This window comes from Streptomyces sp. NPDC127038, assembly GCF_042725875.1.
Lineage (GTDB): Bacteria > Actinomycetota > Actinomycetes > Streptomycetales > Streptomycetaceae > Streptomyces.
On record NZ_JBHXDQ010000003.1, the window covers coordinates 1 to 112,426 of the forward strand.

104 protein-coding genes are annotated in these 112,426 nt (G+C 72.6%); 47 read left to right on the forward strand and 57 right to left on the reverse strand.

Annotated features, from left to right (window positions below; translation table 11 throughout):
• Window positions 1–70 precede the first annotated feature (70 nt).
• Window positions 71–751: a DUF6445 family protein gene (locus tag ACFWI4_RS02820; protein WP_385408921.1), complete on the reverse strand. Its 681-nt coding sequence runs from the start codon at window positions 749–751 to the stop codon at window positions 71–73.
• 292 nt (window positions 752–1,043) lie between these two features.
• Between ACFWI4_RS02820 and ACFWI4_RS02825 the strand changes: the two genes are divergently transcribed.
• Window positions 1,044–1,829, forward strand: coding sequence for a peptidoglycan-binding protein (locus ACFWI4_RS02825; protein WP_387190181.1), 786 nt, complete (start codon window positions 1,044–1,046; stop codon window positions 1,827–1,829).
• Between the two features lie 57 nt (window positions 1,830–1,886).
• Here the strand turns inward: ACFWI4_RS02825 and ACFWI4_RS02830 are convergent, their stop codons facing one another.
• Complete coding sequence (locus ACFWI4_RS02830; RefSeq protein WP_387190184.1) at window positions 1,887–2,555, reverse strand: nucleoside/nucleotide kinase family protein; 669 nt, start codon at window positions 2,553–2,555, stop codon at window positions 1,887–1,889.
• Between the two features lie 121 nt (window positions 2,556–2,676).
• On the opposite strand from ACFWI4_RS02830, the gene ACFWI4_RS02835 reads away from it, so the two are divergent.
• Both ACFWI4_RS02835 and ACFWI4_RS02840 read left to right on the forward strand, forming a co-directional pair.
• Window positions 2,677–3,414: an HAD family hydrolase gene (locus ACFWI4_RS02835; protein WP_387190187.1), complete on the forward strand. Its 738-nt coding sequence runs from the start codon at window positions 2,677–2,679 to the stop codon at window positions 3,412–3,414.
• Window positions 3,411–5,756: a glycoside hydrolase family 65 protein gene (locus tag ACFWI4_RS02840; RefSeq protein ID WP_387190190.1), complete on the forward strand. Its 2,346-nt coding sequence runs from the start codon at window positions 3,411–3,413 to the stop codon at window positions 5,754–5,756. The genes ACFWI4_RS02835 and ACFWI4_RS02840 overlap by 4 nt, the downstream gene beginning before the upstream one ends.
• Window positions 5,757–5,776: 20 nt before the next feature.
• Here ACFWI4_RS02840 and ACFWI4_RS02845 read toward each other — a convergent pair whose 3' ends face one another.
• From ACFWI4_RS02845 to ACFWI4_RS02870, 6 genes are all read right to left on the reverse strand, one after another.
• On the reverse strand, window positions 5,777–7,033 hold the full coding sequence (locus ACFWI4_RS02845; RefSeq protein WP_387190193.1) for a serine hydrolase domain-containing protein: 1,257 nt from the start codon (window positions 7,031–7,033) through the stop codon (window positions 5,777–5,779).
• Window positions 7,034–7,252: 219 nt separating this feature from the next.
• Entirely contained in the window at window positions 7,253–8,644 is a 1,392-nt protein-coding gene (locus ACFWI4_RS02850; RefSeq protein WP_387190195.1) for a CAP domain-containing protein, read from the reverse strand.
• A gap of 87 nt (window positions 8,645–8,731) precedes the next feature.
• Window positions 8,732–9,073 (reverse strand): DUF1232 domain-containing protein, encoded by a 342-nt coding sequence (locus ACFWI4_RS02855; RefSeq protein WP_387190197.1) that lies wholly within the window; start codon window positions 9,071–9,073, stop codon window positions 8,732–8,734.
• A 97-nt stretch (window positions 9,074–9,170) separates the two neighbouring features.
• Window positions 9,171–10,067: an MBL fold metallo-hydrolase gene (locus ACFWI4_RS02860; protein WP_387190199.1), complete on the reverse strand. Its 897-nt coding sequence runs from the start codon at window positions 10,065–10,067 to the stop codon at window positions 9,171–9,173.
• 50 nt (window positions 10,068–10,117) lie between these two features.
• Window positions 10,118–10,501, reverse strand: coding sequence for a hypothetical protein (locus tag ACFWI4_RS02865; protein ID WP_339133349.1), 384 nt, complete (start codon window positions 10,499–10,501; stop codon window positions 10,118–10,120).
• Window positions 10,502–10,807: 306 nt separating this feature from the next.
• A complete protein-coding gene (locus tag ACFWI4_RS02870) occupies window positions 10,808–11,731 on the reverse strand; it encodes a MurR/RpiR family transcriptional regulator (RefSeq protein ID WP_385408939.1) in 924 nt (307 codons plus the stop codon).
• Between the two features lie 194 nt (window positions 11,732–11,925).
• Between ACFWI4_RS02870 and ACFWI4_RS02875 the strand changes: the two genes are divergently transcribed.
• Entirely contained in the window at window positions 11,926–12,324 is a 399-nt protein-coding gene (locus ACFWI4_RS02875; protein WP_387190202.1) for a hypothetical protein, read from the forward strand.
• Window positions 12,321–13,157 carry a DUF1206 domain-containing protein gene (locus ACFWI4_RS02880; RefSeq protein WP_387190204.1) on the forward strand — a complete coding sequence of 279 codons (837 nt, stop codon included), beginning with the start codon at window positions 12,321–12,323 and terminating at the stop codon, window positions 13,155–13,157. The genes ACFWI4_RS02875 and ACFWI4_RS02880 overlap by 4 nt, the downstream gene beginning before the upstream one ends.
• A 122-nt stretch (window positions 13,158–13,279) precedes the next feature.
• Here ACFWI4_RS02880 and ACFWI4_RS02885 read toward each other — a convergent pair whose 3' ends face one another.
• Window positions 13,280–14,587 (reverse strand): RICIN domain-containing protein, encoded by a 1,308-nt coding sequence (locus ACFWI4_RS02885; protein ID WP_387190206.1) that lies wholly within the window; start codon window positions 14,585–14,587, stop codon window positions 13,280–13,282.
• A gap of 730 nt (window positions 14,588–15,317) precedes the next feature.
• Between ACFWI4_RS02885 and ACFWI4_RS02890 the strand changes: the two genes are divergently transcribed.
• Window positions 15,318–17,096 carry a cation:proton antiporter gene (locus ACFWI4_RS02890; RefSeq protein ID WP_387190208.1) on the forward strand — a complete coding sequence of 593 codons (1,779 nt, stop codon included), beginning with the start codon at window positions 15,318–15,320 and terminating at the stop codon, window positions 17,094–17,096.
• 85 nt (window positions 17,097–17,181) lie between these two features.
• Window positions 17,182–17,616, forward strand: coding sequence for a hypothetical protein (locus tag ACFWI4_RS02895; RefSeq protein WP_385392710.1), 435 nt, complete (start codon window positions 17,182–17,184; stop codon window positions 17,614–17,616).
• A gap of 86 nt (window positions 17,617–17,702) precedes the next feature.
• On the opposite strand, the gene ACFWI4_RS02900 is transcribed toward ACFWI4_RS02895, so the two are convergent.
• Window positions 17,703–19,553 carry a glycoside hydrolase family 15 protein gene (locus tag ACFWI4_RS02900; RefSeq protein WP_387190726.1) on the reverse strand — a complete coding sequence of 617 codons (1,851 nt, stop codon included), beginning with the start codon at window positions 19,551–19,553 and terminating at the stop codon, window positions 17,703–17,705.
• A 247-nt stretch (window positions 19,554–19,800) separates the two neighbouring features.
• Between ACFWI4_RS02900 and ACFWI4_RS02905 the strand changes: the two genes are divergently transcribed.
• On the forward strand, window positions 19,801–20,754 hold the full coding sequence (locus ACFWI4_RS02905) for a DUF389 domain-containing protein (RefSeq protein WP_387190211.1): 954 nt from the start codon (window positions 19,801–19,803) through the stop codon (window positions 20,752–20,754).
• A gap of 75 nt (window positions 20,755–20,829) precedes the next feature.
• Entirely contained in the window at window positions 20,830–21,813 is a 984-nt protein-coding gene (locus tag ACFWI4_RS02910; protein WP_387190213.1) for an aldo/keto reductase, read from the forward strand.
• A gap of 152 nt (window positions 21,814–21,965) precedes the next feature.
• On the opposite strand, the gene ACFWI4_RS02915 is transcribed toward ACFWI4_RS02910, so the two are convergent.
• Both ACFWI4_RS02915 and ACFWI4_RS02920 read right to left on the reverse strand, forming a co-directional pair.
• Window positions 21,966–22,544: a DUF2238 domain-containing protein gene (locus ACFWI4_RS02915; RefSeq protein WP_387190729.1), complete on the reverse strand. Its 579-nt coding sequence runs from the start codon at window positions 22,542–22,544 to the stop codon at window positions 21,966–21,968.
• A 206-nt stretch (window positions 22,545–22,750) separates the two neighbouring features.
• Window positions 22,751–23,779 (reverse strand): hypothetical protein, encoded by a 1,029-nt coding sequence (locus ACFWI4_RS02920; RefSeq protein WP_387190215.1) that lies wholly within the window; start codon window positions 23,777–23,779, stop codon window positions 22,751–22,753.
• Window positions 23,780–24,032: 253 nt separating this feature from the next.
• Here ACFWI4_RS02920 and tgmA point away from each other — a divergent pair, with 253 nt between their 5' ends.
• Both tgmA and tgmB read left to right on the forward strand, forming a co-directional pair.
• Window positions 24,033–24,224: a putative ATP-grasp-modified RiPP gene (tgmA, locus tag ACFWI4_RS02925; RefSeq protein ID WP_037617579.1), complete on the forward strand. Its 192-nt coding sequence runs from the start codon at window positions 24,033–24,035 to the stop codon at window positions 24,222–24,224.
• A gap of 14 nt (window positions 24,225–24,238) precedes the next feature.
• A complete protein-coding gene (tgmB, locus tag ACFWI4_RS02930) occupies window positions 24,239–25,192 on the forward strand; it encodes an ATP-grasp ribosomal peptide maturase (protein WP_387190218.1) in 954 nt (317 codons plus the stop codon).
• Between the two features lie 23 nt (window positions 25,193–25,215).
• Here tgmB and ACFWI4_RS02935 read toward each other — a convergent pair whose 3' ends face one another.
• Window positions 25,216–26,868 carry a serine/threonine protein kinase gene (locus tag ACFWI4_RS02935; protein ID WP_387190220.1) on the reverse strand — a complete coding sequence of 551 codons (1,653 nt, stop codon included), beginning with the start codon at window positions 26,866–26,868 and terminating at the stop codon, window positions 25,216–25,218.
• Window positions 26,869–27,183: 315 nt separating this feature from the next.
• Here ACFWI4_RS02935 and ACFWI4_RS02940 point away from each other — a divergent pair, with 315 nt between their 5' ends.
• Window positions 27,184–28,677, forward strand: a complete 1,494-nt coding sequence (locus ACFWI4_RS02940) for a serine hydrolase domain-containing protein (RefSeq protein ID WP_387190222.1) — start codon at window positions 27,184–27,186, stop codon at window positions 28,675–28,677.
• A 109-nt stretch (window positions 28,678–28,786) separates the two neighbouring features.
• Entirely contained in the window at window positions 28,787–29,254 is a 468-nt protein-coding gene (locus ACFWI4_RS02945) for a hypothetical protein (protein WP_387190224.1), read from the forward strand.
• Between the two features lie 89 nt (window positions 29,255–29,343).
• On the opposite strand, the gene ACFWI4_RS02950 is transcribed toward ACFWI4_RS02945, so the two are convergent.
• Complete coding sequence (locus tag ACFWI4_RS02950; protein WP_037617573.1) at window positions 29,344–29,559, reverse strand: hypothetical protein; 216 nt, start codon at window positions 29,557–29,559, stop codon at window positions 29,344–29,346.
• Between the two features lie 137 nt (window positions 29,560–29,696).
• On the opposite strand from ACFWI4_RS02950, the gene ACFWI4_RS02955 reads away from it, so the two are divergent.
• A complete protein-coding gene (locus tag ACFWI4_RS02955) occupies window positions 29,697–30,188 on the forward strand; it encodes a VOC family protein (protein WP_387190226.1) in 492 nt (163 codons plus the stop codon).
• Between the two features lie 52 nt (window positions 30,189–30,240).
• Here the strand turns inward: ACFWI4_RS02955 and ACFWI4_RS02960 are convergent, their stop codons facing one another.
• The 8 genes from ACFWI4_RS02960 to ACFWI4_RS02995 form a co-directional block, all read right to left on the reverse strand.
• On the reverse strand, window positions 30,241–30,591 hold the full coding sequence (locus ACFWI4_RS02960) for a UBP-type zinc finger domain-containing protein (protein ID WP_387190228.1): 351 nt from the start codon (window positions 30,589–30,591) through the stop codon (window positions 30,241–30,243).
• Window positions 30,588–32,030: an ATP-binding protein gene (locus ACFWI4_RS02965; RefSeq protein WP_387190230.1), complete on the reverse strand. Its 1,443-nt coding sequence runs from the start codon at window positions 32,028–32,030 to the stop codon at window positions 30,588–30,590. The genes ACFWI4_RS02960 and ACFWI4_RS02965 overlap by 4 nt, the downstream gene beginning before the upstream one ends.
• A complete protein-coding gene (locus ACFWI4_RS02970; RefSeq protein ID WP_385392744.1) occupies window positions 32,027–33,703 on the reverse strand; it encodes an FAD-dependent oxidoreductase in 1,677 nt (558 codons plus the stop codon). The genes ACFWI4_RS02965 and ACFWI4_RS02970 overlap by 4 nt, the downstream gene beginning before the upstream one ends.
• 176 nt (window positions 33,704–33,879) lie before the next feature.
• Window positions 33,880–34,704: an amidohydrolase family protein gene (locus ACFWI4_RS02975; protein WP_387190233.1), complete on the reverse strand. Its 825-nt coding sequence runs from the start codon at window positions 34,702–34,704 to the stop codon at window positions 33,880–33,882.
• Window positions 34,705–34,933: 229 nt separating this feature from the next.
• Window positions 34,934–35,779, reverse strand: a complete 846-nt coding sequence (locus ACFWI4_RS02980) for an N-formylglutamate amidohydrolase (RefSeq protein WP_387190236.1) — start codon at window positions 35,777–35,779, stop codon at window positions 34,934–34,936.
• Window positions 35,780–35,886: 107 nt separating this feature from the next.
• Window positions 35,887–36,339 carry a cyclic nucleotide-binding domain-containing protein gene (locus ACFWI4_RS02985; RefSeq protein WP_385392752.1) on the reverse strand — a complete coding sequence of 151 codons (453 nt, stop codon included), beginning with the start codon at window positions 36,337–36,339 and terminating at the stop codon, window positions 35,887–35,889.
• A 160-nt stretch (window positions 36,340–36,499) separates the two neighbouring features.
• Window positions 36,500–37,303 (reverse strand): VOC family protein, encoded by an 804-nt coding sequence (locus ACFWI4_RS02990; protein WP_387190240.1) that lies wholly within the window; start codon window positions 37,301–37,303, stop codon window positions 36,500–36,502.
• A gap of 219 nt (window positions 37,304–37,522) precedes the next feature.
• Window positions 37,523–37,738 carry a DUF4177 domain-containing protein gene (locus tag ACFWI4_RS02995; RefSeq protein ID WP_261706275.1) on the reverse strand — a complete coding sequence of 72 codons (216 nt, stop codon included), beginning with the start codon at window positions 37,736–37,738 and terminating at the stop codon, window positions 37,523–37,525.
• 228 nt (window positions 37,739–37,966) lie between these two features.
• On the opposite strand from ACFWI4_RS02995, the gene ACFWI4_RS03000 reads away from it, so the two are divergent.
• The 4 genes from ACFWI4_RS03000 to ACFWI4_RS03015 all read left to right on the forward strand — a co-directional run bounded on the left by ACFWI4_RS03000 (window position 37,967) and on the right by ACFWI4_RS03015 (window position 42,354).
• On the forward strand, window positions 37,967–38,608 hold the full coding sequence (locus ACFWI4_RS03000; protein ID WP_387190243.1) for a DUF6629 family protein: 642 nt from the start codon (window positions 37,967–37,969) through the stop codon (window positions 38,606–38,608).
• 243 nt (window positions 38,609–38,851) lie between these two features.
• Entirely contained in the window at window positions 38,852–39,622 is a 771-nt protein-coding gene (locus tag ACFWI4_RS03005; protein ID WP_387190732.1) for a L,D-transpeptidase family protein, read from the forward strand.
• 108 nt (window positions 39,623–39,730) lie between these two features.
• The gene (locus ACFWI4_RS03010; RefSeq protein ID WP_387190245.1) at window positions 39,731–40,429 is read left to right on the forward strand and encodes a response regulator transcription factor; all 699 of its coding nucleotides are present in this window, start codon (window positions 39,731–39,733) and stop codon (window positions 40,427–40,429) included.
• Window positions 40,426–42,354: a sensor histidine kinase gene (locus tag ACFWI4_RS03015; protein ID WP_387190247.1), complete on the forward strand. Its 1,929-nt coding sequence runs from the start codon at window positions 40,426–40,428 to the stop codon at window positions 42,352–42,354. The genes ACFWI4_RS03010 and ACFWI4_RS03015 overlap by 4 nt, the downstream gene beginning before the upstream one ends.
• A gap of 13 nt (window positions 42,355–42,367) precedes the next feature.
• Here ACFWI4_RS03015 and ACFWI4_RS03020 read toward each other — a convergent pair whose 3' ends face one another.
• Window positions 42,368–44,269: an AMP-dependent synthetase/ligase gene (locus ACFWI4_RS03020; RefSeq protein ID WP_387190249.1), complete on the reverse strand. Its 1,902-nt coding sequence runs from the start codon at window positions 44,267–44,269 to the stop codon at window positions 42,368–42,370.
• 340 nt (window positions 44,270–44,609) lie between these two features.
• On the opposite strand from ACFWI4_RS03020, the gene sthA reads away from it, so the two are divergent.
• The 4 genes from sthA (at window position 44,610) to ACFWI4_RS03040 (ending at window position 49,634) form a co-directional block, all read left to right on the forward strand.
• Window positions 44,610–46,013, forward strand: coding sequence for a Si-specific NAD(P)(+) transhydrogenase (sthA, locus tag ACFWI4_RS03025; protein WP_387190251.1), 1,404 nt, complete (start codon window positions 44,610–44,612; stop codon window positions 46,011–46,013).
• A gap of 249 nt (window positions 46,014–46,262) precedes the next feature.
• Complete coding sequence (locus tag ACFWI4_RS03030; protein ID WP_387190253.1) at window positions 46,263–47,204, forward strand: NADP-dependent oxidoreductase; 942 nt, start codon at window positions 46,263–46,265, stop codon at window positions 47,202–47,204.
• A 187-nt stretch (window positions 47,205–47,391) separates the two neighbouring features.
• Window positions 47,392–48,249, forward strand: a complete 858-nt coding sequence (locus ACFWI4_RS03035) for an AAA family ATPase (RefSeq protein WP_387190734.1) — start codon at window positions 47,392–47,394, stop codon at window positions 48,247–48,249.
• Entirely contained in the window at window positions 48,246–49,634 is a 1,389-nt protein-coding gene (locus tag ACFWI4_RS03040) for a VWA domain-containing protein (RefSeq protein WP_387190255.1), read from the forward strand. The genes ACFWI4_RS03035 and ACFWI4_RS03040 overlap by 4 nt, the downstream gene beginning before the upstream one ends.
• Window positions 49,635–49,694: 60 nt before the next feature.
• Here the strand turns inward: ACFWI4_RS03040 and ACFWI4_RS03045 are convergent, their stop codons facing one another.
• The 9 genes from ACFWI4_RS03045 to ACFWI4_RS03085 form a co-directional block, all read right to left on the reverse strand.
• Window positions 49,695–50,666 carry an alpha/beta hydrolase gene (locus tag ACFWI4_RS03045; protein ID WP_387190258.1) on the reverse strand — a complete coding sequence of 324 codons (972 nt, stop codon included), beginning with the start codon at window positions 50,664–50,666 and terminating at the stop codon, window positions 49,695–49,697.
• Between the two features lie 167 nt (window positions 50,667–50,833).
• A complete protein-coding gene (locus ACFWI4_RS03050; protein ID WP_387190260.1) occupies window positions 50,834–52,696 on the reverse strand; it encodes a M1 family aminopeptidase in 1,863 nt (620 codons plus the stop codon).
• A gap of 255 nt (window positions 52,697–52,951) precedes the next feature.
• Window positions 52,952–53,614: a spherulation-specific family 4 protein gene (locus ACFWI4_RS03055; RefSeq protein WP_387190262.1), complete on the reverse strand. Its 663-nt coding sequence runs from the start codon at window positions 53,612–53,614 to the stop codon at window positions 52,952–52,954.
• Window positions 53,611–54,537 (reverse strand): NAD-dependent epimerase/dehydratase family protein, encoded by a 927-nt coding sequence (locus ACFWI4_RS03060; protein WP_387190264.1) that lies wholly within the window; start codon window positions 54,535–54,537, stop codon window positions 53,611–53,613. The genes ACFWI4_RS03055 and ACFWI4_RS03060 overlap by 4 nt, the downstream gene beginning before the upstream one ends.
• A gap of 7 nt (window positions 54,538–54,544) precedes the next feature.
• The gene (locus ACFWI4_RS03065; protein ID WP_387190266.1) at window positions 54,545–55,258 is read right to left on the reverse strand and encodes a sugar phosphate nucleotidyltransferase; all 714 of its coding nucleotides are present in this window, start codon (window positions 55,256–55,258) and stop codon (window positions 54,545–54,547) included.
• Between the two features lie 35 nt (window positions 55,259–55,293).
• The gene (locus ACFWI4_RS03070) at window positions 55,294–56,295 is read right to left on the reverse strand and encodes a GDP-mannose 4,6-dehydratase (RefSeq protein WP_387190268.1); all 1,002 of its coding nucleotides are present in this window, start codon (window positions 56,293–56,295) and stop codon (window positions 55,294–55,296) included.
• Window positions 56,296–56,428: 133 nt separating this feature from the next.
• Window positions 56,429–57,793 carry a hypothetical protein gene (locus ACFWI4_RS03075; protein ID WP_387190271.1) on the reverse strand — a complete coding sequence of 455 codons (1,365 nt, stop codon included), beginning with the start codon at window positions 57,791–57,793 and terminating at the stop codon, window positions 56,429–56,431.
• A complete protein-coding gene (gene pelF / locus ACFWI4_RS03080; RefSeq protein ID WP_387190273.1) occupies window positions 57,790–59,334 on the reverse strand; it encodes a GT4 family glycosyltransferase PelF in 1,545 nt (514 codons plus the stop codon). The genes ACFWI4_RS03075 and pelF overlap by 4 nt, the downstream gene beginning before the upstream one ends.
• A gap of 87 nt (window positions 59,335–59,421) precedes the next feature.
• A complete protein-coding gene (locus ACFWI4_RS03085) occupies window positions 59,422–59,544 on the reverse strand; it encodes a hypothetical protein (RefSeq protein ID WP_387190275.1) in 123 nt (40 codons plus the stop codon).
• 506 nt (window positions 59,545–60,050) lie between these two features.
• Here ACFWI4_RS03085 and ACFWI4_RS03090 point away from each other — a divergent pair.
• Window positions 60,051–60,398, forward strand: coding sequence for a PRC-barrel domain containing protein (locus tag ACFWI4_RS03090; protein ID WP_387190277.1), 348 nt, complete (start codon window positions 60,051–60,053; stop codon window positions 60,396–60,398).
• A gap of 276 nt (window positions 60,399–60,674) precedes the next feature.
• Window positions 60,675–61,916, forward strand: a complete 1,242-nt coding sequence (locus ACFWI4_RS03095; protein WP_387190280.1) for an NAD(P)/FAD-dependent oxidoreductase — start codon at window positions 60,675–60,677, stop codon at window positions 61,914–61,916.
• 66 nt (window positions 61,917–61,982) lie between these two features.
• Here ACFWI4_RS03095 and ACFWI4_RS03100 read toward each other — a convergent pair whose 3' ends face one another.
• The 5 genes from ACFWI4_RS03100 to ACFWI4_RS03120 all read right to left on the reverse strand — a co-directional run bounded on the left by ACFWI4_RS03100 (window position 61,983) and on the right by ACFWI4_RS03120 (window position 67,496).
• Entirely contained in the window at window positions 61,983–64,301 is a 2,319-nt protein-coding gene (locus ACFWI4_RS03100; protein WP_387190283.1) for a SpoIIE family protein phosphatase, read from the reverse strand.
• A 324-nt stretch (window positions 64,302–64,625) separates the two neighbouring features.
• Window positions 64,626–64,820, reverse strand: a complete 195-nt coding sequence (locus tag ACFWI4_RS03105) for a hypothetical protein (RefSeq protein ID WP_387190285.1) — start codon at window positions 64,818–64,820, stop codon at window positions 64,626–64,628.
• A complete protein-coding gene (locus tag ACFWI4_RS03110; protein WP_385392814.1) occupies window positions 64,820–65,257 on the reverse strand; it encodes a hypothetical protein in 438 nt (145 codons plus the stop codon). The genes ACFWI4_RS03105 and ACFWI4_RS03110 overlap by 1 nt, the downstream gene beginning before the upstream one ends.
• A 47-nt stretch (window positions 65,258–65,304) precedes the next feature.
• Window positions 65,305–66,795: a sensor histidine kinase gene (locus ACFWI4_RS03115; RefSeq protein WP_387190288.1), complete on the reverse strand. Its 1,491-nt coding sequence runs from the start codon at window positions 66,793–66,795 to the stop codon at window positions 65,305–65,307.
• A complete protein-coding gene (locus ACFWI4_RS03120) occupies window positions 66,792–67,496 on the reverse strand; it encodes a response regulator transcription factor (RefSeq protein WP_385392819.1) in 705 nt (234 codons plus the stop codon). The genes ACFWI4_RS03115 and ACFWI4_RS03120 overlap by 4 nt, the downstream gene beginning before the upstream one ends.
• Window positions 67,497–67,726: 230 nt before the next feature.
• On the opposite strand from ACFWI4_RS03120, the gene ACFWI4_RS03125 reads away from it, so the two are divergent.
• The 3 genes from ACFWI4_RS03125 (at window position 67,727) to ACFWI4_RS03135 (ending at window position 71,676) form a co-directional block, all read left to right on the forward strand.
• On the forward strand, window positions 67,727–68,626 hold the full coding sequence (locus ACFWI4_RS03125) for a hypothetical protein (protein WP_387190290.1): 900 nt from the start codon (window positions 67,727–67,729) through the stop codon (window positions 68,624–68,626).
• Between the two features lie 79 nt (window positions 68,627–68,705).
• A complete protein-coding gene (locus ACFWI4_RS03130; RefSeq protein ID WP_387190292.1) occupies window positions 68,706–69,725 on the forward strand; it encodes a hypothetical protein in 1,020 nt (339 codons plus the stop codon).
• 10 nt (window positions 69,726–69,735) lie between these two features.
• Window positions 69,736–71,676 (forward strand): M48 family metalloprotease, encoded by a 1,941-nt coding sequence (locus ACFWI4_RS03135; protein WP_387190294.1) that lies wholly within the window; start codon window positions 69,736–69,738, stop codon window positions 71,674–71,676.
• A 141-nt stretch (window positions 71,677–71,817) separates the two neighbouring features.
• Here ACFWI4_RS03135 and ACFWI4_RS03140 read toward each other — a convergent pair whose 3' ends face one another.
• The gene (locus tag ACFWI4_RS03140; RefSeq protein WP_387190297.1) at window positions 71,818–72,153 is read right to left on the reverse strand and encodes a hypothetical protein; all 336 of its coding nucleotides are present in this window, start codon (window positions 72,151–72,153) and stop codon (window positions 71,818–71,820) included.
• Between ACFWI4_RS03140 and ACFWI4_RS03145 the strand changes: the two genes are divergently transcribed.
• The 5 genes from ACFWI4_RS03145 to ACFWI4_RS03165 all read left to right on the forward strand — a co-directional run bounded on the left by ACFWI4_RS03145 (window position 72,152) and on the right by ACFWI4_RS03165 (window position 74,415).
• A complete protein-coding gene (locus tag ACFWI4_RS03145; protein ID WP_387190299.1) occupies window positions 72,152–72,559 on the forward strand; it encodes a DUF4232 domain-containing protein in 408 nt (135 codons plus the stop codon). The two genes, ACFWI4_RS03140 and ACFWI4_RS03145, sit on opposite strands and share 2 nt — an antisense overlap.
• Window positions 72,560–72,871: 312 nt before the next feature.
• The gene (gene rpmG / locus ACFWI4_RS03150; protein WP_385392832.1) at window positions 72,872–73,036 is read left to right on the forward strand and encodes a 50S ribosomal protein L33; all 165 of its coding nucleotides are present in this window, start codon (window positions 72,872–72,874) and stop codon (window positions 73,034–73,036) included.
• A 94-nt stretch (window positions 73,037–73,130) separates the two neighbouring features.
• Complete coding sequence (locus ACFWI4_RS03155; RefSeq protein WP_385392839.1) at window positions 73,131–73,391, forward strand: type B 50S ribosomal protein L31; 261 nt, start codon at window positions 73,131–73,133, stop codon at window positions 73,389–73,391.
• Window positions 73,392–73,431: 40 nt separating this feature from the next.
• A complete protein-coding gene (locus ACFWI4_RS03160; protein ID WP_385392842.1) occupies window positions 73,432–73,554 on the forward strand; it encodes a 50S ribosomal protein L36 in 123 nt (40 codons plus the stop codon).
• A 255-nt stretch (window positions 73,555–73,809) separates the two neighbouring features.
• Window positions 73,810–74,415, forward strand: a complete 606-nt coding sequence (locus tag ACFWI4_RS03165; protein WP_385392844.1) for a GPP34 family phosphoprotein — start codon at window positions 73,810–73,812, stop codon at window positions 74,413–74,415.
• Window positions 74,416–74,585: 170 nt separating this feature from the next.
• On the opposite strand, the gene ACFWI4_RS03170 is transcribed toward ACFWI4_RS03165, so the two are convergent.
• On the reverse strand, window positions 74,586–75,743 hold the full coding sequence (locus ACFWI4_RS03170; protein WP_387190302.1) for a hypothetical protein: 1,158 nt from the start codon (window positions 75,741–75,743) through the stop codon (window positions 74,586–74,588).
• 364 nt (window positions 75,744–76,107) lie between these two features.
• On the opposite strand from ACFWI4_RS03170, the gene ACFWI4_RS03175 reads away from it, so the two are divergent.
• The 6 genes from ACFWI4_RS03175 (at window position 76,108) to ACFWI4_RS03200 (ending at window position 84,313) form a co-directional block, all read left to right on the forward strand.
• Entirely contained in the window at window positions 76,108–77,100 is a 993-nt protein-coding gene (locus tag ACFWI4_RS03175; protein ID WP_387190304.1) for a LacI family DNA-binding transcriptional regulator, read from the forward strand.
• 618 nt (window positions 77,101–77,718) lie between these two features.
• Complete coding sequence (locus ACFWI4_RS03180; protein WP_387190307.1) at window positions 77,719–79,029, forward strand: ABC transporter substrate-binding protein; 1,311 nt, start codon at window positions 77,719–77,721, stop codon at window positions 79,027–79,029.
• 8 nt (window positions 79,030–79,037) lie between these two features.
• Window positions 79,038–80,018: a carbohydrate ABC transporter permease gene (locus tag ACFWI4_RS03185; RefSeq protein WP_387190310.1), complete on the forward strand. Its 981-nt coding sequence runs from the start codon at window positions 79,038–79,040 to the stop codon at window positions 80,016–80,018.
• Window positions 80,015–80,911, forward strand: a complete 897-nt coding sequence (locus tag ACFWI4_RS03190) for a carbohydrate ABC transporter permease (protein ID WP_385392854.1) — start codon at window positions 80,015–80,017, stop codon at window positions 80,909–80,911. Before ACFWI4_RS03185 ends, ACFWI4_RS03190 begins: the two co-directional genes overlap by 4 nt.
• Window positions 80,912–80,960: 49 nt before the next feature.
• Window positions 80,961–82,286, forward strand: a complete 1,326-nt coding sequence (locus ACFWI4_RS03195) for a glycoside hydrolase family 36 protein (RefSeq protein ID WP_387190312.1) — start codon at window positions 80,961–80,963, stop codon at window positions 82,284–82,286.
• Complete coding sequence (locus tag ACFWI4_RS03200; RefSeq protein ID WP_387190314.1) at window positions 82,283–84,313, forward strand: beta-galactosidase; 2,031 nt, start codon at window positions 82,283–82,285, stop codon at window positions 84,311–84,313. The genes ACFWI4_RS03195 and ACFWI4_RS03200 overlap by 4 nt, the downstream gene beginning before the upstream one ends.
• A 45-nt stretch (window positions 84,314–84,358) precedes the next feature.
• On the opposite strand, the gene ACFWI4_RS03205 is transcribed toward ACFWI4_RS03200, so the two are convergent.
• The 9 genes from ACFWI4_RS03205 to ACFWI4_RS03245 form a co-directional block, all read right to left on the reverse strand.
• A complete protein-coding gene (locus ACFWI4_RS03205) occupies window positions 84,359–86,008 on the reverse strand; it encodes an alkaline phosphatase family protein (RefSeq protein ID WP_387190317.1) in 1,650 nt (549 codons plus the stop codon).
• 184 nt (window positions 86,009–86,192) lie between these two features.
• Window positions 86,193–86,624 carry a gas vesicle protein K gene (locus ACFWI4_RS03210; protein WP_387190319.1) on the reverse strand — a complete coding sequence of 144 codons (432 nt, stop codon included), beginning with the start codon at window positions 86,622–86,624 and terminating at the stop codon, window positions 86,193–86,195.
• Window positions 86,614–86,853 carry a gas vesicle protein gene (locus tag ACFWI4_RS03215; RefSeq protein ID WP_385392868.1) on the reverse strand — a complete coding sequence of 80 codons (240 nt, stop codon included), beginning with the start codon at window positions 86,851–86,853 and terminating at the stop codon, window positions 86,614–86,616. Before ACFWI4_RS03215 ends, ACFWI4_RS03210 begins: the two co-directional genes overlap by 11 nt.
• A complete protein-coding gene (locus tag ACFWI4_RS03220) occupies window positions 86,850–87,773 on the reverse strand; it encodes a GvpL/GvpF family gas vesicle protein (RefSeq protein ID WP_387190321.1) in 924 nt (307 codons plus the stop codon). The genes ACFWI4_RS03215 and ACFWI4_RS03220 overlap by 4 nt, the downstream gene beginning before the upstream one ends.
• Window positions 87,754–88,167, reverse strand: coding sequence for a gas vesicle protein (locus tag ACFWI4_RS03225; RefSeq protein ID WP_387190323.1), 414 nt, complete (start codon window positions 88,165–88,167; stop codon window positions 87,754–87,756). The genes ACFWI4_RS03220 and ACFWI4_RS03225 overlap by 20 nt, the downstream gene beginning before the upstream one ends.
• A complete protein-coding gene (locus tag ACFWI4_RS03230; protein ID WP_387190326.1) occupies window positions 88,164–88,415 on the reverse strand; it encodes a gas vesicle protein GvpG in 252 nt (83 codons plus the stop codon). Before ACFWI4_RS03230 ends, ACFWI4_RS03225 begins: the two co-directional genes overlap by 4 nt.
• 10 nt (window positions 88,416–88,425) lie before the next feature.
• On the reverse strand, window positions 88,426–89,139 hold the full coding sequence (locus ACFWI4_RS03235) for a GvpL/GvpF family gas vesicle protein (protein ID WP_387190329.1): 714 nt from the start codon (window positions 89,137–89,139) through the stop codon (window positions 88,426–88,428).
• A gap of 3 nt (window positions 89,140–89,142) precedes the next feature.
• Window positions 89,143–89,622 carry a gas vesicle protein GvpJ gene (gene gvpJ / locus ACFWI4_RS03240; RefSeq protein WP_387190331.1) on the reverse strand — a complete coding sequence of 160 codons (480 nt, stop codon included), beginning with the start codon at window positions 89,620–89,622 and terminating at the stop codon, window positions 89,143–89,145.
• Window positions 89,623–89,651: 29 nt separating this feature from the next.
• The gene (locus ACFWI4_RS03245) at window positions 89,652–89,999 is read right to left on the reverse strand and encodes a gas vesicle protein (protein ID WP_387190334.1); all 348 of its coding nucleotides are present in this window, start codon (window positions 89,997–89,999) and stop codon (window positions 89,652–89,654) included.
• Window positions 90,000–90,166: 167 nt separating this feature from the next.
• Between ACFWI4_RS03245 and ACFWI4_RS03250 the strand changes: the two genes are divergently transcribed.
• On the forward strand, window positions 90,167–91,144 hold the full coding sequence (locus ACFWI4_RS03250; RefSeq protein ID WP_387190337.1) for a histone protein: 978 nt from the start codon (window positions 90,167–90,169) through the stop codon (window positions 91,142–91,144).
• Window positions 91,145–91,148: 4 nt separating this feature from the next.
• Window positions 91,149–92,186 (forward strand): SRPBCC family protein, encoded by a 1,038-nt coding sequence (locus ACFWI4_RS03255; RefSeq protein ID WP_387190340.1) that lies wholly within the window; start codon window positions 91,149–91,151, stop codon window positions 92,184–92,186.
• Between the two features lie 393 nt (window positions 92,187–92,579).
• Here ACFWI4_RS03255 and ACFWI4_RS03260 read toward each other — a convergent pair whose 3' ends face one another.
• On the reverse strand, window positions 92,580–93,173 hold the full coding sequence (locus ACFWI4_RS03260) for a hypothetical protein (RefSeq protein ID WP_387190342.1): 594 nt from the start codon (window positions 93,171–93,173) through the stop codon (window positions 92,580–92,582).
• Window positions 93,174–93,352: 179 nt separating this feature from the next.
• On the opposite strand from ACFWI4_RS03260, the gene ACFWI4_RS03265 reads away from it, so the two are divergent.
• The 4 genes from ACFWI4_RS03265 to ACFWI4_RS03280 all read left to right on the forward strand — a co-directional run bounded on the left by ACFWI4_RS03265 (window position 93,353) and on the right by ACFWI4_RS03280 (window position 101,189).
• Entirely contained in the window at window positions 93,353–93,526 is a 174-nt protein-coding gene (locus tag ACFWI4_RS03265) for a CsbD family protein (RefSeq protein WP_385392895.1), read from the forward strand.
• Window positions 93,527–93,961: 435 nt separating this feature from the next.
• Entirely contained in the window at window positions 93,962–95,473 is a 1,512-nt protein-coding gene (locus ACFWI4_RS03270; RefSeq protein WP_387190344.1) for an MFS transporter, read from the forward strand.
• Window positions 95,474–95,970: 497 nt separating this feature from the next.
• The gene (locus ACFWI4_RS03275; protein WP_387190346.1) at window positions 95,971–98,304 is read left to right on the forward strand and encodes a M4 family metallopeptidase; all 2,334 of its coding nucleotides are present in this window, start codon (window positions 95,971–95,973) and stop codon (window positions 98,302–98,304) included.
• A 341-nt stretch (window positions 98,305–98,645) separates the two neighbouring features.
• Window positions 98,646–101,189, forward strand: a complete 2,544-nt coding sequence (locus tag ACFWI4_RS03280) for a discoidin domain-containing protein (protein ID WP_387190349.1) — start codon at window positions 98,646–98,648, stop codon at window positions 101,187–101,189.
• A gap of 109 nt (window positions 101,190–101,298) precedes the next feature.
• Here ACFWI4_RS03280 and ACFWI4_RS03285 read toward each other — a convergent pair whose 3' ends face one another.
• The 8 genes from ACFWI4_RS03285 to ACFWI4_RS03320 all read right to left on the reverse strand — a co-directional run bounded on the left by ACFWI4_RS03285 (window position 101,299) and on the right by ACFWI4_RS03320 (window position 108,229).
• Complete coding sequence (locus ACFWI4_RS03285) at window positions 101,299–101,667, reverse strand: hypothetical protein (protein ID WP_387190352.1); 369 nt, start codon at window positions 101,665–101,667, stop codon at window positions 101,299–101,301.
• A 260-nt stretch (window positions 101,668–101,927) separates the two neighbouring features.
• Complete coding sequence (locus tag ACFWI4_RS03290; protein ID WP_387190355.1) at window positions 101,928–102,881, reverse strand: Ppx/GppA phosphatase family protein; 954 nt, start codon at window positions 102,879–102,881, stop codon at window positions 101,928–101,930.
• Between the two features lie 208 nt (window positions 102,882–103,089).
• Window positions 103,090–103,566 (reverse strand): ATP-binding protein, encoded by a 477-nt coding sequence (locus tag ACFWI4_RS03295; protein ID WP_385392912.1) that lies wholly within the window; start codon window positions 103,564–103,566, stop codon window positions 103,090–103,092.
• Between the two features lie 117 nt (window positions 103,567–103,683).
• Complete coding sequence (locus ACFWI4_RS03300) at window positions 103,684–104,121, reverse strand: OsmC family protein (RefSeq protein WP_387190357.1); 438 nt, start codon at window positions 104,119–104,121, stop codon at window positions 103,684–103,686.
• Between the two features lie 76 nt (window positions 104,122–104,197).
• Complete coding sequence (locus tag ACFWI4_RS03305; RefSeq protein WP_387190359.1) at window positions 104,198–104,875, reverse strand: response regulator; 678 nt, start codon at window positions 104,873–104,875, stop codon at window positions 104,198–104,200.
• The gene (locus ACFWI4_RS03310; protein ID WP_387190361.1) at window positions 104,872–106,233 is read right to left on the reverse strand and encodes a sensor histidine kinase; all 1,362 of its coding nucleotides are present in this window, start codon (window positions 106,231–106,233) and stop codon (window positions 104,872–104,874) included. The genes ACFWI4_RS03305 and ACFWI4_RS03310 overlap by 4 nt, the downstream gene beginning before the upstream one ends.
• 215 nt (window positions 106,234–106,448) lie before the next feature.
• Window positions 106,449–107,297 carry an ABC transporter permease gene (locus ACFWI4_RS03315; RefSeq protein ID WP_387190363.1) on the reverse strand — a complete coding sequence of 283 codons (849 nt, stop codon included), beginning with the start codon at window positions 107,295–107,297 and terminating at the stop codon, window positions 106,449–106,451.
• The gene (locus tag ACFWI4_RS03320; RefSeq protein ID WP_387190366.1) at window positions 107,294–108,229 is read right to left on the reverse strand and encodes an ATP-binding cassette domain-containing protein; all 936 of its coding nucleotides are present in this window, start codon (window positions 108,227–108,229) and stop codon (window positions 107,294–107,296) included. Before ACFWI4_RS03320 ends, ACFWI4_RS03315 begins: the two co-directional genes overlap by 4 nt.
• A gap of 239 nt (window positions 108,230–108,468) precedes the next feature.
• Here ACFWI4_RS03320 and ACFWI4_RS03325 point away from each other — a divergent pair, with 239 nt between their 5' ends.
• The 3 genes from ACFWI4_RS03325 to ACFWI4_RS03335 all read left to right on the forward strand — a co-directional run bounded on the left by ACFWI4_RS03325 (window position 108,469) and on the right by ACFWI4_RS03335 (window position 112,271).
• On the forward strand, window positions 108,469–109,089 hold the full coding sequence (locus ACFWI4_RS03325; protein WP_387190368.1) for a TetR/AcrR family transcriptional regulator: 621 nt from the start codon (window positions 108,469–108,471) through the stop codon (window positions 109,087–109,089).
• Window positions 109,086–109,853 (forward strand): hypothetical protein, encoded by a 768-nt coding sequence (locus ACFWI4_RS03330; RefSeq protein ID WP_387190370.1) that lies wholly within the window; start codon window positions 109,086–109,088, stop codon window positions 109,851–109,853. The genes ACFWI4_RS03325 and ACFWI4_RS03330 overlap by 4 nt, the downstream gene beginning before the upstream one ends.
• Window positions 109,854–110,090: 237 nt before the next feature.
• Window positions 110,091–112,271, forward strand: coding sequence for an MMPL family transporter (locus tag ACFWI4_RS03335; RefSeq protein ID WP_387190372.1), 2,181 nt, complete (start codon window positions 110,091–110,093; stop codon window positions 112,269–112,271).
• The last annotated feature ends 155 nt before the right edge of the window (window positions 112,272–112,426 follow it).

Genomic DNA, 112,426 nt, shown 5'->3' on the forward strand with positions numbered 1-112,426 from the left:
GTGCGGCCCCGGACCGTCGGGTCCGGGGCCGCACCGCGTCGTACCGGGATCCGGCCGGAGCCGGTCTGGGTCACGCCATCCAGAAGAAGACGGCGGTCATCCGTTTGTCGTCCATGGTGGTCCCGCAGTATTCGGTGGCGCTGTGCATCAGGTTGGCGTTGTAGAGGAGCAGCCGGTTGTAGCGGTGCGGGACGCGGATGTCCTCGACGAAGGAGTCCGGCGGCACGAAGCGGGTCCCGAGGGCCTCGACCAGGTTGTTGTGCGGCGCGACCACGACGTTGCCGCCGAGCCGCCCGCCCGGCAGCGCCTGGCGGAAGAAGGCCGTGCCGCAGTCCTTGGGGACGTTGGGGTTCAGGTACAGCACCGCCGCGTAACGGCACAGGGCGCGGGAGTCGGTGTGCGGACGGGGTTCCCCCTCGTCCTTGCCGACGACCTGGACACAGTTGTGGTTGAGCGTGGCGCCCGACGGAGTCGACTGCTGCCACAGCTTCTGGGCGCCGGTGGCCTTGCGTACGAGCCGCTCCACACGGGCCAGTTCGTCCGGTTCGAGACCGGGCATCGTCCGCATGCCCGGCCAGCTCTCCGAGGTGTACGGATAGCCCTTCGCCCAGTCGTCCCTGCCGACACACCGGGCCCGTACGGCGTCCGGGTCGGGCAGCACGTCGTCGAAGACCCAGTAGTCCCGGTCACGGGTGGGTTTCCGGTAGGGGAGCACCGGCAGGGCCGGTGACCTCGGGGGTTGTGGGGGCATGCGGCCGACCCTATAGACGCCCGCGTCAGCGATCTCCAGGGAAATGGTCAACCTTCCGCCAACTCGGTTCATGGATCGTCCAAGGCCGGCGGGTCGGCGCCCCGGGAAGGCCTGTTCGCGACCCCGCACCGTCAACAGCCGTCCGAACAGCCTCAGTTCACCGGTCGCGGTCGGACGCGGCGGCGGACTCCCGGCGTGATCACCGGTGTGACCGAGCGGTGAACGTCCGGGCCCGTGCCCGCGTATCACTGCACAGGACGGCGGGAGACCGCGTGCACGGAAGGAGAGCAGTGTGCCGACACGGCCCGAACGCGGGAGGTCCTCCGGGCGCTCCGTGATCGAACCCACGCACATCGAGCGCCGCCGTCGCTCCGAATCCCTGGCGGAGCTGCTCCGGCAGGTGCGCGAGAAGGAGGGGATGGACGACGCGGACGACGGCTTCGACCCGCTCCCCGCGCCGACGCCCCCGGTACGCCTCCTGCCCGTCCCGGAGGAGGACGAGACCGAGGAACTGCCCCCGGTCATCGAGGAACTGCCCCCGGTACCAGGGAAGTTGCCCGCCGTCCTGGAGGGCGAGGACTATACGGCCGACACCCCGCCGTCGTCCGGGACCGGCACGGCCGTCGCCTCGCACGTCCTCGGCGGACCCCCCGCCGAGAGGCCCAAGGGCGCCCACGGTCCGGCGCGCGGTCCGGCACTGCGCCGTGCGGCGATCGGGCTGGCGATCGTCGCGGCGGGCCTGACCGGCTTCGCGGCGGCCCTCCTGGTGCCGGGCGCCGGACGGGGCGACGCCTCCACCGGAGCCGGAGGACACGCCAGGACCGCGCCCGCCGTCGATCCGGACGGAGCGGGCACCCTCCGGGAGGGCGACAGCGGCCCCGAGGTGACGGACCTTCAGCGACGCCTGCTCCGTATCCCGAACGTGTACGAACACGGCAGCACCGACGGCACCTACGACGCGACGCTCGCCGCCGCCGTCGCCCGTTTCCAGCTCTGGTACGGCATCCGGGGCGACGAGTCCGGCGTCTACGGCGACGACACCCGGGCCGACCTGGAATCCAGGACGGCCACCCCCTGAGCCGGCCGGGGCGGCGGTGCGGTGACGGTCGCTCCCTCCGCCCCGGCCACCCCCGGCTCAGACCCCTCCGGCCCGCTGTCCGACGACCGCCGGACCGACGACGAGGTCGGCGCGGCCCCGGGTCGCCGCGACCAGATCGGCGTTGCGCTGATCCGTGCCGAGCACCCACGCCACCGCCGTGTCGTGGTCCTTCCCGAACTCCTCGTGCCGGGCGACCAGTCTGCGCACGCGCTCCGCCTCGTCGAGCTCGCAGAACCACACCTCGTCGAGCTGCGCACGGGCCCGCGCCCACGTCTCGTCGCCCAGCAGCAGGTAGTTCCCCTCGGTGACGATCAGACGGGCGTCCCGGGGAACCGCGATGGCTCCCGCCAGCGGCTGTTCGAGGACCCGCTCGAAACCGGGCGCGTAGACGAGATCCTCCTCGTCCTCGCGCAGCCGCCGCAGCAGTGCCGCGTACCCCGCTGCGTCGAAGGTGTCCGGCGCGCCCTTGCGGTCCCGGCGCCCCAGCCGGTCGAGTTCGGCGTCCGCGAGATGGAACCCGTCCATCGGCACATGGGCGACGCCGAAGGCCCCGCCCGCGCCGAGGCGCCCCACCAGCCGCTCGGCGAGCGTCGTCTTCCCCGCCCCGGGACCGCCGGTGATCCCGAGAAGGGCACGGCGGCCGGGCCGCACCAGCGCGGCGGCCCGCTCCACCAGGTCCTCGAAGGACGCGCACACCCCGGTCATACGGGCCCGGACGACGGCACGGGCACAGCGATCTCCATGCCCACCAGTATCACCCTGGGCCAGGGCGGTGATGTGGCGCTCACCACCCGCTGGAGACGGCTCCCGGGGGCAGACTCCCCGTATGACCGATCTCGGCCTGCCGCAACAGATCCTGGCCTGTCTCTTCGACCTCGACGGGGTGATCACGAAGACCGCCGTCGTCCACGCGGCCGCCTGGAAGCGGACGTTCGACGACTTCCTGCGGGAACGCGACGGCGACGGATTCCGCCCCTTCGACGACGCCGACTACTCCGCCTACGTCGACGGCATGCCCCGCGCCGACGGCGTACGGTCCTTCCTCGCTTCACGTGGCGTCGAACTGCCCGAGGGAACCTCCGACGACCCGCCGGACAGGGCCACGGTGAACGGCCTCGGCAACCGCAAGAACCGGCTGCTCCTCGACATGATCCGCACCGACGGGGTCGAGGCCTACGACGGCACCCTGCGCTACATCGAGGCGGTACGGGCCCGCGGCCTGCGCACCGCCGTCGTCTCCTCCAGCGCCAACTGCCTCGACGTCCTGCGCTCGGTGGGGGCGCAGGACCTCTTCGACGTACGGGTCGACGGTGTCGTCGCCGCCGAACGCAGGCTGCCGGGCAAGCCGCGCCCCGACACCTTCCTGGCCGCGGCGAAGGACCTCGGGGTCGACCCGTCCCGCGCGGCCGTCTTCGAGGACGCGCTCGCCGGCATGGACGCGGGCCGCTCCGGCCACTTCGGGTACGTCGTCGGCGTGGACCGCGTCGGCCAGAGCGACGCCCTGCGCGCCCACGGCGCCGACGTCGTCGTACAGGACCTGGACGAACTGGGGAAGCGGCCGTGATCACACACACGTCGTACGGGGTCGAGCCCTGGGCCCTGCGCGAGAGCGAGCTGAACCTCGGACTGCTGCCGCAGAGCGAGTCCGTGTTCGCCCTCGCCAACGGTCACATCGGCTGGCGCGGCAACCTCGACGAGGGCGAGCCCCACGGCCTGCCCGGCTCCTACCTCGGAGGCGTCCACGAGACACACCCCCTGCCCTACGCCGAGGCGGGCTACGGCTATCCGGAGTCCGGACAGACCGTCATCAACGTCACCAACGGCAAGATCGTCCGGCTGCTCGTCGACGACGAACCCTTCGACCTGCGCTACGGACGGCTGCACTCCCACGAGCGCGTCCTCGACCTGCGCACCGGGCTGCTCACCCGCACCTGCGAGTGGACCTCGCCCGCCGGCTCCAGGGTCCGGGTCCGCTCCACCCGGCTCGTCTCCTTCACCCAGCGGGCGATCGCGGCCGTCGCCTACGAGGTCGAGCCCGTCGACAGCGGCATCAGGGTGGTCCTCCAGTCGGAGCTCGTCGCCAACGAGCAACTGCCCGGCCGCGACGGCGACCCGAGGGCGGCGCTCGCGCTGGACTCGCCGCTTGAGCCGGAGGAACACTTCGCGTCGGGCGGCCGGCTGCGGCTCCTGCACCGCACCCGGCACAGCGGACTGCGGGTCGCGGCGGCCGCGGACCACACCGTCACGGGACCCGAAGGGACCACCCTGAGCAGCGAGAGCGGCGACGACCTCGCCCGCCTCACGGTCACCTCCGTACTGGAACCGGGCAGCACCCTGCGCCTGGAGAAGACCGTCTCCTACGGCTGGTCCGGCAACCGCTCGCTGCCCGCCCTGCGCGACCAGGCCGACGCGGCCCTCGCCGCCGCCCGGCACAGCGGCTGGTCCCGCCTCGTGGACGAACAGCGCTCCTACCTGGACGACTTCTGGGCCCGCGCCGACGTCGAGGTGGACGGCGACGAGGAGATCCAGCAGGCCGTCCGCTTCGCCCTCTTCCACGTGCTCCAGGCGGGCGCCCGCGCCGAACAGCGCGCCATCCCCGCGAAGGGCCTCACCGGCTCCGGCTACGACGGGCACGCCTTCTGGGACACCGAGACCTTCGTCCTGCCGCTGCTCACCTACACCTCGCCGGGCGCCGTCGCCGAGGCACTGCGCTGGCGCCGCAACACCCTCCCCGCCGCCCGCGAGCGCGCCGCCCAACTCGGCCTGCGCGGGGCCGCGTTCCCCTGGCGGACCATAGCCGGGCCGGAGGGCTCGGCGTACTGGCCCGCCGGCACCGCCGCCTTCCACGTCAACGCCGACATCGCCGACGCCGTCGTCCGCTACACCGCCGCCACCGGCGACACCGCCTTCGAACGCGACACCGGCGTCGAGCTGCTGACCGAGACGGCACGGCTGTGGCGCTCCCTGGGACACCACGACCACCGGGGCGGTTTCCACATCGACGGGGTGACGGGCCCCGACGAGTACAGCGCCGTCGCCGACGACAACACGTACACCAACCTGATGGCCCGCGCGAACCTCCTGGCCGCCGCCGACGCCGTCGAGCGCCACCCCGCGAAGGCCGCGGAACTCGGCGTCGACGAGGAGGAGAGCGCCGCCTGGCGCGACGCCGCCGAGGCCATGCACATCCCGTACAACGACGAACTGGGCGTGCACGAGCAGCACGCCGGGTTCACCCGCTCCCAGCGCTGGGACTTCACCGCCACCCGCCCCGACCAGTACCCGCTGATGCTGCACTTCCCCTACTTCGACATCTACCGCAAGCAGGTCGTCAAACAGGCCGACCTGGTGCTCGCCCTCTACAAGTGCAGCCCGTTCTTCGACGAGGAGCACAAGGCCCGCGATTTCGCCTACTACGAGCCCCTCACCGTCCGGGACTCCTCCCTCTCGGCCTGCTGCCAGGCCGTGATCGCCGCCGAGACCGGCCACAGCGCACTCGCCTACGACTATCTGGTCGAGGCCGCGCTGATGGACCTGGAGGACCTGGAGCACAACACCCGCGACGGCCTGCACATCGCCTCGCTCGCCGGCACCTGGACGGCGCTGGTGGCCGGCTTCGGCGGGCTGCGCCACCACGGGGACACCCTGGAGTTCGCGCCCAGACTCCCGGAACGGTTCAGCCGCCTCGCCTTCTCCCTTGAGGTCCTCGGCCGCCGGCTCCGCGTGGAGATCGAGCGGGACACCGCCACCTACACCCTCGCGTCCGGCGGCCCGCTGGAGATCCGCCACCACCGCGAGAACCTCACCGTCGACGCCGACGAGCCGCGCAGCCTGCCCATACCGCCGCAGCGGCCGCGCCCCGCCCCGGACCAGCCGCCGCACCGGCGGCCGAACTCCCGGGGCTAGGACGACGCGGCCGCGGCGCGTCAGTCGCGGTCGACCGAGGGCGCGATGTCCTCGTGCTCCTCCACCGGGGCCGCCCCGGGCGCGGCGGTCCGGGCGGCGGCCCTGGTCGCGGACGTGCCGCAGAACGCGGGCTCCAGGGTGCGGTACATGGTGTTGAGCACGGCGGTGTTGTTGGAGGTGTTGGCCAGCGCGGTGAGGCTGCGCTTCCCGTCCTTCGTGGTGAAGGCGTACGTGTAGTAGCCCTGCACGGTGCCGGTGTGCCCGTACACGGAGATCCCGCAGGACAGGTCCCGGCGGCGCAGCCCGAGTCCGTAGGACGTGGTGCTGTTGACCCGGGTCCACTTCGTCATCTGGGTGAGCTGGGCGGCGGACACGAGCCTGCCGCGCAGCAGGGCGGAGAAGAAGGTGTCCAGGTCGTGCGGCGTGGAGATGATGGCACCCGCGCTCTGCGCCCAGGACGCCGTCTGCTTCGTCGCGTCCACCGGGGCCGCCCCCGTCGTGTCGGACGTGAGGTAGCCGTTGGCGTGGCGGCCAGGGATCGCGGTGGAGGGATGGACGTAGAACGTGTCCTTCAGGTTCAGCGGGGTGAAGATGCGCTTCTGGTACTCGGTGGCCACGCTGTGCCCGGTCAGCTTCTCGATCAGCATGCCGGCGACGACGAAGTTGGTGTTCGAGTACGAGTAGGCGGCCCCGGGCGCGTTGGTGCGCGGCTTCTGCAGCGACAGCTTCACCAGGTCGCGGTAGCCGAACACCTTGTTGCGGACCGCCTCGAAGCCGGAGACGGACCGGGCGAACATGTCGTTCGTGTAGTCGTACAGGCCGCTGCGATGGCTCAGCACGTGCCGCACGGTGATCCGGTCGTCGGGCAGCAGCCCCGGCAGATAGGTGTCGACCGGCTTGTCGAGCTTGAGCCTGCCCTCGTCGACGAGCTGGAGCAGCACCACGGTGGTGAAGGACTTGGTGACGCTGCCGACACGGAACCGGTCGTTCGTGCTGATGGTCCGTCCGGTTGCCCGGTCGTCGACCCCCTGGACCAGCCGGTGGACGGTGCCGTTGTCGTCGATTCTCGCCATCGCGCCGGGCGCCCCCTGCGCGAGTGCCGTGCGCAGGATCGCCCGCAGGCCCGCCTCGTCGGGTGCCGCGGCGGCGGCCACCGCGGTCCGTGCGGTGCCGGCGTGCCCCGTGCCCGTGGGCGTCACCGCCTGTGCCGGGGCCGCCAGCAGGGACGCCACGACCGCGCCCAGCGCCGTCCCCGTAACCGCCTTTGCTGAGACCATCTGCTTCTCCCGAGTGCCATCTGCCGGCTCGACGTCCCGGCCCGGAGCGCGCCGCGGATGCGGGCGACGGCACCATCTGTACGCGCTGGGGCGGGCCGTGGGACGCATTGCCCGGCAATCACGCGGAAACGGCGTACCGGAATCGGCGAATTGGCGGAAAGCAGCCGCACCGGACCCGACCGGGACCGGCCGGCCGCCGAAGAGGGCGTGGGCCGGGGCTCAGCCGCCGAAGAGCTGGGTCCAGTACGTGCCCGCCCTGCTGCCGCCGGCCAGGCCGATGCCTATGTGGGTGAAGTCCGGCTTGAGGATGTTGGCGCGGTGGCCGGGGCTGTCCATCCAGCCCTGGACGACCTCGGCGGGGGAGCGCTGTCCGCAGGCGATGTTCTCGCCGATGGCCCGCAGGCCGCATCCGGCCGCCGCGGCACGGTCCCAGGGCCGGCTCCCCTCGGGGGAGGTGTGCGCGTAGAAGTCGCGGGCCACCATGTCGGCGCTGTGGGCCTGGGCGGCGGCCGTGAGGGTCGTGTCCGTGCCGAGGGGACGCAGACCGGCCGCGGCCCGCTCGGTGTTGGTGAGCGCGACGACCTCGCGCGCGGTCCGCTCCAGGCCCGCCCGGCTGAACGGCCGCGCCCACAGCGCCGTCCAGTACAGGTCGCCGGTGCGGGGGTCGGGGACGCGGGCGATCCCCGCCTGGTCGAAGGCCGGATCGCACAGCGTGCGCCGTGTCTGCTCGGCGGAGAGGCAGTACTCGACGAACTCCCGCGGGGAGCGGGGTCCGGAGACCAGATGCTCGCCGATGGTCAGATAGGAGTAACCGGCCGAGACGACCCGGTGGTAGACGCTGACGCCGTCCGGGCTCTCCACCGCGAGCGCGCCGCGGGTCGCCATCGCGCCGGCGTGGTCCCGGGCGGCGTTGGTCAGCCGGTCGTCGAGGCGCACGGGCGGGCAACCGGCGGCGGCACGCGCGGAGTTCACCGGCCCGAGGAGATCCTCGCCGCCGCTCCTGGAACCGGTGCCGGTGCCGGTGCCGCTGCTCGTGCCGGGGCCCCCGCCCGGTGTGCGCGGAGAGCCGCCCCGGTCGGCCGCGACGGGAGCGGTTCCCGGCCCCGCGGCCGCCGGTGCGCTGCCCCCGGTGTCCTCGGTGACGTCGACGCCGAAGTCCCGCGCGATGCCCGCCAGTCCGTCCGCGTAGCCCTGTCCGAGCGCGCGCAGTTTCCAGGCCGTACCCCGACGGTAGAGCTCGGCGAGGAGCAGCAGCGTCTCCCGCTGCGGGCGGGGCGGGGTGAACCGGGCGAGGGCGCGTCCGTCCGGCGCGGTGACCTGGACCGTCGGGGAGGGCAGCCGGCCGAGGGGAGTGGTGAGGTCCGCCGGACTGACGACGAGGGTGACCCGGGTCGCTCCGGGCCGCAGCCGCGGCGGATCGACGGTGAGACGGTCCCCGTCGAGCCGGACGCCGGGCGCGGCCGGCTGGTTGTAGAACACGAAGTCGCCGTCGCCGCGCACCTTTCCGCCGTCGTCGGTGACGAGCGCGGACAGGTCGAAGGGGCCCGGGACCCTGAAGGTCAGGACCTCGTCCGGCAGGGGCGTGTTGCCTCCGGGAACCAGCTCGCTCATGGCGCCGCCCGTCGCTGTCGTGATCCGTGCCCTCCCGCCGGGAGCGAGGAGCACGGGCCGTCGACCGCTCAACGGACCACCCGTGTCCTACGGTTCCCGCGGCCGGCGCGTGACCGGGCGGGTGCCGCGCGCGGCCTCGACCGCCGTCCGGAGCGGTACGGGCGGTGCGGCCGCGCGCAGGGAGCGCAGGGCGAGCAGCATCACGCCGATGTCGTCGAGGTAGACGGGGTCGGGCAGCAGGTCCGTCGGCAGCACGAGATAGAGCACGGCTCCCCAGAACACCCAGCGGGGTCCGGTCGGCAGTCCGGCCCGCCGCAGCTCACGGCGGGTGCGTACGAGCCGGCGCAGGAGTACGAGCGCCACCGCGAGCGCGGCGGCTCCCAGTACCGCGACGATGACGAGGACCAGGGTCCACGAGGTCGAGTCCATGCGTCCGTCCAGAGGGTCGTCGGGTGCGCTTCCTTCCCGTGTGCCCGCTGACGGCCCGTCCATCGCTCCGGGCCGGGCCGTCCGGGCCTGCCGATGCTCACCCGCCGGTGTCGCGGCGGCAGATGACGAAGTCGTCGAAGACGTGCCGGCCGGGCAGCGGGCCGACGGTGCCGACGGCCCGGCGCAGGTCGAGCAGCTGGTCCGTGGTCATCTGGAGCGGTGGCTCGTCGGGCTGGTACGTGGTGCGCACCGGGTAGTCCCGTCCGGGTTCCCGGGTCATCTCGATGTGGCAGCCCAGCACGTGGGTGACCGGACGCTGTCCGCAGAAGTCGATCAGCCGGTCGACGGTGCGGGTGAAGGCCGGCCAGTCCTCGACGTACAGACGTCCGGGATAGACCGTGTCGCCGGTGAACAGGATCCCGGTCCAGGGGTCGTAGAACGTCACCGACGCCTGGTGGTGCCCGGGTGTGGCCAGGCATTCCAGCACCCGGCCGCCGAGGTCGACCCGGGCGACGGCTTCGGGGTCGTCGCGGAATCCGAAGAAGTCCCAGGCGCTGTCGAGGGCCGCGTCCACGACCTCGGTCCCGGGACGGCCGGTGAACTGGCCGTCCCCGGCGACGTGGTCGCCGTGCGGATGGGTGTGCAGGACCAGCAGCCCGTAGTCGTCACGGGGGTGCCCGGCCAGCCAGGTCTCCATCACCTCGTCGACGACCCGGCGGAGCGGGAAGTGGTCGGCGGAGGCCGTGGCGCCGGTGTCGATCAGGACGGCCCGCGCGCTCCCGAACAGCAGGAACATGAAGGGCGCCTCGTAGTCGACCGCCATGTTCTGGCGCAGGATCACCGTGTGCTCGTCGTAGGAGTGGACCTGGATGTCGGGGTCCGTGTTGTGCTTGGCCGAGGGCGAGCCGTGGATCCACCGCACGTCGAGCGGTGCGGCCGCCGGGGCTCCACCGCCTCCGCGAACGCCGTCGATGCGCCTGTCCGTACCGTCCACGCCGTCTCCCTGGGACTCGGTCCTGCCGGGCCACGGCAGGGCCCGGGGGATCAGTTTCGCTGGTGGGCGTGGTCCACGAGCGCCTGGGACACCGTACGGATGCTGCGGGCGATGTGCTGGAGCTGCATCACCTCGGCGGCGTACATCTTGATGGAGTGCTCGATGACGCCCTCCTGGAGCCCGAGACCGGGCAGCTCGGAGCGGGCGGTCTGGAGCGCCGTGCGGGCGACCCGTATCTCCTGCTGCACCTGGAGGTGCGCGTGGCGGGCGAGCAGGACGGGGTGCTTGTGCAGGACGGGGTAGCTCGCGTAGCGGCTCGGTACGAGCTCGCGCAGCCATTTCACCGCCGAGCGCTCCCAGTCGAAGCTGCCGGGGGTCTTGACCTGGCACGGCCAGTCCGAGGTGATCGGTGAGTACGTCAGGGCCATGTTCATCGCTTCCGGGTTACGTCGGCGGGGGACTCTGGGGCGGCCCCGGCATAGGGGTACCGGGGCCGCCACCACGGGTCTCGCAGTCGAGACCCGCTCGAACACCCGGGACCCGATGCGGGTAGGAGCGGACGGCCCCGAGTGCTCATGGGTCGTGACCTGGAAGCATCCGGGGCACGATCCGAAAGAAGTATTTATATATGCCGCCGTAAGCGCAAGGGCATGAAAACATTCATGCGTGCTTTGTTGTGAATGATCCCGTGATGCCGCCGTGGCCGGGTGTGACGGGGGTGGGGGTGACCTGGGACGGAGTCAGTCGCGCAGGAAGAACTGGTGCTGCTCGGCGACCTGCTCGTACTCCTCCAGGCGCGCCTGGGTGCGCTCCGGATCGGCGTCGGTCATGGCCTGCAGCAGCGCCGCCGACAGCACCACGGGCGCCGCGTAGGAGTCGAAGACCAGGCGGGAACCGGTGCCGGTGGCGAAGGTGACGTCGGCCTCGTCGGCCAGCGGGCCGAGGCCGAGGTCGGTGACCAGGGCCACCTTGAGGCCCGCGCTGCGCGCGACCCGCATGGCGGTGAGCGTCTCGTGGGCGTGCCGGGGCATCCCGAAGGCCAGCACCCAGGTGCCGCCCGCCTCTCGGGACTGGAGCAGGGCGTCGTACGCGACCGAGCCGCCGCGTGTCACCACGCGCACGTCGGGGTGGATGCGGCGGGCCGCGTACGCGAAGTACTCGGCGAGCGAGCCGGAGATCCGCAGCCCGAGGATCGTCAGCGGCGCCGACTTCGACAGGGCCCGGCCGACGCGGATGATCTGGTCGGGATCGGTGAAGTCCCGCCGCAGGTTCTCCAGGTTCTCGATCTCGGCGTCCACCGCGGCCTGGAGCTCGTTGCTCGTGACCTCGGCCGGAGTCCCCGGAGTGCTGCCCAGGGTGCTCAGCGCGATGGCCTGGAGGCTCTCCCGCAGCGCCGGGTAGCCGCTGAAGCCCACCGCCGCCGCGAAACGGGTCACGGAGGGCTGGCTCACGCCCACCCGCTCGGCGAGGTCGGTGATCGACAGGAACGCGGCCTCGGTGATGTGCTCGATCAGGTACTGCGCGATGCGCCGCTGGCCCGGGGAGAGCCGGGGGCCGTCGAACAGCTCCCTGAGCTGGGACGTGGGCGCCACGTCCGCCTCGGGGGCCGTCTTGCCCGAGGTGATCGCGGATGCCTGTGCGCGTGCCTGCTGCGGCGATGGCACCGGTGCGTGTCCTCCTTCATGTCCCACGAGAACTCAACATAGCTCACCGACCCTTCTGACCTGGGCCGGTATTGGCGCAAGCAATGCCTGCGTTCCCCGTTTCACGTGCGGTCCAGGGGTACCCGGACAACGCTCACGACGGGCTCGTCCGCGGGCGTGCCCGCGTGTTCGCCGACGCGAGGGAGAGGGTTTTCATGAGCGTGCAACAACTGCCCGCGTCCACGGTCCACGTGATGCTCGGGGACTGTTCCGCGGACGACGCCAAGAAGGTGCTCGGTGTCCTGTGCGGCCGCTTCACCGCGGACCGCGAGCAGGCCGACGAGACACATGAGTCCGCGAGCGGCCGGCCCACCGTGTGGACCGTGCTGTTCGACACCTCCGGCGATCCCGGGGACACCGCGGGGCCTGTGGCGGAACTTTCGGGGCAGCCGACCGTGGAGGCACAGGGCGGTCCCCTCGCGACACGCAGACTGCGGGAGGCCCTCGGTGCCGCCTTCACCGTGCACGAGCTGGGCACGGAGGCCGGCGACCAGGAGGTACAGATGAAACTGCGACTGGATTCGGGTGCGGCGCACGAGACGCGGCCCGTGTGAACGCCGGGACGGCGGCCCGCGGCGGGGAGATCGGCGCCCGCCGGGCGGCGACCGGCTCGGCGCGCGAGGGCGCGGCCAGGGCGGGGCTGACCGCCCGGGGGGTGATCTACGTCCTGGTCGGCCTGCTGGCCCTGCGCATCGCCTTCGGCGACAGCGGTGGGCGGCAGGCCGACCGGGGCGGCGCCCTCCAGGAGCTCGCCACGAAGCCGTTCGGCTCGGTCCTGCTGTGGGCGCTCGGCGCCGGGCTCGTGGGCATGGCGCTGTGGCGGCTGTCCGAGGCGGTGTTCGGGGCCGCCGGACAGGGCGGCGGCAAGGCGGGCAAGCGGCTGATGTCGGGCGCGCGGGCCGTGTTCTACGGATTCGTCGCCTACTCCGTGCTGGCCTTCGCGGCCGGCGCGCGCGGCAGCGGTTCGGGTGACCGGCAGTCCCGCGACGTCACGGCGAAGGCACTGGGGGTGACCGGCGGCCAGTGGATCGTCGGTGCCGCCGGAGCGGGTCTCGTCGTCGCGGGCGGCTGGATCGCCGTACGGGCCGTGATGCGCAAGTACCACAAGCACCTCAAGCTCGGTGAGATGTCGCGCCGGGTCCGCAGGGCCGTCGACACGGCGGGCGTGGGCGGCGGGGCCGCCCGGGGTGTCGTGTTCGCGGGGGCGGGCGTGTTCGCGGTCAGGGCCGCCGTGGACTACCGGCCCGACCAGGCCAAGGGGATGGACGGCACCCTGCGGTCCTTCGCCGGCGCGCCGATGGGCCCGTGGCTGCTGACCTGTGTCGCCGCCGGCCTCGTCCTGTTCGGACTGTTCTCGTTCGCGATGGCACGGTGGCGCAGGGTGTGAGGCCGCGCCTCCGGCCGCCGGTGCCGGGCCCGCCTCCGTGCGCCGTGGCCTCGGCGGGGCCGTCGTCCTGAGGGTGTCCCCGCCGCTCCCCGCGGCGGAGACACCCTCACACGGCAGGACCGTCAGGGCCGCGCGGTGAGCGCGAAGCTCTGGGCGGCGGACCCGTCGCAGCCCCGCTGGGTGAGCCGGACGCCGTTCGCGGCGGAGGCCGCCGCGCTGAGGCACCTGCCGCTGTGGCGCGCGACGAAGTGGTAGCGTCCCGAACCCTCCTTGACCGACAGCCACTGCTGGTTCTGGCCGCCGGACCAACTCCACAGCTGGAGCGGCGCGTTGTCGGCCGTCGAGCGGTCGGTGACATCGACGACCTGCTGCGGAGCCGGCCTCAGCGCGATCCGCGTGTAACCCCCGTCCGTCGGACGGAACTGGAACTGCTGCGCCTGGGTTCCGTTGCACGCGTACTGCTGGACCACGGTCCCGTTCGCGGTGCCGGCCGAACGGGCGTCCACACAGGTCCCGTTGCCCGCGTCGGTGAGGGAGTACCAGGTGGTCTCCGGGATCGGGTCCGCCGGCGGCACCGACGTGTCCGCCCCGCCGAGCCACTTGAGCCCGTCCAGCAGGAACCGGTTCTGTTCCGCGCTGGCGAACGTCGAGGACAGCGTGGTGTTCGTCGCGTAGTCCATCGCGTTGTGACCGAAGTTCGCGTACAGCATCCGGTACTTGGTGTTGGTCCACAGGACCGGGTAGTAGCCGCTGTACCAGGTCTGGTTCGGATCCGTGCCCAGCGGGAAGCTGCTGGGGTCGATCGAGGCGAGGATCCGGATGTCCGGGTTCTGCCGCAGGTCGTTGGACCAGCTGTACCACTCGCTGACCGACGAGGTGAACGTCGCGGGCAGGTTCACGGTGGAGGGGTGCGTGCGGTCCTCGACCTTCAGGACGGCCGTGGTCGGCCCCCAGGTGTTCGACGTGAAGTTCCCGCTGCCGAGGAACTGGTCGTGGTACCAGGACCAGCTTCCGGCGTCGGTGGTGAAGGCGGAGACGTGGAAGCCCATCCAGCCGCCGCCCCCGCGCATGTACTGCTCGAATCCCGCGCGTTGGGCCGCGGTCCCCGGCAGGTCGTCGAGGAACAGGACGACCTGGTACGCGTTCACGCCTCCGTCGGCGAGCAGGTCCCAGTCGTTGCTGGCCGTGTAGGTGAAGCCGTTGGCCGCGGCCTGCTTCGGGAACCAGTCGTTCGCCTCGTGGGCGAAGCTGATGTGGGCCGCGTCGTAGGTGCCGTTGTAGAGGGCGAGCACCTTGAACGGGGCCGCCGTGGCGTTCGCGTGCGCGGCCGGTGGCGAGGCGAGGCCGATCAGGGCCGCCATCAGGACCAGGACCCGCAGGACGAGGGCCCGCGGGGCGCCGCGCGCCGGTAGGGATTCGGTGCCGCGCATCCGGCTCTCCTTCGCGTGGTGGGGGGTTCACGTCCATGAACGCTGAACGCATGCGTGGAGTCGTGGTGATCGGTGAACCTAAAGGTCTGCACCAAAGACGTCAAGGCATGAAACAAGGAACCCCGCCAATTGGCCAGTAAGCACGATGAGTTGAAGCAATCGACGCGGACGGAGTGCCGAATTCGGCCTTGTGCCGGCCGTGGTGAGCGACAGGGAGCGGTGGCGGACCGACGTTCACATGTGCGGCTCCTTACGAGGTGATGACATGAGGGCGAACCACACCCGCCCCACCCGCCTCACAAGGCACTCTGGATCCGGGTCGGTGACTCCTGTCCTGGAGAGGCACGGAAAACCGCCGGCCACCGCGCCGACCGGCACCGCCGGTTCGTGTCCCGCGGCGAGGGAAGCGGCTGCCGCGGAACAGCGCCCCGGAGCAGTGTTCCGGGGCGCCGTGCGTGCCCGGCCGTTGCTCCGCCCGAGGGACCCGGCTACTTCCAACGGCCGAGCCGGGCGAGTCCGCACCCGTGTCCACCGCAGGCACCGGCCGGCGAGGCCCGTATGAACAAGGCGCCCGTCCCGCCGGCCGGCCCCGGTACGGGCTGAGCCCCGGTCGCGGGCGGGCCCGGCACGGGCCGAGCGTCCGTACGGGCGGCGCGTGCCGGGGCGGATTCCCGGACAACGGACCGCGGCGAACCGTCCGCAGGCCGAAACCACCGGCAGGGAGGTAGTCATGACGGAGAACCAGATCCTCCAGGGCCTCGGACTGATCGCCGTCCTGGCCGTCGGCTCCCAGCTCGTGGCGAGCCGGCTGCGCATCCCGGCCCTGATCGTCCTGCTGCCGGTCGGCTTCGCCGCGGGCGCCCTCACCGACATCGTCAACCCCGACAAGCTCCTCGGGGACGCCTTCTCGCCGATGGTCTCCCTCGCCGTCGCCGTGATCCTCTACGAGGCCGGGCTCGGCCTCGACGTCAGCCGGCTCCACGGACACATGCACCGGGTCGTGGCCCGTCTCATCTGGATCGGCGTCCTGATCACCTGGGCGGCCACGGCCGTGCTCGCGGTACCGCTGCTGGGCATGTCGAAGAGCTCGGCCGTCATGCTCGGCGTGATCCTCGTCGTCTCGGGCCCCACCGTCGTCGGCCCCCTGCTTTACTTCGTGCGCCCCACCGAACGCCTCCAGCGCATCCTGATCTGGGAGGGCTCGCTGATCGACCCGGTCGGCGGCATCCTCGGTGCCCTGGTCTTCCACGCCGTCGTCGCCAGCGGCAGCAGCGATCTGCGCGGCAAGATCGGCCAGTTCGCTGCGAGTTCGGCCGTCGGACTCATCGGCGGCGCGGTGGGCGCCGCCGTCCTGTGGCTCCTGCTCAGCCGGCTGCACCTGGGCGAGGTCCTGGGCACGACGGCCCAGCTCGCCGCCGCGGTGGGCGTGGCGGCCCTCTGCGACGCGATCCGCGACGACACCGGGCTCATCGCCGCCGTCGTGATGGGCATGGCCCTCGCCAACCTGCCGGGCGTCTCCCTCCCGGCGCGCCGCCCCTTCCTGGAGACCCTGGTCTCCCTGATCATCGGGCTGCTGTTCATCTCGATCTCGGCCACGGTCACCCCCGCGTCCCTGCGCCACGTCGTCCTGCCCACGCTCGGCCTCGTCGCCGCCCTGGTCCTCGTCGTCAGGCCGCTGGTCGCCCTGCTGGCGACCGTCCGCACCGATCTGCTCCGCGGCGAGCGGGCGTTCATCGGCTGGATGGCACCGCGCGGAATCGTCGCCGCGTCCACCGCCTCGACCTTCTCCGCCGCGCTGGCGGCCGATCACGTCCCGGGCGCCGAGAAGATCCTGCCCGCCACCTTCCTGGTGATCGTCGCCACCGTGACCCTGTACGGGCTGAGCGCGCACCCCGTCGCCCGGCGCCTCGGCGCGCTGCGCCCCGCGCGGGCCCGCCCGCTGCTCGTCGGCGGCGACCCCTGGGCGATCGACCTGGGCCGCGCGCTGCGTGCCGCAGGTCTCGACGTGCTGATGTGGGCCGGACGGGAGGAGCAGCGCGACCTGATCCGGGACGCCGGGCTGAACCTGGCCCCCGGTGAGCTGCTCGCCGCGGCCACCGGTGAGGGGGCCGAGCTCGAAGGGATCACCGGCGTGCTGCTGCTCACCGAGGAGGACGACTTCAACGCGCTGGCGTCGGAGACCCTGCGCGGCACGTTCGAGGGGTTCGTCCACCGGCTGGGGCCGCCCGGTCTCAGCCATGGCGTGGTCGCCCCCTACACGACCGGTGACACCCTGTTCGGGGCCGCCCTGAGCAGACCGGAACTGGCCCGCCGCTACGGGCACGGCGCCCGGATCGTCTCCCGCCCCGCCGAGGGCGGCCTCCCCGACGGGCACGCGCTGCTGTTCCTCGTGCGCCCCGACGGGCGGCTGGAGCCGGTCACCGGGACCCGCACCCCGCGGCCGGGGCCGCGGGACACCGCGATCCTGCTCGGCCCGGCCGGGACGGCGGACCCGGTGCGGCCGGTCTGACGGCGTGCGGCCCCGCCGGTCCGGTCCGACCCCAACGGTCGAGTGCGGATTGCGCTCTTCCCTCCGGCTGGATCTCATGGTTGTCATGCAGCGACAAGCTTCCGAGCCAGACGACCTCGTACCGCCGATGGAGCGCTCGCACTGGGTGGCCTTCGCCGGAGTCCTGCTGATGGTCAGCGCCCTGTTCAACCTCCTCACCGGCTTCGTGGCGGTCTTCAACCACGGCTACTACTCGAAGGTGTACTCCGGGGGCAACCGGTTGCTGATCCTCAACTACACGGCCTGGGGGTGGATCTTCGTCGCCATCGGCATCGTCATGGCCCTGCTGAGTCTCGGTGTGCTCGTGGGCTCCCGGGGCGCGCGGCTGGCGGGTGTCTGTCTGGCCGCGTTCTGCCTCGTCGCACAGATGATCTTCCTGCCGGTCTACCCGTGGTGGTCGCTGTTCACGATGCTCGTGTCCCTGCTGGTCATCTACGGACTGCTGGCCGAGCCGAAGCACGTGCCCGGAGCACGGGTCTGACCGGACGACGGGTCAACCCGGCCGGGTCCGACCGGCCGGGTCCGACCGGCCGGGTTCGACCGGCCGGGTTCGACGGGACGGGCGTCCTAGGGCCGTGGCTCCGGCGCGCCGGCCGGGGCCCGCTGCCCGTCCAGTGCCTCGTCGAGCGTGGTGGCGGCCATGATCAGCGACAGATGGGTGAACGCCTGCGGGAAGTTGCCCAGCTGCTCGCCGCTCGGGCCCACCTCCTCCGCGAACAGGCCGACGTGGTTCGCGTACGTGTGCATCTTCTCGAACGTGTAGCGGGCCTCGGCCAGCCGGCCGGAGCGCGCCAGCGCGTCGACGTACAGGAAGGTGCACAGACTGAACGTGCCCTCCGAGCCGCGCAGGCCGTCGGGGGAGGCGGCGGGGTCGTAGCGGTAGACGAGGCTGTCGGAGACCAGGGTCCGGCCCATCGCGTCGAGCGTCGACAGCCAGGTCGGGTCCTTCGCGCCCAGGAAGCCGACCCGCGGGACCAGCAGGAGCGAGGCGTCCAGGACGTCGCCGCCGTAGTACTGGACGTACGCCTTCTCCTTCTCGTTCCAGGCGCGCTCCATCACCTGCTCCATGACGGTGTCCCGGGCCCGGGTCCAGAGCGCGGTGTGCGCCGGGCGGCTCCATTCGCGGGCCAGCCGCAGACCGCGGTCGAACGCGGCCCAGCACATCACCCGGCTGTAGGTGAAGTCCTTGCGCCCGCCGCGGGTCTCCCAGATGCCCTCGTCCGGGCGGTCCCAGTTCTCGGCGAGCCAGTCCAGGGTGCGGGAGACCGCCTTCCAGCCCGCGTAGTCGGCCTGGATGCCGATCTGGCGGCTCTCCGAGAGGCCGTAGAGGGCCTCGCCGTAGATGTCCAGCTGGAGCTGGCCGGCGGCCGCGTTCCCCACCCGTACGGGGGAGGAGCCGCGGTAGCCCTCGAAGTGCTCCAGGATCTGCTCGCCGTCCAGGGGCGTGCCGTCCACCCGGTACATGATCTGGAGCGCCTCGCCCTCCTGGTCCAGGCGTTCCATCAGCCGTGCGCGCAGCCAGTGGGTGAAGGCCGTCGCCTCCTCGGTGAACCCGAGGTCGAGCAGGGCGCGCAGCGACAGGGCCCCGTCGCGCACCCAGGTGTAGCGGTAGTCCCAGTTGCGTTCGCCGCCGACCTGTTCCGGCAGCCCCATCGTGGCCGCCGCGACCGGGGCACCCGTGGGCGCGTAGGTCAGGAGCTTGAGGGTGATGGCGGCGCGGTGCACCATGTCGGGCCAGCGGCCCCGGTACCGGGAGTCGCGCACCCAGTCCTGCCAGAAGTCCAGGGTCCGCGCCAGGTCCTCCTCGGTCCGCGGCACGGTGGGCGGCGGCGGAGCGGTGGCGTCCGGACCGTCCACGGTGAACACGGCCACCGCCGTCTCACCGGCCCCGAGCGTCACGGTGCCGCGCACGTCAAGGCCGTCCCGCTCCAGCGGAAACGTGCCCTGGAGGAACGCGGTGATCCCGGGGGACCGGAACGCGGCGCCCTCGGGGCCGAGGGTGAGCTCGTGGCCGGCCCGCCCGTAGTCGAAACGCGGGCGGCACTCCAGGGCGAAGTCCACCGTTCCCCGTACCGCGCGGGCGCAACGGACGAGCCGGTGCCGGGCGGAGGCGGACCCGGACCGGTCGGGCGGCATCCAGTCGAGGACCTCGCCGACCCCGTCGGGTGACATGAACCGGGTCACCAGGACGGCCGTGTCCGGGTAGTAGAGCTGCTTCCAGGTGCCCTCCGGGCGGGAGGGGGCGAACCGGAACCAGCCGCCGCGGTCGTGGTCGAGCAGCGCGGCGAAGATGCTGGGGGAGTCGAAGCGCGGAGCGGCGAACCAGTCCACGACGCCCTGGGCGGAGACCAGGGCGGAGCACTGGAGATCCCCCACCAGGCCGTGGTCGGCTATGGGCGGATAGCGGTCCATGCTGATCCAATCTCGAGGATCCGAGCATCTTCACTATCCGGCATGCCGGACATGCGCGCTTCCCGTCCCGCGAGGGCCGGGGCGCGGGGCGGCGGCCCGGCTCCGGAGGCGCCGGGTTCCGGGGGCGGTGCCAGGTCACGGGGCGGCGGCCCGTCGTGTGCGGCTGGATTGCCGAACGCCGGGCGGCCGGGGTTACTGGAGGAGACCGTTCCGCGCCGACGGGGCGCGTGCCGGTGTCCCGGGAGGTACCCGCATGGACCTGATCCATGTGCGCATGGTCAGTCCCGCCGGGCTGACCGACGCCGTGACCGCCCTGCTCAGGGACGACCCCTGTGTCGTGAACCTCGTCGTGCAGCCCGGCATCGCCCGGAAGCCGGACGGCGACGCCCTCGCCTGCGACGTGCTGACCGGAGGGGCGAACGACGTGCTGCGCGGACTGCGGGAGCTGCGTCTGCACGAGGTCGGCTCGATCGTCATCGAACCCGTCGACATGGCGTTCACCGGCCACGCGGCCCGGGAGGGCGCCGAGCGGCTCGGGGTGCTGTCCCGGGCGCCGGTCTGGGAGGAGGTGGAGGCCCGTATCCGCGCGCAGGGCACCTACGCGCCGAGCTTCTACCTCTACATGGTCGTCGCGGGCCTCATCGGCGCGGTCGGCATCGTCACCAACTCCCAGATCCTCATCGTCGCGGCGATGGTCGTCGGGCCCGAGTACGGTGCCATCGTCAGCGTGGCGCTGGGCATCGACCGGCGCTCGGGGCGGCGGGTCCGCGAGGGGCTGAACGCCCTGACGGCCGGGTTCGCGCTCGCCGTCGCCGCCACGTTCCTCTTCGGCCTGCTGATCCGGGGCTTCGGCCTGGAGTCCAGGGCGTTCGAGCTGAACGTGCGCCCGGTGTCCCGTCTCATCTCCACGCCCGACTTCTTCTCGTTCGCGGTCGCCACGCTGGCCGGCGTCGTCGGTGTCGTCTCCCTGAGCGAGGCCAGGACGAGCGCCCTGCTGGGGGTCTTCATCTCCGTCACGACCATCCCGGCCGCCGCCGACCTCAGCGTCTCCGCCGCGTTCGGCAGCTGGTCCGAGGCGCGCGGGGCGTTCGTCCAACTCCTCATCAACGTGACCGTGTTGATCGCGGTGGGCGCGGTCACGCTGCGGGGGCAGCGGGCCCTGTGGCGCAGGGTCGGCCACCGCGACCGCCGACCCGCCCACGGCTGAGGGCGGCGCCGCTCCGCGAGGGCACGCGGAGCGCGGACGTCCGGTTCGGTCCGGGGGAGGTGGCAGACTGGCGCCATGGACGAGCGCGCATTCGACAGGTCGGGCCAGCATGCTTCCGTCATCGGTCTCGGGACCTGGCAACTGGGAGCCGACTGGGGCGACGTGAGCGACAAGGAAGCCCTGGCCGTGCTGGAGACGGCGGCGGAGTCGGGAGTGACCTTCTTCGACACCGCCGACGTGTACGGCGACGGGCGGAGCGAGGAGACCATCGCCGGGTTCCTGCGCGGCCGGCCTGACCTGCACGTCATGGTCGCCACCAAGATGGGCCGCCGGGCCGACCAGGTCCCCGAGAACTACGTCCTCGACAACTTCCGTGCCTGGAACGACCGTTCGCGCCGCAACCTCGGCGTCGACCGCCTCGACCTGGTGCAGCTGCACTGCCCGCCGACGCCGGTGTACTCCACGGACGCGGTGTACGACGCCCTCGACACGATGGTCGAGGAGGAGCGGATCGCCGCGTACGGCGTGAGCGTCGAGACGTGCGAGGAGGCGCTGGCCGCCATCGCCCGCCCGAACGTGGCGAGCGTCCAGATCATCCTCAACCCCTTCCGCATGAAGCCCCTGCGCCGGGTCCTGCCGGCCGCCAGGGAGGCGGGCGTCGGCGTCATCGCGCGCGTCCCGCTGGCCTCCGGGCTGCTGTCCGGCAAGTACACCAAGGACACCGTCTTCGCCGCCGACGACCACCGGACGTACAACCGTCACGGCGAGGCCTTCGACCAGGGCGAGACCTTCTCCGGCGTGGACTTCGCGACGGGCGTGGAGGCCGCGGCCGAGTTCGCCGCCCTCGCGCCCGAGGGGTACACCCCGGCCCAGCTGGCGCTGCGGTGGATCGTCGCGCAGCCCGGCGTGACCACCGTCATCCCCGGAGCGAGGTCACCCCAACAGGCACACGCCAACGCGGAGGCCGCGAAGCTGCCGGAGCTGTCCCGCGCGACGCTGGACGCCATCGACGAGCTCTACGACCGCCGGATCAAGGAGCAGGTCGAGAGCCGCTGGTGACGGCCGGCCTGACCGGCGCCCGTCCCCCGTCGGACCCGCGCCGTCCGGCCCCCTCCCGCAGGACTCGCGCCGTCCGGCCCCCACCGTGCCCCCACCGTGCCCGCGCGGTCCGGCTCTGCCGTGCCCCCGCCGTCCCGTGGCGCCGGCGGCCCTCAGCTCCCGGAGGGCCGCGGCGCCGCGAGCGCGTCGAGCTGCCGGTCGTGCACCCGGCGGAGCACCAGCACCGAGACGGTCGCGCCGATCAGGGCGCAGAACATGTCCCACTGGGTGTCCCACACATCGCCCTGGGTGGCCAGGAAGGCGTCGGCTCCATGGCCGCCGATCACCGCGGCCGCCCACTCGAACATCTCGAACAGGGCGCTGAAGGCGAGGCACGCGCACACCGTGAGCGGCGCCAGCCACCTGCTTCCGCGCAGCGGTGACGTCCTGCTCAGCACCTCCCGCACCAGGACGGCCGGCACGAAGCCCTGCATGAGGTGCCCGAACCGGTCGTACGGATTGCGGTCGAGCCCGAACGTGTCGCGCACCCAGTCGCCCAACGGCACATGCGCGTAGGTGTAGTGGCCGCCCACCGCGAGCACCAGCGCGTGCGCCGCGAGCAGGCAGTACAGCAGGCTCGTCAGCGGGAACCGCCGTCTGCCGAGCACCACGAGCGGCAGTCCGACGAGCACCCACACGGTCTCAAGGAGCCAGGTCGTCCCGTCCTTGGCGTGCCACGCGGAGAGTGCCATGCCCGCGACGACCACCGCGAGGAGCGCGGCCGGAAGGGCCGCGCCCGGGGCGCGCTTCGAGGGCGTGTGGAGCCGGCCGTGCGGTGCGAGGGCTGATCCGGGCATGACGGCCTCCTTGGTCCAGGTGGCCCCATCGTGGTGGACCCCGTGGTCGGTCGCATGAGTACGGGTACTCAGCCGGGCCCTCGCACATCGGCCCGGCCGGCTCACTCCCGTCCGGCCGCCCCGCGCAGTGCCGCGATGGCCGTGCCGATCGCCTGCTGGAGCTCCTCCAGGCGCTGCACCATGTCGTCCTCGTAGATGTCGTCGGCGTCGTCGAAGGTCAGCTCCTCGAACACCTTCGTCGCCTTCTGAAGGCTGCTGTAGAACTTCGTCCGGCGTTCCTGGACGCGCAGTTCGGGGTCGGCCTCCACCGTCTCGACGACGAGGTTCTTCATGGTGTCGTACGCCTCGGTGGCCCACTCGCCCGCGTCCTCGCCCTCGTCGAGCTCGTCGAGGAGGGACAGATGCCGCTCGGCCTCGGAGCGCAGCTCGGCCGGAGCGTCCAGGGTCTGCCCGGCCGGTGTCCTGATCTGGCCCTTCTCCGCGATCTGGCGCACATAGCCGATACGGTCGGCCGCCCTGTTCTCGGTGGCGACCGCCTTCTTCAGCTCGTCCGTACGGGCGATGTCGCGGGCCAACTCGGTCTGGAGCGCAGGGTCTTCCTTCACGCGGTCCAGCAGGGCCGCACGCGCGGCCTTGGCCGTGGAGGGGTCGGCGAGGATCGCGGCCCGCAGCGCGGTCGGGTTCTCGGCCACCTCCAGGGCCTTGGTGGGGCGGATCCCCTCGGCCTCGGCGGCCTCCGAGATGGCGGCGCCGCGCTCGGAGGCCGCGCTGGAACGCGCTGCGTAGTACGCCGACCAGGCCTCCCCGTCCGGGAGTTCGACGTCCGCGCCGGGCATCAGGGTCTCGAAATGGGGAACCAGTCCGTCGTCCGCGGCCCTGTCCCAGGCCTTGTAGTAGCGCATCACCCGTTCCGGCGAGCATCCGGCCAGCTCCGCGAACTCCTTCGCGGACACCTTCTCCGTCTCGTCCGCGGACTGCCCGCCGGGGCGGACGCTGCGCGCCACCTTGAGCGCGAAGGCCCAGCCGCCGTTGCGTGCGTACGCGCCGAAGTCCCGCGCGTCGCGCTCGACGAGGGCCGGCGCGTCGGCCCGTACGGCGGATTCATCGGACGAGGTGATGGCTGCGGTCACCGGGAACTCTCCTGGGATGGTGGGGCGTTGATGTCACAGAGGATGAAGCTATGGCCTAAGGTCTGCGTGGAATCAAGGAGACACGCGGAGACCGCGAACCATGCGGACACCCCAGTAAATCCGAAATGTGCAAGCTCAGAAACGACGCGATGTGATGACCTTCACCCCGATGTGGCAGAAAGTGATGAATTCCTTACGGCCGTGTCACGTACGGGTGTGTATTGGCCATCGCGCGACCGCGGGAGGATCTTTCGTGCGACCGTTCACTCTCAACTACGCCCGGCCCTCAGGGCAGTCGGCCGCAATACCCCCGTACCACTTCGACGTGTCCCTGCAACTGAACGTGCTGCCGGACGGCAGACCGGCCGTCAGTGATCGCGCGCTGCTGATGGCGACCGGCACCACGACGTCGACCGCCGGTTCCCAGACGCACTTCGACGACTGACGGATGCCGCGCGCATGACGGTTCTCATACTCACGGCCGAACAGGACGTCACCGCCGACATGGTGGTGGCCAGACTGCACGAGCGGGGCGTGCCCATGGTGCGCCTCGATCCCGCCGACCTGCCCGGCAAGGCGGTGCTGTCGGCCGACTACGCCCACGGTGACTTCGACGGCTATCTGTCGGTCAACGGCCATGTGCTCAGCATGGGGGGCCTGCGCTCGGTGTGGGTGCGCAGGCCGGGCGAGCCGGCGGCGCATGCCGCCGAACCCTCGGCCTGGCTCACCGCCGAGACCAGGCAGGCCCTGTTCGGCATGCTCTACTCCGCCTCGACCCGCTGGATGAACCACCCGCGCCGTGCCGAGCAGGCCCGGCACAAGCCCTGGCAACTGCGGGTGGCCCACAGCAGCAGGTTCGCCGTGCCGCCCACCGTCATCACGACCGCTCCCCGGGTGGCCGAGCAGTTCGTCCGGGAACACCGGGACGTGGTGGTGAAATCGGCCTCAGGGCCGCCGCCGGGCCAGCCCCCGGCGGCCCTGCCCACCACACTGGTCGGACCCGACACGGACTTCTCCGGAGTGGCGGCCGGTCCCGCGCTGCTCCAGCGCTACATCCCCAGACGCGCCGACATCCGGCTCACCGCGATCGGCACCCGGATGTTCGCCGCCCGCAAGGCCGCCGAACCGGGGCAGGTCGACGGCCGGTTCGGCGAGACGGAGAACGGCTGGGAGCCCACACCGGTGCCCCACCGCATCGCCCGTTCGGTCCACGACTACCTCGCCTTCACCGGACTCGCCTACGCCGCCTTCGACTTCGCCGAGGACGAGGACGGCATCTGGTGGTTCCTGGAGTGCAACCAGGGGGGCCAGTTCGGCTTCATCGAGCTGGAGACGGGGCAGCCCATCGCCGACGAGGTCGCCGTGTGGCTGGCACAGCGCAGGCCGGGTCTGCGCATCCCGGAAGGACACTGACATGAGCGCTCGGTGACGGACACTCACTTCACGCTTGTCCGGAAGGAGTCGAAGAAGACCTTCAGCGCCTGCCGGTTCGCGGCGCTGTCCCAGTCGTCCGCCGGAGTCGTCCAGCGCAGCGAGAACCCCCGGTGATCACCGATGAGGAACCCGCGGCCGAGCGTGCGCACCCGTACGCCCCCGGACACGGAGTACCACTCCATGTCGGCGCCCTTCATGCCGTGGTAGGTCACCGGCCGGATGGCGCCCACGCGTTCGTAGCCGGTGGACACGGCACGCAGGGACGGCTCCAGGGCGCTCCACACGGCGACCGGGTCGGACCCCAGCTGGGTGCTGTAGGTGACGGCCAGGGTCCGCGGATCGCCGGCCGCCCCGAAGGTCACCCGGTAGGCGAGGTCGTCGGAGGACTGTGTCTCCACCGGCTTCCAGCCCGTCGGCAGGGCGACGGCGAAGCCCTGGGGCGCCCGGTACAGCGAGAAGCCGGACGGCAGCGCCGTACCGGCGCCGGCCGAGGGGGAGGGGGACGGCTTCGAGGACGGCGTGGGCGTCCGGCCGGCCGGTGTGGCGGCGGAGGTCGGGCCCGCGGTCGGTGTCCCGGCGGCGGCCCGTGACGGGGCGGGCCCGGACGCCGAGGTGGCGTCCCCGCCCGGCAGTCCGCCCATCAGGACGAACGCCCCGACGGCGGCGACCGTGACCGTGAGGGCCGCGCCCAGCAGGAGCGGCCGGCCTGTCGGCAGCCCTTCCCGGCCGGGCCCGGAGGGTCCCGTACCCTCGCCCGTCGCACCGCCGCCCCGGTGGTCGCCGACGGGACCGAGGAGGTCGGGGAGCGGCTCCGGCGGAGTGACCTCCTCGAAGTTCTGCCGCAGGATGCGCGTCAGCGCCTCGCGCACCACGGCCTCGGGCACCCGCTCCACCGGGTCCCAGCGCAGCAGGCCAAGAATGGCGGGCGCGAGCGGACCCGCCTGCCGCGGCTCCTTGACCGGCAGCCGGTCCACGGCCCGGAAGGTCGCCTCGGCACTGTCCCGCTCCTGGACGAGCGGCCGCCCCTCGACCAGCGCGTACATCATCGCGCCCAGCGTCCAGAGGTCCGCCGCGGGCGTGGTGGCCTCGCCGCGGGCCTGTTCGGGGGAGGCGTACGAGGGGGTGGTGACGCGGTGCGCGGCGCCCGCCGGTGTCGCGCCGAAGCCCGTGACGGTGACGGCGCCGTGCTCGTCGGCCCACACCTGGCTCGGGCCGAGTTCGCCGTGCACGACTCCCTCGCGGTGCGCGGCGGTGAGGACGTCGAGGACGCGGAGCCCGACGGCGGCGGCCCAGACGTGATCGACGGGACCGTCGCGCAGGAGCTCCGTCAGCGGGGCGCCCGGGGGCCGTTCGGTGACCGTCCACACGAAGCCGGGCTCCTCGGCCACGTCGAGGACCGCGGCCACGCCTCCGTGGCAGGCGGGCCCGAGGAGCTTGGCCGTGCGCAGGATCCGGTCGGCGGCGGGCTCCGCCGCTTCCCCGTCCGCTTCCCCGTCCGGTTCTCCGGCGGCGCGTGACCTGGCCAGGACGACGGGCCGTCCGAAGGCGCTGTCCTCGCCGTGCCACAGCGCCCGGCCCTCCTCGCGCAGGAAGACGTCGAGCAGCCGGTATCTCCCGGCGATCAACTCGCCCGCGGAGTCTTGCGCCTTGGCCATCGTCATCCCTCGTCGTGTACCGGGCACCCGCCTTTCCCATAAGTACGCGGGACGTGACGAAGAGTGTTCAACGGGAGACGGCAGGAGATGCGTGTTTTTACCCGGGCGCGGTGTGGTCGCGCTCCCGTACGAACGAATCGGGCCGCTGTTTCCCGCCGGTTCACCCTCCGCCGGGACGTGGACAGCGGTGGGCCGCCCGGGAAAGATGGCGGATGCACGAAATGCTCTCCGTCCGACGCGTCCCGCCGCCCGCCGTGCTCCCCACCCGACGCGTCCCGCCCTCACCCACCGCCGAGCCGTCCGGAGGCCGTTCGCATGAGTGCCCGACCGCTGCCCGTCAGCCCGCCCGCCGAGCAGGGGGTCGACGCCTCGGGCATCGCCGCCTTCCTCGACGCCGTCGAGGCGGACCCGGACATCGAACCGCACAGCCTGATGATCCTGCGCCACGGCCACCTCGTCGCCTCCGGCTGGTGGGCGCCGTACACGCCCGAAAGGATCCAGCTGCTCTACTCGCTCAGCAAGAGCTTCACCTCGACGGCCGCGGGATTCGCCGTGGCCGAGGGCCTGTTGGACCTCGACCGCACGGTGATCTCGTACTTCCCCGAGTTCGAGGCCGACATCACCGATCCGCGCAGCCGCGCGATGCTCGTCCGGCACGCCGCCGCCATGGCCAGCGGCCATCTCACCGAGACCTGGGCCGAGGCGTTCCGGCTCGACCGGGCGGAGACGGTACGCGGCTTCCTGCTCATCCCGCCGGACCGTGACCCCGGCACCGTCTTCGCCTACAACCAGTCCGCCACCTTCGCCCTCGCCACGATCGTCCAGCGCGTGACCGGCCAGTCGCTGACCGACTATCTGCGGCCCCGTCTGTTCGAGCCGCTGGGCATCGGGGAGACCGCGTGGACCCGTAACCGGGCCGGACGGGAGATCGGCTTCAGCGGGCTGCACGCCGCGACCGACGCGATCGCCAGGCTCGGGCTGCTGTACCTGGACGAAGGCGTCTGGGAGGGGAAGCGGCTCCTGCCGGCCTCCTGGATCGCCGAGGCGACCCGGGTCCACGTGGCGAACGCGGACGGCACTGCCGAGGGCGCCCGTTCGGACTGGCAGCAGGGCTACGGGCTCCAGTTCTGGCGCGGCCGGCACGGATACCGCGGCGACGGCGCGTTCGGACAGTTCTGCGTCGTCCTGCCCGAGCACGACGCCGTGATCGCGACGACCGCGGCGACCGACCGGATGCAGGAACTGCTGAACCTGATGTGGCGCCATCTGCTGCCCGCGTTCGGAACGGCGCCCCTGCCCGCCGCGGACGGGCACGACGAGGCGCTGCGCGGGCGCCTCGCCCGGCTCGCCCTGCCCCCGGTCGAGGCCGCTGCCGAGCCCCCGGAGCCCCGGGAGGCCTGGGCGCGGGCGGAGTTCACCCCCGCCGGAGGCGTCTGCGCGGCCCAGCGGACGCTCACCGGCGTCCTCGTCGCCGAGGCCGGCGCCGACACCCGCGTCACCCTGGCCGAGGGGGACCGGCGGCTCGAACTGCGGCTCCGGGGGACGGAATGGAGCGTCGACCCCGGTCCTACCCCGATGGCGGTCGGCGGGGGCTGGACCGCGCCGGACACCCTGCGCGTCGACGTCATCTTCCTGGAGACCCCGCACCGGCTGACCGTGGAGTGCGTCCTTCCCGGCCGCACCTTCACCGCCCGCTGGCACACGACCCCGCTGCACACCCGCACACTCGACTCCCTGCGGGCACCCTCACGGAGGCCGTCAACGGGTCCCGGGAAAACGCCACACCTCGCCACCCCTTCCGCCACGTAGAGATATCCACCACCATGCATATGCCGCGGTCCTGACGGGCGGAGGCGGGCCTGCGACCCGTCCCGCCCGCGTGCCTGCCGCGCGGAGGGAACCATCTCCGGGGTGATGCATGACGAACCTGATGTGGACGCGCAGCGTGGAATGGCTCGCGGCGGCCGCCACGAATCCGAGGGCGTGCAAACGCCAGTGGGACCAGGGGAGCGGAAGCGTGCTCCTGGAGGCCGGGCGTTACTGGGACGTGCTGAGCGTGCCCGAGCAACTCGGCCTGCTCGCCCTCGACATCCTGTGGTCCGAACCGCTCCAGGTGCCGGGGCCGACGCTGGTCGACTGCGCGGCCCGGCGGGTGGGCTTCTTCCTGCCGCCCGACCCCATGAGCCGGTGGGAGGGGTCGGGGCTCCGCCATCTCGGCAGGGGCTCGTGGATCGCCGTACCTCCGCCGTACCGTTCGGCCGGACCGCTGGAATGGATCGTGCCGCCGGACGGGACGGGCGCGCTGCATCCCGCGCTTCCCCTGGAACTCGCCCTGCGCCAGGCCAACGGCACACTCGCCGTACTGACCCCGCCGGCGGGAGACTAGCCGGCCTCCGCCGTCACCGGGCCCCGCGGAGGTGCCCCTCACCGGGCCCCGCGGCGGCGTCCCTCACCAGGTCTCGCGGCGGCGTCCCGTCACCCGGTCCCGTAGAAGTGCGCCTGTCCTCCGCGCCACTTCACCCAGGCCGGATCGTCGAGCAGGTCCTCCGCGTCGGGGAGTCCGGCCCGGCCGAGGAACTCCAGGAGATCCTCGTCGGAGAACGCCACGCCGAGGTTCTCACCCCGCGCGGTCACCTCACGGCCGCTGGTATCCAGGGCCGGATGCACAACCAATGGAGCCCGTCCGGACATGTATCCAGGATCGTCCTTCGGGCCCCGCCGCGCATCCCGGCGGGACGGACACGCGCGGACACCGGTCCGCGGACGGTGTGAGAGTGGTTGTATGCGGTACCGAACGCGTAGCGGATTCTCCGGACGAGGAGCTTTCGATGAGTGCGATGGACTTGCCGGCGATCGAGGCCGAGCGTCAGCGGATCAAGGACGCCCATCTGAAGGCGGAGCGGCCGCCGAGCACGGCCCGAGGCGTGCACCATGTCGCGCTGCTGTCCGCCGACGTGGAGCGGACCGTACGGTTCTACCAGGGCGTCCTGGGCTTCCCGCTCACCGAGATGATCGAGAACCGGGACTACAAGGGCTCGACCCATTTCTTCTTCGACCTCGGCAACGGCAACCTGATCGCCTTCTTCGACATGCCCGGCCTCGACCTCGGCCCGTACGCGGAGGTCCTCGGCGGACTGCACCACCTGGCCATCTCGGTCGAACCCGGCACCTGGCGCCAGTTGCGTGAACGGCTCGACGCCGCCGGGGTCGAGTACCTGGAGGAGAGCGGCACCTCCCTCTACTTCCGCGACCCCGATGGCGCCCGGATCGAGCTGCTCGCCGATCCGCTCGGCGAGATGTACGGCAACAAGGTCCTCTGAGCCGGCGGCCGGGGCCGGCCCAAGGCACGCCCTCGGTCGGCCCCGCCCCGGGTCAGCGCAGCGTCTCGGCCCAGTTCGCCGGGACCCGTCCGGCCGGTCCGGGCGCGGGCTGGTCCAGCGGATGGCTCACCGGGGGAGCGAGGGCGGGACCCGCCTCGTACAGCTCCGAGGTGTCGTAGTCCCAGAACCAGTCCTCGCCCGGCTCGAAGCTCTGGATGACCGGGTGCCCGGTGTCCCGCGCGTGCGCGGTGGCGTGCTTGGCCGGGGAGTCGTCGCAGCAGCCGACGTGCCCGCACTGGGCGCAGCGCCGCAGATGGAACCACCAGCCGCCCGCGGCGTCGCACTCGGTGCAGCCCGTTCCGCTCGGCGGCACGGACGGGTCGATTCCGTTCGGTGTGGTCATGACGGCTCCTCGGAGGGGTCCGCGGCGGTCAGCGGGAGACGCACCTGGAAACGGGTGTCGCCGGGCTCGGACTGCACCAGCAGACTGCCGTGGTGCTTGTTGACGACGATCCGCCAGGAGATGTCCAGGCCGAGACCGGTGCCCTCGCCCACCGGCTTGGTGGTGAAGAACGGGTCGAAGATCCGGTCGCGGATCTCCGCGGGCACCCCGGGGCCCGTGTCACGGAACTCGGCGAGCAGATGGTCGCCGTCGCGGGCGGTGCGCACGGTCAGCGTGCCCTCGCCGCCCATCGCGGAGACGGCGTTGTCGATGAGGTTCGTCCACACCTGGTTCAGCTCACCCGGATAGGCGGGGATCCGGGGCAGCGACCGGTCGTACTCCTTGACGACCTTGATGCCCGCGCCCATCTTGCCCGCGAGCATCATCAGGGTGCTGTCGAGCAGTTCGTGCACGTCGGAGACCTGGTAGGGCGCCCGGTCCATCTGCGAGTACTGCTTGGCCGCGTCCACGAGGTGCGAGATACGGGTGGTGGAGTCCTCGATCTCGTTCATCAGCAGTTCGGTCTCGACCGTGTAGTTCAGCCACCGGACCGCGCCCTCCAGGGTCGGTCCGTCCACGGCCGCAGCTACCTGGTCCAGCCAGTCGGTGTCCAGACCCGCCTGCACGAACGTCGGCGCCAGCTGCCAGCCGCCCGCGATGTCGTGGTCGTCGAGCCAGTCGGCGAGCGCGTCCTCCCGGTCGGAGGCCTCCAGCGGGCTCAGCGGCGTGGCCTTGGCGACCTGCTCCGCGGTCCGCTCCTGGATCTCGACCAGCGTCTCCAGGGCGTCCCGCGCGTACGGCCCGGCGGCGATCATCCCCAGCTTCTGCCGCATGTGGGCCACCCGGTCCCGCAGCGCGGACGTGGCCCGCACGGCCGCCGCGGCCGGGTTGTTGAGCTCGTGCGTGAGCCCCGCGGACAGCGAGCCGAGCGCCAGCAGCCGCTCGCGCTGCCCGATGGTGCGCTGGGTGTTCTGGCTGCCGAAGAACATGCCCTCCAGCAGATGGACGGCCATCGGGAACCAGTCCCGCAGGATCGCGGAGAAGGTCGCCGCGGGCAGGACGAAGAACCGCGACGGCTCGGTGACCCGCATGGAGCCCTTGTACTGGGCGTCGCCCGGGTCGCTGAGATACGCCTGCATCGCGCCCGCGTACACCCCGCGCTGCGAGGTGCGGCTGATCTCCACGTCGTCCGCGCCGACCCGGCGCGACATCACGAGGGTGCCCTCCAGGAGCACGTAGAAGCAGGTGGCCGGATCGCCCTCGGTGTAGACCGGGCCGGGGTCGAACTGCTCCGTCCGGCCCTCCCGGCACAGCCGGTCGAGCTGCTCGGAGTCGAGTTTCTCGAACAGGAACAGCGTGCTCAGTTCGGCCGCGTCGCACGGCACCGGCCGCCCGCTCACGACTGCTCCAGATAACGGTGGACGAGCATGACGGCCATGGCTCCCTCTCCGACCGCGGACGCGACCCGCTTCGCCGACTCGGCGCGCGCGTCCCCGGCCACGAACACGCCGGGCACATTGGTTTCCAGGTGGTACGGAGGCCGGTCCAGCTCCCAGCCACGGGGAGGCTGCCCGTCGGGTGTCATGTCCGGGCCCGCCACGATGAATCCCCGGGCGTCCCGCAGGACCGTGCCCTCCAGCCAGTCGGTGAGCGGGGCCGCGCCGATGAACACGAACATCCACTGCGCGTCGACGAGTTCGGTGTGACCGCTCTCCACGTCCCGCAGGGTCAGCTGCTCCAGATGACCGTCGCCGTGCGCGGAGTCCACGACCGTGCCGGTGCGCACCGAGATGTTCGGCGCCGCGGCGATCTGCTCGATCAGATAGTGTGACATCGAGGCCGACAGCGAGGAGCCGCGCACCAGGATGGTGACGGACTTGGCGCCCCGGGCCAGATACATCGCCGCCTGGCCGGCCGAGTTCGCGCCGCCCACGATGTACACGTCGTGGCCCTGGCAGGCGGCCGCCTCGGTCAGCGCCGAGCCGTAGAAGACACCGCAGCCCGTCAGCTCGTCCAGGCCGGGCGCCTGGAGCTGGCGGTAGGACACCCCGGTCGCGAGGATCACCGCGTGCGCGGAGATCGCGGAGCCGTCGGAGAAGCGGATGGTCCGCGAGGCCCCGGTGACCTCCAGGCCCGTCACCTCACGCGCGGTGAGGATCTCGGCGCCGAACTTCGCCGCCTGCCGTCGCGCCCGGTCGGTCAGCTGGCCCCCGGAGACCCCGTCGGGGAAGCCGAGGTAGTTCTCGATCCGGGAGCTCTGGCCGGCCTGCCCGCCGGTCGCGGACCGCTCCACCAGCACCGTACGCAGCCCCTCAGACGCGCCGTACACGGCCGCCCCGAGCCCGGCCGGGCCGCCGCCGATGACGACGAGGTCGTAGAACTCCGAGGTGGGGGTCGTGGCGAGCCCCACGTGTGCCGCGATCTCCGGGTCCTCGGGCTCCACGAGCGGGGTGCCGTCCGGGGTGACCACCAGCGGCAGCCGCTCACCGTCCTGCCCGGCGGCGCTCAGCAGCCGCTGCCCCTCGGGGGTGTCGGACGAGTACCACCGGTAGGGCACCTGGTTGCGGGCCAGGAACTCCCGGACGCCCGACGAACGCGCCGACCAGCGGTGGCCGACCACCTTGCAGGCGCCCACGGGCCGGTAGTCGCTGGCGCGCCAGGCGTCGAGGAGATCGTCGACGACCGGGTAGAGCTTCTCCTCCGGAGGGTCCCAGGGCTTGAGCAGGTAGTGGTCGAGGTCGATCACGTTGATCGCGTCGATCGCCGCGTTCGTGTCCGCGTACGCGGTCAGCAGCACCCGGCGCGCGCCCGGGTACACGTCGAGGGCCTGTTCCAGGAACTCGATGCCGTTCATCTGGGGCATCCGGTAGTCGGCGAGGATCACCGCCACCTGGTCGCCGCGCAGCTTCAGCTCGCGCAGGGCCTCCAGCGCGGCGTCGCCGGACTCCGCGCGCACGATCCGGTGGCCCTCGCCGTAGCGGCGCCGGAGGTCGCGGGCGACGGCCCGGGACACCCCGGGGTCGTCGTCGACGGTCAGAATGACGGTCCGCGCCGGACTGGCGGCCTGGGTCATACCTCTCCCACCCCGAGCAGGTCAGTTGCGTTCCGGCCCGGCGGACGCCGAGGGCGCGCGTCGGGGCCGATACAGAGCCAATCGTATGTACGATCGGTCACCTTTGCTCGGGAACGGGGCACCCGCCGGGTGCTCCGGCGGGTCGGCGGGGTCGGCGCAGGCCCGGGAAGCGGTCGCTAGGGGTGATCGCCGAGGCGGAAGACGCGCCGGGCGTTGCCCGACAGGAAGAGGTCCGTGGTCTCCTCGTCCAGGCCCAGCTCGTCCAGGTGCTCCAGGGCCCGGCCCGGCTCGATCATCGGATAGTTGGAGCCGAACAGGACCTTCCTCCGCCCCCGGCCGCGCAGATAGGCGACCAGCTCCGGTGGATAGCGGCGGGCGGTGTAGGCGCTGGTGTCGATGTACACGTTGGCGTGCTTGTCGGCGACCGCGATCATCTCCGTGGTCCACGGGTAGCCGATGTGCCCGCAGACGATGGTCAGTTCGGGGAAGTCGAGCGCGACCTGGTCGATGTACGGGATGGGCCGGCCGGTCTCGGAGGGGCGCAGCGGTCCGGTGTGCCCGACCTGGGTGCAGAAGGGGACGCCCAGCTCGGCGCAGGCGGTGTAGAGCGGGTAGTAGAGCCGGTCGGTGGGCGGCAGTTGCCACAGCCACGGAACGATCCGCAGCGCCACGAAGCCCAACTCCTGGACGGCCCGCCGCAGTTCGCGGACCGCGGCGACGGGGCGGGTCAGGTCGGCGCCGGCCACCCCGCGCAGCCGGCCCTCCGACCGCGCCACGAAGGCGGCGACCTCGTCGTTGGTGATGAGCGCGCCCTGGGGTCCGTACCAGGCCGAGGACAGGCCGGTGTCCACACCGGCCTCGGCCAGCGCGGCCAGGGTGACTTCGACCGGCAGCTCCTCCTCCAGCGTCTTCATGCCGGTCCAGCGGCGCAGGGACTCGAACATCTCGTGGTTGGAGTGCCGGAGGGTGGGGTGCTGCATCCACGCGTCGACGACCGGCATGGTCCTGCCCTCCTGAGGGGGTGGCTGTGGCGGGGCGCGCAAGGGACGGCTCGGCGCCCCGCCGTGGCTGAGCGCTTGCTTACCGCCGACCCTAGGGCGTCCGGCGCCCGCCCGCCAGGGGTCCGCTCCGGACCGGCCCGCACCCGGCTCGGTCCGGAGGGGCCCCTTCGGCAGACACGGCCCGGCGCCGGGCCGTGTTCGCCCCGTCGCGCGAACGACGCCCGCCGCCCTAGCCGCTCAGCGTGTGGCCGCTGCGGGTCCACTCGTCGACCGCGTCCACGAGCGTGGTGAGCGCCGAGACCAGGCGCGGGAATCCGGGCCCCACTGGGCCTCCGGGCTCCTTCATGTACGTGTCCCGCCGGATCTCCACCATCAGCGCGATGACCTCCGGCTCCCGCTCGTAGTACCGCAGGGGCACGTACGCGCCAGAGAACGGGCTGTCGATCCCCACACCGCCGAGTCCCGCGAACGCCTTCTCCGCGAGCGCGACCAGTTCCGGCGGCGTGTGGAAGGAGTCCGTCCCCAGGCACACCGGCGGCCGGGGTCCGTCACCGTGCAGCTCGTAGGGCAGCCGGGCCGTCGGGTAGGAGTGGATGTCGATGATCACGGCCCGCCCGGTGGCGGCCAGCCGGCCGGTCACGGCCTCCGTCATCGCCCGCGCGTAGGGGTGGAAGAACCCGTCGATCAGCGGCCGTGGATCGGCGCCCTCGGGCCGCAGCGGCGCCCGGTGCGTCGTACGGGTGTACACCGCGCCCATGCCGACGGCGAGCATCTCCTCGCGCTCGTCCGGGAACCGCTCGGGGTCGACGACCAGCCGGGACAGCCGGTTGACGAACCGCCACGGGGTCAGCCCGGCCGCCTCGGTCGCGGCGGCGGCCAGTTCGGCGGTGTGCGCGTCGGTGATGTGGTCCAACTCGTCCTCCAGCGCCGTGTCGTCGAGGAGGACGCCCGCACGGACCGGCGCCGGGATCTCCCGGGAGGAGTGCGGCACGTGCAGGATCACGGGCGAGTGGACCGCTCCGGGCAGGAGCGCGAAGGAGTCCTGGGTGTCCGGGGTGCCGGGGATGTCGTTCATGGAGATCACTGTCGCAGCCGGGTCCGACAGCGGGCGTCACCCGAGGCCGGGCCCCGCCGCGCGGTCCCAGCGGGCGTGAGCCGGCGGCCCGGCCCCGTAGCGCGGTCTCAGCGGCCGCCGCCGTGGCGCGCGTAGTGCTCGATGAGCGCCGCCCGGGTCGTCTCCAGACGGTGGGCCAGGATGGCGCCGATCGTGCGGGTCAGCGACAGCTCGAGCGTCGGGTCCTGGTCGAACAGGGTCCGTACCTCGGAGGCGTCGAACTCGTAGGCGCGTACGGGGCTGAACGCCTCGGCGCCGAAGTCCCAGGTGTGCGGGCGGAACAGCCACGACCAGCCGAGCAGGTCACCGGGCCCGAGCTGGGCGACGGTGATCCGTCTCTCGGCGATCACCCGCTGGTACAGGGAGACCGTCCCGGAGCGGACCACCCAGAAGCGGTCGGCGGTGCCGCCCGCCTCGAAGATCTGCCCGTCCGCGGGGAAGGACACCTCGCGGGCCACGCTCATCAGCCGGTCCCGGTGTTCGGGCGAGAGCGAGGGCAGGAGCCGGAGAGCAGTGGGCATCGCGGACCTCCATCGGGTCGTCGCACGGCCACGGGGGCGGCGGCGCCCGTCGTACCGGTGGTATCCCGTCATCCTCCATTGGAGCCCGAACGGCGTGATCCGTCGCGTCGTGGGCCGGACCTTTTCGCCGCGGCACGTCCGCGGGCGGCTCCGCGCGCCGTCATCCGGCGGTCCGCGCGGTCACCGAGAAGCGGGCCCCGTCCGGGTCGACGATGACGGCCTCCACCGAACCGATGCCCTGCTGGTGAGCGGCGCCGCCGTGAGCCCGCGCGGCCCGCACGCAGGCCTCCACGTCGTCGACCGCGAAGTGGATCTGCCAGTGCGGCCGCAGGGCGGGGTCGGGGGCCGCCCCCAGCGCGCCGGAGTGGATCCGGGCCACCACGTCGCCGAAGCTGCGCAGGACGACCTCGTTCTCCTCGTAGTCGACCTCGCAGCAGCCGGGGACCGACGTCGCCCAGCGCAGCACCTCGCCGTAGAAGATGGCGGCGTCGAAGGCGTCACGGGTGTGCAGCCGGATGAAGGAGGGGGCCGCGTTGCGCCAGCGCTCCCAGCCCGAGATCAGGTCGCCCTCCCAGATCCCGAAGACCGCGCCGTCACGGTCGGCCAGCAGCGCGGCCCGGCCGGGAGGCAGGGAGATCGGGCCCACCGCGGTCGTGCCGCCGCGTTCCTGGCTGCGGGCGACGGCCTCGTCGGCGGAGGCCACGGCGAAGAACGGGGTCCAGGCGACCGCCGTCTTCGCCACGAAGTCGACCTCCGCGATCCCGGCGACCGGGATACCGGCGACGCTGGCGATGCGGTACTGCTCGCCGAGTCTGGTGCCCGGGGCCCATCTCCAGCCCAGCACCGCGCTGTAGAAGCTCTGGGCGGTCCCCAGGTCGGTGGTGGTGAGACTGACCCAGCACGGCGCGCCGAACACCGACTGGCTGGTGACGACACCGGTGTGGAGTGTTCCGTCGCTCTTCATCGCCGCCCGTCCTGGCCGAGTGGTCGGCAGCGGTCCCGCGAAGTCCGGGAACCTCGCCGGGTTCCCGGACGTGTGATCAGCCGTGGGAGGCCCTCCGTGCCGGAAGGCCTCCTACGGCGTCAGCAGCACCTGCGGATCCGCTGTCCCATCACCCACAGCATCTCCCGCATCGGCGCCGCGCGCACCACGCGGCCGTCGGCCGTGTGCGCCACGGGGCCGTCAGCCGCGCGGCCGCTCCAGCGTGAGCAGGAGGCCCTCCACGGCGCCGGGACCTATGCGGCCCTTGACGTCCGCGGCCGTGATCGCCTTGAGCGCCCACCCGTCCTCGGCGTGCTTGTTCAGGACCTTTTCCAGCTTGTCGCTGTCCAGCGCGTCACCGATAAGCGATTCGCGGAACGTGACGACCTTGTATTCGAAGGTGTACGGGGTGCTCATGGTTGTGGAGCTCTCCTGCGTGTCGGATGGCATGGCCGGCCCCACCCAATCACTCTTCGAGGCCGTGGCACAGGGGCGAACCGGACTTCGGGGATACCTTTGTTGAAACTTCATGAAGTGCCGTACGGGGGGTGGCGCCCTGACGGCAGGCCGCGAGGGGTGTCGGGCGCGGGCGTCGTAGCGTGGACGCGGACGAAGGGAAGCCTCGACACCGACCCAGGGGGCGCGATGTGCTGGAGCGCGACGGCCGATCTGGCGGCCGGTGCCGGGATCGCCGCGATCGGGGCCGCCTGTGTGATCCGGGCCCGGCGCGCGAGGGATCTGCCGCTGGCCGCGCTGCCGTTGCTCCTCGGCGCCCACCAGATCGTCGAGGCCCGTGTCTGGGACACCGGCGGCGGTACGGGACCCGCCACCGTGGCCTGGGCCGTGATCGCCCTGCCGCTGCTGGCCGTGTGGGTGCCGGCGGGTGTGCTGTGCGCGGCATCTGTCAGCGCCCGGCGCCGGCTGCTGTTCCCGCTCGCGGCCGGCCTCGCGACCGCGACCGCGCTCGCCCACGCCATGGCCGTTCGTCCCGTCAGGGCCGAGATCCGCGGCCACACCATGGGGTACGTCCTCGACCTGCCCCACGCCGAACTGGTCGTCGCGGGCTACCTGTTCGCCACCGTCGGCGCGCTGCTGCTCTCCGGCGACCGCGGGCTCGTGCTGCTCGGCGGGCTGACCGGGGCCGGAGCGGCGCTCTGCTGGTCGCTGTGGGAGCTGGAGTTCGTCTCGACGTGGTGCGCGTGCGCGGCGGTCGTCTCGGTGACACTGCTGGGCTGGGTGAACGCGCGGGTGCCCGTCGCCACGGCGGAGCGGGTCGACCACGCGTGAGGTGACGGTCCGTCCGGGGCCCGTGTGATCCATCGGACGGGACGGGGAACCGGTGATCCGCCGTATCCCGGGTACGCGGCGGAGCGTGAATGACCTGACGAGTTCCTCATATGTGTCGGCCAGGGTCGGTGCATGATCGACTCCCCACTCCGTCCCGCGGCCGCGACGCGCGCCGTCCCCTCCCCGCCCCGTCCCCTGGCCGTGACGCGTGCCGTCTGCTCCCCACTCCGCCCCTGGGCCGTCATGCCCGCCGTCCCCCTCCCGCTCCGTCCCCGGGCCGCGCTGCGTGCCGTCCCCTCGCTCCTCGCCGTCTGCCTCCTCCTGGCCGGCTGCGGCGCCCCGGCCGAGAAGCTGGGCGCGGGCGGCCCGCCGGGCCGGCACGGCGAGGCGACACCGGCGCCCGCGCCGACCGCCTCCCGCACGGCACCGGAGCGCCTGCCGGGGCTGGGCGCCGGGACCCTGGCCGCGATCCCGCCCCGGACCCGGCAGGCCGTCGTGGTGACCGGCAGGGGCAGGAACTCCTCCCGGTCCACCGCGGTCCTGTACGAGCGTACGAAGGCGGGCTGGCGGGCCGGTCCCACCATGCCCGCGCACAACGCCCTCAAGGGCTGGACGGACCACCATCGCGCCGGTGATCTGCGCTCGCCCATAGGCGTGTTCACGCTGACGGACGCGGGCGGCCTGCTGCCCGACCCCGGCACCCGGCTCCCGTACGACCGCTCGGGCGCCTTCACCTCGCCCGGCACCGGCTTCGAGGGCGAGCCGCTGGCCGGTTCCTTCGACTACGTGGTCGCCGTGGACTACAACCGCAGGCCCGGCACCACGCCCCTGGACTGGACCCGGCCCATGGGCGCGGCCCGCGGCGGGGGCATCTGGCTGCACGTGGACCACGGAGGGCCCACCCACGGGTGCGTCGGCCTGCGCGAGGACGACCTCGTGAAGCTGATGCGCGCTCTGGACCCAGCCCTGCACCCCGTGGTGGTCATGGGGGACGCGGCCTCGCTGGGGCGCTGAGCCGCAGCACGCCCCGGAGTGTCCCCCGGGGTTGTCAGGAAGGTGTCAGGGTGTGGGAAGGCCCTCTCACCGGCCGATCCACGGCCCGCGGCCCCTACCATCGGCCCTGTGTGCGCATATGTGCTGGTCGCGGAGGACGACGAGAAACAGGCCGAGCTGATACGCCGTTCGCTGCTGGGCGAGGGGCACACGGCGGCCGTGGTCCACGACGGCGCGGCCGCGCTCGACGAGGTCAGGCGGCACCGGCCCGACCTCGTCGTCCTGGACCTGATGCTCCCGGTGGTCGACGGCTTCGGGGTCTGCCGGGCGCTGCGGGAGAACGACGACATCCCCGTCCTCATGCTGACCGCCCGCTCCACCGAGGACGACGTCCTGCTCGGCCTCGAGCTCGGCGCGGACGACTACATGACCAAGCCGTACAGCCCGCGCGAGCTGATGGCCCGGATCCGTACGGTGCTCCGACGCGGCGGACGGCCCGTCGACGCGCGGCCGGCCGATCCGGTCCTCAGGGCGGGCGGCATCGCGGTGGACCCGCGACGGCACACCGTCCTGTGCGACGGCTCGCCGGTGGACTGCACCCCGGGCGAGTACGCGATCCTGCTCGCGATGGCCACCGAGCCCGAACGGGTCTTCTCCCGGAGGCAGTTGCTGCATCACACCCGCGGCATCGACCGGGCCTCGACCGAGCGGGCCATCGACGTGCACATCATGAACCTGCGCAGGAAGATCGAGACCGACCCGCGCCGGCCGGTGCGGCTGGTCACCGTGTTCGGCGTCGGCTACAAGCTCAGGAACGACCGGCCGTGAGCCGCGCCCTGCCGCTGCGCCGGAGCCTGCTGGTGCGGCTGCTGATCACCTCCGTGCTCATCGCCCTGTGCTCCGTCGCCGCCACCGCCTGGCTCGCGGTGCAGACCACCACCCGGGCCATCCAGGAGGAGCAGGGCCAGGTGCTCGCCGAGGACATGGACATCCTCCGGCAGCTCAGCGGCTACGCGGCCACCCACCGGGACTGGTCCGGAGTCGGCGGGACCCTGCGCGCGCTCTCGCACCGGACGGGCCGGCGCATCGCCCTGACCGCGGGCGACCGCACCCCCTTCGCCGACTCCGCCGCCCGCGGGACCTCCCTGCCGCCCCGGGCCGCCGCCACCGTCGACCCGCTGCGCACCGACACCTACACCGAACCCGGGGCGCAGCTCACCGGCGTCGACCCGCGGGCCGTGGGGCCGTACCGGCTGACCTCGGGCGAGCGCCTGAAGGTCGCCGGGCTGGCGGCCGTTCGGCAGCGCTGCTTCGCCCGCAACGGGGTCCGGACCCGCGCGCAGGTGACGCCGAGCGGCCGGACAGTGCTGAAGGGCGTCGACGGGACGCCCGACCCGGGCTATGTGCCGGCCGAGTGCGCCGACGGGCTGCTCAACACCCCCACCCCGACCGAACAGAAGGCACTGGACGCCCTGTCGGCGCTCAGCCGGACCTGCCTGGACCGCCACGGGACGCACCTCGGCCGCTCCCTGGCGCTGCCACTGGACGCCGTGAACGGCGCGACCGCCCTTCCCTACCTGACGGCCAAGCGGGCGGTCGACGCCGACGGGCCACTGGCCCGGACCGCGAACGCCTGTGTCGCCGGGGCCCGGCGCACCCAGCTCGATCCCTATGTCGCCCCGGCCGCCGAGCTCTTCCTCGGCACGGGGGACCGGCCCGTCCCCCGCTTCGACATGTCCGCCGCGAACGAGGCCAAGGTGGTCGGCGTGGCCGGACTCGTCCTCGCCCTCACGGTCGCCGTGACCGCGCTGGTCGCCACCCGGCTCGTCCGCCCCCTGCGCGCGCTGACCCAGGCCGCGCAGCAGCCGCCGGAGCGCCACGTCCGGGTGCCCGTCACCACCCAGGACGAGACCGGCATCCTGGCGCTCGCCTTCAACGAACTCACGGAGCGCCGGGAGCGGATGGAGGCGCAGCGCAAGGCGATGGTCAGCGACATCGCGCACGAACTGCGCACCCCGCTCACCAACATCCGCGGCTGGCTCGAGGTGGCCCGCGACGGGCTCGTGGAACCCGACCCGGAACTCCTGTCCTCCCTGCACGAGGAGGCCGTGGTCCTGCAACGGGTCATCGACGACCTCCAGGACCTGGCGGCGGCCGACGCGGGCACGCTGCGGCTGCGCCGCGAGGAGGTGCGCGCCGGTGAACTCCTCGAACAGGTCGCCGCGGCGCACCGGGTCGGCGCGGAGGCCGCCGGCGTCCGGCTGCGGACCGGGACGGACGGCACGCCCCGGGCGGACGCTGACCCCGTACGGATGCGGCAGGCGCTCGGCAATCTGGTGTCCAACGCGATCCGCCACACCCCGGCCGGCGGCACGGTCACGCTCTCCGCCCACCGCGAGGGCGACGAGGCCGTGTTCACCGTGGCCGACACCGGCGCCGGTATCGCCCCCGCGGATCTGGACCGCGTCTTCGACCGGTTCTGGCGCGCCGAGAAGTCCCGCAGCAGGCGCACGGGCGGCAGCGGCCTGGGCCTCGCCATCGTCCGGCAACTGGCCGCCGCCCACGGCGGAACGGTCTCCGTCACGAGCGAGCCGGGTACGGGTTCGGTCTTCACCCTGCGCCTGCCCGGGGCACGGACACCCACCGGGCCCGCCACGGCCGTCGCCACCGTCACCGACACCGGGTCCGCGAACGGGTCCGCGAACGGGTCCGCGTCAGGGCCCGGTTCCGGGTCGACGGCGACGGGGCGGTGAGAGCCCCTCGCCGTCACCCGAACACGTTGTCGGAGTCGTCCAGGATCGACGGGTCCCCGATCGCCGCCTCGCGCGGAAGACGGGTCGAGGTCTGGTACATGGCCTCGATCTCGGCCGCGTACCGCTGGGCGATCGCGTCCCGGCGCAGCTTCAGCGACGGCGTCAGCAGTCCGTTGGACAGGTCGAAGGGTTCCGGAAGGACGCGGAAGACGCGGATGGACTCGGAGCGCGAGACGGTGCTGTTGGCCGCCGCGACCGCGCGCCTGACCTCCTCGCGCAGCTCGTTCTCCTCCCGCGCGTCCCGGGCCGGTGACTCGCCCTTGGCGCGGGCCGCGCGCCAGTGCGTCACGAACTCCGGGTCCAGGGTGATCAGGGCGCCCACGCACGGCCTGTTGTCGCCCACCACGGCCGCCTGATGGATGAGCGGATGGACCCGCAGCCGCTCCTCCAGGGCCGCGGGGGCCACGCTCTTGCCCCCGCTGGTGATGATGATGTCCTTCTTGCGCCCGGTGATGGTCAGATAGCCCTCGGAGTCGACCCGGCCGATGTCCCCGGTCGCCAGCCAGCCGTCGCGGAACGAGGCCGCGGTCGCCGCCGGGTCGTTGATGTAGCCCTGGAACACCGAGGGCCCCCACACGAGGATCTCCCCGTCGTCCGACACCTGGATCTCCGTGCCCGGCAGGGGCTGCCCGACCGTGCCGAACTTCTCCCGGCCGACCGGCTGCGCGGTGATCCCGCCGCTCGTCTCGGTGAGCCCGTAGCCGTCGTGGATGAAGATGCCGATTCCCGCGAAGAACAGGGCGAGTTCACGGTTCAGCGGCGAGCCGCCCGAGACCGCGCCGCAGACCCGTCCGCCGAGCGCCGCGCGCAGCCTCCTGTACACGGTCTTCTCGTAGAGGGAGTGCTGGAGCCGCAGATCGAAACCGGGGCCGGGACCGGTGCCGAGCCGCTGCTGCTCCTCCGCGAGCGCGAAGTCCTGCGCCGTGCGCACGGCACGCTCGAACAGCACACCGCGCCCGGCTCGCTGGGAGGCCCGCACGAAGTTCTTGTAGATCCTCTCGAAGACGGACGGGACGGCGTACAGATACGTCGGCCGGAACGACAGCATGGCCTCGGAGAGGGTCTCCTCCCGCAGGTCCGGCTCGTGCCCCATCAGGATGCCGCCGCGCAGACAGATCCCCTGGATCATCAGCCCGTAGGCATGGGAGAAGGGCAGGAAGGCGAGCACGGCCGGCTGGGTGTCCGGCGGGGCCGCGGTCTGCCGCCAGCCCTGGAGCAGCGTGTCGCAGGGGCTCGCCAGGCTGCGGTGCGTCAGGGCGCAGCCCTTGGGCTGCCCCGTCGTGCCGGAGGTGTACGCGACGACCGCGGTGGAGTCGGCGAGCACGATCCGGCGCAGCGAGTCGACCGCGGTCGCGGGTATCGTCCGGCCGCGCTCCACCAGCTGGTTCAGCGCCCCGGTGTCCAACTGCCAGACGTGGCGCAGGAACGGGAGCGTCGCGCACGCCGAGCCGACCGTCATGATGCCCTGTTCGTCCTCGACGACCACGCCCACGCAGTGCGCGTCCTGGAGGATCCACGCCACCTGGTCGTGGGACGACGTCGGGTACACCGGCACGATCTCGGCGCCCACCGACCACAGGGCATAGCTGAGCACCGTCCACTCGTAGCGGGTGCGCGCCATGATGGCCACCCGGTCGCCCGGACGGATTCCGGAGCGCATGAACCCCCGTGCCACATCGACGACTTCGTCCCACAGCTCGGCCGCCGTCACCTGGATCCAGTCGCCGGAGCGGCCCTCGGCGCGGCGCGCGAGCTGCGGCAGATCGGGCGTGTGGAGCGCCGCTTCACGAAGGCTGTCGGCAAGTCCCCCCTGCGTGCGCGTAGTTGGCGGTGCAGAAAGGTGGGACTGATGCATTCGCCGCTCCGGAGTTCTCCTCGACGCGACCTCACCCCCGGAGGCGCCGATGCCAAGGATTCCCGAATGTAGCCGACCCGGGCGCGGCCCGTGCCCTATTCCCGTATGCGTTCGCCCGCCGCTGAGTCGGCGCCTCCCGGCGCGGCCTCCGGCCCGCGTGTGCGATCATCCTCCGCCCGCCCGGACCCTCGCGCGCCGGTACCCGCGCCCGGGCGCGCGCCCGCGCACCCGGACGCCGTCACGGCGTTGGCCGGGCGGGTCCGCGCTTCATCCGTCACTCGGACGACCGATCCCCCGTCCACCCTTTCGGTAAGCGGTCCCGGGCTGAAAGACTCCGCTGGTGCGCGACTTCGACATGCTCGTCATCGGATCCGGCCCGGGTGGACAGAAAGCCGCGATCGCTGCGGCCAAACTCGGCCGTCGGGTCGCCGTCATCGACCGCCCCGACATGGTCGGCGGGGTCTCCATCCACACCGGGACCATCCCCTCCAAGACGCTGCGCGAGGCGGTGCTGTACCTCAGCGGCCTCAGTCAGCGGGATCTCTACGGCCAGAGCTACCGCCTGAAGGAGGACATCACCGTCGCCGATCTGACCGCTCGCACCGAGCACGTGGTCAGCCGCGAGGTGGACGTCATCCGCAGCCAGCTCTCCCGCAACCACGTGTCCCTGTTCGCCGGCGTCGGCCGGTTCGTGGACGACCACACGGTCGCCCTGGTCGAGGCGAACGGCAACGAGAAGCGGCTGAGCGCCGACCACATCGTCATCGCCACGGGCACCCGCCCGGCGCGGCCCGACACCATCGCGTTCGACGGGCGGACGGTCATGGACTCGGACAACGTCCTGAACCTGGAGCAGGTGCCGCGGTCCATGGTCATCGTCGGCGCCGGGGTGATCGGCATGGAGTACGCCTCCATGTTCGCCGCCCTCGGCTCCAAGATCACGGTGGTCGAGAAGCGGCCCGCCATGCTCGACTTCTGCGACGTCGAGGTGATCGAGTCGCTGAAGTACCACCTGCGCGACCTGGCCGTCACCTTCCGGTTCGGGGAGACCGTCGCCGCCGTGGAGCGCCATGAGCGGGGCACGCTCACGGTCCTGGAGAGCGGCAAGAAGATACCCGCCGACGCCGTCATGTACTCGGCGGGCCGGCAGGGTCTCACCGACGAACTCGACCTCGGCAAGGCGGGGTTGTCCGCCGACCCGCGCGGCCGCATCTCCGTCGACGAGCACTACCGCACCGAGGTGCCGCACATCTACGCCGTCGGTGACGTCATCGGCTTCCCGGCCCTCGCGGCCACCTCCATGGAACAGGGCCGCACGGCCGCGTACCACGCCTGCGGCGAGCCGGTGAACCGGATGCTCGACCAGCAGCCGATCGGCATCTACACCATTCCGGAGATCAGCTTCATCGGCCGGACCGAGGACCAACTCACCGAGGAGTGCGTGCCGTTCGAGGTGGGCATCTCCCGCTACCGGGAACTGGCCCGGGGCCAGATCATCGGCGACTCGCACGGCATGCTGAAGCTGCTGGTCTCGCCCGAGGACCGCAAGCTCCTCGGCGTCCACTGCTTCGGCACCGGCGCGACCGAGCTCATCCACATCGGCCAGTCGGTCATGGGCTGCGGCGGAACGGTCGACTATCTGGTCGACGCCGTCTTCAACTACCCGACACTGGCCGAGTCCTACAAGGTCGCCGCCCTCGACGCCACCAACAAGATCCGGCAGATCGACCGGCTCAGGGACTGACCGCCGCCCGGGACTTCGCGAAGGGACTGCGCGACGCGGTCCCGGCGTGGCACCTTGGACACAGGGTCTGGCCCGTCGCTCCCCCCGTGGTGACGGGTCAGACCTTTTTCGCCGCCCCGCACCCGCCCGGCAGGAAAGCCGCCGGTCCCCGAACTATCGTGAGGAACGGCCCCTCCGTGCCGGAGCCCGAGGACCCCGACGGGGCCGACTCGACGGCGGCCGTGTGCCGTCCCGACGAGGAGGAACCGGATGAACGGCACGATGCGCGCCGTACGCGGCCATCGCCGGGGCGGGCCGGAGGAACTGATCTACGAGACGGCGCCCATGCCGGTCCCCGGTCCTGGTGACGTGCTGGTCGAGGTGCGTGCGGCGTCGGTGACCCCGGGTGAGCTCGACTGGGACGCGACCTGGACCGACGGCTTCGACGGGGGCCGTCCGCGCGTGCCCGTCGTGCCCTCCCACGAGGTCTCCGGTGTCGTGGCCGAGCTCGGCCACGGCGTCAGCGGCCTCAGGACCGGCGAGGCGGTCTACGGGCTGATCCCCTTCACCCGGGACGGAGCGGCGGCCGAGTACGTGACCGTCCCCGCGGCGGATCTCGCGCCCAAGCCCGGGTCCCTGGACCACGAGCGGACGGCCGCGCTGCCGCTCGCCGGGCTGACCGCGTGGCAGGCCCTGGTCACCCACGCCGGCGTCACGCCGGGACAGCGCGTGCTGGTGCACGGCGGCGCCGGGGGCGTGGGCTCGTTCGCCGTCCAGGTCGCGGCCGCGCTGGGGGCCGAGGTGACGGCCACGGCGGCGGACCGGAACGCGGACTTCGTACGGGGGCTGGGCGCGGACACCGTGATCGACTACGCCGCGCAGCGCTTCGAGGACGCGGTGAAGGACGTGGACGTCGTCCTCGACACCGTCGGCGGGGACGTACAGGACCGTTCCTGGAAGGTGCTGCGCCCGGGCGGGGTCCTGGTCTCCGTCGTCGAGCCGCCCCGGCCGCCCGAGGGCGTGGACGCCCGCGCGGTGTTCTTCGTGGTCGAGCCGGACCGCGCCGGTCTTGAGGAGCTGAACGCACTCGTCGAGGAGGGCCGGCTGATCCCGCAGGTCGACCGGATCGTTCCCCTGGAGAGCGCCCCGGGCGCCTATGCGGCCCTCGAACGCGAACACCGCAGGGGCAAGATCGTCCTGAGGGTTTCCTAGACCCCTCCGAGGACCCCGCCGAGGACCCCTCCGAGGATTCTGCCGAGTACTCCGCCGACGAGTCCCGCCGGACCGGCCCGGCTGCCCGCAGCGCCCGGCCGTGGGAGCCGTCACACGTGACAGCGAGGGTGAACAAGCGCTTAGATAGTGAACCCGACCTCGTTCGCGCGCGCTGGAGGCCCCGTTGCTGTTCACATCCGTCGACGACGTCTCCGCGCGCCTCGCCGACGCGGGCTATCTCGCCTCGCCCGCCGTCGCCACCACGGTCTTCCTGGCCGACCGGCTCGGCAAACCCCTCCTGGTCGAAGGGCCCGCCGGCGTCGGCAAGACCGAACTCGCCAAGGCCGTCGCCGAGGTCGCCGGCGCCCGGCTCGTCCGCCTCCAGTGCTACGAGGGCGTCGACGAGTCACGGGCGTTGTACGAGTGGAACCACGCCAAGCAGCTGCTGCGCATCACCGCCGGCCGGGACGAGTCGTGGGACGAGACGCGCACGGACATCTTCTCCGAGGAGTTCCTGCTGCCGCGTCCGCTGCTCACCGCCATCCGCGGCGACGACCCCAAGGTCCTGCTGATCGACGAGACCGACAAGGCCGACATCGAGGTGGAGGGCCTGCTCCTCGAAGTGCTCAGCGACTTCCAGGTCACCGTCCCCGAACTGGGCACGATCACCGCGACCAGCCGCCCCTTCGTGGTCCTCACCTCGAACGCGAGCCGCGAACTGTCCGAGGCCCTGCGCCGCCGCTGCCTCTTCCTGCACATCGGGTTCCCCGAGGAGGAGCTGGAGCGCCGGATCGTACGGCTGAAGGTGCCGGAGCTGGACGCGGCGCTCACCGAGTCCGTGGTGCGGGTCGTCGGGGCCCTGCGGGAGATGGACCTGCGCAAGGTCCCCTCCGTAGCCGAGACCATCGACTGGGCCCGCACCCTGCTCGCGCTCGGCGCGGACACCCTCGACGAGAACGTCGTACGGGACAGCCTCGGCGTGATCCTCAAGCACCAGGACGACGTGCTGAAGGCGGCGGCCAAGCTCGACCTGGGCGCCGTGTGAACGCCGCCGCGCCGGCGGCCGGGGGCGCGCCGGCGGACGGTGTCGCCGACCGGATCACGGGGCTCGTCGGCGCACTGCGCTCGCACGGGGTCCGGATCGGCACGGGCGAGACCGTGGACGCCGCGCGCGCGGTGGCGGCGCTCGGCCTCGCCGACCGGGAACGGCTGCGCGAGGGGCTGGCCGCCACCCTGCTCCACGGTCCGGGACAGCGCCGGGTGTTCGACCCCGTCTTCGAGGTGTACTTCCCGCACGGTGTCGGGGGACCGGACGGCACCGCGCCCGCCGACCGGGACGGCCTGCGGGACCGGCTCGCCGCCGCCCTGGCCGCCGACGACCAGGCACTCATGGGCCGGTTGGCGATCGAGGCCGTCGACGGCTTCGGCGGCTACGGGGGTACGACGGCGACGGACGGCTGGTCGTCGTACCAGACGCTCGACCGGCTGCGGCCGCAGACGCTGCTGGCCCGGGTACGGGACGCGGTCCGCGCGGGCGGCGGTGCGGAGGGGTTCACCGACCGTCTCCTGGAGGACGAGATCCGCCGGCGCGTGGAGGTGTTCAGGAAGCAGGTCGCCACCGAGGCCAGGCGCCGGGTCGCCGAGCGGCGCGACCGTGACGAGATCGCCCGGCGCGCGATCGCCCCGACCGCCGACCGCGTCGACTTCCTCTTCGCGGGCCGCGACCGGCTCGCCGAACTGCGCAAGGCCGTACAGCCGCTGGCCCGCAAGCTGGCCACCCGTCTCGCCGCGCGCCGCCGCCGCGCGCACCGGGGCACCGTCGACCTGCGGCGCACCCTGCGCGGATCGCTGTCCACGGGCGGGGTGCCGATGCGTCCCGTGCTGCGCAGACGCCGTCCGGTGCGGCCCGAACTGGTGCTGCTGTGCGATGTGTCGGGCTCGGTCTCGGGCTTCTCCGACTTCACCATGCTGCTGGTCCAGGCACTGCACGACCAGTTCAGCAAGGTGCGGGTGTTCGCCTTCGTCAACCGGGTCGACGAGGTGACCGGTCTGATCGGTCCCGGCCGTGCCGACCCCGAGGGGCTGAGCGCCCGGATCCGCGCGGAGGCGGAGATCACGGGCTGGCACGGCAGCAGCGACTACGGCGTCGCGCTCGGCGAGTTCGCCGAGCGGTACACCGCCGCGGTCGGCTCCCGTACGACCGTCTTCGTGCTCGGCGACGCCCGCACGAACATGAGCGACCCCAACCTGTCCGCGGTCCGGCGGCTGAACCGGCAGGCCCGCCGGGTCTACTGGCTGAACCCCGAGGCGCGCTCGCAGTGGGGCACCGGCGACTCGGCCGCCCTCGCCTACGCCGACCTCGTGGAGATGCACGAGTGCCGCAACGCCGGGCAGCTCAGCGCGCTGATCGGCCGTCTGCTGCCCGTCTGAACGAGGACCGGCCCTGTGACGCCCGGCCCTGACCGCGTCCCGTCCCGGTCGCGGGTGCCGTCACGGCGTCAGGAGCCTGCGCAGCCAGTCGAGCCGGGCCGCGCGGGCGGTCCTGGCGAGCACGGTGTGCGGGGCGAAGGCGTCGAAGCCGTGGAAGCCGCCGGGCCACACGTGCAGTTCGGCCACCCCGCCCGCCTGCCAGATCCTGGTCGCGTAGTCGACGGTCTCGTCCCGGAAGGTCTCCGCGGAGCCGACGTCGAGGAAGGCCGGGGGCAGCCCTGACAGGTCCGTGGCCCGGGCGGGCGCGGCGTAGGCGGGGACGTCGGGGCCGCCCCTGGCATCGCCGAGCACGGCGGTCCATGCCGTCTCGTTGGCCGTACGGTCCCAGGCGCCGACGCCCGCCATCTGGTGGGCGGACACGCTGTCGTTGCGGTCGTCGAGCATCGGGTACATCAGGACCTGCCCGAGCGGCCGGGGCCCCTCGCGGTCCCGGGCCAGCAGTGCGAGCGCCGCGGTGAGGCCACCGCCCGCGCTGGCGCCGGCGATCACGATCCGTTCCGGGTCGCCGCCGAGCTCCCCGGCGTGCCGGGCCGTCCACACCAGTCCGGCGTACACGTCCTCCACCCCCGCCGGGTACGGGTGTTCGGGGGCCAGCCGGTACTCCACGGACACCACGACCGCGCCCAGTTCCCGCGCCCACTCCAGGACGAGTTCCACCCCGGCCCGGTTGGTGCCGAGGACCATGCCTCCGCCGTGGCAGTGGTAGATCACCGGGCGCGGCCCGCGCGCGGCCGGTGCCGCGGGCCTGATGACGAGCAGGGAGATGCCGGGCGCGCCCTCCGGCCCCGGCACCGTGAGATCCGTGGTCGTGAAGGTGCCGCCGTCGGTGAGGTCGTACGCGGGTACGGCGGCCCGCTGCACGGCGCGCAGGGCGGCGATGTCCGCCAGGGTCGGCCCCGAGGGCACGGAGGGCCCGACCGCCGCGAGGGCGGCGCCCAGTTCGGGGTCGAACGGGGGCGGTACCAACAGCATGACGTCTCCTCGCACCGAGCCCGGCGGCTCCCTGATCCCATGATCGGGTGCCGTGCTCCCGGACCGGGAGCCGCCGTACGGCGGAACCTGCCCGCGACTCGGCCGGGCATGCGCGCCGCGGTGACGCCCGGGGGCGCCACCGCGACGGACGGGACCGGTGAGGCCGGTCAGCCCACGATGCGGTGGGTCGTCCAGAACGACGTCAGGTCCGTGGTCGTGGCGGCCTGGGCGGCCGCCTTGAACTCGGCCGTGGTCGAGACCCCGTACCAGTGCGAACTGGCGTAACTCTTCAGGAGGTTGGCCATCACGGTGTCGCCGAGCACACGCCGCAGGTCGTGCAGGGCGCACTTGCCGTAGGTGTAGACGACGGTGGAGTAGCGGGAGGAGTGCGCGTCCCAGTACGCCATGGAGTTGGTGATGTTCTCCGCCGAGGAGGCCCAGGAGACGTTGTTCCAGCAGTTGGTGCCGGTGATGTTCTGCGCCAGGTCGGTGGCGTAGTCGGTGAACGCCTCGTCGAGCCAGGGGCTGTTGTACTCGTCGTCACCGACGATCCCGTAGAACCACTGGTGCCCGATCTCGTGGGTCAGCGCCGTGGTGCTGACCAGGTCGAGGACGAACCCGGGGTACTCCATGCCGCCGAACCAGTAGTTGTTGTCGATCACGGCGTCCAGTTCGCCGTAGGGGTACGCGCCGAAGCGTGCGGCGTGGGCGTCGACGGCGGACTTGGCGGTGGTGAGCATCGACTGCGCGCTGGAGGAGCTGATGCCCGTCACGGAGTAGATGTTGATCGCGGTGCCGGCGGGGGAGGTGCCGGAGATCTTGGTGAACGGACCGGCGGCCCAGGCGAAGTCACGGACCTTGGAGGCCGTGGCCGTGGTGACCGTGCGGCCGCTGGAGCCGGCGGTGTCGACCGAGGTGCCGGTGGCCGGGACGAGGAGGCTCGTCGGGTGGTCGAGGGTCACCTTGAAGTCGGCGGCCAGCGAGTAGAAGGACTCGCCGTTGTTGGTGTACGGGTCCAGGTGCCAGCCGGAGCCGTCCTTGACCGCGAGCACGGGCAGCGCGTTGCCGATGTTGACGAACGCCCCGTCGTAGCCGAAGCGGTCGGCGCCGCTGGGCACGGTGATGCCGAGGTCGAAGCCGATCGTCGCGCTCTGGCCCTGTGCCAGCGGTGACGACAGGCTGATCTGGAGGGCCGTGCAGGCCACCGAGAGCGAACCGGCGGTGCCACCGGTCACGTTGGTGACGGTGATGGGCATCGCGGAGCAGGTGCCGTGGTAGTTGTCCCACAGCCGCAGGTACACCTCGCTGAGCGAGGCGGAGGAGGCGTTGGTGAAGGTCACGCTCTCGTGACCGCTCCAGCTGGTGCCGCTCGTGTTGCTGGTCAGGCTGACCGTGTAGCCGGGGGCGGCTGGCGTACGGGTGGAGTCGGCCGGCGGGGTCGTGTCACCGGAGGTGTTCAGGGCGATGTCGTCGAGGACGAAGCTCGTCTGGAGGCTGGAGTCCTCCGTGCCGGTGAAGGCGACCGTGACGGTCTGGCCGGCGAACGCCGAGACGTCGAACGTCTTCTGGGCGTACCCGGACGCCTTGTTGAGGTTCGAGTACGTCGCCAGGGTGGTGCTGCCGATCTTCGCCGTCAGCTTGTCGTAGGCCGTCGACGAGGTCGTCTCCGCCGTGTCGATGTGCAGCCAGAACGTGAGGCTGGCGCTGCTGCACCCGGACGGGATCGTCACGCTCTGCGAGAGGGTGTCGGTGTGGGTGCCACCGGTGCCGTCCAGCCAGGCGAAGCTGGTTCCGCCGTGGGCGCTCTGGCCGGTGCGGCTGGTGATGACGCTCGTCGAGGACTGGGTCCAGGGCGAAGTGCCGCTCTCGAAGCCGCCGTTGGTCACGACCTGGGCGGGTGTGCAGGCGGCCGCGGCGGCCGGTGCCGTGCCCGGCGAGGCGGCCGCGGGGGTGCCGGGGAGCGAGACTGCGGCCAGGGCGGCGACGGTGAGGACGCGTGCCGCCAGGGCCTTGAGGGGGGTCGGTCTCACACGAAACTCCTTTGAGGCGGCCGGGATTCCGGCCTGCTCGGTGGCCGCCCTGGACGACTGGGGTGCGCCGCTGGGTGGCCGCGGCCGCGCGCGGGTGCGCGCGGTCGCCTGGTGAGATTTCCGTGCCGTCACCCTGGGGTCAGGACGACGGCACCCGAAAGCCTCGCAGATTTGACCGAGACATGCCATCACTCCGCGCAAGGAGGCACCGCGGGGAGCCGCGGTGCCGTGCGGCCGGCCCGGGACGGGTGCCGCTCAGGCCCCCCGTTCGCTCAGTGCCGGAGTCAACCGCGCCCAGGGATTGGGAAGTTCGCCCGTCACCGGCCCGGCGACCGCCGCACCGCGGTCACGCGCGGTGCGGACGGCCAGCGGAACGAGTGCCTCCGGGACGCCGTAGACGAGATGGCAGAACTGCTCGGGCGGGTGCCGCGCGGTCCACTCCGGTCTGCTGAACGCCGACACATAGGTGGACCAGTGGCCCTCGAACGTGACGAGCAGATCGGCGAAGCGCGCGTACCCCGGCGCCGGGTGCACCCCCATGTTCAGCACGACCGGAGCCGCACCGAGCCGGCGCAGACCCTGCACCAGCCGCCGGCAGCCGGGCAGCGCCGCGGGAGTCGGCGCCACCTGGTCGAGGAAACACCCCTGCGTCCCGTACCACTCCCGGTGCCGCAGGACCTCGTCCGCGACGACGTCCGGATCGCGTGCCCCGTAGTCGGTGTCGACATAGCCGAGCAGCCGGGCACCCGCCGAACGCAGCGCGTCCGTCGCCGCGGTGAACGCGGGATCCGGCCCCCGGCCCGGCCCGTCCGCCGGGTTGATGACGACCCCGTACGTCCGGTCGGCCGCCCCGATCAGCCGGTGCCAGGCGCCCGGGTCCTCGCCCGGGTGGACGTACAGCGGAATCAGCAGGCTCATGGCGTCCGGTCGCCTTCGCCCCGCGGGACGGGAACGTTCCCCGACGCAGCCCAGAGCGCGGACAGCGAGTCGTCGAGCGTCAGCGCGGGACGCCAGCCCAGGGCCGCCTCGGCGGCGGTGATGTCGGAGCACTGCCAGGACACGTCCCCTGAGCGGGCCGAACCGCCGCCGTTCTCCTCGATGCGCCCCCGGAACCCGGCGATGCGCGCCAGGCCGTTCACCAGCTCACGCACCGGGACGGCCTTGCCGCCCCCGATGTTGAGGACCCTCGGCAGCTGCCCGGGGACCGTGGCCGCGGCCACCGCCGCCCGGGCCACGTCGCGTACGTCGACGAAGTCGCGGTACGCCGAGAGGTCGCCCAGCCGGATGACCGCGTCCGGGTCGGGACCGGCGGCGCGGAGCAGCCCGGCGATCCGGCCCGGCAGCCCCGTGGCGGGTGCCCCCGGCCCCACCGGGTTGCCCACCCGCAGCACCACCGTGTCGAGACCGGAGGTGGACACGGTGACCGTGCCCGCGAGCTTGGTGGCCCCGTACGGGGTGAGGGGACGGGTGGCGTCGGACTCGGTCGTGCCGGTGTCCCGGACGCCGGGACCGTATTCGGCGGCCGAGCCCAGATGGATCAGCCGGGCGGCCGGCGCCGCCTCCCGCAGCGCCGCGCACAGGACCGCGGGGCCGCGGGAGTTGACCTCGGCGAGGGTCACCGCGTCTCCGCCGGTCGCGCCGGCGCAGTTGATGACGGCGTCGGGCGCGGCCGCCGCCAGGGTCGTGGCCAGTCGCTCACGGTGGTCGGTGGCCAGGTCGATGCCGAACTCGGCGGCGGGCGAGCGCCCGCCGCCGAGCACCCGCACACCCGAGAGGGTGCGCAGGTGCCCGGCGACATGGCCGCCCAGATAGCCGCTGAAGCCCAGGACGAGAATGCGCATGCGGTGGTCAGGCTCCCTTGAGCAGCAGCGACTTGCGGGTGGTGAACTCGGCGTTGGCCCGGTCGTAGTCGTCCGGCCGGCCGATGTCGAGCCAGTACCCGTCGAACGCGTAGGCGTGCGGCTCGTCGCCGCGGCTCAGCAGATCGAGGACCAGCTCGTCGAAGCCCAGCGGCAGCCCCGGGGTGTAGTCCAGGAGGGTCGAGCGCGACAGGCCGTACACACCCATGGAGACGCGGTAGTCCACGCTCGGCTTCTCGGTGAAGGCGACCACCTTGCGGTCGTCGGTGGTGAGCACGCCGAAGTCGATGCGCACCTCGCGGGCGTACGTCGCGATGGTCAACGGCGCTTCCGCACGGCGGTGTTGGTGCAGGACGTCGCCGAAGTCGAGATCGGTGAGCACGTCGCCGTTCATCACGAGGAACGACTCGGGCAGCCGGTCGAGCATCGTCAGCAGCGGTCCGATGGTGCCGAGCGGGTTCTCCTCGGTGGAATAGTCGACGGCCAGGCCCCATTGGGAGCCGTCACCGACGTAGGCGCGGATGATCTCGCCCAGGTGGCCGATGGCGATGGTGCAGCTGGTGAAGCCGCACGAGGCGAGCTGGCGGAGCACGATCTCCAGGATGGCGTGCTGGTCACCGATCGGAACGAGCGGCTTGGGCAGGGCGGTGGTGTAGGGCCGGAGCCGGACGCCCTTGCCACCCGCCAGAATCACTGCGTGCATTTGGTTCTTTTCCTTCGTGGGACGTGCTGGACGGGTCAGATGTTGTAGATGCCGGTCTTGTAGCGGGCCAGGTTCGCCGGTTCGCGGAAGAACTCGACGGTCCGCGCGAGCCCTTGCTCCAGGTCGTGCCCGGGGCTCCAGCCGGTCGCCTCGGCCAGCCGGCTCGCGTCGGCGACGAGCCGCATCACCTCGGAGTTGGCCGGCCGGATGCGCCCGGCGTCCTCGCGGACGTCGAGGGCGGTGTCCATCACCTTGCCGATCAGCGCCACCAGGTCGCCGACCGAGATCTCGCCGCCCGTACCGGCGTTGAGGGTCCGGCCCACCACCCGCTCCGCGGGCGCCGTGCCCACCGCGAGGAACGCCTGGGCGGTGTCCTCGACGAAGGTGAAGTCACGGGTGGGCCGCAGGTCGCCGAGGGTGATGACCCGTTCTCCCGCGGCCACCTGGCCGATGACGGTGGGGATGACCGCGCGCATCGACTGGCGCGGGCCGAAGGTGTTGAACGGGCGCAGCGTCACCACCGGCGTGCCGAAGCTCGCGTGGTAGCTGTCGGCCAGCCGGTCCGCGCCCGCCTTCGAAGCGGCGTACGGGGACTGGGTGTTGATGGGGTGGTCCTCGGTGATCGGCACGGTCTGCGCGGTGCCGTAGGTCTCGCTGGTCGAGGTGTGCACGAGCCGCGGTGTGCCGAGCGCGCGCACCGCCTCCAGCACGTTGAGGGTGCCGGTGACGTTGGTGTCCACGTAGCTGTGCGGGGCCTGGTAGGAGTACGGGATCGCGATGAGCGCGGCCAAGTGGTAGACGCAGTCGGCGCCTTCGGCCAGACCGCGGACCGAACCCGGGTCCCGGACGTCACCGAGGACGATCTCGACCTGGTCCAGGACGTCGGGGTGCAGCGTCTCCAGCCAGCCGTACGAGGAGAAGGAGTTGTACTGCGCCATGGCCCTCACCCGATGCCCTGAGGCGACCAGTGCCTCGGTGAGGTGGGAGCCGATGAAACCCTCGGCTCCGGTGACGGCGGCGAGTGGTTGGGTGGTCAACTCGTTGATCCTTCCGGTTGGTTGCCCATGTCATGCGTGATGCGTGATGGGTGATGAGCGGTGAGTGACGGGTGGTGCTGACGGAGGCACGGTGGCCCTCCGGACGGGTCCGGGCGGGCTGTGCGAGGTGGTTTCAGGCGTGCGGCGCGGGTCGCCCCAGCAGCCGTACGGCGCAGGCCGTGAGACACAGACAGGCCGTGCCGCAGGACAGCGTCAGGGCGAGGGGTCCGGGCAGCGGACGGAGCGCGGCGGCCGAGGCGGCGGCGACGGCCGCCGCCAGGCAGACCGCGGCCGGCTGCCAGGCCGCTCCGAAGGCCTGGAGCAGCAGAGCCGTCCACAGCGTCGCCGCGAGCAGCAGCAGCGGGACCGGCTCCGCGCCGGTCAGCAGGGCGGCGGGCAGCAGCGGAAGCACGTAGGAGACCAGACAGAGACCGAGGACGCCGGTCGAGCGAAGCAGGAACGCGGCCGGGGTCGCGGTCGCCCGCAGCGCGGACACGGACATCCCGCGGTACCGGTACAGCAGCCACTCCGCCGGGCCCATGCTCACGGTCAGCACGACCACGGCGTACGGGTGCTGCCGGCCCTCCAGCAGCACCAGCACCCCGGCGGACAGCCCGAACAGGCCGTACGGCAGTGACCGCAGCAGCGGTGGACGGGGTCCGCCCGGCACCGGGGAGGCGCCGAGGGCCCCTCGCAGCGCCCGGCAGGCCGCGGCGACCGCGCAGAGCACGGACAGCAGCGGCAGCGCGAGGCGCGGCACGGTCCCGGGGTCCCACCAGGGCAGCGCCGCCGCGCCGGCGGCCAGCGGGGTGAGCGCGGCCAGCAGTAGCCGCTCCCCGCCCAGCACCAGCAGCACCCCGGCCGCCGACAGATACACCGACTGCGCCGCCGCGACCCCGATCGCCGTGCCGGAGCCGGCGAGCAGCGCCCCGGACCCCGTCGCGGCGAGCGCGCCGAGCGGCGCGCCCTTGAGCAGGGTCCGGCCCGACTCGCGGCGGCCCGTGGCCATGCGCAGATAGGCGCGGTGCCCGAGCGCCTGGCCCCAGGCCCAGGAGACGAGACCGGCCACCACCAGGACGTCGAGGTCACGGCCCGCGTGCCACAGCCCGCCGGTCAGCAGATAGGCGAGGCCCGGCAGCGCGAACAGCACCCCGCGCAGCGCGCAGCGCACATGGTCGGGACGCCAGGGGTTGCCCGGCCGCGGGGGCTCGGGAAAGGTGCGCGGCACCCGCTCGTAGAGCGCGGAGGCGAGCGAGAAGAGGTTCGGATGCCCGTACCGCTCCTTGATGACCTCGGCGGTCAGCCCCTCCGACTCCAGCAGGGCCGCCACCTCGTAGGGGTGCACGGCCGGGCCGATGCCCTCCGCCAGTTCGGCGGCGAGCCGGTCGACCGCGTCCCGGTCCGCGCCCGGCGCGGACCGGGCGGGCGCACGGCCGAGCCGCAGGGACAGGGTGTCGTCCCCCCTGCCTCCGGGTTCGAGGGCCATGGGTCCGCTCATCCGGCCAGGCTCCTCGACGCGGACGCGGACGTGGACGCCCGGTCGCCCCGCACCGCGAGCGGGGCGTCGGCGGCCCCGGGATCGCTCGGGACGATCCGGCCGAGTGTCGACAGTTCCAGGTAGATGGTCCGGAAGGTGTCGACGGTCTGCCGCAGGGAGAACTGCTCGATGACGCGGTTCCGGGCGGCCTCGCCCATCGCGGCGCGCCGCCCGGCGTCACCGAGCAGCTCCAGCGCGGCGGCGGCCATGGCGTCGGGATCGCGGGGCGGGACGACCAGACCGCTGTCGCCGACGGCCTCGCGCACCCCGCCCACGTCCGTGGACACGGTGGCCCGTCCGCACGACATGGCCTCGATCAGGGTGAACGGGAAACCCTCGCTGATGCTGGAGAGCATCACGACGTTGCCCGCCGCGTAGGCGTCCTTGATGTCGTCCACGCGGCCCTCGAACGTGACCGCGTCCGCCTGCCCCAGCTCCCCGGCCAGGGCCTCGCAGCGCTCACGGTAGGCCTCGCCGCCGCGCGGGGTGCCGCCGAACAACCTCAGCCGGGCGTCGGGGAGTTGAGCCCGTACCAGGGCGAACGCGCGGATCAGGGTCTCCAGGTCCTTGATCGGGTCGACGCGTCCGGCCCAGCTCAGGGTCGGCCGCCCTGGCTCCGGGCCGGCCGGCGGGAAGGCCGCCGGGTCCACTCCGTTGTAGACCGTGCGGATCGATCCGGGAGCGGCACCGCCCTGTTCCTCCCACAGCCGGTTGTAGCGGTTGCCCGGGGTGATCAGGGCCGCGCGCCGGTACGTCTCCTCGGCGAGCAGCCGGAAGAAGCCCAGCACGACCGCCTTGACCGGCCAGCGGTACGGGGCGGTGCGGTAGCCGAGGTAGCGCTCGCGCAGATAGACGCCGTGCTCGGTCAGCAGCAGCGGGACGCCGTGCCGTTCGAGGGCGGCCAGGCCCGGGAGCACGGCGACCCCTCCGCTGACCGCGTGCGCCACCCCGTACTCGGGGAGCGGCGCGGTCAGCGGGCGCAGCGCGTGCTCCAGCAGCGCGGTCGCGGTGACGGCGTCGTGCAGGGTCGGCCTGGCCTCGCGGACGGCCAGCCCCGGGCGGTTCCACACCCCGGTCAGCACGCTGATCGCGCGGTCGCCGCGCAGGAAGGCGCTCAGCGTCCCGTCCGCGGCCGAGCCCGCCATCGCGTACAGCGCGGTGGCGAACCGGTCCTCGGCGCAGGGGTCGAGCAGCGCGGTCAGGAACTGTTCGTAGGCGGACGTGAGTTGCCTGCGCCGCCGTCCGCGCGGAGGGCGGCCCCCGGGCGCGGGCCCCCACATGGGGACCGTGACGACGTCGAGGACCTGCGCGGGGATGTCCCACGCGAGCGGTTCACGTCCGGTGCCGGTCACGGCGATGACGTCGAAGTCGAAGTCGGGCATTCCGTCGACGAGTTGGTCGCACCAGACGCTGACGCCGCCGTGACTGTGCGGGTAGGTGCCTTCGGTGAGCAGGGTGACGCGCGTCGCGTTGAGGCTGCGCGCGTCGTGGGGAACGTGCATGGAAGTGTGCTCCACGGCCGAGGTTGGGGTGGTCGGGCCCGTCCCGGCCGCGCAGGAGGCGGCCGGGAGCTTCGGTCGGGGCGCGGCTCAGTTGTCCGCGCGGTGGGCGGTCCGCCCGCCGGCGTCCGCAGGCAGGCCCGTGTCCTTCGGGCCGGCCGGGTCGATGAGCGCGCCGATGGCGAGCACGGTGGTGCGAATGGTCCGCTTCATGCGGTGAAGTCCCCTCCCCGGGCAGGGGTGAGTACCGCTCCCATGGAGCCCACCACCCCCTGACGTGACGCCACAGCCCCCCTCAGACGTGGTCGTCACGCGTTCGTCGCGTCACATAGTGGTGTCTCTGTGGAGCTTTCGTGCGCCCGATACGAAACGTGACGGAAAAGCGTGTAACTCGAACGAGTGGTCACCGACAGTCGATCCGAGTGCTCCGACCGTCACCGTGAGGAGTTGGGTGATTACCCAGCGAAACGTTCCTGTCCTTGCTCCGTGGGGCCCGGACCGGATCCGGAGTGATCGGATCCGCCCGTTTCGGGTACCCGTGGTCCAGACCGGGACGCGTTCCGGCTGCGGCATCGGTTTTCGGCCACGTCGAGACCGGGTGTGTGCCGGATATGTGAAGAACCCGGCCGCGCGCCCGGTGTACGGGTGTCGGCGGCGGGGAAGCGGGACACCCGTCGATCTTCAGTCGCGTTTCAGTGGACGAGTCGGAGGAATTCCTCGTGAACGAGCATCTCTGGGGCTACGGCCCGACCAGCGGACACACGCCCGACGCCGACCTCTCCGGATACCGCGTGGAGGCGTCCGACGGCCACATCGGCAAGGTGGACAAGCACTCCGACGAGGTCGGTTCCCAGTACGTCGTCGTCGACACCGGCGTCTGGATCTTCGGCAAGCGGGTGCTGCTGCCCGCCGGAACGATCACGGCGATCAGCCACGAGGACAGCACGATCCGGGTCGGCCTGACCAAGGACGAGATCAAGGCGGCACCGGAGTTCGACGAGGAGAAGCACCTCGGGGATCCGCGCTACCGCGACCAGCTGGGCGGTCACTACGGCTCGGGCCACTGACGCACCCGCGCGGGAAAGCAGGGGACCCCGGCTGGACGGGGGAGACCAGCCGGGGTCGCTCACCTGGTGTTGCGGAGGCCGCTCCGCGTCACACCAGGGGTAACAGTGGACCGTATCGGTCTATTCCTCCTCGAAATATCCGAAAATCCCCCGAGTCCCCGAAGCCGGTCCACCGGCGTGGCCCCGCATCCGCCCGGCGCGCCCGGCGGGAAGATCGGTCCGGGAGGGTGCGTGCGACGGCGCGCGGACGGACCGGCTGCTCGGAGGATGGTTGCCATGACCGCGAAGCGCGGTGTGCCCGATGTCCTGATCGTCGGCGGCGGGCTCGCCGGTCTGGCGTGCGCCCACGACCTCGCCCGGCACGGCCTCCGGGTCCGGCTGCTCGAGGCCTCCGACGAGGTGGGCGGCCGGATGCGCTCCGACCCGCACGAGGGCTTCGTCGTCGACCGCGGCTTCCAGGTCTTCAACACGTCCTACCCCCAGGTCAGACGCCGGATCGCGCTGCGTGACCTGCGGCTGCGGCCCTTCACGCCCGGCGTCCTCGTCCACACCGAGGACGGGCCGCTGCGCTTCGAGGACCCGACCCGCGGCCGCCGACGGCTGGGCGACCTGCGCCCCGGGCGCCTCGCCGGAACCCGTGACCTGATCGCGCTGGCCGCCCTGTCCGGCCGGGACATGCTCGCCCCCGCCTCCTGGCTCAAGCGCGGCGAGGACCGTACGACGCGCACCGCGCTGGCGGCGGCCGGATTCTCCGAGGAGTTCGTGGAGCGGTTCTTCCGGCCCTTCCTGTCCGGGGTCTTCCTGGAGGACCAGCTGGAGACCTCCGGCCGGGTGTTCCATCTCGTCTGGCGCAGCATGCTGCGCGGCACGCTGTGTCTGCCCGCCGCCGGCATCGGGGCCGTACCGCGCCTGCTGGCCGAGGCGCTGCCCCCCGGCACCGTGCGTCCGGACACCCCCGTCACGCGGCTCACGGACGACGGGGTCGAGACGGACGACGGAGGCGAACTCGCCGCCCGGGCCGTGGTCGTGGCGACGGGGCCGGGGCCGGCCGCCCGTCTGCTGCCCGGCCTCGGCCTCCCGCCGTACCGCGTGGTCACGACGTACTACCACGCCGCGACCAGGTCACCGCTGGCCGAACCCGTCCTGGTCACGGACACCAGAAGGCGCTTCCTCAACAGCTGTGTCCTGAGCGAGGCGGTCCGCGGCTACGCACCGCCGGGGATGTCCCTGATCGCCACCTCGGTCCTCGGACACGACCAGGAGGGCGCGGAGACCTGGCTGCGCGACGCGCTCGCCGAGGTGTACGGGACGGACACCTCGGACTGGGACCTGCTCACGGTCCGTACCGTCCCCGACGCCCTGCCGGCGATGCCGCCCCCGCAGCCGCTGAGCCTGTCCGCCCGGGTGGCCCCGGGCCGCTATGTGTGCGGGGACCACCGTGCCACGGGCTCGGTCCAGGGCGCGCTCGCCTCGGGAGCCCGCGCGGCGCGTGAGGTCGCGGCCGACCTGGCACGGTAGACGCGGCGCGCCGGACGCCCGGCCTGCGGAGGCGTGCGGAGGCCCAGGGGACTGGGGACTCGGGGCCTAGGGGAGTGTCTGTTCCGTCCAGATCGTCTTGCCCCGCGCGGAGTAGCGGATGCCCCAGTTGTGGCTCAGCTGCGCGCAGATGAACAGGCCGCGCCCGCCCTCGTCGGCCGTACGGGCGTGGCGCAGCCGTGGAGCCGCCCCGCCCGCGTCGCGGACCTCGCAGGTGAGCGTCGTGTCCTTGATGAGCCGCAGCCGGACCGGCGCCGCTCCGTACCGCAGGGCGTTGGTCACCAGTTCGCTGACGATCAGCTCCGTGGCGTAGGCGGTCTCCTCGCCCACCCCCCAGCCGTGGAGCCGGTCCCGGGCATGGCGCCTGGCCGTCGCCGCCGCGGTGGGGTCGAAGTCCAGGGGCCAGGTGGCGACCCGGTCCGGCGGAAAGGCGCGGGTGCGGGCCAGCAGCAGGAGGACGTCGCTGCGGCCCGTCACGTCGCGCAGCCGGTAGAGGACGTCGTCCCGCAGGTCGCCGAGGGGGCGGTCCAGCCGGGTCAGCGCCACGCGCAGCGGGTCCGCCGGGTCCGCGCCGGGACCGTCGGAGGCCGGGAACGACGTGGTGCGCAGGGCCAGGACGCTGCCGTCAGGCACCGGGACGGAGACGGTGGCGAACGGCGGCCCGTCCCGGCTGCCCAGCAGCGGGCCCATGGGGATCTGCGGGACGTGCACCAGCCCGCCGGGGTGCGCCACGAGCGGGGCGGGATGGCCGGCGGAGGCCATCACACAGGTCTCCTGGAGCGGATCGTGGATCGCGTAGACGCAGCCGGCCCGCAGCGGCTGCTCGCGGAGCGGGTCGCCCGACGGCAGCGCAGCCCGTTCCTGGGCGAGCCGCACGACGGCGTCGTTGAGGCGGGCGAGCAGTTCGTCGGGATCCAGGTCGAGCGCCGCGAGCGAATGGATCACCGTACGGATCTGGCCCATGGCGGTGGCGGCGTCGATGCCGGTTCCGGCGACCTCCCCGATCGCCAGGGCGGTGCGGGCGCCGGGCAGACCGAAGACGTCGTACCAGGTGCCCGCTCCCGCATCGGACGGGACGTGCAGCGGGGCGAACTCCATCGCCGTCCGTGACGCGGGCTCCGGGGGCAGCAGATGGCGTTGCAGCGCCGCCGCGATCGTGTGCTCGCGGGTGTAGCGGCGCGCGTTGTCGAGGCTCAGCGCGGTGTGCGAGGCCAGCTGCCCGGCGACGGTGAGATCGTTCTCGTCGAAGGCGTCGTGCGGCCGTACGCGGTAGAGGCTCAGCAGTCCGAGGACGGCGCCCCGCAGGGCCAGCGGGGCGGTGAGCAGGACGCGAGCGCCGGAGTCACGGATGGCGCGGGCCCGCTCGGGATCGGCGTCCAGCCAGGGGGTGCCGCTGTCGAGGGTGACGGCGCGTGGTCTGAGGTCGTTGAGGACCTGCGAGTACGGCGTCGGCGACGGCACGGCCCGAACGTCGCCGACGGGATGCGCCTGAGCCCTGTTGACCGGTCCCTCGATACGGAAGGCCGCGCGGCGCAGCGGGATGTCGCGTCCGAGCGGACTGAGCGGAGGATCCTCGCCGCGCACCACCGCGTCGACCACCTCGACCACCGCGATGTCGGCGAAGCCGGGCACCAGCGCTTCCACCAGCTCCTGGCAGGTCGTGACGACGTCCAGGCTCCGGCCCACCCGCTCGCGCACCGAACCGAGCGCGTCCAGCCGCCTCTTGGCCCGCAGGGACTGGGTGATGTCCGTCATGGAGACGACCACGCCGCGCGCGTCCCGCAGCGGGAACGCCGAGACGTTCACGAACCGCTCCCTCGGCGGCCCGTCGGCGGGGTCGAGCTGAACGACCCGGTCGGTGAAGGAAATGCCGTCCGTGACGACCGTCCGCAGGAGGTCCTCGAACTCCCGCGGGCGGGCGGGACGGCACACCTCGGCGACGGGCCGGTCGAGCGCCGCGTCCGCCGTGGTGCCGCACAGCGAGCAGGCCGCCTCGTTGACACTGAGGACGCGCAGCGCGGGGTCCAGCACGAGGAACGCCTCGTGCGTGTTGGCGTGCAGGATGTCGAAGACCGCGGTCGGCATGCCGGGGCGGGCGGTGCCGGGGCCGGCCTCGAAGACGCCCCAGGCGACCTCGCCGTCGGACAGCGGCACCACCTGGATCCGGAGGTCGACCGGGTTCCCGTCGACGTCGTGGATGGTCAGCGGGCCGGAGCCGGTGTCCGCGAGGTCGCGCGTGACCATGGCGAGAGCCGTACGGCCCACCGCCTCGGAGTCCGAGCGCAGCCAGATCTCGCCGGCCCTGCGGCTCCACCGCAGGACGACGCCCGCGCCGTCGACGACCATCAGAGGAGCGGCGGCATTCACCGGACATCACCCCTGCCGTGTCTCCGGCCGGGCGTCCCCGCTGTCATGGGACGACTTCGACGGCTGGATCACCGGAGGAGGTCATGTCGGGCGACATGTCCTTGTTCTTCCTTTGGTCCACGCACCCATGATTCTACGGCGCGGCGGATGCGCAAGCCGATGCGGTGCACGCCGGTCGGGCCAGGTCACGGCCCGGAGCGGTCGGGTACGGGGAGGACCGTACCCGGCGGGCGCGGGGAGCCCGGACCGGCCGGGTACGGGCGGGGGCGGGCCCGGTGGGCGCGCACCCCGCATCGGCTCACGCCTCCGCCATCGGTTCACGGGTCAGTCGTGGGCCATGTCCGACTCGGCCGAACTCGCCGCGGACTCCGCGCCGTCGACCAGCTTCTGAAGCCGGGCGAGGTCGGTGGAGGACGGCGTGGGCGACGCGGGGGCGCTCCCCGTGTCACCGGATCCGCCGCACGCGGTCAGGAGCAGCGCGCTCACGGCCAGGGCCAGGGCCAGCCGTCCCGCGCGCATCACGCGCCGGCTCCGTCGCCGTGGCTCGCGCACCACTTCTCGACGTCCGCCAGGTCCTTCTTGCGGCTCTCCAGCGTCGGGACGAGCGAACGCCGGAACGTGAGCCGGTCGTTGAGATAGGTCTCGATCTGCGTGTGCCCGGCGGACTTGGCGTTGGCCACCCGCTGTTCCAGCCTGGCGACGGAGCCGCGCTGCGAGGCGTCCCCGTTCAGCCGGCCGAGGATGCGGTCGATCCTCTGGTCGATCTTCGGCGCGCGCTTGCAGACCGCCTTCGCCCCGTCACCCGTGGGCGCGCCCGACGGGTGCGTTCCGGCGCCGTCGGCCGACGCGACGCCCGCCGCGCCGAGCAGCGCGCCGGCCGCCATCAGCGAGACGACGGTGGTCCTGGCCCTCGACGCGGCCGGCTTCCTCGGTGCCTTCGACGGTGTCCTCGACATGCTGAACTCCTCTTCGTTCCGGGGCGGTTGCCCGCACGTCCGGCACGCTAGGAGCCCTCTTTGTGGAATTCCTGTGGCCGGGCGCCGGCCGTCGCGATCACCCAGTTGCGCTGCGCCGGCAGGGTCGCCGCCCCGCCGGACCCGCCGCCCAGGAGCGGCAGCACGACCTCGATCCGGGTCCCCGTCCCGGCCGGCGGTTCCAGGACCCGGATCCGGCCCCGGTGCAGATCGATCTGCTGGGCGACCAGGGTGAGCCCGAGGCCCGACCCCGGGCTGTCCGGGCGGCGCTCGAAGCGTTCGAAGACCGCGGCACGCCGCTCGGGCGCTATGCCCGGCCCCCGGTCGTCGACGCACAGGACCGCGTGGTCGCCGCTCGCGCGCAGCGCGACCTCGATGGGGGAGGGGCGTACGTCGGCGCCGGCGCCGTGCACCAGCGCGTTGGTGAGCAGGTTGTCCAGGACCGTGCGCAGCCCCGGCTCCCAGCCGTGGACCCGCAGCCCCGGAGGACAGTCGGCGGCGATGTGCGCGAGCGGATGCCGGCGCCGCTGCTCGCGCACGCTCGCCTCGACGACGTCCGCGAGATCCACCGGGCCGAACGCGTCCGCCTCGACCAGGTCACCGCGGCCGAGTTCGCGCAGCATGACCAACAGGCCCAGCAGCCGGGCGTGTTCGGCGCGCAGGTCGTCGAGGACCTCGTCGCGGTCGGGGGACGGAAGGTCCGGATGCTCGGTGAGGATCTCCAGATTGGTCTGCATGCTCATCAGCGGGGTCCGCAGCTCGTGCGCGGCGGCCGAGGCGAACGAGCGGGCGGTGGCGAGCGCCTCCTCGGTCCGCGCCGCCTGTTCGTCGTAGCGGCTCAGGACCGTCTGGAGGGTGTGGGCCAGATCGTCGACCTCGGCGATCCGGGCCGGCGTGTGGTCCAGGCGCGCGGAGGTCGTCCGCGGATCCAGGCCGCTCGCGCTGTCCCGCAGCCGCCGCAGCGGACGGCTCGCGCGCCCGGCCACCGCACCGGCCAGCAGTCCCGACAGCGGCGCGGCGAGCAGCGCCACCGTCACCACGCGCCTTCGTACCAGGCGCAGTTGGGTGTCGGCCGCGGTGTCGGGTGCGAACAGCCAGAGCGTGCCGCGCACCCCGGGACGGGTGCCGGCCACCTGCTTGGACAGGATCCGCCAGGAGCGCCCGCCGGTCCGCAGTGTGACCGGGACCGGCGCGCTCGCGGGAAGCGGTGCGGCCTGGTCCGGCTGCGGGCCGCCCGTGAACGTCTCCGACGGGCCGACCAGCCGTACGCCGACGTCCAGGGCGGAGGTGAACAGCCTTCTCTCACGGGTCCGTTCGACCGCGGCCGACCGGTCCGCCGCACTCGCGCGCAGCAGCCCGCGGGCGTCCTTCGCCACGGCCGCCGCGCTGCGGCGCAGGTGCGCGTCCTGCTCGTCGTGCAGATCCGCCGCGACGAGCCGCAGCAGCAGCCAGCCGGTCGCCAGGACCAGGATCGGCACGGTCGCCCCGACGGCGAGCGCGATCCGGGTGGACAGTCTCATCGTCCGGCCTCCGGCCCGTCGTCGCGCAGGACGAACCCCACGCCCCGTACGGTGTGGACGATCCGGGCCCGGCCCGCCGCCTCCAGTTTGCGCCGCAGATAGCTCACGAACGTGTCCACCGCGTCGGTGCGCACATCGAAGTCGTACCCCCAGACCCGGTCGAGGAGCTGGTCGCGGCTGAGCACGATGCCCGCGTTGCGCGCCAGGACGTGCAGCAGCTCGAACTCCCGCCGGGTCAGGTCGAGTCGGCGTCCGTCCAGGCTCACCGTGCGGGCCGCGGGATCCAGCGAGAGTCCGCCCACCCGCACGGTGTCCGTGTCCCTCGGCGGTCTGCGCCGCAGCAGCGCCTCCAGCCGGAGCACCAACTCCTGGAGGGCGAAAGGCTTCACCAGGTAGTCGTCCCCGCCTGCCTGGAGTCCCGCGATCCGGTCGGCGGTCTCGTCGAGCGCGGAGAGCATCAGCACGGGTACGTCGTTGTCCTCCTCGCGGAGCGTCCGGCACACGTCGATCCCGCCGAGCCCGGGCATCGAGATGTCCAGCACGATCGCGTCCGGCGGGGTCCGCCGGGCGATGTCCAGCGCGGGCCGGCCGTCGTCGGCGAGGTCCACGGCGAAACCGCCCAGCCGCAGGCCGCGTTCGAGCGACCGTCGTATCGCCGCGTCGTCGTCGACGACGAGGACACGGCCCCGATGTCCGCCCATCACCACACCCCGGTTCGGAGGGACGGGCCGGCCGGCGCGGCCCGTTTCGTCGCCCATGGTGCACCAGCCGCCCGGACCGCGGACACGCGCGGTCCACCCGTCCGGATCCGGCCAGGCACAAAACGGTAACGAAGGACTTCGTGGCGGGTACAGGGAACGTCGGCGCGGCGTAATGTCCGCCCTTGCCCGGGTGCTCGTGGGGGGTGACCCGGTGCCGGGAGGGGAGTGTCATGGCTGCCATGACGCGGGTTCGAAGAGTGCCCGGATTCGTCCGGGGCAGGCTGGCGGCGGCTGTCTGCGCGGGTCTCGTGTGCGCGTGCCTGGCCGGATGCGGTCATGGCGGCGCGGCGACGGCCGGCGCCTCCACGGCGTCCGCGGGACCACCGTCGTCCGCGGCGCCGCCGTCCCCTCCCGCGTCCGCGCCCGTGTCCTCGCCCGAGGCGACGCCCTCCGCCGACGACCCGCAGACGCCGACGGACACGCCGGCCACGGAGGAGGCCACGACGGCCGCCTCCCAGGAAGCGGTGACGGCCGGCGGTTCGGGCGCGTCGGCCCTGTGGGGCAAGGCGTACAGCGGTACCGCGAGCATCTCGGTCGACGTGTACGACTACTGCACCACCGACGGTTCGCGGCGCCTGGCGGGCAGCCGGACCTACTCCATGAGCAGCACGCTCGACCTGGGCAGGCCGCAGGCCGGGGGCGGCCGGACCGAGGGCAACCCGTTCTCGATGCTGTTCGCGGCGGGCGCTCCCTCGCAGGCCGGTGCGGTGTCCTTCAGGTCCTCGTCGGTGAGCACCGTCTCCAGCGTGGACCTGGCGGGCCACTACCGGGACCCGAATCTGCTGCTGACCTACTGGGACATCGGCTGGTCCGGCGGCGAGCTGAACGCGCGGCTGACGGACCCGCACGCCAGTGAGGCGGTGGTCCTCAATCTGTTCAACTGGCCGAGCCTGCTGGTCGCCTGCCGTTCCGACCTCGGCCAGATGCCCGGCGGCTTCCCGCACGCGCTGGCGGCCGGTACGACGTTCACGGGCCGGCTCGACGGCTCCGGGGCGTCCCTCACCGCCCGGGGCGCCACCACCGACGGCGTGGTCGCGTTCAGGTTCACGTTCGACGGCACGGCGTCGTGACCCGGTTACGGACCTCCCGCCCGGGGAGGACCACGACGGGACGGCGGGGGAGCGGGGCGGCGGGACCGGGGGAGGTCCGATGACGGCACCGGACCCGCTGGACACCTGGAGCGTGCGGATCGCCGAGCGGGTTGCTCCGGGGGAGAGCGCGTTCGCGGCGCAGACCGCCCGCGCGTACGCCGCGGGCGGCGCATCCCGCCGCAGCCTCTTCACCTCGTCCGGGCAGGTTCCCGGCGGCATGGGCGGCGGAGCGGTGTCGGTCCTTCCCGCCGTGCTGGACGCCCTGGCGTACGCCGCCGATCACCTCAGATCCGCCCTGGGCAGCCCCGAGCTGAACAACCTCCTGTCCGCCACCGGACTCCTGGTGGGCATACGCGCCCAGCGCAGCGCCGAGGCCGCGACGCGAAGACCGGGCGAGGACCACGACCCCTCGGACGACGACGCCATACCGCCCGCCCCTCAGCGCGACGGGCGCGGTTCGGCCGGCGAGGACTTATCGGGGGCCGCGGTATCGCCGGGCGCCGCGGAACCGAGCGGCGCACCGCAGCCCGGAGCGGCCCGGGCCGCCCTCTCGCCCGGCGGGGCCGACTCGGTCGCATTACCACCGGGCGGTACGGAACCAAGCGGGGCACCGCAGTTCGGACCGAACCAGGCCGATGTACCGCCGGGCGCCGCGGAGCCGGGCGGCGCACCGCAGGCCGGAGCGGCCCCGGCTGTCCTACCGCCCGGCGGCGCCGATCCGGCCGCCGTACCGCCCGGCGGCGCCGACCCCGTTCAGGCCGCTCCCACGCTCGACGTCCTGCGGGCCGCGCTGCGCATGAGCGGGCGGCTGCGGTCCAGGGGACTGGCCCCGGGTGACGCCGACGAGCTGACGGCGCGGCTCGTCGTCCGGCTGGTCACCGAGGACGATCCCGCCGAGGTCGTGGCCTTCCTCGACGCGCTGGCCGGTGACGAACCGCCGCCGCGCGCCCCGGACACCCGGTGCCGAAAGCTGCGGAGGCTGCGCTCCGCGGCATCGGGCCTGCTCCTCCGGGCCGGACGCCGGCGTACCGCCGACCCCCGGCCCGCGGCCGGTCCCGAGGGGACGCACGAGGGATGAGACCGGCCCCATGAGACGGCCCCCACCGCTCCGCACCGCCCGGTCCTGGGGGCCACCGCCCTGGCTGTGGCTGACCCTGGCGCTCTTCCTCGCCCAGGTTCCCGCGCTGCTCCGACTCGCCGCGGGCGTCAGCACGGGACTCGCCCCGTTCGGCGAGACCGGCCGCGGCCGCTTCGTGACCGCGCTGCTCAGCCTGGTCCAGCTCCTGCCCCAGTTCTTCCTCCTCGCGGCGGTGCTCGCGCTCCTCGCACCGAGGACACGCGGCCGTCTCGTCGAGCGCCGCCACGGACTCCTCGCCCCCGACCACCCGCTCATGGCGCCCCCGGCCCCGGGGGCGTCGCCGGACGGCCGGGACACGGGCGCCGCACCGCACTTCGCCGCCGGGATGGCCGCGTTCGTCCACGAGCACGCGCCGGGCGCCCAACTGCGGCTGAGCACACGGGACGGCCTCTCCGCCCGCGTCTATCCCGGAGGATGGCGCACCTCCCGGATCGGTGTCTTCGCCCCGCTCGTCCATCTGTGGCAGACGGACGAGGGGGCGGCACGGGCGGTGCTCCTGCACGAGCTCGGCCATCTGCGCCGGGGCGAACACCACGTCGCCGGGCTGGGAAGCCCCCTCACCGCACTGGTCCGCGTCTGGCCGTACGTCCTCGCGGGCTTCGTCGTCCTTCCGGTCACGCTGCTCTTCGTCACCGGCAACGCGACCGCGGTCCTGACGCTCGCCGAGGTCGTCCTGGTCCTGTGCGGGGTACCGAAGGTGCTGCTCCTCGTGGTGGCGGCCCTGTGGTCGGCCGAGCTCGGCGCGGACCGCTTCGCCGCGCGGACGGCCGGCGCCGACACCGTCGTACGCGCCCTGCGCCGCCTGGAGAAGGGCGATCGCGGGGGCCTCGCCCGGCTCTACCATCCGCCGGCCGGGATGCGCGTGTGGTGCGTCTCCCGGGCGGAGACCAGCCGGGTCCGGCTCCTGCCGGCACTGCTGTGGCCCCTGGCGCTGGCCGCGCAGACGGTCCTGACGATGCTGGGGGCGTTTCCCGCGTACGTGCTGCTCGGTGTGCCCGGCGACCTGGCCGCCCGGCAGGTGCTCGCGCTGGCCCATGAGTCATTGGCGGGGCAGCCCGCGTGGTGGGCCACCCTCGCCGTCGCGCTGCTCTGGCCGCCCGCGGCCGGGGACCGGCCCGCGGGGCGGGACCCGGGGGCGCCGGCCCGGGCCGTACGGGTCCGCGCGGCCGCCGTCTTCCTCCCGGCGCTCCTGCTCCTCGTCGGGCTGCTGCCCCTCGCCCCCCGCCCCGCCGGAGGTGTCCTCGCCGACGCCCCGGCGGATCCGGCCGCCCGGGCCCCGGGGGCACCGGGCGAGGGAACCGGGACCGGGCCGCGGACCGGTTCCGGCACCGGGACCGGCACCGGGGATGGTTCCGACGCGGATGCCGGTTCCGGGGCCGGGGCGACGGCGTGCCCCAGCCGTGCCGCACCGGCCGATCCGAGCCGTCCGCCGGGTCTTCCGACGTTCACGTCCGGAAATCCGGCGTCCTCCGGCGGGGGTCCGCCGGCGGGCCCCCGCACCTTCCGCACGCTCGCCGTCCGTTCCGCGGATCCCCTCTCGGGAACCCGTTCTCAGGCGCGGGAGGTGGCCGGCCGGCTGAGCGCAGCCCGCTGGACCCTGCGCGAGGACGGCACCCTCGTGGCCGACCTGCCCGAGGTTCCCCTCCTGCGCACCACGGCGGTGGACGCCACGGCACGGCTGCTGACAGGGAAACGCACCCGGCGCACCGGCATCGGCGCGACCACGACCTGGATGGAGGCCCGCCTCGTCATCGGCGCGGGCCCGACGGCCCGCCTGGAGCTCGTCCGGGCCGCGACCGGGGTCACCCGGGTCGTGGTCGACTGCCGAGAGTTCACCTCCACCTCGACCACCGCGCAACGCCTGTCCCTGACCTTGGGAAACGACCGGTAGGCGGTCGGCGGACCGGAGGCCGCCCGTGATCCGTGGCCGCCGCGTCACCGTCGTGTCACAGGCCCGTCCGCACGTGAACCGGGGCGGCCGTGCGGCGATCTGTAGCGACGAGTGCCGGTGAACGACCGGCACCCGCACATCTCAATCGGGGGACTTCATGCAGTACGGGACGCACGCCGGGCCGCGTGTCCGCGGAGCCGCGCTGGCCATGGCGGCCATGTCGGCGGCCACCCTTTTCCTGACCGCGTGCGGACCCGGAGGCGCTGCTTCCGGCTCCGCCGCCGCACCGTCGGCCACGGCGAAGAAGCCGTCGGCCGCGCCGCCCTCCGCCTCCCCGGCATCCACCGGGCCGTCGGGCGGTGCGGGCGCCTCGGCCGCGCCCACGGCCGACCGCAGTCCCGAGGCCCCGGCGTCGGTCCCGGCCACCGCGACACCGGCGACGAAGACCTGCGCGGCGGAGTCCTTGAAGGCGTTCATGTACCAGGCCGCCGTACGGCCTCCCGGTACCGGAACCGGCGCCGCGATCGTCGAGTTCACCAACATGTCCGGGACGAAGTGCGCCCTCCAGGGGTATCCGACCGTGGCGGGCGCGGCCAACGGCTCGCCCGACAAGAACCGCCCGCTGACCGTGACCCGCTCGGGCCCCTCGTCCCGGGTGGTGCTCGCGCCCGCAGCGAAGGCGTGGGTCAAGCTCACGTTCGTCCAGGTCCAGGGCGAGGCCGACGGCTACTGCGTGTCCGGGTCGACCCCGGTGTCGTATCCGACCCTGGTCGTGGGTCTGCCCGGCAGCGGAGCGACCCAGCTCGCGCTGGAGGACGGGACGCTCGCCGAGTGCGACAACAGGGTGACCGTCACCGCCGTCACCGCGTCGAAGCCCTCCTGACCGCCACGGGTGAGGTGCCTCCTGACCGCCACGGGTGATGTATCCCCGACCTTCACGGGTGGGGCCCGCTCCGAAGCGGTCCGTAGGCTGCGGCGGCGGGACCGTGCCGGTCACGGCCCCGCACGCGGTCACCGGAGGCACCCCCGGGGCCGGTCCTGGGGAAGGGGTCCGGCTCCGACCCGGGGAACGGACCCCGTTTCGTGCTCGCTCCCGGCGCCGGGAATGCGGACACCGGGTGCGCTGTTACAGCTCACGTAACTGATTGGCATGCGCGAATCAAAGGTTCGTGTGTGGTGGGCTGAGGAGGACCTCATGGCACGCAGTACCGCGCGTCCCGTCGTCACGCTGAGGTCGACGGCGGGAACCGGCGTCACGTACGTGACGCGCAAGAACCGCGGGAACGACCCCGACCGGCTCGTGCTGCGCAAGTACGACCCGCTGGCGGGCAGGCACGTCGCGTTCCGGGAGGAGCGCTGACCGTACGCCGGGGCTTCCCGGCGGACGTACTCGCCGTACCCGCCGTGTCCGTCGTATCCGCTGAAGCAGCACTCGTGACCGAGGAGGAAACCGCATGAGGCCCCAGATCCACCCCGAGTACCGTCCGGTCGTCTTCCGGGACCGCGCCGCCGGGTTCGCGTTCCTGACGCGTTCCACCGCGCACTCGGACAGGACGATCGAGTGGGAGGACGGCGCCGTCCTCCCCGTCGTCGACGTGGAGATCTCGTCGGCGAGCCACCCGTTCCACACCGGGACCTCGCGGGTCCTGGACACCGCCGGCCGGGTGGAGCGCTTCGAGCGCCGCTACGGCCGCACGGCGTCGAGCCGGCACTGACCGCCGGAGCACGCCGGGTTCGGCAGGAGGAGGACCGACCATGAAGGTACGTGCGTCACTGCGTTCGCTGAAGTCCAAGCCGGGGTCCCAGGTGGTCCGCAGGCGGGGCGTGGTGTTCGTCGTGAACAGGAAGAACCCGCGTCTGAAGGCCCGTCAGGGCTGACGGCACCCCGGGCGAGGCACCTCCGGTCCGGCCGGCGCACCCGCGCCGGCCGGACCGGACGCGTGTACGGACCCGGCATCTTCGCGGTGGAGCCCGCGGCTCGCTGACGCACCGGTCCGGCGGGAGTTACGATCACGTTCGTGACGTGCCCTTCCTCCGTGGGCGACCCGATCGCCGCGGAGGGTGGCGCGGTGGACGCGCAGGATCCGATGCGTGACGGTCGCGCCGGGCGAAGTACTCCGAGGGGAGCCGTTCGTGACCACGGCCAGGGACTTGTTCATCATCACGATGGACAAGGAGCCGGAACGTTCTGTCGGGCAGGGCGACCTGTCGCTCGCCCTCGCCGGAGCCGAGGTGATCGATCTCCTCGCCGGCGAGGTCATCACGCTGGACGGGGACCGGATGACACCGGCGAGGCAGCCCGCCACGGACGACCGGCTGCTGGGCGAGGCGGCTTCCTCGCTCGTGCGGCAGGTTCCGTACGAGCGGGTCGAGGACTGGCTCTGGCGCAGGGGGCGGGACCTGGCCAAGGCCTATCAGAACGACCTGGAACAGACCGGCCAGCTCACCCGGCAGCGGCGCAGCAGGCTGCCGTTCGGCGGCGAGCGCATGGAGCTGGTGGACTCACCGGCCCGCAGCCGGGCCATGCACCGCTGGGCCGCCGACGAGCCGGTCCTCGCCGCGCTCGCCGAGGTCGTCGGGATCCCCGCCGAGCAGGGCGACGACACCTCGACCGTCGAGGACGAGTCGGTGACGACCGTTCTGGTCGCCGTGCACGACGCGGTGATGGAACTGGAGGCCGTCCGCCAGCGCCGGGCCATCGAGAACGCGGCGTTCGCGAACATCTGGCGCGGCGCCTGACCGTCCCCCGCACCCCGAGGATCGGCCCCCGCCCCGGCCCGAGGAGCCCGGACCGCACGCGGGCCCCGGACCCCACCCGGGCCCCGGATCCCTCTCGGACCAGGGATGCGGGGTGAGGCGGGCGGCGCGCGGGAGCGAGTGGGGCGTCCGCCCGTCTCCCGCGCCTCAGGTCACTCGGAGGCCTCGCGGGCCCGCCGCTCGCTGGCGCGTGCCTCCTGGAGCTGCGCGTCGACCCGCTGCGCCCGCCGCGGCAGCAGCGAGTCCGTGACGCGCTGAAGCGTCTTCGTCAGCGGGTTCCTGTCCTGGCCCGGCGCGGAACTCCGCACGGCGGAGGCCGCGTCGCGGTACTCGGCCATCTCGGCCAGCGCCGCGTGGGCGAGTTCCGTCGCCTCGCGGTACAGGTCGCGCGACTTGGTCATGGCGTCCAGCGCCTCGGAGTACGAGGCCACCTGGGCGCGTGCGCGGGCGAGTTCCTCCTCCATGGTCAGCAACTGCCAGTCCTCGCGCAGCGCCGTGAAGGCCGCCGCCGCGTCGTCCGGCAGCGGCCACGGCAGTGCCGCGAACTGCGTGATCCTGTCGAGGAGTTCGGTCGGCTCCGAGCCGTCGAGGAAGACGCTGCGCACCCTGAACGCCTGCTCGTCGAACCCGGTCCGGGCCGGGTTGCCGGACAGGATCACCGCCCCGCCGCGCGGCACGGACGTCCCCAGGTCGCCGAGCGCCCAGTTGACCGCGTGGAACTGCTCGGGCGAGGCCCGGTGTTCGACCACGCGGTGCCGCAGCGCGGGCGGCAGCAGCCGGGCCAGCGGCAGCCGGCCCTCGGCGTCGGGGGTCATGGCCTCGTGCACGAAGACGTTGATGTCCCAGCTGTGCCGGGCGACGTCCTTGACCAGCCGGCGCAGCGCCGCGTCGTCCTTCGGCAGCGGGTTGATGTCCTGGAGCAGCAGTCCGGCCACCGCGTCACGGTCCCAGGAGAGATCGCTCCGCTCCGGCCAGAGCAGCGCGGCGGGGGAGGGCCACCCGGGATCCCAGGGCCGCTCCGCCTCGGCCGCCAGTGTCCAGCGCCGCTCGCCGTCCACCTGCGGGCGCCCGTCGGTCGCGAGCCGCGCCCGTACGGTGACGTCGTCGTCGACGAACCAGCGCGCCTCGAAGACATGGCCGTCCGGCGTCGCCGCGTTCTCCTTCTCCAGGAAGTCCTGGATCCTTTCACTGTTCTTCAGTTCCCGCAGATGCTCCCGAAGAGCGTGCTGCGGGGCGGGGCCGGTGTGGCGCCCGGCGGCCAGCCAGACCGTTTCCGGGGCGATGGGACGCTCTGTGGAGGACTTCGGCATGAGTCACTTTGCTGGTGGGGTGCGGTGTGCCCTCCCAGTATGGTCGCCTTTGGCCGCGAACAGGGAGGCGAGGCCCCCTCGGATCACGGACCTCCGCCATCGGGTGACTATGGACTTTTCGTTGACGATTGACCGTATTGCGGCCGTCGCGAAGAATGCGAGCGGGCCGCCGACCGCGGGTCCGGCCCGGCGGGACCGCCCTCCGCGGCCGGGTGCCCGGCCCGGGTTCCTGGAGCGGTGACGGCGGGCGTCCGGTCCCGGGAGGGCGCGGACCTGCGAGGACGCGGGCCGGACCGCGACCGGCCGCTGCGTCGGGCCCGGGCGGGCGCCGGTAGGGTTGCGGTCGGAGAAGGGGCGGACGCGGATGCGGCAGCGGGTGACCATGAGCGACGTGGCGCGGGCCGCGGGAGTCTCGTCCGCCACCGTCTCGTACGTACTGAGCGGAAAACGCCCGGTCGCGGACGAAACGCGCAAAGCCGTCGAATCCGCCATCGACCGGCTCGGCTTCAGCCTCAACCCCGTCGCCCGGAGCCTGCGGACGGGCAAGTCCACCATGGTCGCTCTCGTCGTGCCGGACATCGCCAACCCCTTCTACGCGCTGCTCGCCCGCTCGATACAGGACGAACTGCGCGGCCGGGGCTACCACGTGCTGGTGAGCAGTACGGGGGCGCGGCGGGACGAGGAGGAGGCGCTGCTCCAGGAAGCGGTGCACCAGCGGTTCGCCGGCGTGGTGATGACGCCCTTCCGGCTCGCCACCGACGCCTTCGACGGGCTGCGCGCCGCGGGGATCCCGGCGGTGGTCAGCGCCGACGTCCCCTTCGGTGACGTCGACCTGGTGACTCCGGACGCCGACGACGCGGTCCGTGAGGCGCTGGCGCACGTGGCGGCGACGGGCCGGCGGCGCGTCGGCGTGATCGCCGGGCCGCCCGACGCCGCGGGCGGCGATCCGCGCCTGGAGCGCGTACGGGCGCACGCGGCCGAGGCGGGGCTGCGCATCGCGCGCGAGCACATCGTCCACGGCGAGCACACGCGCGAGGCGGGAGCGGAGGGCTTCGAGCGGCTGATGCGCGCCCGGCTCCGGCCCGAGGCGGTGCTGTGCGGCAACGACATCACGGCGGTCGGCGCGATGGACACGGCCGAGCGCCTCGGGCTCGACATCCCCGGCGACGTGTCCCTGGTGGGGCACGACGACATCGAGTTCGCCTCGCTCGTCAGGCCCCGGCTGACCACCATCCGCTATCCGGCGCGCGAGGTGGGCCGGGTGGCGGCCGGTCTGCTGCTGGAGCAGATCGACGGCAGGACGTCGAGGAGGACCGTGCGGGTCGCCGCCGCGTTCGTGGCCCGCGGCTCGGTCTGACACCGCCCGGACACGGGTGTCCGATCCGGGTCGAATGCTCTGCCCGAGCACACGGAAGGCCGGTAATCGCCCCTCCCGGCACGGCCGTTCCCGTTCCCCGGCTTTGCCGGATCGATGACGCGGGACGGTGGCGTAATCGATTACGTTGCGCGAGACTGAACGGCGGACCTGCGCCGGCCGGGGACGGCCGGCTCCTCGGCCTGCCGTCGACCTGTCGCTTTTGACGTCAAATGGCCCGCAAGTTGATTTGTGCTGCCTGTAAACAAAATCAACGGACTCATGTTTGCTTTTGATGGACCGAGTCGCAAAAGCCAACACCGTCATATGCGGCCCGACGGGCGGTCGTGTCCCGGTTCGCGCGCCGGGCGGGTCGGCGGCCCCGATCGCCCGCGCTCGGTCGTCCGCGCCTCAATTCGGGCCCCTGTAAACATCATGAGCGCCTGATGTCGGTGGTCAGTGACGTGTCGGTCACGTTTCGGGCAAGGCGGGTGCGAGGTCTTGACGCGGTGACGACATGAGGCTGTCATTACGCCCACGTTGTTCGGTCGAGTTGGTTTCTGATCGATTTCCGGCCTCCCCGCCGTCCAGCTCGACCGAACCCTGCCCTCAGGAGCCGTCATGCACCTTCCTCTCCCGGGTCTGTCCGCCCCGACCCCCAGCCGTCGCACCCTGCTCCGCGGAATCGGCGGCGCGGCCGCCCTCGGCGCGGGCATACCCCTGCTGAGCGCCTGCGGCGGCAGCGGCACGGCGTCGGACCCCAAGACGGTCACGGTCGGCTCCAACGCGTCCGACGCCGTGCCGAAGAAGGCCTTCGCCGACGTCTACGCGGCCTTCAAGAAGCAGTCGGGCATCACGGTCGACGTCAACACGAAGGACCACAACACCTTCCAGGAGCAGATCAACTCGTATCTCCAGGGCACCCCGGACGACGTCTTCAACTGGTTCGCCGGCTACCGCATGCAGTTCTTCGCGGCCAAGAAGCTGGCCACGCCCATCGACGACGTGTGGGCCAAGATCGGGGACAACTTCCCCGACGCGATGAAGAAGCTGAGCAAGGGCGAGGACGGCAAGTACTACTTCGTGCCGATGACCACGTACCCGTGGGCCGTCTTCTACCGCAAGAGCGTCTTCCAGCAGCACGGCTACAAGGTCCCCACCACCTGGGACGAACTCGTCGCCCTGTGCAAGCAGATGAAGAAGGACAACCTCGTCCCGATCGCCTTCGGCGACAAGGACGCCTGGCCCGCGATGGGCACCTTCGACCAGATCAACTTCCGCCTCAACGGCTACGACTTCCACGTCCAGCTGATGGCGGGCAAGGCCTCCTGGACCGACGCCAAGGTCAAGGCCGCCTTCGACCACTGGGCCGAACTCCTCCCGTACCACCAGGACGGCTTCATGGGCCGCACCTGGCAGGACGCGGCGCAGACGCTGGTGGCCAAGAAGGCCGGCATGTACCTCCTCGGCACCTTCGTGGCCCAGCAGTTCACCAACAAGGCCGACCTGGACGACCTCGACTTCTTCGCCTTCCCGGAGATCAACTCCGCGTACGGCCAGGACACCGTGGAGGCGCCCACCGACGGCCTCATGGTCAGCAAGGCTCCCAAGAACCACGCCGGCGTCCTCAAGCTCCTTGAGTACATGGGCAGTCCGGCCGCCGAGGAGCTCTACCTCAAGGGCGACCCGAGCGTGGTCGCCGCCTCCAGCAAGGCCGACACCTCCGCGTACTCGGCGCTCCAGAAGAAGGCGTTCGACATGATCGGGGGCGCCAAGTCCCTGACCCAGTTCATGGACCGCGACTCCCGCCCGGACTTCACCTCCACGGTGATGCAGCCCGGCCTCCAGAAGTTCCTCCAGAACCCCAAGGACGTGGACAGTCTCCTGTCCTCGATCGAGCGCCAGAAGAAGCAGATCTTCGCGACCGCGTGAACGACACCATGACAACCGACACCACCACGAAGTCCCCGGAGGCGGCCAGTGAGCCGCCTCCGGGCGCTGCCCCCGCTCCGAAGCGGGCCGTACGGGGCCACCGCCGCCTGCTGACCCGCCGTGACCGGATCACGCTCGCCCTCATGGCGGGCGTGCCCACGGTCCTGCACGTGGCCCTCGTCTGGGTCACCGCCCTCGCCTCCATCGCCCTCGCCTTCACCACCTGGGACGGCATCGGGTTCGACTCCATCCAGTGGGTGGGCCTCCAGAACTTCCGGCAACTCTTCGCCGACAACCCGCAGTTCTGGCCCGCCCTCCAGCACAACGTCATCTGGTTCGTCGTCCTCATCCTGATCCCGACACCGCTCGGCCTGTTCCTCGCCGTCCAGCTCGACAAGAACATCCGCTTCAGCCGCGTCTACCAGACGGCCTTCTTCCTGCCCGTCGTCATCTCGATGGCCTGCATCGGCTTCGTCTGGCAGCTCGTCTACAACCCGGACACGGGTCTGATCAACAGCCTCGTCGGCGCCAACAAGCCGGGCCACTACATCGACTGGATCGGCGACCCCAAGCTCAACCTGTGGGCCGTGCTCGTCGCGGCCTCCTGGCGCCACACCGGCTACATGATGATCCTGTACCTGGCCGGCCTCAAGGGAATCGACCCCTCCCTCCGAGAGGCTTCCTCACTGGACGGCGCCAACGAGTGGCAGACGTTCAGACACGTCGTCTTCCCGACGCTGCGCCCCACCAACACGGTCGTCCTGGTCGTCACCATCATCGAGTCCCTGCGCGCCTTCGACCTGGTCTTCGTCTTCAACAAGGGCGCCCAGGGGACCGAGTTGCTCTCGATCCTGGTGACCAACAACATCATCGGCGAGTCCAGCCGTATCGGGTACGGCTCCGCGATCGCCGTGGTCCTGCTCGTCATCTCGCTCGTCGTGATCATCCCGTACCTGGTGGCCACCTTCCGGAAGGAGCGGCGATCGTGAGCGCCCCCACCCTCGCGGCCGGCGGACGGGCACGGCGCGCGCCCGTCCGCCCCGCCCGCGTGCTGCTGCACGTCTTCCTCGCCGGCACCGCCCTGGCCTGGCTCGCCCCGCTGCTGTGGGCGATGTTCTCGGCCCTGCGCCCGTACGGCGAGACCAGCGCCAAGGGCTATGTGTCCTGGCCGGACACCCTGAACTTCGACAACTTCAAGAACGCGTTCGAGCGGTCGGACATGACGCACTACTTCGTCAACACGCTGCTGATCGCGGTGCCGGCCGTGCTGCTGACGCTGTTCCTGTCCTCGATGGTCGCCTTCTACGTCAGCCGCTTCGACTTCCGCCTCAACCTCTCGCTGCTGCTGGTCTTCACGGCGGGCAACCTGCTCCCGCAGCAGGTCATCATCACCCCGCTGTACCGGATGTACCTGCTCACCGACCTGCCGGGCATCACGGCGAGCGGCAAGCTGTACGACTCCGCGCTCGGTCTGGTGCTCATCCACGTGGCCTTCCAGTCCGGGTTCTGCGCGTTCGTGCTGAGCAACTACATGCGCTCGCTGCCGCACGAGCTGACCGAGGCCGCGCTCGTGGACGGGGCGTCGGTGTGGCGGCTGTACTGGCAGATCACCCTGCCGCTGTGCAAGCCGGCGATGGCGGCCCTGGCGACGCTGCTGTCGATCTGGATCTACAACGACTTCTTCTGGGCCCTCGTCCTGATCTCGACCGGCGAGAACATGCCGATCACCTCGGCGCTCAACAACCTCTCCGGCGAGTACTTCACCGACCCCAACCTCGTCGCCTCCGGCGCCCTGCTCACCGCGATCCCCACGCTCGTCGTGTACTTCGCGCTCCAGCGGCAGTTCGTCAGCGGACTGACCCTCGGTGCCAACAAGAGCTGAGACGACACCCTCCGGAACTCCCAGGCGGCTCCACGTGAAAGAGAGCGACGTGCCCCCATCCTTCACCCCCGTGGCCTCCGTACCCGTGGACCCGAGCACCGCACGGGTCCACGAGGAGGGCTGGCAGTCCTGGAGCCCCAGCGGCTCCTACGCCCTCGACGACACCCCGTACCGCCCGACGAACCCCAACTGGGCGACCGTCTGCTACCGGCCCGGCCGGACCGTGCCGCCCGCCACGTTCCAGGGCGAGGGTCTCCTCGCGCTCGACCCCGGCGACGGCTCCCCGGTCCGGCTGTGGGCCGCGCCCGACCCGGCGGGACCGGTCCCCTCGATCCGGCTGACCGTCCGGGACGGCCAGGCCGAGATCAGCGCCGACGGCCCCGTCACCGAGTCCTCCCACTCCGGACCGGACGGAATCCAGGGCGCGCTCGCCGCCTGGGCCGACGCCCTCGCGCTCCCCGCCCCGCGGCCCGCGCCCACGGTCTGGTGCTCCTGGTACGAGTACTTCACCGCCGTCACCGAGGACGACATCCACGAGAACCTCCAGGCGATGGACGCCCTCGACCTCCCCGTCGACGTCGTCCAGATCGACGACGGCTACCAGAGCGCCCTCGGCGACTGGCTCACCCTCTCCGGCCGCTTCCGCTCCCGCGCGGGCCTCGCCGACACCATCCGCGAGCGCGGCCGCCGCGCGGGCATCTGGACCGCCCCGTTCCTCGTAGCCCCGCACAGCGAACTCGCCGCACACCACCCCGACTGGCTGGTCCACGACGAGCAGGGCGCGCCCGTGCACGCCGGACACAACTGGAACCACGACCTGTACACCCTCGACATCACCCACCCCGACGCCCGGGCGTATCTGTCCGACGTCTTCACCACCCTGCGCGCCGAGGGATACGACTACTTCAAGACCGACTTCCTCTACGCGGGAGCCCTGGACGGCGTACGGCACTCCGGAGCCGACGCGCCGGCCGCCTACCGCGACGGGATCGCCCTGATCCGCGAGGCCATCGGCCCCGACGCCCACCTCCTCGGCTGCGGGGCCCCCGCCCTGCCGTCCATCGGCCCGTTCGACGCGATGCGGGTCAGCCCCGACACCGCGCCGCACCGGCGCCCCGAGGCCGGCGACTACAGCCAACCGGGCCAGGACGCGGCCGAGTTCACCGGCGCGGGCCGCCAATGGCAGCACGGACGCCTGTGGATCAACGATCCCGACTGCCTGATGGCCCGCCCCGCCGTCGAGACCCGCGAACGCTGGGCCGCCCATGTCGAGGCCACGGGCGGCCTGATGGCCTCCAGCGACCGGCTGCTGTCCCTCGACGAGTGGGGCGTGACCACCACCCGCCGCCTGCTGTCCTCGGAAGGGGCCGCATGACCCCCGAACGCACCCTGTCCGTCCCCGGCATCGTCTACGGCGGCGACTACAACCCCGAGCAGTGGCCCGAGGAGACCTGGGCCGAGGACATGCGCCTGATGCGCGAGGCCGGCGTCACCATGGTCAGCGTCGGCATCTTCTCCTGGGCCCTCATGGAGCCCGCCGAGGGCACGTACGACTTCAGCCGCATGGACCGGATCCTGGACCTCCTCCACGAGAACGGCATCGCCGCCGACCTCGCCACCCCCACCGCCGCGCCGCCCGCCTGGTTCTTCCGGGCGTACCCCGAAGCGCTCCCGGTCGACCGGGACGGCCGGACGCTGACCTACGGCAGCCGCCAGACCTTCTGCCCGAGCAGCCCCGTGTACCGCGAGGCCGCGCTGCGCGTCACGGGCGCCCTCGCCGCACGCTACGCGGCCCACCCGGCCGTGGTGATGTGGCACGTCCACAACGAGTACGGGTGCCACAACGCGGCCTGCTACTGCGACACCAGCGCCGCGTCCTTCCGCCGCTGGCTGCGCGACCGCTACGCCGACGACCTCGCGGCCCTCAACCACGCCTGGGGCACCGCGTTCTGGAGCCAGTGGTACCACGACTGGGAGGAGGTCCTGCCGCCCCGCGCGACCGGCGCCGTACCCAACCCCACGCACCAGCTGGACTGGCGCCGCTTCTGCTCCGACGAGCTGCTGTCGCTGTACACGTCGGAGCGCGACGTCCTGCGCGCGGCCGCCCCCGCGACACCCGCCACCACCAACTTCATGGTGATGGACGTCTTCGACGCCCTCGACTACTGGCGCTGGGCCCCCGAACTCGACATCGTCTCCAACGACCACTACCTGATGTCCGCCGACCCGGCCTCCGAGATCGACGTCGCGCTGTGCGGCGACCTGACCCGGTCGCTGGCCGGCGGGCCCTGGCTGCTCATGGAGCACTCCACCGGCGCCGTGAACTGGCAGCCCGTCAACCGCGCCAAGGCTCCCGGCGAGATGCGCCGCAACGCGCTGGCCCACGTGGCCCACGGCGCCGACGGCATCGCCTACTTCCAGTGGCGGGCCGCGAAGGCGGGTGCCGAGCAGTGGCATTCGGCGATGCTCCCGCACGCGGGCACCGACAGCCGCATCTGGCAGGACGTGGTCCGCCTCGGCGCCGACCTCGGGGCACTGGCCGAGGTGCGCGGCAGCACCGGCACGGCCGAGACCGCCATCGTCTGGGACTGGGACGCCCGTTGGGCCCTGGAGCTGCCCTCGCAGCCGAGCGGCGCCCTGCGGTACCAGGACCTGGTCCGGGCCTGGTACGAACCGCTGTGGCGGTCCGGTGTGGCCGTCGACTTCGTACGCCCAGACGCCGACCTCTCGGCCTACCGCCTGGTCCTCGCCCCGAGCCTGTACCTCGTCGACGACGCGGGCGCGGCCAATCTGAGCGCCCACGTCCAGCGCGGCGGCACCCTCGCCGTCGGCTTCCACAGCGGCGCCGTCGACGAGAACTGCCACATCAGACTGGGCGGTTACCCGGGAGCGTTCCGCGAGATCCTCGGCGTCCGCGGCGACGAACCGTTCCCTCTGCTGCCGGGCGAGTCGGCGGGACTGACGGGCCGGGTGCCCGCGGGCGCCACGGCCACCCTGTGGTCGGAACGCCTGCGCCTGAACGGCGCCGAGGCCGTCGCCACGTACGCGGACGGACCCCTGGCCGGTGTGCCGGCGGTGACCCGGAACGCCCAAGGGCCGGGTACTGCCTGGTATTTGGCGACCCTCCCCGACCCGGACACCCTCGCCGCGCTGCTGGACCGCGTGCGCGCCGAGGCGGGGATCGCCGACGCCGGTGACGTCCCGCCGGGAGTGGAGAGCGTCCGCCGGCGCGGCCGGGACGCCGACTACGTGTTCCTCATCGACCACGCCGGCCGGGGCGCGGAGATCCCCGTCCCGCCGGGAGCCACCGAACTCCTCACCGGCAAGGCGCTGTCGGGCTCGGTGAGGATCGACCCCGGCGAGATCGTGGTGGTGCGGGAGCCGCGGCCGGCACAGCGGTGAACGCCGTTCGGCGGGGCGGGGATCCGGCCCGCCCCGCCGAACGGATCAGTGCATTGGCAGTACGGCCGTGTGCTCCTCGCGGACGGCGTCCAGGGAGCGGGGGTCGAGGCCCAGCAGGCTCAGGATCGTCGGCGCGATCTGCTGGGTCCGCACGGCCGCCGTGTCGCGGACACCCTCGGGAACCGAGGCGCCGGACACGATCAGCGGGACGTCGAGGTCGTCGGCGTGGGCGCCGCCGTGCTCGGCGATCTTCTTGGTGCCGCCGGTGTAGACGACGCCGTACTGGGTGAGGCCGAGAACGTCCGGGACCCGGGTGTCGCCGGCCGGCGCGTGGAAGTAGCGGGCCGCGGCCCTCCCGGCGTAGACCTTGTCGAGCCCGCCGCGGGTGAAGGACCTGGGCGCCGCGGCGATGTCGGTACCGGTGCCGTTCTGCCCGAGCAGGTAGTCCGCGGCGAACTTGGCGGCGGCCCGGGAGCGGTCGGTCAGCCAGAGCAGCATCGCGTCGTCGTCCACGGCGTGCGCGACCAGGTTCCCGGCCGAGGGGTGGAGCTTCTTCCACGCGGCGTCGAGGCCGGCGAGCAGCGGGCCGTCGTCGATCCGGGTGAGCGCGGCGGGATCGGTGGGGGACTGGCCGTGCTTGGCGGACAGGACGACCGTGGTGCTGCCGGTCAGATGGCGCCGGGCGAGTTCCGCGGTCAGTTCGCCGACCCGGGCGTCGACGAAGTCCAGGTTCTTCTCCAGCAGCGGCCCGGGCACGTTCTTGGCGGTGTAACCGCCCTTGAGGCCGTCGGAGGAGGGCAGCTTCTGCGCGGTCGAGACGGACTGGAGGTTCAGCCCGAAGACCGCGGGGGTGCCGACCCGGTGGGTGCCGCTGTGGTCGTAGCCGTCGATCTCGTCGAGGACGGCCTTCACCTTGTAGCCGTCGTACTGCTCGGTGGCCTGGTTGTCCTTCGTCCAGTCGTCGCCGGCCGGGTAGCCGAGGGCGTCGCTGTTGATCTCGGGGGTGAAGAGGTCCTGGACACCGCTGCCCGAGGGCCCGTCGAGGATCTCGTACGCCGGATGCTTGTCCGACCATGCGGTGCGCAGGCCCGCGGCGCGGGCCACCTCGAAGACGGTGTTCACCCTGAGGTACGCGTGCGGCGCGAGCGGACGGCAGGTCCGCGGGTCGACCGGCAGCTTCGAGGTGTCGAGCAGGCTCGTCGGGTCACCGGTCATCGACAGGATGCCGTCCGGCAGACCGGTCAGGCCCTGGCCGGCGTCCAGGGAGGCCGGCTTGCGGTCCAGGTCCTCCGTGAGGTCCACCTCGGCGCCGCGCGCGGCGCCCGCGCAGGCCGTGGTCCCGGCCGGGAGCAGCGCGGAGTCGTAGGTGTCGTCGTAGTAGACGCCGGTGGTGCCCGGGCCGCCGCCGGTCAGCTGGGCCACCATGCCGGGGAAGGAGTCGGACGGGGTGGTGGTCCTGGCGTGGGTGTACTCCACACCGCCGCCCGCCAGCCGCGCCAGCGCCGACTTCGGGTGCAGGGAGACGTACCGGGCCAGGTCCGCCTGGTGCAGTCCGTCCACGGAGATGAGCAGCACGTGCCGGGTGTCGTCCCGGCGGTGGGAGGCGGCGAAGGCGTCGGGCTGGGCGACACCCGCCCCGGTCAGCACCCCGGCGGCGGTGAGCAGGGCCGCGGACCTGACATGGCGTCTGGACATCGAGTTCTCCCAGGAGTTCGGGGTGCGATTGCCCGAGCCATCAGAGTCGCGCCCCGTGTACCGCAAACGGCACATGTGTGAACGCATGCGGAATGACCGGTCGGTACTTCACCAAGCGGGCTCGGCGGTCCCAAGTCCGGCTGCCAGACGTGCATTTGACGACACCGGTCAGTCGTGTACGGCCTCACCGCGGCTGCGGCGGCGGGTCGGGCGGGGGCAGCAGCGGACCCAGCGGGCCCAGGTCGAGGTTGAGATCCTCCAGGCTGAGTCCGTGGCTCGCGCACAGGTCCCTCATCCGGTCGTGCAGGACCATCAGCGTCATGCCCAGCCGCTCCTCGTCCTCCTCGCTCAGATCGCCCTGGTCGACCCGGCGCAGCGCCTGCCGTTCCATCACCTGGCGCAGCAGCTCGACCAGCGTCAGGACCAGGCGCAGCAGGTCCCGTTCGACCGTGTCGGGGTCGGTGTTGATCCGCCCGGCGGCGGAACGGCCGCGCGCACCCGGCGGCGGTCCGTCCGAGGGCTCGGCCGGCAGCAGCCGGAAGGCCCGCGCCGCGGCCTCCGCCGCCTCTTCGAGGGGGTCCGCGGGCCCCTGGGCGCCACCCGCGTCAGCCGGCACGGCCGCCTCGCGGGGGACCGGGCCGCTCCCAGGGCGACGGGTTCTCCGAGCTGACGGACACGATCAGCGCGCGCAGCGACACCCGTACGAGATCGATGTCGGCGACGGACAGCACCACGTCACCCGCCAGGACCACGCCTCCGGCGAGCAGCCGGTCCAGCAGGTCGACGAGCGCGACCTGACGTTCCGGCAGCGGTTCCACGGCGGTGGAACGGCCGGGGCCGGTCATGGCGGGCCACCGCGTGCCGCGTGGTCGTCCGTGCCGTCCTGGGGCATCGCGAACGAGTACGGCACCCAGGGGCCGGTGACCTCCACGCGGACCCCCGTCAGTCCGTGGCCCGCGCGGGCGGCCTCGGCCCGGAAGGCATCGCTCCGCTCGCGGGGCACCAGGAAGGCGTCGTTGAACACGTTCTCGCCCGCGTCACCGGCCAGGACGCCCTGCTGGGGCCGGTGGGCCGCGCGGTCGGTGGCGTACGCGCGGGCCACGTCCCCGACCCGCTCCGCCGCCTCGCGGGCCGCCCGGTGGACGGCGTCCCGGTCGCCGCGTTGCCGTCGTCGCGCGCTGAGGTAGGCGCGCCCCGGGGAGAGGCCCGCCGCCGGTGCGGCGTCCGGGTCCGTAGCGGCCTCCGGTTCCGTGGCGGAATCGGGGTCCGGGGCGGATCCCGGGCCGGTGGGCGCGGGTCGCGGTGCCGTCGGGGCGGTCGGCTCGGGTGCCTCGACGTAGATCTTGACCCCCCATTCGACCTGGCCGGCGAGGAGATCCAGGCGCTCGGCGAACAACCGCACGGCGGAGCGCAGCATGTCGCGGGCGCTGCCGTCGTCGACGTAGACGGTCGCCAGGCGCAAGGGCAGGGCCGGGGTGCGGGCCGCGACCTCCTCGACGACCGCGTGGTGCGCCCGCGCGACCGCCTCCAGCCAGTCCAGGTCCTCCAGATGGCGTCTGAGTCCTTCCTCGCGGAAGTCCGCGGCCGCCACCTGGCTCACCACGAGCACGATGTCCCCGCCGCCGTCCTCGTCCCCGCCCGCGGTGAGCAGCCTGACCGGGGCGCCGGCCACTCCCGCGAGCGCGGTCAGGGACGGTGCGAGGTCCGGGTGCGCGCGGGCGACGGCGTAGGCGTAGGTGACGTGTTCACTCGTGGCCGTCGTCATCGCGATCAGCTCTTCGGCGGGTGGCGCCCCGCGGTTCCGCGTCCACCTCGGGGATGTCCCGTTCCCGGCGCAGCGCGTTCAACTCGGCGCGCAGCCTGCGGTTCTGCTCGGCCAGCGACGGTTCGTCCGCGGCCCGCGAGGACAACGACGGGTCGTGCTCCCACCAGTCGATGCCCATCTCCCTGGCCTTGTCGACCGAGGCGACCAGCAACCGGATCTTGACCGTGAGCAGTTCGATGTCCAGGAGGTTGATCCGGATGTCGCCGGCGATGACGATGCCCTTGTCGAGGACGCGTTCCAGGATGTCGGCGAGGTTGGCGGACGACCCCTGCGCGTACGCGGGAGCGGCCCGGGACGGATAGTCCCCCAGCCGGTTGGAGAGTGGCTCGCTCACGACGGGCCGCCCTGGCCGTGCACCCTGATCTCCTCCAGCCGGTCGAGGAGTTGGTCCTCCAGCCGGTCGAACGTCTCCTCGTCGATCTCACCGGCCTCCAACTGCCCTTCCAGTTCCTTGAGTCGGAGCCGTATCGGCGCGGGGTCGTAGTACTCGTTCTCGGCGGCCTCCAGGACCCGGTCCATCACCCAGGCGACACCGCGCACGGGTGCCAGGGGAAGCGTGACGATTTGGGTGAGCAGTCCCATGACGTCCCCGTCAGGTGAAGCTGTAGGGAGGGAGCGGGCCGTTGAGCCGGAACGTGAAGGTCTCGCCCATCTGGTGGGCGAGGCTCAGCTCCGTGGCGAGGAAGAGCTCGTCCTGGTCGGAGCCCACCAGGAACGAGACGCTGAGGAAGTCCGTTCCGGTGGGCGGCGAGGAGTCGATCTCCCGGGCGAAGGGGCGGAGCGCCTCGATCACCCCGGAGGCCAGTGCTTCCTGGCGGGCCCGTATCTCGCCCGCGACCAGCTCGCCGAGCCGCAGGGGCGCGTCGGGGGGCGCGGTGCCCTCGCGGATCGCGTCGTTGAGCTCCCTGGCCGTCTCCGACTGCGTGAGGATCTCCCGCAGGAGCGTGTCCTCGTCCTGCGAGGCCTTCAGGTTGTACTCGGAGCAGCCCTCCACCCGGCGCAGACGGTCGGCGTAGTCGTCGGCACGCGTCTCCAGCGCCTCCTTGACCGCGTCCTCGTCGGGCGCGGTGTAGCCGAACCTGAGGGGCAGCACGGTTCCGTCCGTGAGCAGCCGCTGCTGGACCTCCTGGTGCCTGCCGATGTCCCGGCGTTTGGGGCGCAGTTCGTCCGGTGCGTCACTCACGACCGCGCAGAGCGTTCCGGCGGTCACGGTGCGCAGCGGCGCGGCGGAGGGGCCGACTCCCTCCAGGCCGTCGAGGCGCAGCGGGTGGTCCTTGAACGTGATCGAGTAGATGTACACGGCCATGGCTCACTCCTCCTCGCGCGACGCGCTTCGCTCCCGCCGGGAGGCGCGCCGGGCGGGCCGCCGCTTCCGTTCCACCGTCTCCGCCTCTCCCTCCGGCTCGTCCTCGTCGCCGCTGCCCTTGCCGGTCACTTCCCGGATCGTGTCGGTGATCGCCTCGGTGGCGCCGCTCAGGGCACCCTTGGTCTTGCCCCGCGCTCCGGACTCCACGGTGTCGCCGACGATGTCGGTGAGCTGGGCCGGTGCCTTCCTGCCGGATTCCAGGTCGAGACGGTTGCACGCCTCGGCGAAGCGCAGGTAGGTGTCGACGCTGGCCACGACGATCCGTACGTCGATCTTCAGGATCTCGATCCCCACGAGCGAGACCCGGATGAAGACGTCGATCACCAGCCCGCGGTCGAGGATGAGTTCCAGGACGTCGTAGAGGCTGCCGCTTCCGCCGCCGCCCTGGGCGAGACCGCCGCCGCTCTGCGGCACCACAGTCATGGGTGCCTCCTTTCACCGGCCGCGATGTCTCAGCGCCGGTCGATCTGTCCACGCGTGTAGCGACGCTTCCTCTCGTAGGCCACCAGGTCGCCCTCCTTGTCCAGGGTCACCCGGTAGGTGGCCATGACGCTGGTGGTCTCGGGAACGCGCTCCAGCTCGAGTACCTCCACATCCGCGTCCCAACCGTCGTCCGTGGGTCTGATCGCGGACACGGATTCCGGGGCCCGGCCGAGCAGCGCGGTGAGCTGTTCCGCCGCCGAACGCATGGCCTGGGCGAGGCCCACGGACCGGGACGGGCGGGAACTCTCCCCGGCGGGACGCCGTGCGGTGCCGCGGCTGGTGCTCGATCGCCGTTTGGCGGGTTCTGCCGCGGCCATGGGCTCTCCGGTCGACGGAACGGAAACGTCGTACTCCGACATATGCGTGCAATCTCATCATATAGGGGTACTTGGGGCGTCAGGTAAGGATGACCTCCCCGAGGCCGCCCGTCGATCACGCGGGCCCGGGGGAGGCGATGCCTGCGCCGTCGGAAGGGAATGGGTTCATGAACGACACGACCAAGCTCGCTCTGGCCGCGGCTGTCGCCGGAGGGTATGTGCTGGGACGTACGAAGAAGGGCCGTCTCGCGTTCGCCGCCGCGACCTACATCGCCGGCCGCAGATTCTCGCTCGACCCGCAGCAGTTGGCCACGGAGGGCCTCAAGCGGCTCGCGGACGTTCCGGGCGTCGCGGAGCTCCAGGAACAGGTGCGGGGCGAACTGATGGGCGCCGGCCGCGAGGCCCTCAAGGCCGCGGCCGACCGCCGACTCGGCGAACTGGCCGACAGCCTCCACGAGCGACGGCTGCGCATCGGCGAGAAGCACGAGGACGAGGACGAGGGCGAGGACGCCTACGAGTACGAGGACGACGACGCGTACGAGGAAGACGAGGACGAGGAGGGCGAGGAGGGCGAGCCCGAGGACGAGGTGCCGACAGGGGAGGAGGAAGAGGAAGAGGAAGAGGAAGAGGAGGAAGGCCCCGGCGAAGAGGAAGAGGCGGAAGAGGGGGAACGGTCCGAGCGGCCGCGAAGGCGGCGCCGGAGTGCCGGGAGCGCGGCGGGCGGCCGCACTCGGGGATCCGCTCCCGCCTCCCGCGAGGGGCCCGCCGGGAAGACCGGCGGCAGGACGTCGGAGACGGAGCCGGCGGCGAAGCCCGCGAGGAAGACCGCACCTCCGGCGGAGAAGCCCTCGCCCCGGGCCAGGAGGACGGCCCCGGCCAAGAAGACCGCGGCGAAGAAGACGGTAGCGAAGAAGACGGCGGCGAAGAAGGCGGCCCCGGCGAAGAAGACCGCGGCCAAGAAGACGGCGGCGAAGAAGTCCCCCGCCAAGAAGACGGCGGCCAAGGCGCCGCCCGCGAAGAAGGCCGCCGCGAAGAAGACCGCTCCGGCCAAGAAGGCCGCCGCCAAGAAGGCGCCCGCGAAGAAGACCGCGACGAAGAGGTCGTCGTCCAGGACCGCCAAGACCGCGTCCGGACGCCGGAGGTAGTGCCATGGCCACCAAGGAACGCGACAAGGGCAAGACGGAGCAGACGGAGACCTCGGGCCTCGACGCACTGCGCGACGAGGTCACGGACTTCCTCGGTGCCCAGCTGGGGCAACTGGTGGACAAGGCCGGGGACAAGGTCGCGGACGCCACCGACCACCTCTTCGACGTCGCCGACAACGGCGGGCCCCTGCTGAAGGCCGGCTCGCGCATCCTCCAGGGGGACTCCCCGCTGAAGGCGATCGTGGGGGAGAAGGCCAAGAGCGCCAAGGACAGCCTCTTCGGCAAGGTGAAGGACGCCTTCGGAGGCGGCAAGGGCGGGCGTGGCAAGGCCAAGTCCGGCAGCACCAAGACCATGAACATCATCGAGGTGCTGGACGTCGGGGTCCCGGTCCGCAAGGCCTACGACCACTGGACCCAGTTCGAGAAGTTCAGCAGTTTCACGAAGGGTGTGCGCAGCGCCTCCCAGGACGGCGAGGGCGGCAGCGACTGGAAGGTGAAGGTCGGCCCGTCCACCCGCGGCTGGAAGGCGACCGTCCGGGAGCAGGTGCCCGACGAGCGGATCGAGTGGACCTCGGAAGGAGCCAAGGGCAGTACACGCGGCTGTGTCAGCTTCCACGAGCTGACCCCGGACCTGACCCGCATCGTGCTCGTCGTCGAGTACTACCCCTCCGGCTTCTTCGAGAAGACCGGCAACATCTGGCGCGCCCAGGGCCGCCGTCTGCGGCTGGACTTCAAGAACTTCCAGCGGTACGTCACCCTCACCGACGAGGAGGCCGAGGGCTGGCGCGGCGAGATCCGCGGCGGTGAGGTGGTCCGCACCCACGAGGAGGCCATGGAGGAGGAGGAAGCGGCCGCCGCCGAGGAGGAGGGCGCCGAGGAAGGCGCGGAGGAGGGCGAGGAGGAGTACGAGGACGGGGAATTCCCGGAGGAGGACGAGGAGAATCCGGAGCAGGAGGACGAGGAGTACCCCGAGGAGGACGGCGAAGCGGCCGAGGAGTACGACGAGGAGGAAGAGGGCGAGGACTACGACGAGGAGGAGTGAGGTACCGGCGGGACGCGCGGCCCGTTTCTCTCCGGCACGACGGGGGACCCGACAGTGACAGCCCGGATCCGGCGGGAGGTGCCGGGCCCCAGCCGCCCGGACACGCGGGGATCCGGGGCCGGACCACCGAAGGGACGAGAAGCGGTCATGACCGGGGACATCGGTACCAGGAGCACCGCACGACCGGAGACGGGATGGGCGATGACGCGCCGCACGAGGAGGTCAGGCCCGCGGACCTGCCTTCCCGCGACGATCGGCGAAACGGCCCGCCAGGACCGGACCGCCCCCGACTGGAACATCGTCAGGGGTGAGGACTGACCAGGCTTCAACTCAAGCCCGTACGAGGAGAGTTACTGGTACGAGGAGGGGTACGGGTGACTTCGGGCGCGGCCCTCAGATCGAGGCGTCCGTCTCGGAGCGCAGCCGGCGGACCTCGTCCTCCGGAGGACGCCGCTGGCCCTCGTCCACGAGCCGCTCGGGCATGTCGTCGTCGGGGACGAGGCGGGCGTCCGACCCGTCCTCGGGGTCCTCGCCGCCTCCGTCCTCGGCGATCATGTCGTGCTCGGCGTCCTCGTGGGCGCCCACGTCGAGGGCCAGGATCCGCTCGGCGGGATCCTCCGCGTCCACCTCGCCGTCCGCGAGGCCGCCTCCCTCGCCCTCCGGCTCGTCGAGGCCGTCGTCCTCGTCGCGCTCCTCCATCGCCGGATCCGCCCGCTCCTCGGCCAGCTTCTCGGCCAGGCTCTCTCCCTCGCGCTGCTCACGCGCCGTGGTGCCCCGGTGGTCCACCGCCAGGGGGCGCTCGGGCGGCGACCAGCCGTCGTCGAAGGGGTCCGAGCCCCGGTACTCGAGGGTGTCCTCCGGATCGAGGATGCCTTCGTCCTCGCGGATGTCGGGACCTCCCGGCTGGTAGACCTCATCACCCATGGCGTCGTCCTCGCTCTGGCTGCCCAGGACGGGCGCGACCCTCCGGGGGGATCGAAGGGTCATCGGCCCATGTCTCCAGGCTCGCCCAGCCCACCGGTTCCGGCATGCCGGAACCGCACGCGACCACGGAGGGTCACCGAATCACCAGGGTGATGCTTCTCGGTCTCCACGTTTGAAGCCCGTCCCACGGGTCACTCGGTGCCTCGACACTCGAAGCCGATCGTGATGGGAAGTGAGACATCGTGAGTGGCGAGCAGAAGGCCAAGGCCAAGATGGAACAGGCCAAGGGAAAGGCCAAGGAAGCGGCCGGGCGCGCCGTGGGCAACGAGCGGATGACCGCCGAGGGCCGGGCCGAGAAGGCCAAGGGCGACACACGGCAGGCCAAGGAGAAGATGAAGGACGTCTTCAAAGGCTGAACGCCCGAAGACCTGAAGGCTGCCAGGGTTGAGTCCAGTCCAGGGGAGCCGGCGCGGCCACCAGGCCGACCACGTGGGGCCCGTTCCGGGGAACGGGCCCCACGGCCGTGCGCCCACCGCACCCGGCAAGCGAGACAAGGCCCGGCAGTGGTCGCCCCACGGCCGTGCGCCCGCCGCACCCGGCAATCGCAACAAGGCCCGGCAGCGCCCGCCCCCCGGCCGTGCGCCCGCCGCACCCGGCAATCGCAACAAGGCCCGCGGGAGTCCGTACGCCGTCGCTCCGGCGCTCCCGCCGAACGACAACCCCCGCCGCTCGTGGCGCCCGGCCGGCCGGCCACAGCCGCTCCGGCGTACCTCGCACCCGCCCGCGACCCCGTGTTGCCGCAGCCCCCCACGGGCCGAAGATGGTGGGGACGGCGGAGAGGAGTCCCCGGCGTGGAACCGGACGCGCGGGCAGACGGTCGGCAGGACCGCGAGCGGGGACCGGCCGAAGGAGCCGATCCGCGGCGCTGGCACGCCCTGTGGGTCACCCTGACGGCCGGCTTCATGAGCCTGCTCGACGTCACCATCGTCGCCGTCGCACTGCCCTCCATGCAGCGGGACCTGCACGCCTCCGCCCCGTCGATCCAGTGGGTCGTCTCCGGCTACGCCCTCACCTTCGCCCTGGTCCTCGTGACCGCGGGGCGGCTGGGCGACGCGCTGGGCCGGCGCCGGATCTTCCTGCTGGCCCTCGCCGCGTTCGTCCTGTGCAGCGCCGCCGCGGGCGCCGCGCCCACCATCACGCTCCTCGTCGTGGCCCGGCTGGCGCAGGGCACGGCCGCGGGCTGTCTCGCACCGCAGAACTCCGCCCTCATCCAGCAGATGTTCCGGGGAGCCGAGCGGGGGCGGGCGTTCGGGTTCTTCGGCGCCGTCGTCGGCGTCTCCAGCGCGGTGGGCCCGGTCGTCGGCGGCCTGATCCTGATGCTCGCCGACGGCCCCCAGGGCTGGCGCTGGATCTTCTACGTGAACGTGCCGGTCGGAGCCGTCGCCTTCCTGCTGGGCCTGCGCCTGCTGCCCAGGGTCGCCCCGCGGCGCCGTGAGCGGCTCGACCTGCGGGGTGTCCTGCTGCTCGGCTGCGGGGTCCTCGCGCTGATGCTGCCGCTGATCCTGGCCGAGTCCGGCGGTGTCCGCAGGCTGTGGTGGCTCTTCCCGGCGGGGCTCGGCCTCCTCGTGCTGTTCGCCCGGTGGGAGCGGCGTCTGACGGCGGCCGGCGGGCAGCCGCTCCTCGATCCGCGCCTGGTCACGAGCACCCGGGGCTACGCCGCGGGAGCGGCCATCGCCGCCCTGTACTTCGTGGGGTTCAGCGGGGTGTGGCTGGTGTTCGCGCTGTACTTCCAGAACGGCCTGGGCTACTCCCCGCTGCGCTCCGGGCTCGCGGTCACGCCGTTCGCCATCGGCTCGGCCGCGGCCGCCGTGGTGGCCGGACGGCTCGTCGAGCGGCTGGGCCGGCTGCTGACCGTCTGCGGCCTCGCCGCCGTCGCCCTCGGTCTCGGCGGCGCCGTGCTGATCCTGCGCCTGGCTCCCGCGGACCCCGCCCTGTGGTACGCCGGTGCGGCCCTGTTCGTCGGCGGGCTGGGCAGCGGCTGCGTGATCTCCCCGAACGTCACGATGACGCTCCGGGACGTGCCCGTACGGATGGCGGGCGCGGCCGGCGGCGCCCTGCAGACGGCCCAGCGGCTGGGCGGCGCCATCGGTACGGCGGCGCTGCCCGGACTGTTCTACGTCGTGCTCGGCACCGGCCGCCACGACTACCGCTCGGCCGTGGCGGTCGCCGTCGGCTCCGGGACCGTGGCCATCCTCTGCGCGCTCGCCCTCGCCGTGTACGACTGGCTGCGCGACCACGCGCCCGGGCCGCCGCGGAACCCGTCCGAGCCGTCCCACGACCCCACCCGCGCCGGCAGGCCCTGAGCCCGGACGCGCGCGAGCGGCGGTCGTCGTGACCGTGCCGTAGGGGCGCGGGGCGCGGATCGCGTTCACAGCCGACGCACAGCGGCCGAAAGGCTGCGCGGGGGGCGTGAACCCGCAGCAGGCCATGGTCAGTTCAAGCCGATGTCTTGTCGCCTTCATGACAAGTCCGTCGCCGGGATGCCAGGCTGCTGCCGAACACTCACACCTCATTCACACCCTCTCCATACGGTCGCCCCGCTCCGCCGACCCCTCCGTACCCCCGGCCTCCCTCGTTCCGGCCTCCACCCCCCACCCTCCGGCCCTGCGAACCCCCTCCCGCCGGCCCACCCGCGTCCTCGTGATCCCCGCGCCCCGCGCTCCCCTGCGCACGAGCGCCGTCCCGCGGCACCGCGTGCTGATTCCGCCTGCCGCCCAGCCCTCCGACCACCGCGGACCGGCCGCACCCCGCCGGCCCCGGACGCCCGGGCTCCACCCGGGCCAGCCCCCCGCAGAAGGAGATGGCATTGAACCGGCACGAATTCTCCGTCCGCAGGCGCAGACGCGCCGCGGTCCTCGCGCTCACCGCCGCGAGCTCGTTACTGGCCCTCGCCGTCCGGCCCGGCTCCGCGTCCGCGGCCCCGGCGGACCTCGCCCCGGGCCGGGCCGTCGCCGAGATCGCCACCGCGGGGAACCCCGCTCCGGCCGGGGCCGGCGCCCGGATCGTCGCCGCGCCCCGGTCCGGCGCGCTCCAGGCCCCGCTGTCGCCCGCCCGGCACGCCGAGCTGCTCAGGAGCGCGGGAGCGGCGACGGCCGCCACCGCGAAGATCCTCGGCCTCGGCGCCCGGGAGGGACTCGTCGTCAAGGGCGTCGCCCAGGACCGCGACGGTACGACCCACACCCGCTACGAGCGCACCTACGCGGGGCTCCCGGTGCTCGGCGGCGATCTGGTCGTGCACCTGAAGGACGGCCGGAGCACGGTGTCCGAGGCGAGCCGGGCCACCCTCTCCGTGCCGAGCGTCGAGCCGGGGATCCCCGCCTCCGGCGCGGCGGCCCGGGCCCTCGCGGCGGGACGGGACGCGGCCGTCGCGCACGCCAGGATCGGCAAGGCGCCCCGGCGGGTGATCTGGGCCGCGGGCGGCCGGCCGGTCCTGGCCTGGGAAACGGTGGTCGACGGGGTCCAGCCCGACGGCACACCGGCCGAGCTGCACGTCGTGACCGACGCGTCCTCGGGCAAGGTCGCCTCCCGCTACGAAGGCGTCGACACGGGCACGGGCACGGGGCAGTACGTGGGCACGGTGCCGCTCTCCACCACCCCGTCCGGAACCTCGTACCAACTGGTCGACGGCGACCGCGCGGGCCACCGTACCTACGACCTCAACCAGGGAACCTCCGGCACCGGAACCCTCTATACGGATGACAACGATGTCTGGGGCGACGGCACCCAGGCCGACCGGCAGACCGCCGGCGTCGACGTGGCCTACGGAGCGGCGGCGACCTGGGACTACTACAAGGACGTCTTCGGCCGCAACGGCATCCGCGACGACGGCGTCGCCGCCTACAGCAGGGCCCACTACGGCAACAACTACGTCAACGCCTTCTGGTCCGACAGCTGCTTCTGCATGACCTACGGCGACGGGGCGAACAACGCCAAGCCGCTGACGGCGCTGGACGTGGCGGCCCACGAGATGAGCCACGGCGTCACCAGCGCCACCGCGAACCTGACGTACTCGGGCGAGTCCGGGGGCCTCAACGAGGCGACGTCGGACATCTTCGCCGCCGCGGTGGAGTTCCACGAGAACCTCGCGGCCGACGTGCCCGACTACCTGGTCGGCGAGAAGATCGACATCCGCGGCAACGGCACGCCCCTGCGCTACATGGACAAGCCCTCCAGGGACGGCACCTCCCGCGACTACTGGGACTCCTCGCTCGGCGGCATCGACGTCCACTACTCCTCGGGGCCGGCGAACCACTTCTTCTACCTGCTCTCCGAGGGGAGCGGCGCGAAGACCGTCAACGGGGTGTCGTACGACAGCCCCACCCACGACGGTCTGCCGGTGACCGGCATCGGCATCGAGAACGCGTCCCGGATCTGGTACCGCGCGCTCACCACGTACATGACCTCGACGACCGACTACCACGGTGCCAGGACCGCGACCCTGCGGGCCGCCGGTGATCTCTTCGGGGCCTACAGCCCCACCTACCTCGCCGTCGCCGACGCCTGGGCGGGCATCAACGTCGGCGACCGCATCGCCCTCGGGGTCAACGCCGCCCCGGTCGCCGACCAGACCTCGGGAGTGGGCCAGGAGGTCTCCCTCCAGGTGGACGCCTACACCACCAACACCGGCGCGAGCCTGACCTACACGGCCACCGGACTCCCCGAGGGCCTGGCCATCGGGGACACCGGACTGATCTCCGGGGTCCCCGTCACCCCCGGCACCAGCGACACGACGGTCACGGTGACCGACAGCACCGGCGCGGCCGTGTCCCTGTCCTTCCACTGGCGGATCGCCTACGTCTACGCCAACGCCACCCGCGTGGACATCCCCGACCTCGGGCCCGCGGTCGAGTCGCCCATCACCATCACAGGCCGGCCGGGCAACGCCTCGGCGACCACCGAGGTCTACGTCGGCATCGTCCACACCTACCGCGGCGATCTGACGGTCGATCTGGTCGGCCCCGACGGAACCGTGTACTCGCTGCTGAACCGCAGCGGCGGTTCGGCCGACGACGTGGACCAGACCTTCACGGTGGACGCCTCCGCGCAACCGGTCGAGGGCACCTGGAAGCTGCGCGTGCGCGACCTCGCGTCGATCGACGTGGGCTACATCCGGGAGTGGCGCATCACCCCCTGACGCAGGACCCTCGGAGCCCGTCCGGACCGCTGCCCCGGTCCGGACGGGCTCTTTCGCGTCTTCAAGCCTTGACGGATCGGCACGGCCCCCGGCCCGTCCGCGACGTCCCGTTCCAGGCCAAACCCCCATCGATGGCCGCTCAACGCGGCTTCGGCGAACACCAGTTGAAGAAATCCGTGTCGCGGGACTTGTCACCCTGATGGTTCATTACTTAAATCAAAGCGTGAACTAAGAGAGCCGCTCGGTCAGTTCACGGTCATCCCTTCGCAAGCAGCTGTGTCCACAGCTGCTCAACAAGTGTGTCCGCTCCACTCGTCACCCCACCCGCATGGAGTCACGACATGAAACTCAGAACCCTGGGTGTCGCGCTGGCCGCTATGGCCGCGCTCGTCACCCTGCCCTTGCAGAGACCGGCCTCGGCGGCCGAACTCCCGCTGTCCCAGGGCAAGACGGCCACGTCCTCCTCGGACGAGAACGGCGGCACCCCCGCCGCCTACGCCGTGGACGGCGACACCGCCACCCGGTGGTCCTCGGCGGCCACGGACACCCAGTGGCTCCAGGTCGACCTCGGCGCCTCGGCGACGATCACCAAGGTCGTCCTCAACTGGGAGACCGCGTACGGCAGCGACTACCGCATCCAGACGTCGCCGGACGGCAGCACCTGGACCGACATCAAGACGGTGACCGGCGGCGACGGGGGCACCGACAGCCTCGACGTCTCCGGCCAGGGCCGTTACGTCCGCATGTACGGCGTCCACCGGGCCACGCAATACGGCTACTCCCTCTGGGAGTTCCAGGTGTTCGGCACCAGTGGCACCAGTACGCCGGCCACGTGTGACACCGCGAACGCGGCGCAGGGCAAGACGGCCACCGCCTCCTCCACCGAGAACGCGGCGAGCCCCGCCTCGGCCGCCTTCGACGGCAACACCGGAACGCGCTGGTCGAGTGCCTTCTCCGACCCGCAGTGGGTCCAGGTCGACCTCGGCGCCTCCACCGACCTGTGCCGGGTCGACCTCAACTGGGAGGCCGCGTACGGCAAGGCCTTCCAGATCCAGTCGTCCACCGACGGACAGAACTGGACCGTCCTGAAGTCCGTCACGGACGGCACGGGCGGCACCGCCTCCTACGACGTCTCCGGCAAGGGCCGTTACGTACGGATCTACGGGACGACCCGGGGCACCGCCTACGGGTATTCGCTGTGGGAGGTCGCCGTCCACACCGGTACGGGGAGCAGCACCCCGCCCGTGCAGGGCGGCGGCGATCTCGGGCCCAACGTGATCGTCGTGGACCCCTCGACCCCCGATCTCCAGGGCAAGTTCGACCAGGTCTTCGCCCAGCAGGAGTCGAACCAGTTCGGCTCGGGCCGCTACCAGTTCCTGATGAAGCCCGGCACGTACAACGGGATCAACGCCCAGGTCGGCTTCTACACCTCGATCTCGGGCCTCGGCCTGAACCCCGACGACGTCCACATCAACGGCGACATCACCGTGGACGCGGGCTGGTTCAACGGCAACGCCACCCAGAACTTCTGGCGTTCGGCGGAGAACCTGTCGATCACCCCCTCCAACGGCACCGACCGCTGGGCCGTCGCCCAGGCCGCCCCCTTCCGGCGCATCCATGTCCAGGGCGGTCTCAACCTGGCCCCGAACGGCTACGGCTGGGCCTCCGGCGGCTACATCGCCGACTCCAAGATCGACGGTACGGTCGGCCCGTACTCCCAGCAGCAGTGGTACACCCGTGACAGCTCGGTCGGCGGCTGGACCAACGGCGTCTGGAACATGACCTTCTCGGGAGTCCAGGGCGCACCGGCGACGAACTTCGACTCCGGTCCGTACACCACCCTGGACACCACCCCTGTCTCCCGCGAGAAGCCCTACCTCTACCTGGACGGCAGCACCTACAAGGTGTTCGTGCCCTCCAAGCGCACCAACGCGCGCGGCGTCTCCTGGCCCAACACGGCCGGTACGTCCGTCCCGCTCGACCAGTTCTACGTCGTCAAGGCCGGCGCGACCGCGGCGACCATCAACGCGGCCCTCGCCCAGGGCCTCAACCTGCTGTTCACGCCGGGTGTCTACCACCTCGACCAGACGATCAACGTGACCCGGGCCAACACCGTCGTCCTGGGCCTCGGCCTCGCGACGATCGTGCCGGACAACGGGATCGACGCCATGCACGTCGCCGACGTCGACGGGGTCAGGCTCGCCGGGTTCCTCATCGACGCCGGCCGGTCCAACTCCGACACCCTGCTCCAGATCGGTCCGTCGGGTTCATCGGCCGACCACTCCGCCAACCCCACCACCATGCAGGACGTGTTCGTGCGGATCGGCGGCGCGGGCCCCGGCCTCGCCACCAACTCGGTCGTGGTCAACAGCGACGACGTCGTGATCGATCACACCTGGCTGTGGCGCGCGGACCACGGGGACGGGGTCGGCTGGGACACCAACCGGGCCGACTACGGACTCGTGGTCAACGGTGACGACGTCCTCGCCACCGGCCTGTTCGTCGAGCACTTCAACAAGTACGACGTGCTGTGGAACGGCGAGAACGGGCGCACGATCTTCTTCCAGAACGAGAAGGCGTACGACGTGCCGAACGCCGCCGCCATCACCCATGACGGCATCGTCGGATACGCGGCCTACAAGGTCGCCGACTCCGTCTCCACGCACGAGGCCTGGGGTCTGGGGAGCTACTGCAACTTCACCACGGACCCGTCGATCGTCCAGGCGCACGGCTTCCAGGTCCCGGTGAAGACCGGGGTCAAACTGCACGACATCCTGGTGATCTCGCTGGGCGGCAAGGGACAGTACGCCCACGTCGTCAACAGCACCGGCGCGCCCACCTCGGGCACGGACACCGTCCCGTCCAAGGTCACTCAGTTCCCGTGATCCCGGACGGCACCGGCTGACCGGTGCGCGGGTGCCGGTGCTCCGTCCCGTCCCGGGGGAGCGCCGGCACTTCCGTGCTTCCCGCCCGATGCGGGCGGCCCCGGTCCGCTCAGAACGAGCGGTGTCCCGGACGGGAGCCCGTCGCGGCCCGCGCCGCCCGGGGTGCCGTGTCGAGGGGCAGGTCATGGGCCCGAGCGGTTTCCTGGTCGGGGGGCCCGGCCGGTTCGACCCCGGCCGCGTGGGCCAGGAGGCGGTGGGCGAGTTCCCGTGCCTCGGCGGGGGTCAGCGAGGCCCAGACCCCGTGTTCGTCGCCCTGGTCGGGACCCACGTCCAGCGTCACGCGGCCGATCGTCCGGCCCGGCGTGGGCAGCCGCAGTTCCTTCACGTAGATCGTGCGGCCGCAGGAGGTCACCAGGGGCGTCTCGCCCGCTCCCGCGGCTCGTGGCCGCCGCTGTCCGGACGCCGTCATCGCTCTCACGCCTTTCCCTGAGCACAACCGCCGGTGGGTCCACCGCACCGGGTGGAACGCCGTTCTCCGGCAACCGCCGGACTGCTCAGGTCAGCGTCGGGACGTACGGGTTTGTTCCCGCCGCGCGGGTGCGGCGCGTCCTCGTGACCGGTCGCGGCGAGCCGCCCGCCGTTCCCGGGCGGCTCGAACACGGGGCGGTGTCCACGCGGTTGACGCCGTGGACGCCCGCCCGCCTTCCCGGCGGCCGGCCGGGAGCGTGGCCGGTCCGGTCAGCGGGGCAGCGGGCTCTTGGTGCGCAGGGCGCCGAGGCGCTCCAGGAGCAGGCCCTCCCGGGTCGACCAGGGCGAGATCTCCACGCTCGTCGCCCGGCACGCCTCCATCAGCGCCTCCGCGACGAGCGCCCCGGCCAGTGACTGCCCGGCCCGGTGGCGGGAGATGCCGGGCAGGCGGCCGCGGCCGGCCGACCCGTTCTTGGCGAGCACGCCGACCGCGGCCCGTACCTCGTCGAGGGTCAGCCGCTGCGGGGCGCCCGAGCGGTCGCGGCCGGCGGTGGTGTAACGGGCCAGCTGGGTGAAGGTCTTGGAGCAGGCGAGCACGCGCCCGTCCGGATCGGCGCGCGGCAGGTCCGCCACCTCGGCGAGTCGGGCGCTCAGATGGTCGCGCACCTCGGCGAGCCGCCGCTTCGAGGACACGGCCTCGTCGAGCTTCCAGGCGCGGGTGACCGTACGGGCGCCGAGCGGCAGGGAATGGGCCGTCCGGGGCCGTCCGGACGTCCCCGAGGCGACCTCCACGGTCCCGCCGCCGATGTCGAGCACCAGCAGCGAACCGGTCCGCTCGCCCGACCAGTGGCGTGCGGCCACATAGGCCAGCCGGGCCTCCTCCTCGCCGGACATCACCCGCAGCCGGGTGCCGGTGGCGCTGGCCACCTGGGCGAGGACCTCGTCGCGGTTGGGCGCGTCGCGGATCACCGAGGTGGCGAACGCGTACACCTCCGGCAGGGCCCCGTGGCCCTCGGCGAGCGTCTCGGCCACGGCCCGCTGCACGCTGCGTACGCCCGACTTGTCCAGCCGTCCCGTGGCGTCCAGCGTCTCGTGCAACTGGAGCCGTACCTTTCGGGACAGCACCTCCTCCATGGCGACCCCGGCGCGGCGCCGCGCCACGGTGAGCAGAGCGCTGTGACACCCGACGTCTAGTACACCTGCCTGACGCACTGTGTTAACCACCCGTTTTCCTGCCGAAGGGGATCCGCGAACTCACCATTGTCCCGCAAGGCGGCCGGAGTGACGCGACACGATTTCGTTTCGGCCGGTCAAGCGCCCGTCAAGGACAAGTCGGGCGTCCGGTGGGGTGTCGTGGCGGCACCGGGCCCGAGCCGGGGGCGAGTTGACGCCCCGCCGGTGTCCGCGGACGCCCGGCTGGTGGGGGCCGGCGTCAGAGGGCGGAGTGGCCCATGTCACCGTCCGGCGTGTCGGCCAGGGTGACGACGGCGGTGATCCGCTTGCCGACGGGTTCGCGGTGCACCTCGAAGGCCTGGCACACGCCCATGACGATCTCCAGCCCGTGCTGGCCGACCCGGCCCGCGTCGGCGGCCCGTGCCACCGGAAGGGTCGGGTCGGAGTCCCACACGGTCGCCCTGACGGCGCCCTGGCCGGCCTCCAGCGACAACAGGCACGGTCCGCCCGCGTACTTGACGGCGTTGGTCACCAGCTCGCTGACGACCAGCGGGACCGTCCCCATCACCCGCGCGGAGACGGGCAGCCCGGCGACGGCCTGCACCCGTGTCAGGAAGTCACGGGTGAACGCCCGCGCCTCGGCGATGCACCCGGACTCACCGTCGTACGCGACTGAGGCCTCGATCAGTGCACCCCGCTGTTCCCGCTGTCCTGCTTCTGTCACCCACTGGCCCATGTGATCCGTCCCGCGTCCACCTCTTCGACGTCGCCCGTCTGCCCCCGATCCCGGACTTCACTCCTCCCGGACGCGCGATCCTTCGGCTGGCGTCGCGGCGCCGGGGTCCCGGAGTGCTCAGACGTCGTCGACCGTCACGGTGACCGGGGTGCCGGCCTCGATGGTGCGGCTGACCGTGCAGAGCCGGTCGTGCGAGGTCCTGACGGCGCGCGGGAGGATGGCGCGGGCCCGGTCGCCGGGCTCACCGTCCGGGAACGCCACCGAGAAGGTGACGGCGAGGTCCGTCATCCGGTTGCCCTGCTCGTCGCTGATCTTGTCGCCGGTCACGGTCAGGGTGAACCGCGTGGGCTCCACGTGGCGGGCGGTCGCCACGTCCACGTCGGCCGCGGTGCAGCCCCCGATGGCGGCGAGCAGCAGCTCGACCGGGGTGAACGCGTCCTCCGTGCCGGCCCCGCCGGTGCCGAAGGAGATCGTCCCGCCGCGTGCGTTCGTCGCCGTGAACCGGCCGGTGCCGGTCCGCTCGACGGTGACGCGGCGCAAGGTGTCGTCAGTCATACCGCCGACCCTAATGTCGGGCCGCGCCGCCCGCCTCGGGTGCGCCCGCGGACGCCGTACGGCCGCGGCGCCCGCCTCAGTCGGGCGGGTTCGGGCGGACGAGCCCGAGGTCGTAGGCGAGGATGACGGCCTGGACGCGGTCGCGGACGCCCACCTTCGACAGGACCCGGCCCACGTGGGTCTTGACCGTCGACTCCGCCACGACGAGACGCTCGGCGATCTCGCTGTTGCTCCAGCCCTCGCCGATGGCGACGAAGATCTCGTACTCGCGCTCGGTGAGGGCGTGGACGCGGGGATCGTCCTGGGGCCTGGCGCCCGTCGGGTCGTGCGGGAGGTGCTTGGCATAGGCGTCCAGCAGCCGCCGGGTCAGGGCGGGCGCGATCACCGCGTCGCCCGCGGCGACCGCCCGGATCCCCGCGAGCAGCTCCTCCGGATGGGCGTCCTTGAGGAGGAACCCGCTGGCTCCCGCGCGCAGCGCGGCGTAGGCGTACTCGTCCAGGTCGAACGTGGTCAGGATGAGCACGCGGGAACGTCCGCCGGAGGCGACGACCCGGCGGGTGGCCTCGATGCCGTCCATCCCGGGCATCCGTACGTCCATGAGGATCACGTCGGGGCGGAGTTCGGCGGCCCGGCGGACGGCGTCGCCGCCGTGGGACGCCTCGCCCACGACGTCGGTGTCCGGGGTGCTCTCCAGGAGCATGCGGAAGCCGAGGCGCTGGAGCGGCTGGTCGTCGACGATGAGCACACTGGTCACGCGGCACCGCCCGACACGGCCGAGGGAGCGAGATCGGTCCCGGCCGGAGGGGTGAGGTCGAGGGTGGCCCGCAGGGTCCATCCGCCGTCGGGCGCGGGCCCGGCGACGACCGTCCCGTCGTAGAGGGCCGCGCGTTCTCTCATGCCGGGGATCCCGTGCCCTTCGTCGTCGTGCGGCCGGGGGCGGGCGCCGCCGGTGCCCGGGCCGCTGTCGTGGACGTCGATGTGCAGCAGCGTCTCCTCGACGCTCACCGTGAGATCGACGCGTGTCTCGGGGCCCCCGTGCTTGAGGGCGTTGGTGAGTGCCTCCTGGACGATGCGGTACACGGCGAGCTGCACGCCCCGGTCCAGGCCGCCCAGTTCGCCGCTGCTGCGGTGGACCACTCGCGGGCCGGCGGCCCGGATCCGCTCGCACAGCGCGTCGATGTCCCCGATGCCCGGCTGGGGGCTCAGCTCGGGCGCGCTCGGGACCGCGTGCTGCTCGCGCAGCACGCCGAGCATCCGGCGCAGCTCGCCGAGCGCCTGCCGCCCGGTGTCGCCGATGAGCAGCAGGGCCTGCTTCCCGCGTTCGGGCGCGACGTCGCTCGCGTACGCGCCGCCGTCCGCGAGGGTGATGATGACGGAGAGGTTGTGGCCGACGATGTCGTGCATCTCGCGGGCCACCCGGGCGCGTTCGGCGGCGGCGGCGAGCTTGCTGCGCTGGTCGCGTTCGACCTCGAGCCGGGTCGCGCGGTCCCGCAGGACGGCGAGCTGCGCGCGCCGGATCCGGACCGCGAGGCCGAGCGCGACCGCCGCGGTTATGGCGCAGAAGAGGAAGAAGAGCGCGTCGAGCACGTGCACGTCGGACGGCAGCCGTACGGCGACCAGTCCCAGCGCGCCGGCCGTGACCGCGCAGGCCAGCGGCAGCCGCCGCAGCTCTCCGTGCAGGACCAGGCTGTACAGGGCGATCAGGACGGCGACGTCGGCGCGCAGCCAGACGCCGAGGGCCAGCTGGAGGATGAACACGGCGGTGATCACGCCGAAGGCGAGGAAGGGCCGCTTGCGGCGCCACAGCAGCGGCACCACGAGTCCGGCCTGGAGCGCGAGCGTGCCCGGCAGGGACAGGTGGGTGAACTGGGCGTCGAACGGGTGGTGCCGGCCGTCCCCGTCGTGCACCAGGTCCGGCAGGCAGAACAGCAGGGCGACGACGGCCGTCACCGCCGAGTCGAGGATCCACGGACGGCCGCGGTCGCCGCGCTTGAGACGGCGGCCCAGACGCGACAGCCCACGGGCCAGGGGGTGGTTCCACGGCAGTTCCGCCTCGGCGAACGGCGGATCGTCCGCCGGTCCGGGCGGCGGGGCGGTGTCGTCGATGTTCATGGGAGTCGGTCCGCGCTCATGGGTCTCACCTGTCCATTGTGGGTCCGGCCGCGTCCTCGTACGCGTCTGCGGGTCTCCTCGTACGGGCGTCACCGCGGGCCTTCGCGCGGTACCCGGACGGCACGGCACCGGACCGGGTGATCCGGTCGGGTGCCGTGCCGTTTCGTGCCGTGCGGGGCGCCGGACGCCGGAGACGGCGTCCGGCGTGCGGTGGGTCAGGCGTCCGTGCGCACGAGCCGGTAGGCGGCGCCCGCCAGGGCGAGCACGGTCCAGCCGACGAAGACCACGAGACCGGCCGTGGGCGACAGCGAGGTCGAGTCGTGCGTCAGCGCGAACATCGACTCACCGGCGTTGCTCGGCAGGTACGGGCTGATGTTGTCCTGCCACGAGCTGGGCAGCAGCGAGATCAGGCCGGGCACCAGCATCAGCGAGGCGACCAGGACCGAGATGCCGCCGGCGACCGAGCGGAGCAGCGCGCCGAGGGCGGTGCCGATCACGCCGACCAGACCGAGGTAGAGACCGGCGCCCAGCAGGCTGCGGACCACACCGGAGTGGGACAGGGTCAGGGCCGCGGGCGTGCCCGAGACGATGCCGCTGTCGATCGTGAAGGCGACGAAGACGCCGACGGTGGCGACGACCAGCGCGACCAGTCCGAACACCAGCGCCTTGGACCACAGCACCGGCAGGCGGCGCGGCACGGCGGCCAGCGTGGAGCGGATCATGCCGGTCGAGTACTCGCCCGCGGTGATCAGCACGCCCAGCACGCCGAGTGCCAGCTGCGCGAAGTTCGTACCGAACACGGAGAGGCTGAGCGCGGTGGCCGCGACGTCGTCCCGGTGCATCGGGCGCCCGGAGTTGAGCTCGGACTTGTAGTGCGCGGCGGCGATCACGCCGAAGGCGACCAGGAACACCAGGCCGAGGCCGAGGGTGATCCAGGTGGAACGCAGCGACCACAGCTTCGCCCACTCGGAGCGCAGCACGCGGCGGCCGGTGACCTTGTACTCCGGACGTGCCGCCCGTACCGGCGCGGGTGCGGGGCTGTCGGTGACGGTGACGGTGCTCATGCCGCCCTCCCAGGGGCCTCGACGGTGGCGCTGGCGTGGTACTCGACGGCGTCGCGGGTCAGCTCCATGAACGCCTCCTCGAGGGAGACGGTCCGGGAGCTGAGCTCGAACAGCGCGATGCCGTGCTCGGCGGCCTTGAGACCGATGGCCCGGGCGGAGAGACCCGTGACCTGGAGCTCCTCGGAACCGGCCGTACCGGTGACCTCGACGCCGGGACCGGCCAGCACCTCACGCAGCCGGGACGCCTGGTCGGACGCCACGGTGACGGTGTCGCCGCCGGCCTGCTGGACGAGCTCGCGCACGGTGGTGTCCGCCAGCAGACGTCCCCGTCCGACGACGATCAGGTGGTCGGCGACCAGCGCCATCTCGCTCATCAGGTGCGAGGAGACGAAGACCGTACGGCCGTCCGCCGCGAGGCCGGTCAGCAGGTTGCGGATCCACAGCACGCCCTCGGGGTCCAGTCCGTTGACCGGCTCGTCGAGCATGATCGTGGCCGGGTCGCCGAGCAGGGCCGCGGCGATGCCGAGGCGCTGGCCCATGCCGAGGGAGAAGGCGCCGGCGCGCTTCTTCGCCACGGTCTGGAGGCCGGTCAGCTCGATGACCTCCTCCACCCGGCGGCGCGGAATGCCGTGGGTGTAGGCCTGGGCCATCAGGTGGTCGAAGGCGGAGCGGCCCGGGTGGATGGACTTGGCCTCCAGCAGCGCGCCGACCTCCTGGAGCGGGGCGCTGTGCCGGGCGTACTGCTTGCCGTTGACCGTGACGCTGCCGGCGGAGGGCGCGTCCAGTCCGACGATCATGCGCATGGTGGTCGACTTGCCCGCGCCGTTGGGGCCCAGGAAGCCGGTGACGGTGCCGGGCTTCACGACGAAGTCCAGCTGGTCCACCGCCGTCTTCTCCCCGTACCGCTTCGTCAGCTGTTGTGCCTCGATCATCGAAGTTCCCTTGCTTTCGGGGGCAGGCCCCCCACCTGACTGCTCACCCACAACGCTAGGAGACGACTGGCTCGGATCCGTGGTACCCGGGAGCTCGGTTGGGGCGGGGCACGTAGTACCGCGGTATCACCCCGCTACGGCGCTCGGATGACAGGGCAGGCCGGGGGCGGCCCCCGTACGCCCTCGAAATGGCAGGGGTGTCAATTGACAGAACCGGCGCCGGTGGTGAGGGTGGCAGCATGCCAGAGAGAACCGAGAAGCCCGGGCTGCGCGAGCGCAAGAAGGACGAGACCAGGCGCGGGCTGCGCGAGGCCGCCGGACGGCTCTTCGCCGAGCACGGTTTCGCGCAGACGACGGTGGCCGACATCGCCGCCGAGGCGAACGTCTCGGAGCGGACCTTCTTCCGCTACTTCGACAGCAAGGAAGCCCTCCTCCTCCCCGACGGGATCGAGCTCTTCGCGCGCATAGAGGAGGCCTTCCTGGCCCGGCCGGACTCCGACACCCCGCTGGAGGCGGCCTGCGGAGCCATCACCCACGCGGTCTCCTACTTCGCCTCCAGCAGCCTGACCGCGCTCGCGCATCCGCTCGACGAGATCCGTGAACAGGCGCGCGAGGGTCTGTCCCGGCAGTTCCAGCAGTTCGAGGCCCGGCTGACGGCACTCGTCCAGGAGCGCCTCCCGGCGGACGAACCGGACGCCGACCTCCGGGCCGCCGTGATCGCCAACTGCGCGCTGTCGGCCGCGCGCGCCGTCCTGCGTACCCTGCGCGCCCGCCGTACGGCCGGAGTTCCCGTGGAACCCGACCGGCTGCTCCCGCAGGCGTTCACCTTCCTGACCATGATCGGAGCCTCCTCCTCGTGAACCGTCGCCGTCGCGCAGTCCTCGCCGTCATAGGCACGACCGCCGTGGTCGCCGCCGCCGTGACCACCGACCTCGTCGTCGAACACAAGGTGCGGGGCGAGGTCGCGAGGACCGCCGAGTGCCGGCTGGGCGGGGCCAAGGGGGTGCAGGTCGGTCTCGACGACACCCTGGCCGGACTCCAGGCGCTCACCGGCACCGTCGGCGCCGTCCACGTCAGCGCGGAGGGCGTGCGCCGCCAGGGCACCGACATGGACGTCGACGTCCATCTGCGGGACGTGTCGACCGGCGGCGCCACGTCCGGCGGAACCGCCACCGCCACCATCGCCTACGACGCCCTGGACCGGAGCGCCGGTGTGCGGGGCGGCGCCGGGACCGACGGGCTGAAGACGGGGACGGACGGCGGGCGGCTCACCCTCACGGGTGCCGCGGGCGCGTCCGGCCTGCCCGTCACCGTGGTCACCGAGCTGTCCACCACCTCCCGCAGCCTCACCATCACCCCCGCGAGCGTCGAGGTCCTCGGCCGTGCCGTCCCGGTGTCGTCGCTGTCCGCACTGCCGGGCGCCGGGGGACTCGCGGCGAAGCTCAAGCCGCGCACCATCGCGATCCGCGAGCTGCCCCGGGGCACCGCGCTCGTCGGCGCCCACGCCGAGAGCGCCGGCCTCGTCCTGGACTTCAAGGTGGCCGCGGCCGACGAGGGGGCGAAGGCGAGGGCGGCCGGGACGGCGGCCGGCTGCGCTTCGGGGAAGGCGCGGGCCGCGAGCTGATTCCGGCTCCCGGGCTGCGGGGGCGGCGCGCGTGTCCGCGTAGGTGCGGGGCCGTCGCCGCGGGAGTCGGCGTGGGTGCTGAGCCGTCACCGCGCCCGTCCGTGTGGGTGCCGGTTCGCTGCCGCGCCCCTCCGCGGGGGTGCCGGGTCGTCAGGAAAATGGCAGGGATGACAATTGACGGCACTGTCACCTTCCCGGTTAAGTTGTGGCAGCCCTGTCACTTCTTCTGGAGGCGTGGTGTCCCTTCCCCCTGCCCCGCTGTCCCTGGCGCCGGTCCCCGTCGCGCCCCGGACGTCCGCCCTGCACCGCACGGGCGCCTTCTGCGCGCGCCACGCCGGGTGGGTCATCGCCGCCTGGCTGCTGGTGCTCTTGGCCGCGTTCGCGGGCCGGCACGCGGTCGGCGCGACCTTCGGCGACCAGGTCACCCTGCCCGGCAGCCAGGCGACCAGCGGCGCCGACCTGCTGGCGAGGTCCGACCCCGCGGCGGGCGCGGCCGGCGGAAAGGTCGTCCTCCACGTCGACTCGGGCAAGGTGTCCGACCACGCCGCCGCACTGGAGGAGACGCTCGGCCGACTCAGGGCCCTGCCCCATGTCACCGCCGTCGCCGCGCCGGTGACCAGCTCCGACGGCGCGACGGCGTACACCGCGGTGTCCTTCGACCGAAAGCTGAAGTCCCTCGGCCACGCCTACACCGAACGGCTCGACCAGGCGACAACTCCCGCCAGGGACGCGGGAATCGGCGTCGGCTACGGCGGCGACCTGCACGAGATCGTGCGCGCCCCCGCCGACGACGCCGTCGCCGAGGCGACCGGTGTCGGCGCCGCGCTGATCGTGCTGCTGCTCGCCTTCGGCAGTGTCGCCGCCGCCCTCATGCCCCTGCTCACCGCCCTGGTCAGTGTCGGCGTGGGCCTCGGCGTGGTCGGCATCGTGGCCGGCACGCTGACCTTCGCCACCTCGGCGCCCACCCTGGCCACGATGATCGGACTGGGTGTCGGCATCGACTACGCGCTCTTCCTGATCACGCGGTTCCGGCAGTACCTGATCGACGGGGACGATCCCCGCACCGCCGTGGGCCGCACGACCGACGTCAGCGGCAAGGCGGTCCTGGTCGCCGCCGTCACCGTGGCGGTCGCCCTGCTCAGCCTCTACGCCTGCGGACTGACCATGATCGGGCGGCTCGGTCTCGCCGCCACGATCGCCGTCGTCGTCACGGCCGCCGCGGCGCTCACCCTGGTGCCCGCGGCCATGGGACTCGTGGGCCGCCGTGTCGACGTCCTCCGCGTCCGGCGCAGGCCGGTCGCCGAGAGCGCCGGTGACCACGACGGATGGCACCGCTACGCCCGACTGGTCGCCCGGCACCCGTGGCGGTTCTTCACCGCCGGATTCGTCCTCGTCGCCCTGTGCGCGATACCGCTGTTCTCGATGCGCCTCGGGCACATCGACGACGGCGCGGACCCGGCGGGCAGCACCACCCGCGACGCCTACGACTGGATCGCCGACGCCGGCGGTCCCGGCTTCGGGCCGGGTGTCAACGGCCCCTTCACCCTGGTCGTCGACCTCGCCCACGCGACCGTGAGCGCCGACCGGGTCGCGGGCCGGCTCACCGGCGGACTGACCGGAACGCACGGCGTCGCCCGCGTCACCCCGCCGCGCACCAGCCCCGACGGCAGGGTCCTCGTCACCACCGTCGTCCCCGCCACCGGGCCCCAATCGGCCGACACCGGGGCCCTGTTCGCCACCCTCACCGACACCGCGGTGCCCCACGCGCTCGAAGGGACCGGCACACGGGGGTACTTGACCGGCAGCACCGCGGGCCAGCTCGAGTTCCGCGACACCGTCACCGAGCGTCTGCCCCTCATCATCGCCATCGTGCTCGTCTGCGCGTTCCTGCTGCTGACGGTCGTGTTCCGCAGCCTGGTGATCCCGCTCAAGGCGGTGGCCCTGAACCTGCTGACCACCGGCGCCTCGTACGGCGTCCTGGTCGCCGTCTTCCAGTGGGGCTGGGGCGACGGGCTGCTCGGCCTGGGCGAGGCCGTGCCGATCGAGTCCTACGTCCCGATGATGATGTTCGCCATCGTCTTCGGCCTGTCGATGGACTACGAGATCTTCCTGCTCTCGCGCATCGCCGAGGAATGGCACGCGACCGGTGACAACGAGCGCTCGGTCGGCACCGGCCTCTCGCTCACCGGGCGCGTCATCACCTGTGCCGCGCTCATCATGACGGCCGTGTTCCTGTCCTTCACCGGCTCACAGGCCGTCGTGGTCAAGATGCTCGCCCTCGGCCTCGCCGTCAGCGTCGTCCTCGACGCCACGGTCGTCCGCCTGGTCCTGGTGCCGTCCCTCATGTTCCTGATGGGACGGGCGAACTGGTGGCTGCCGCGCTGGCTGGACCGCCGGCTGCCGCGCTGGACCGTCTGAGGCACTGGACCGTCTGAGGCGGGGGACCGGGGACGGCGGCGTGGACCCGGTCGTACCCGGTCGCCCCCGGTCGATGTAGGGGCGGGCCGTCATGGTCGTTATCATCCGATAGAGATGTTTTCTTAACATTTCTCTCATCTGTGAGTTTTTCCTCC

Excerpts from the sequence above, each read along its gene's own strand:
- ACFWI4_RS02820 (WP_385408921.1), bottom strand. The coding sequence starts at position 751 with ATGCCCCCACAACCCCCGAGGTCACCGGCCCTGCCGGTGCTCCCCTAC.
- ACFWI4_RS02830 (WP_387190184.1), bottom strand. The coding sequence starts at position 2,555 with ATGACCGGGGTGTGCGCGTCCTTCGAGGACCTGGTGGAGCGGGCCGCC.
- ACFWI4_RS02835 (WP_387190187.1), top strand. The coding sequence starts at position 2,677 with ATGACCGATCTCGGCCTGCCGCAACAGATCCTGGCCTGTCTCTTCGAC.
- ACFWI4_RS02845 (WP_387190193.1), bottom strand. The coding sequence starts at position 7,033 with ATGGTCTCAGCAAAGGCGGTTACGGGGACGGCGCTGGGCGCGGTCGTG.
- ACFWI4_RS02850 (WP_387190195.1), bottom strand. The coding sequence starts at position 8,644 with ATGAGCGAGCTGGTTCCCGGAGGCAACACGCCCCTGCCGGACGAGGTC.
- ACFWI4_RS02855 (WP_387190197.1), bottom strand. The coding sequence starts at position 9,073 with ATGGACTCGACCTCGTGGACCCTGGTCCTCGTCATCGTCGCGGTACTG.
- ACFWI4_RS02865 (WP_339133349.1), bottom strand. The coding sequence starts at position 10,501 with ATGAACATGGCCCTGACGTACTCACCGATCACCTCGGACTGGCCGTGC.
- ACFWI4_RS02875 (WP_387190202.1), top strand. The coding sequence starts at position 11,926 with ATGAGCGTGCAACAACTGCCCGCGTCCACGGTCCACGTGATGCTCGGG.
- ACFWI4_RS02885 (WP_387190206.1), bottom strand. The coding sequence starts at position 14,587 with ATGCGCGGCACCGAATCCCTACCGGCGCGCGGCGCCCCGCGGGCCCTC.
- ACFWI4_RS02890 (WP_387190208.1), top strand. The coding sequence starts at position 15,318 with ATGACGGAGAACCAGATCCTCCAGGGCCTCGGACTGATCGCCGTCCTG.
- ACFWI4_RS02895 (WP_385392710.1), top strand. The coding sequence starts at position 17,182 with ATGCAGCGACAAGCTTCCGAGCCAGACGACCTCGTACCGCCGATGGAG.
- ACFWI4_RS02905 (WP_387190211.1), top strand. The coding sequence starts at position 19,801 with ATGGACCTGATCCATGTGCGCATGGTCAGTCCCGCCGGGCTGACCGAC.
- ACFWI4_RS02910 (WP_387190213.1), top strand. The coding sequence starts at position 20,830 with ATGGACGAGCGCGCATTCGACAGGTCGGGCCAGCATGCTTCCGTCATC.
- ACFWI4_RS02915 (WP_387190729.1), bottom strand. The coding sequence starts at position 22,544 with ATGGCACTCTCCGCGTGGCACGCCAAGGACGGGACGACCTGGCTCCTT.
- tgmB (WP_387190218.1), top strand. The coding sequence starts at position 24,239 with ATGACGGTTCTCATACTCACGGCCGAACAGGACGTCACCGCCGACATG.
- ACFWI4_RS02935 (WP_387190220.1), bottom strand. The coding sequence starts at position 26,868 with ATGGCCAAGGCGCAAGACTCCGCGGGCGAGTTGATCGCCGGGAGATAC.
- ACFWI4_RS02940 (WP_387190222.1), top strand. The coding sequence starts at position 27,184 with ATGAGTGCCCGACCGCTGCCCGTCAGCCCGCCCGCCGAGCAGGGGGTC.
- ACFWI4_RS02945 (WP_387190224.1), top strand. The coding sequence starts at position 28,787 with ATGACGAACCTGATGTGGACGCGCAGCGTGGAATGGCTCGCGGCGGCC.
- ACFWI4_RS02950 (WP_037617573.1), bottom strand. The coding sequence starts at position 29,559 with ATGTCCGGACGGGCTCCATTGGTTGTGCATCCGGCCCTGGATACCAGC.
- ACFWI4_RS02955 (WP_387190226.1), top strand. The coding sequence starts at position 29,697 with ATGAGTGCGATGGACTTGCCGGCGATCGAGGCCGAGCGTCAGCGGATC.
- ACFWI4_RS02960 (WP_387190228.1), bottom strand. The coding sequence starts at position 30,591 with ATGACCACACCGAACGGAATCGACCCGTCCGTGCCGCCGAGCGGAACG.
- ACFWI4_RS02970 (WP_385392744.1), bottom strand. The coding sequence starts at position 33,703 with ATGACCCAGGCCGCCAGTCCGGCGCGGACCGTCATTCTGACCGTCGAC.
- ACFWI4_RS02975 (WP_387190233.1), bottom strand. The coding sequence starts at position 34,704 with ATGCCGGTCGTCGACGCGTGGATGCAGCACCCCACCCTCCGGCACTCC.
- ACFWI4_RS02980 (WP_387190236.1), bottom strand. The coding sequence starts at position 35,779 with ATGAACGACATCCCCGGCACCCCGGACACCCAGGACTCCTTCGCGCTC.
- ACFWI4_RS02985 (WP_385392752.1), bottom strand. The coding sequence starts at position 36,339 with ATGCCCACTGCTCTCCGGCTCCTGCCCTCGCTCTCGCCCGAACACCGG.
- ACFWI4_RS02990 (WP_387190240.1), bottom strand. The coding sequence starts at position 37,303 with ATGAAGAGCGACGGAACACTCCACACCGGTGTCGTCACCAGCCAGTCG.
- ACFWI4_RS02995 (WP_261706275.1), bottom strand. The coding sequence starts at position 37,738 with ATGAGCACCCCGTACACCTTCGAATACAAGGTCGTCACGTTCCGCGAA.
- ACFWI4_RS03000 (WP_387190243.1), top strand. The coding sequence starts at position 37,967 with ATGTGCTGGAGCGCGACGGCCGATCTGGCGGCCGGTGCCGGGATCGCC.
- ACFWI4_RS03005 (WP_387190732.1), top strand. The coding sequence starts at position 38,852 with ATGCCCGCCGTCCCCCTCCCGCTCCGTCCCCGGGCCGCGCTGCGTGCC.
- ACFWI4_RS03020 (WP_387190249.1), bottom strand. The coding sequence starts at position 44,269 with ATGCATCAGTCCCACCTTTCTGCACCGCCAACTACGCGCACGCAGGGG.
- ACFWI4_RS03030 (WP_387190253.1), top strand. The coding sequence starts at position 46,263 with ATGAACGGCACGATGCGCGCCGTACGCGGCCATCGCCGGGGCGGGCCG.
- ACFWI4_RS03045 (WP_387190258.1), bottom strand. The coding sequence starts at position 50,666 with ATGCTGTTGGTACCGCCCCCGTTCGACCCCGAACTGGGCGCCGCCCTC.
- ACFWI4_RS03055 (WP_387190262.1), bottom strand. The coding sequence starts at position 53,614 with ATGAGCCTGCTGATTCCGCTGTACGTCCACCCGGGCGAGGACCCGGGC.
- ACFWI4_RS03060 (WP_387190264.1), bottom strand. The coding sequence starts at position 54,537 with ATGCGCATTCTCGTCCTGGGCTTCAGCGGCTATCTGGGCGGCCATGTC.
- ACFWI4_RS03065 (WP_387190266.1), bottom strand. The coding sequence starts at position 55,258 with ATGCACGCAGTGATTCTGGCGGGTGGCAAGGGCGTCCGGCTCCGGCCC.
- ACFWI4_RS03075 (WP_387190271.1), bottom strand. The coding sequence starts at position 57,793 with ATGAGCGGACCCATGGCCCTCGAACCCGGAGGCAGGGGGGACGACACC.
- pelF (WP_387190273.1), bottom strand. The coding sequence starts at position 59,334 with ATGCACGTTCCCCACGACGCGCGCAGCCTCAACGCGACGCGCGTCACC.
- ACFWI4_RS03085 (WP_387190275.1), bottom strand. The coding sequence starts at position 59,544 with ATGAAGCGGACCATTCGCACCACCGTGCTCGCCATCGGCGCGCTCATC.
- ACFWI4_RS03095 (WP_387190280.1), top strand. The coding sequence starts at position 60,675 with ATGACCGCGAAGCGCGGTGTGCCCGATGTCCTGATCGTCGGCGGCGGG.
- ACFWI4_RS03105 (WP_387190285.1), bottom strand. The coding sequence starts at position 64,820 with ATGCGCGCGGGACGGCTGGCCCTGGCCCTGGCCGTGAGCGCGCTGCTC.
- ACFWI4_RS03110 (WP_385392814.1), bottom strand. The coding sequence starts at position 65,257 with ATGTCGAGGACACCGTCGAAGGCACCGAGGAAGCCGGCCGCGTCGAGG.
- ACFWI4_RS03115 (WP_387190288.1), bottom strand. The coding sequence starts at position 66,795 with ATGAGACTGTCCACCCGGATCGCGCTCGCCGTCGGGGCGACCGTGCCG.
- ACFWI4_RS03120 (WP_385392819.1), bottom strand. The coding sequence starts at position 67,496 with ATGGGCGGACATCGGGGCCGTGTCCTCGTCGTCGACGACGACGCGGCG.
- ACFWI4_RS03125 (WP_387190290.1), top strand. The coding sequence starts at position 67,727 with ATGGCTGCCATGACGCGGGTTCGAAGAGTGCCCGGATTCGTCCGGGGC.
- ACFWI4_RS03130 (WP_387190292.1), top strand. The coding sequence starts at position 68,706 with ATGACGGCACCGGACCCGCTGGACACCTGGAGCGTGCGGATCGCCGAG.
- ACFWI4_RS03135 (WP_387190294.1), top strand. The coding sequence starts at position 69,736 with ATGAGACGGCCCCCACCGCTCCGCACCGCCCGGTCCTGGGGGCCACCG.
- ACFWI4_RS03145 (WP_387190299.1), top strand. The coding sequence starts at position 72,152 with ATGTACCAGGCCGCCGTACGGCCTCCCGGTACCGGAACCGGCGCCGCG.
- ACFWI4_RS03140 (WP_387190297.1), bottom strand. The coding sequence starts at position 72,153 with ATGAACGCCTTCAAGGACTCCGCCGCGCAGGTCTTCGTCGCCGGTGTC.
- rpmG (WP_385392832.1), top strand. The coding sequence starts at position 72,872 with ATGGCACGCAGTACCGCGCGTCCCGTCGTCACGCTGAGGTCGACGGCG.
- ACFWI4_RS03155 (WP_385392839.1), top strand. The coding sequence starts at position 73,131 with ATGAGGCCCCAGATCCACCCCGAGTACCGTCCGGTCGTCTTCCGGGAC.
- ACFWI4_RS03160 (WP_385392842.1), top strand. The coding sequence starts at position 73,432 with ATGAAGGTACGTGCGTCACTGCGTTCGCTGAAGTCCAAGCCGGGGTCC.
- ACFWI4_RS03170 (WP_387190302.1), bottom strand. The coding sequence starts at position 75,743 with ATGCCGAAGTCCTCCACAGAGCGTCCCATCGCCCCGGAAACGGTCTGG.
- ACFWI4_RS03175 (WP_387190304.1), top strand. The coding sequence starts at position 76,108 with ATGCGGCAGCGGGTGACCATGAGCGACGTGGCGCGGGCCGCGGGAGTC.
- ACFWI4_RS03180 (WP_387190307.1), top strand. The coding sequence starts at position 77,719 with ATGCACCTTCCTCTCCCGGGTCTGTCCGCCCCGACCCCCAGCCGTCGC.
- ACFWI4_RS03185 (WP_387190310.1), top strand. The coding sequence starts at position 79,038 with ATGACAACCGACACCACCACGAAGTCCCCGGAGGCGGCCAGTGAGCCG.
- ACFWI4_RS03200 (WP_387190314.1), top strand. The coding sequence starts at position 82,283 with ATGACCCCCGAACGCACCCTGTCCGTCCCCGGCATCGTCTACGGCGGC.
- ACFWI4_RS03205 (WP_387190317.1), bottom strand. The coding sequence starts at position 86,008 with ATGTCCAGACGCCATGTCAGGTCCGCGGCCCTGCTCACCGCCGCCGGG.
- ACFWI4_RS03215 (WP_385392868.1), bottom strand. The coding sequence starts at position 86,853 with ATGACCGGCCCCGGCCGTTCCACCGCCGTGGAACCGCTGCCGGAACGT.
- ACFWI4_RS03220 (WP_387190321.1), bottom strand. The coding sequence starts at position 87,773 with ATGACGACGGCCACGAGTGAACACGTCACCTACGCCTACGCCGTCGCC.
- ACFWI4_RS03230 (WP_387190326.1), bottom strand. The coding sequence starts at position 88,415 with ATGGGACTGCTCACCCAAATCGTCACGCTTCCCCTGGCACCCGTGCGC.
- ACFWI4_RS03235 (WP_387190329.1), bottom strand. The coding sequence starts at position 89,139 with ATGGCCGTGTACATCTACTCGATCACGTTCAAGGACCACCCGCTGCGC.
- gvpJ (WP_387190331.1), bottom strand. The coding sequence starts at position 89,622 with ATGACTGTGGTGCCGCAGAGCGGCGGCGGTCTCGCCCAGGGCGGCGGC.
- ACFWI4_RS03245 (WP_387190334.1), bottom strand. The coding sequence starts at position 89,999 with ATGGCCGCGGCAGAACCCGCCAAACGGCGATCGAGCACCAGCCGCGGC.
- ACFWI4_RS03250 (WP_387190337.1), top strand. The coding sequence starts at position 90,167 with ATGAACGACACGACCAAGCTCGCTCTGGCCGCGGCTGTCGCCGGAGGG.
- ACFWI4_RS03255 (WP_387190340.1), top strand. The coding sequence starts at position 91,149 with ATGGCCACCAAGGAACGCGACAAGGGCAAGACGGAGCAGACGGAGACC.
- ACFWI4_RS03260 (WP_387190342.1), bottom strand. The coding sequence starts at position 93,173 with ATGACCCTTCGATCCCCCCGGAGGGTCGCGCCCGTCCTGGGCAGCCAG.
- ACFWI4_RS03275 (WP_387190346.1), top strand. The coding sequence starts at position 95,971 with ATGGCATTGAACCGGCACGAATTCTCCGTCCGCAGGCGCAGACGCGCC.
- ACFWI4_RS03280 (WP_387190349.1), top strand. The coding sequence starts at position 98,646 with ATGAAACTCAGAACCCTGGGTGTCGCGCTGGCCGCTATGGCCGCGCTC.
- ACFWI4_RS03295 (WP_385392912.1), bottom strand. The coding sequence starts at position 103,566 with ATGGGCCAGTGGGTGACAGAAGCAGGACAGCGGGAACAGCGGGGTGCA.
- ACFWI4_RS03300 (WP_387190357.1), bottom strand. The coding sequence starts at position 104,121 with ATGACTGACGACACCTTGCGCCGCGTCACCGTCGAGCGGACCGGCACC.
- ACFWI4_RS03310 (WP_387190361.1), bottom strand. The coding sequence starts at position 106,233 with ATGAACATCGACGACACCGCCCCGCCGCCCGGACCGGCGGACGATCCG.
- ACFWI4_RS03315 (WP_387190363.1), bottom strand. The coding sequence starts at position 107,297 with ATGAGCACCGTCACCGTCACCGACAGCCCCGCACCCGCGCCGGTACGG.
- ACFWI4_RS03320 (WP_387190366.1), bottom strand. The coding sequence starts at position 108,229 with ATGATCGAGGCACAACAGCTGACGAAGCGGTACGGGGAGAAGACGGCG.
- ACFWI4_RS03325 (WP_387190368.1), top strand. The coding sequence starts at position 108,469 with ATGCCAGAGAGAACCGAGAAGCCCGGGCTGCGCGAGCGCAAGAAGGAC.